The 115343-nt window shown below is 70.8% G+C and carries 83 protein-coding genes and 4 pseudogenes (2 of these 87 running past the window's edge); 42 read left to right on the top strand and 45 right to left on the bottom strand.

Features of this window, described 5'->3' with window-relative positions; all coding sequences use genetic code 11:
• Positions 1-280: the 3' portion of a fibronectin type III domain-containing protein gene (locus QQM72_RS12840; protein ID WP_314220972.1), read on the top strand. It extends 1409 nt beyond the left edge of the window; the window shows 280 of its 1689 coding nt (coding positions 1410-1689); the start codon falls outside the window, past its left edge; its stop codon occupies positions 278-280.
• Positions 281-611: 331 nt separating this feature from the next.
• Here the strand turns inward: QQM72_RS12840 and QQM72_RS12835 are convergent, their stop codons facing one another.
• The 4 genes from QQM72_RS12835 to QQM72_RS12820 form a co-directional block, all read right to left on the bottom strand.
• A complete protein-coding gene (locus QQM72_RS12835) occupies positions 612-1862 on the bottom strand; it encodes an alpha-L-fucosidase (RefSeq protein ID WP_314220971.1) in 1251 nt (416 codons plus the stop codon).
• An 80-nt stretch (positions 1863-1942) separates the two neighbouring features.
• Positions 1943-5014, bottom strand: a complete 3072-nt coding sequence (locus QQM72_RS12830; RefSeq protein ID WP_314220970.1) for an alpha-mannosidase — start codon at positions 5012-5014, stop codon at positions 1943-1945.
• 102 nt (positions 5015-5116) lie between these two features.
• Positions 5117-6454 carry a 6-phospho-beta-glucosidase gene (locus QQM72_RS12825; protein ID WP_314220969.1) on the bottom strand — a complete coding sequence of 446 codons (1338 nt, stop codon included), beginning with the start codon at positions 6452-6454 and terminating at the stop codon, positions 5117-5119.
• Positions 6451-7215, bottom strand: coding sequence for a DeoR/GlpR family DNA-binding transcription regulator (locus tag QQM72_RS12820; RefSeq protein ID WP_020129352.1), 765 nt, complete (start codon positions 7213-7215; stop codon positions 6451-6453). Before QQM72_RS12820 ends, QQM72_RS12825 begins: the two co-directional genes overlap by 4 nt.
• Positions 7216-7374: 159 nt before the next feature.
• On the opposite strand from QQM72_RS12820, the gene QQM72_RS12815 reads away from it, so the two are divergent.
• The 7 genes from QQM72_RS12815 (at position 7375) to QQM72_RS12785 (ending at position 18122) form a co-directional block, all read left to right on the top strand.
• The gene (locus QQM72_RS12815; protein WP_314220968.1) at positions 7375-8394 is read left to right on the top strand and encodes a carbohydrate kinase family protein; all 1020 of its coding nucleotides are present in this window, start codon (positions 7375-7377) and stop codon (positions 8392-8394) included.
• Positions 8395-8484: 90 nt separating this feature from the next.
• Positions 8485-9771 (top strand): ABC transporter substrate-binding protein, encoded by a 1287-nt coding sequence (locus QQM72_RS12810; protein WP_314220967.1) that lies wholly within the window; start codon positions 8485-8487, stop codon positions 9769-9771.
• On the top strand, positions 9771-10733 hold the full coding sequence (locus QQM72_RS12805; RefSeq protein ID WP_314220966.1) for a carbohydrate ABC transporter permease: 963 nt from the start codon (positions 9771-9773) through the stop codon (positions 10731-10733). The genes QQM72_RS12810 and QQM72_RS12805 overlap by 1 nt, the downstream gene beginning before the upstream one ends.
• 15 nt (positions 10734-10748) lie before the next feature.
• Complete coding sequence (locus QQM72_RS12800; protein WP_314220965.1) at positions 10749-11612, top strand: carbohydrate ABC transporter permease; 864 nt, start codon at positions 10749-10751, stop codon at positions 11610-11612.
• The gene (locus QQM72_RS12795; protein ID WP_314220964.1) at positions 11609-14536 is read left to right on the top strand and encodes a glycoside hydrolase family 2 TIM barrel-domain containing protein; all 2928 of its coding nucleotides are present in this window, start codon (positions 11609-11611) and stop codon (positions 14534-14536) included. The genes QQM72_RS12800 and QQM72_RS12795 overlap by 4 nt, the downstream gene beginning before the upstream one ends.
• Positions 14537-14575: 39 nt before the next feature.
• A complete protein-coding gene (locus tag QQM72_RS12790; RefSeq protein WP_314220963.1) occupies positions 14576-16414 on the top strand; it encodes a LamG-like jellyroll fold domain-containing protein in 1839 nt (612 codons plus the stop codon).
• A gap of 40 nt (positions 16415-16454) precedes the next feature.
• Positions 16455-18122 (top strand): histidinol-phosphatase, encoded by a 1668-nt coding sequence (locus QQM72_RS12785; RefSeq protein ID WP_314220962.1) that lies wholly within the window; start codon positions 16455-16457, stop codon positions 18120-18122.
• Positions 18123-18243: 121 nt separating this feature from the next.
• Here the strand turns inward: QQM72_RS12785 and QQM72_RS12780 are convergent, their stop codons facing one another.
• From QQM72_RS12780 to QQM72_RS12765, 4 genes are all read right to left on the bottom strand, one after another.
• Positions 18244-18699: a MaoC family dehydratase gene (locus QQM72_RS12780; RefSeq protein ID WP_314220961.1), complete on the bottom strand. Its 456-nt coding sequence runs from the start codon at positions 18697-18699 to the stop codon at positions 18244-18246.
• A gap of 76 nt (positions 18700-18775) precedes the next feature.
• Complete coding sequence (locus QQM72_RS12775; protein ID WP_314220960.1) at positions 18776-20281, bottom strand: acyl-CoA synthetase; 1506 nt, start codon at positions 20279-20281, stop codon at positions 18776-18778.
• Between the two features lie 12 nt (positions 20282-20293).
• Complete coding sequence (locus tag QQM72_RS12770; protein ID WP_314221091.1) at positions 20294-21169, bottom strand: amidohydrolase family protein; 876 nt, start codon at positions 21167-21169, stop codon at positions 20294-20296.
• Between the two features lie 35 nt (positions 21170-21204).
• Complete coding sequence (locus QQM72_RS12765; RefSeq protein WP_314220959.1) at positions 21205-22122, bottom strand: SDR family NAD(P)-dependent oxidoreductase; 918 nt, start codon at positions 22120-22122, stop codon at positions 21205-21207.
• 219 nt (positions 22123-22341) lie between these two features.
• Between QQM72_RS12765 and QQM72_RS12760 the strand changes: the two genes are divergently transcribed.
• The gene (locus tag QQM72_RS12760) at positions 22342-22767 is read left to right on the top strand and encodes a MarR family winged helix-turn-helix transcriptional regulator (RefSeq protein ID WP_314220958.1); all 426 of its coding nucleotides are present in this window, start codon (positions 22342-22344) and stop codon (positions 22765-22767) included.
• Between the two features lie 18 nt (positions 22768-22785).
• On the top strand, positions 22786-23553 hold the full coding sequence (locus QQM72_RS12755) for an IclR family transcriptional regulator (RefSeq protein WP_314220957.1): 768 nt from the start codon (positions 22786-22788) through the stop codon (positions 23551-23553).
• A gap of 87 nt (positions 23554-23640) precedes the next feature.
• Here the strand turns inward: QQM72_RS12755 and QQM72_RS12750 are convergent, their stop codons facing one another.
• Entirely contained in the window at positions 23641-24342 is a 702-nt protein-coding gene (locus QQM72_RS12750; protein WP_314220956.1) for a glycosyltransferase family protein, read from the bottom strand.
• Positions 24343-24370: 28 nt separating this feature from the next.
• Positions 24371-25576, bottom strand: a complete 1206-nt coding sequence (locus QQM72_RS12745; protein ID WP_399076973.1) for a macrolide family glycosyltransferase — start codon at positions 25574-25576, stop codon at positions 24371-24373.
• Positions 25577-25790: 214 nt separating this feature from the next.
• Between QQM72_RS12745 and QQM72_RS12740 the strand changes: the two genes are divergently transcribed.
• From QQM72_RS12740 to QQM72_RS12725, 4 genes are read left to right on the top strand one after another with little or no spacing between them, the layout of a single operon-like run.
• Positions 25791-26723, top strand: coding sequence for an ABC transporter ATP-binding protein (locus QQM72_RS12740; protein WP_314220955.1), 933 nt, complete (start codon positions 25791-25793; stop codon positions 26721-26723).
• Positions 26724-26728: 5 nt separating this feature from the next.
• Positions 26729-27505, top strand: a complete 777-nt coding sequence (locus QQM72_RS12735) for an ABC transporter permease (RefSeq protein ID WP_314220954.1) — start codon at positions 26729-26731, stop codon at positions 27503-27505.
• Positions 27506-27537: 32 nt separating this feature from the next.
• Positions 27538-28323: an ABC transporter permease gene (locus QQM72_RS12730; protein ID WP_314220953.1), complete on the top strand. Its 786-nt coding sequence runs from the start codon at positions 27538-27540 to the stop codon at positions 28321-28323.
• A gap of 43 nt (positions 28324-28366) precedes the next feature.
• On the top strand, positions 28367-30199 hold the full coding sequence (locus tag QQM72_RS12725) for a condensation domain-containing protein (protein WP_314220952.1): 1833 nt from the start codon (positions 28367-28369) through the stop codon (positions 30197-30199).
• A 35-nt stretch (positions 30200-30234) separates the two neighbouring features.
• Here the strand turns inward: QQM72_RS12725 and QQM72_RS12720 are convergent, their stop codons facing one another.
• Positions 30235-31884 (bottom strand): carbamoyltransferase C-terminal domain-containing protein, encoded by a 1650-nt coding sequence (locus tag QQM72_RS12720; RefSeq protein WP_314220951.1) that lies wholly within the window; start codon positions 31882-31884, stop codon positions 30235-30237.
• A gap of 81 nt (positions 31885-31965) precedes the next feature.
• Complete coding sequence (locus QQM72_RS12715; protein ID WP_314220950.1) at positions 31966-33852, bottom strand: condensation domain-containing protein; 1887 nt, start codon at positions 33850-33852, stop codon at positions 31966-31968.
• A gap of 738 nt (positions 33853-34590) precedes the next feature.
• On the opposite strand from QQM72_RS12715, the gene QQM72_RS12710 reads away from it, so the two are divergent.
• The gene (locus QQM72_RS12710; protein WP_314221089.1) at positions 34591-35847 is read left to right on the top strand and encodes a L,D-transpeptidase; all 1257 of its coding nucleotides are present in this window, start codon (positions 34591-34593) and stop codon (positions 35845-35847) included.
• A 170-nt stretch (positions 35848-36017) separates the two neighbouring features.
• Positions 36018-37409 carry a glycoside hydrolase family 16 protein gene (locus QQM72_RS12705; protein WP_314220949.1) on the top strand — a complete coding sequence of 464 codons (1392 nt, stop codon included), beginning with the start codon at positions 36018-36020 and terminating at the stop codon, positions 37407-37409.
• Positions 37410-37484: 75 nt separating this feature from the next.
• Here the strand turns inward: QQM72_RS12705 and QQM72_RS12700 are convergent, their stop codons facing one another.
• Positions 37485-38387: a helix-turn-helix domain-containing protein gene (locus QQM72_RS12700; RefSeq protein WP_314220948.1), complete on the bottom strand. Its 903-nt coding sequence runs from the start codon at positions 38385-38387 to the stop codon at positions 37485-37487.
• Positions 38388-38555: 168 nt separating this feature from the next.
• Here QQM72_RS12700 and tkt point away from each other — a divergent pair, with 168 nt between their 5' ends.
• From tkt to QQM72_RS12660, 8 genes are read left to right on the top strand one after another with little or no spacing between them, the layout of a single operon-like run.
• Entirely contained in the window at positions 38556-40631 is a 2076-nt protein-coding gene (tkt, locus tag QQM72_RS12695) for a transketolase (protein WP_314220947.1), read from the top strand.
• Between the two features lie 19 nt (positions 40632-40650).
• Entirely contained in the window at positions 40651-41796 is a 1146-nt protein-coding gene (gene tal / locus QQM72_RS12690) for a transaldolase (protein ID WP_314220946.1), read from the top strand.
• A complete protein-coding gene (gene zwf, locus QQM72_RS12685; RefSeq protein WP_314220945.1) occupies positions 41793-43337 on the top strand; it encodes a glucose-6-phosphate dehydrogenase in 1545 nt (514 codons plus the stop codon). The genes tal and zwf overlap by 4 nt, the downstream gene beginning before the upstream one ends.
• Positions 43334-44269: a glucose-6-phosphate dehydrogenase assembly protein OpcA gene (gene opcA, locus QQM72_RS12680; RefSeq protein ID WP_314220944.1), complete on the top strand. Its 936-nt coding sequence runs from the start codon at positions 43334-43336 to the stop codon at positions 44267-44269. The genes zwf and opcA overlap by 4 nt, the downstream gene beginning before the upstream one ends.
• A complete protein-coding gene (gene pgi / locus QQM72_RS12675) occupies positions 44262-45902 on the top strand; it encodes a glucose-6-phosphate isomerase (RefSeq protein WP_314220943.1) in 1641 nt (546 codons plus the stop codon). The genes opcA and pgi overlap by 8 nt, the downstream gene beginning before the upstream one ends.
• A gap of 18 nt (positions 45903-45920) precedes the next feature.
• Complete coding sequence (gnd, locus tag QQM72_RS12670; RefSeq protein WP_054241690.1) at positions 45921-46802, top strand: phosphogluconate dehydrogenase (NAD(+)-dependent, decarboxylating); 882 nt, start codon at positions 45921-45923, stop codon at positions 46800-46802.
• A gap of 8 nt (positions 46803-46810) precedes the next feature.
• Positions 46811-47404 (top strand): histidine phosphatase family protein, encoded by a 594-nt coding sequence (locus tag QQM72_RS12665; RefSeq protein ID WP_314220942.1) that lies wholly within the window; start codon positions 46811-46813, stop codon positions 47402-47404.
• A gap of 42 nt (positions 47405-47446) precedes the next feature.
• Positions 47447-48889, top strand: a complete 1443-nt coding sequence (locus QQM72_RS12660) for a membrane-associated oxidoreductase (protein ID WP_314220941.1) — start codon at positions 47447-47449, stop codon at positions 48887-48889.
• Between the two features lies 1 nt (position 48890).
• Here QQM72_RS12660 and QQM72_RS12655 read toward each other — a convergent pair whose 3' ends face one another.
• Both QQM72_RS12655 and QQM72_RS12650 read right to left on the bottom strand, forming a co-directional pair.
• Complete coding sequence (locus QQM72_RS12655) at positions 48891-50717, bottom strand: bifunctional sugar phosphate isomerase/epimerase/4-hydroxyphenylpyruvate dioxygenase family protein (RefSeq protein WP_314220940.1); 1827 nt, start codon at positions 50715-50717, stop codon at positions 48891-48893.
• A gap of 341 nt (positions 50718-51058) precedes the next feature.
• Complete coding sequence (locus QQM72_RS12650; protein WP_314220939.1) at positions 51059-51955, bottom strand: shikimate dehydrogenase; 897 nt, start codon at positions 51953-51955, stop codon at positions 51059-51061.
• A gap of 150 nt (positions 51956-52105) precedes the next feature.
• Here QQM72_RS12650 and QQM72_RS12645 point away from each other — a divergent pair, with 150 nt between their 5' ends.
• Both QQM72_RS12645 and QQM72_RS12640 read left to right on the top strand, forming a co-directional pair.
• Positions 52106-52777, top strand: coding sequence for a TetR/AcrR family transcriptional regulator (locus QQM72_RS12645; protein WP_314220938.1), 672 nt, complete (start codon positions 52106-52108; stop codon positions 52775-52777).
• Positions 52778-53180: 403 nt separating this feature from the next.
• Entirely contained in the window at positions 53181-54521 is a 1341-nt protein-coding gene (locus QQM72_RS12640; RefSeq protein ID WP_314220937.1) for an MFS transporter, read from the top strand.
• Positions 54522-54796: 275 nt separating this feature from the next.
• On the opposite strand, the gene QQM72_RS12635 is transcribed toward QQM72_RS12640, so the two are convergent.
• Entirely contained in the window at positions 54797-55420 is a 624-nt protein-coding gene (locus tag QQM72_RS12635; RefSeq protein ID WP_314220936.1) for a TetR/AcrR family transcriptional regulator, read from the bottom strand.
• On the opposite strand from QQM72_RS12635, the gene QQM72_RS12630 reads away from it, so the two are divergent.
• Positions 55362-56429, top strand: coding sequence for an NAD(P)-dependent oxidoreductase (locus QQM72_RS12630; RefSeq protein ID WP_314220935.1), 1068 nt, complete (start codon positions 55362-55364; stop codon positions 56427-56429). The genes QQM72_RS12635 and QQM72_RS12630 overlap by 59 nt on opposite strands.
• On the opposite strand, the gene QQM72_RS12625 is transcribed toward QQM72_RS12630, so the two are convergent.
• Complete coding sequence (locus QQM72_RS12625; RefSeq protein WP_314220934.1) at positions 56426-56875, bottom strand: TIGR03618 family F420-dependent PPOX class oxidoreductase; 450 nt, start codon at positions 56873-56875, stop codon at positions 56426-56428. The two genes, QQM72_RS12630 and QQM72_RS12625, sit on opposite strands and share 4 nt — an antisense overlap.
• A gap of 111 nt (positions 56876-56986) precedes the next feature.
• Between QQM72_RS12625 and QQM72_RS12620 the strand changes: the two genes are divergently transcribed.
• Genes QQM72_RS12620 through QQM72_RS12610 form a run of 3 tightly spaced genes read left to right on the top strand, consistent with a single transcriptional unit; the run spans position 56987 to position 60401 of the window.
• Entirely contained in the window at positions 56987-57640 is a 654-nt protein-coding gene (locus QQM72_RS12620) for a TetR/AcrR family transcriptional regulator (protein WP_314220933.1), read from the top strand.
• A gap of 53 nt (positions 57641-57693) precedes the next feature.
• Complete coding sequence (locus QQM72_RS12615; RefSeq protein WP_314221088.1) at positions 57694-59112, top strand: MFS transporter; 1419 nt, start codon at positions 57694-57696, stop codon at positions 59110-59112.
• A 59-nt stretch (positions 59113-59171) separates the two neighbouring features.
• Positions 59172-60401 carry a serine hydrolase domain-containing protein gene (locus tag QQM72_RS12610; protein ID WP_314220932.1) on the top strand — a complete coding sequence of 410 codons (1230 nt, stop codon included), beginning with the start codon at positions 59172-59174 and terminating at the stop codon, positions 60399-60401.
• A gap of 8 nt (positions 60402-60409) precedes the next feature.
• Here the strand turns inward: QQM72_RS12610 and QQM72_RS12605 are convergent, their stop codons facing one another.
• The 4 genes and pseudogenes from QQM72_RS12605 to ribA all read right to left on the bottom strand — a co-directional run bounded on the left by QQM72_RS12605 (position 60410) and on the right by ribA (position 64582).
• Positions 60410-61618 carry a saccharopine dehydrogenase family protein gene (locus tag QQM72_RS12605; RefSeq protein WP_314220931.1) on the bottom strand — a complete coding sequence of 403 codons (1209 nt, stop codon included), beginning with the start codon at positions 61616-61618 and terminating at the stop codon, positions 60410-60412.
• Positions 61611-62672 (bottom strand): annotated as a pseudogene (locus QQM72_RS12600) (saccharopine dehydrogenase). The gene QQM72_RS12605 and the pseudogene QQM72_RS12600 overlap by 8 nt, the downstream one beginning before the upstream one ends.
• The gene (locus QQM72_RS12595; RefSeq protein ID WP_020125710.1) at positions 62669-63814 is read right to left on the bottom strand and encodes an NAD(P)/FAD-dependent oxidoreductase; all 1146 of its coding nucleotides are present in this window, start codon (positions 63812-63814) and stop codon (positions 62669-62671) included. The pseudogene QQM72_RS12600 and the gene QQM72_RS12595 overlap by 4 nt, the downstream one beginning before the upstream one ends.
• A 108-nt stretch (positions 63815-63922) precedes the next feature.
• Entirely contained in the window at positions 63923-64582 is a 660-nt protein-coding gene (gene ribA / locus QQM72_RS12590; RefSeq protein ID WP_314220930.1) for a GTP cyclohydrolase II, read from the bottom strand.
• 38 nt (positions 64583-64620) lie between these two features.
• Here ribA and QQM72_RS12585 point away from each other — a divergent pair, with 38 nt between their 5' ends.
• Positions 64621-65466 (top strand): creatininase family protein, encoded by an 846-nt coding sequence (locus QQM72_RS12585; protein ID WP_314220929.1) that lies wholly within the window; start codon positions 64621-64623, stop codon positions 65464-65466.
• A gap of 143 nt (positions 65467-65609) precedes the next feature.
• Here the strand turns inward: QQM72_RS12585 and QQM72_RS12580 are convergent.
• The 5 genes and pseudogenes from QQM72_RS12580 to QQM72_RS12560 all read right to left on the bottom strand — a co-directional run.
• Positions 65610-66335: pseudogene (locus QQM72_RS12580) on the bottom strand (lysylphosphatidylglycerol synthase transmembrane domain-containing protein); the annotation flags it as partial.
• Positions 66336-66583: 248 nt separating this feature from the next.
• Positions 66584-67735, bottom strand: coding sequence for a trans-aconitate methyltransferase (locus tag QQM72_RS12575; protein WP_314220928.1), 1152 nt, complete (start codon positions 67733-67735; stop codon positions 66584-66586).
• A complete protein-coding gene (locus QQM72_RS12570) occupies positions 67732-68928 on the bottom strand; it encodes a glycosyltransferase family 4 protein (RefSeq protein WP_314220927.1) in 1197 nt (398 codons plus the stop codon). The genes QQM72_RS12575 and QQM72_RS12570 overlap by 4 nt, the downstream gene beginning before the upstream one ends.
• Positions 68925-69323: a 6-pyruvoyl trahydropterin synthase family protein gene (locus QQM72_RS12565; RefSeq protein ID WP_020125703.1), complete on the bottom strand. Its 399-nt coding sequence runs from the start codon at positions 69321-69323 to the stop codon at positions 68925-68927. The genes QQM72_RS12570 and QQM72_RS12565 overlap by 4 nt, the downstream gene beginning before the upstream one ends.
• A gap of 113 nt (positions 69324-69436) precedes the next feature.
• A complete protein-coding gene (locus tag QQM72_RS12560; protein ID WP_314220926.1) occupies positions 69437-70426 on the bottom strand; it encodes a zinc-dependent alcohol dehydrogenase in 990 nt (329 codons plus the stop codon).
• Positions 70427-70534: 108 nt separating this feature from the next.
• On the opposite strand from QQM72_RS12560, the gene QQM72_RS12555 reads away from it, so the two are divergent.
• A complete protein-coding gene (locus QQM72_RS12555) occupies positions 70535-71290 on the top strand; it encodes a CDP-alcohol phosphatidyltransferase family protein (protein WP_314220925.1) in 756 nt (251 codons plus the stop codon).
• 73 nt (positions 71291-71363) lie between these two features.
• Here QQM72_RS12555 and QQM72_RS12550 read toward each other — a convergent pair whose 3' ends face one another.
• The 6 genes and pseudogenes from QQM72_RS12550 to QQM72_RS12525 all read right to left on the bottom strand — a co-directional run.
• On the bottom strand, positions 71364-72170 hold the full coding sequence (locus QQM72_RS12550) for a YcnI family protein (RefSeq protein WP_314220924.1): 807 nt from the start codon (positions 72168-72170) through the stop codon (positions 71364-71366).
• Positions 72171-72226: 56 nt separating this feature from the next.
• Positions 72227-72994, bottom strand: coding sequence for a hypothetical protein (locus QQM72_RS12545; RefSeq protein WP_314220923.1), 768 nt, complete (start codon positions 72992-72994; stop codon positions 72227-72229).
• Positions 72995-73211: 217 nt separating this feature from the next.
• The gene (locus QQM72_RS12540; RefSeq protein WP_314220922.1) at positions 73212-74441 is read right to left on the bottom strand and encodes an MDR family MFS transporter; all 1230 of its coding nucleotides are present in this window, start codon (positions 74439-74441) and stop codon (positions 73212-73214) included.
• The gene (locus tag QQM72_RS12535) at positions 74438-76231 is read right to left on the bottom strand and encodes an ABC transporter permease subunit (RefSeq protein ID WP_314220921.1); all 1794 of its coding nucleotides are present in this window, start codon (positions 76229-76231) and stop codon (positions 74438-74440) included. The genes QQM72_RS12540 and QQM72_RS12535 overlap by 4 nt, the downstream gene beginning before the upstream one ends.
• A gap of 4 nt (positions 76232-76235) precedes the next feature.
• Positions 76236-77765, bottom strand: a complete 1530-nt coding sequence (locus QQM72_RS12530; protein ID WP_314220920.1) for an ABC transporter substrate-binding protein — start codon at positions 77763-77765, stop codon at positions 76236-76238.
• A 127-nt stretch (positions 77766-77892) separates the two neighbouring features.
• A pseudogene (locus QQM72_RS12525) lies at positions 77893-78420 on the bottom strand (N-acetyltransferase family protein); the annotation flags it as partial.
• Positions 78421-78546: 126 nt separating this feature from the next.
• Between QQM72_RS12525 and QQM72_RS12520 the strand changes: the two are divergent.
• Positions 78547-79500 carry an ATP-binding protein gene (locus QQM72_RS12520; protein ID WP_314220919.1) on the top strand — a complete coding sequence of 318 codons (954 nt, stop codon included), beginning with the start codon at positions 78547-78549 and terminating at the stop codon, positions 79498-79500.
• 129 nt (positions 79501-79629) lie between these two features.
• Here the strand turns inward: QQM72_RS12520 and QQM72_RS12515 are convergent.
• From QQM72_RS12515 to QQM72_RS12495, 5 genes and pseudogenes are all read right to left on the bottom strand, one after another.
• A pseudogene (locus QQM72_RS12515) lies at positions 79630-79902 on the bottom strand (alpha/beta fold hydrolase); the annotation flags it as partial.
• Positions 79903-79969: 67 nt separating this feature from the next.
• Positions 79970-82018, bottom strand: coding sequence for an Hsp70 family protein (locus tag QQM72_RS12510; protein WP_314220917.1), 2049 nt, complete (start codon positions 82016-82018; stop codon positions 79970-79972).
• Complete coding sequence (locus tag QQM72_RS12505) at positions 82015-82467, bottom strand: hypothetical protein (protein WP_314220916.1); 453 nt, start codon at positions 82465-82467, stop codon at positions 82015-82017. Before QQM72_RS12505 ends, QQM72_RS12510 begins: the two co-directional genes overlap by 4 nt.
• 122 nt (positions 82468-82589) lie before the next feature.
• Complete coding sequence (locus QQM72_RS12500; protein WP_314220915.1) at positions 82590-84329, bottom strand: hypothetical protein; 1740 nt, start codon at positions 84327-84329, stop codon at positions 82590-82592.
• Positions 84330-84420: 91 nt separating this feature from the next.
• Positions 84421-88017 (bottom strand): HelD family protein, encoded by a 3597-nt coding sequence (locus tag QQM72_RS12495; RefSeq protein WP_314220914.1) that lies wholly within the window; start codon positions 88015-88017, stop codon positions 84421-84423.
• 456 nt (positions 88018-88473) lie between these two features.
• Here QQM72_RS12495 and QQM72_RS12490 point away from each other — a divergent pair, with 456 nt between their 5' ends.
• From QQM72_RS12490 to QQM72_RS12475, 4 genes are all read left to right on the top strand, one after another.
• The gene (locus QQM72_RS12490; protein ID WP_314220913.1) at positions 88474-90777 is read left to right on the top strand and encodes an N-6 DNA methylase; all 2304 of its coding nucleotides are present in this window, start codon (positions 88474-88476) and stop codon (positions 90775-90777) included.
• Positions 90778-90867: 90 nt separating this feature from the next.
• The gene (locus QQM72_RS12485; protein WP_314220912.1) at positions 90868-92859 is read left to right on the top strand and encodes a type I restriction-modification system subunit M; all 1992 of its coding nucleotides are present in this window, start codon (positions 90868-90870) and stop codon (positions 92857-92859) included.
• Positions 92856-94130: a restriction endonuclease subunit S gene (locus QQM72_RS12480; protein WP_314220911.1), complete on the top strand. Its 1275-nt coding sequence runs from the start codon at positions 92856-92858 to the stop codon at positions 94128-94130. Before QQM72_RS12485 ends, QQM72_RS12480 begins: the two co-directional genes overlap by 4 nt.
• A complete protein-coding gene (locus QQM72_RS12475; RefSeq protein ID WP_314220910.1) occupies positions 94127-97309 on the top strand; it encodes a type I restriction endonuclease subunit R in 3183 nt (1060 codons plus the stop codon). The genes QQM72_RS12480 and QQM72_RS12475 overlap by 4 nt, the downstream gene beginning before the upstream one ends.
• A 48-nt stretch (positions 97310-97357) precedes the next feature.
• Here QQM72_RS12475 and QQM72_RS12470 read toward each other — a convergent pair whose 3' ends face one another.
• Positions 97358-97564: a DUF397 domain-containing protein gene (locus tag QQM72_RS12470; RefSeq protein ID WP_314220909.1), complete on the bottom strand. Its 207-nt coding sequence runs from the start codon at positions 97562-97564 to the stop codon at positions 97358-97360.
• Entirely contained in the window at positions 97561-98400 is an 840-nt protein-coding gene (locus tag QQM72_RS12465) for a helix-turn-helix domain-containing protein (protein ID WP_314220908.1), read from the bottom strand. The genes QQM72_RS12470 and QQM72_RS12465 overlap by 4 nt, the downstream gene beginning before the upstream one ends.
• Positions 98401-98527: 127 nt before the next feature.
• Between QQM72_RS12465 and QQM72_RS12460 the strand changes: the two genes are divergently transcribed.
• From QQM72_RS12460 to QQM72_RS12445, 4 genes are all read left to right on the top strand, one after another.
• Entirely contained in the window at positions 98528-99028 is a 501-nt protein-coding gene (locus QQM72_RS12460; protein WP_314220907.1) for an ATP-binding protein, read from the top strand.
• A 78-nt stretch (positions 99029-99106) separates the two neighbouring features.
• Positions 99107-100705, top strand: coding sequence for a serine/threonine-protein kinase (locus QQM72_RS12455; RefSeq protein WP_314220906.1), 1599 nt, complete (start codon positions 99107-99109; stop codon positions 100703-100705).
• A gap of 59 nt (positions 100706-100764) precedes the next feature.
• Entirely contained in the window at positions 100765-102915 is a 2151-nt protein-coding gene (locus tag QQM72_RS12450; protein WP_314220905.1) for a UvrD-helicase domain-containing protein, read from the top strand.
• Between the two features lie 289 nt (positions 102916-103204).
• On the top strand, positions 103205-104326 hold the full coding sequence (locus QQM72_RS12445) for a hypothetical protein (protein ID WP_314220904.1): 1122 nt from the start codon (positions 103205-103207) through the stop codon (positions 104324-104326).
• A 29-nt stretch (positions 104327-104355) separates the two neighbouring features.
• On the opposite strand, the gene QQM72_RS12440 is transcribed toward QQM72_RS12445, so the two are convergent.
• From QQM72_RS12440 to QQM72_RS12420, 5 genes are all read right to left on the bottom strand, one after another.
• The gene (locus QQM72_RS12440; RefSeq protein ID WP_314220903.1) at positions 104356-106410 is read right to left on the bottom strand and encodes a GmrSD restriction endonuclease domain-containing protein; all 2055 of its coding nucleotides are present in this window, start codon (positions 106408-106410) and stop codon (positions 104356-104358) included.
• 672 nt (positions 106411-107082) lie between these two features.
• Positions 107083-108441, bottom strand: coding sequence for a GH1 family beta-glucosidase (locus tag QQM72_RS12435; protein WP_314220902.1), 1359 nt, complete (start codon positions 108439-108441; stop codon positions 107083-107085).
• 29 nt (positions 108442-108470) lie between these two features.
• Positions 108471-109310, bottom strand: a complete 840-nt coding sequence (locus tag QQM72_RS12430; protein WP_314221087.1) for a carbohydrate ABC transporter permease — start codon at positions 109308-109310, stop codon at positions 108471-108473.
• A 7-nt stretch (positions 109311-109317) separates the two neighbouring features.
• Positions 109318-110313 carry a carbohydrate ABC transporter permease gene (locus QQM72_RS12425; RefSeq protein WP_314220901.1) on the bottom strand — a complete coding sequence of 332 codons (996 nt, stop codon included), beginning with the start codon at positions 110311-110313 and terminating at the stop codon, positions 109318-109320.
• Positions 110314-110323: 10 nt separating this feature from the next.
• Positions 110324-111643 (bottom strand): ABC transporter substrate-binding protein, encoded by a 1320-nt coding sequence (locus tag QQM72_RS12420; protein WP_314220900.1) that lies wholly within the window; start codon positions 111641-111643, stop codon positions 110324-110326.
• A 230-nt stretch (positions 111644-111873) separates the two neighbouring features.
• Here QQM72_RS12420 and QQM72_RS12415 point away from each other — a divergent pair, with 230 nt between their 5' ends.
• Positions 111874-113670: a coagulation factor 5/8 type domain-containing protein gene (locus QQM72_RS12415; RefSeq protein ID WP_314220899.1), complete on the top strand. Its 1797-nt coding sequence runs from the start codon at positions 111874-111876 to the stop codon at positions 113668-113670.
• A 161-nt stretch (positions 113671-113831) separates the two neighbouring features.
• Here the strand turns inward: QQM72_RS12415 and QQM72_RS12410 are convergent, their stop codons facing one another.
• On the bottom strand, positions 113832-115343 hold the 3' portion of the coding sequence (locus QQM72_RS12410; protein ID WP_314220898.1) for an elongation factor G. Its footprint extends 708 nt past the window's final position; only the last 1512 of its 2220 coding nucleotides appear in the window; its start codon lies beyond the right edge, outside the window; the stop codon is at positions 113832-113834.

The raw sequence follows: 115343 nt of genomic DNA, 5'->3' as shown, positions 1-115343 counted from the left end.
GAACAAGCTGAAGTCCACCTTCGGCTGGGACGACGCGACCGCCTACGCCCACATCGGCATCTCCGGCATGAACGGCCTGTCGGACCAGCAGGAGAACACCACCCCGGCGATCTGGACCCAGATCCGTGACTGGGCCAACAGCCACCACATCGCCCGGCTCGCCTACTGGGCCGTCAACCGCGACCGGCCCTGCCCGGGCGGTGGCGTGGTGAGCAACTGCTCCGGCATCAGCCAGAGCACCTGGCAGTTCACCTCGATCACGGCCGGCTTCACCGGCTGAGCATCGAGGACGCGAGGCGAAAGTCCCCCGGACCACGGTCCGGGGGACTTTTTCGGCGAGGGGGTGTATCAGGATCCGGGCGCCTCGCTCTTAAGAGTGAAGGGCCCCACGGGGGAGCAACCGGGGAAGCACGGGGCTCCAGGGGGAAGCACGGGGATCAACGGGGGAAGTCCGGGAATCGACGGGGGATTCCCGGCGGTACGGGGGATCGGGTCGGTCGGCCGCTGTCACGGGGAGCGACCGACCGGCCCGCATCATCTTCCCCGCCCGCCGTACGGCCGGTCCGGCCGCCCCGGCCCACCCGGCTCCGGCCGGGGGCCGGCAGGGTGCCTCAGAAGCGTCCCGACCCCCGGTACAGCTCCAGTTCGCCGTCCAGTTCCAGGGCCAGGACCGTGGCGTGCGGGTCGAGGTCACATCCGCCCGGCGGGTCGATCCACAGCACACCGACCGCCTCGTGCAGTCCTCCGACGACACGGTGGGCGAGTTCCGTTCCGGTACCGAGCACGGTGACCCCGCGGACCGGTGTGACCAGACCCCGGACGCCGATCTCGGAGCGCGGGATGTCGAACAGGGTGAGGTAGAGGGTGCGGCCGTCGGCGGAGAGGGTGCTGGGCCCGTAGTGGTGCCCGGCCGACAGCCCCCGCACCGTCCCGTACACGGCCTGCGCGTGCTTGCGGATCCACTCCCCCAGGCCTTCGAGGCGCTCGACCTGCGGCTGCGGGATGGTGCCGTCCTCCATCGGGCCCACGTCGAGCAGCAGGTTGCCGCCGCCGCCGATGGTCTCGGCGAAGTAGCGGACCAGTTGGGTGAGCGACTTGTGGTGGTGGTCATGGTGCCGGTAGCCCCACGAGTCGTTGATGGTCAGGCACAACTCCCACGGCCCGGCGGGGGGTTCGATGGGGGCGCCCTGTTCGGGGGTGGCGTAGTCGCCCTCGCTGAGCATGCGGGCGTTGAAGACGACGTCCGGGGAGTACGAGCGGATCAGCGCGGCGAGTTCCTTGATGCGCCACTGCTCCTCGCTGCGGTCCCACTCGCCGTCGAACCACATCAGGTCGGGCCGGTAGCGGGAGGCCAACTCACGTATCTGGCCGTCCCGGTAGGCGAGGAACCGCTCCCAGGCCTCGAGGTCCTCGTCCTCGGCGGAGCACTCGGAGTAGCGGTTGTCCTCCATCTCCGGCGGGCGGCCCGGCTTGCGGGTGGTGGCGTAGTCCGGGTGGTTCCAGTCGGAGTGCGAGTAGTACAGACCGACCTTGAGCCCCCTCTCGCGCAGGGCCTCGGCGTAGCCGGTGAGATAGTCGCGGCCCAGGTTCAGATCCCCGTACGCGGTGTCCCACAGGGCGACACCGTCGTGGTGGCGGCTGGTGAGGACGGCGTAGCCGGCGCCGGCGCGGACGAACAGGTCGGCCCAGGCACGCGGATCGTAGTGGGCGCCGGTGAAGCGGTCGAGCTGGGACAGGTACCGGTCGTGGGGCACGATGTCGTCGTAGAACGACCAGGACTCCTGTACGCCGTCGACGGCGTAGATGCCCCAGTGGACGAAGATCCCCAACTTGGCTTCGGTGAACCAGGGTTGCATGGGCACGACTGAACTCCTCCGCAGAGCAGGGAACTTCGGGCCGGGGCGGGCGCGCGTCGGGTCGCGCCCGCCCCGGGGGGCCGCGGCTAGCGGCCTGTCGCGGCACGCTCCAGACGGAGCGTCAGGATCTGGAACGGCCGCAGTACGACGGCGACCGTGCCGTCCTCGCCGACGACCGCGGGCTCCAGCGGCCGCTCCAGCAGGTCGGTCACCTGGGCGCCCGCGAGCGGGAAGCCGGTGCGCAGGGTGCCGGTGGAGCGGCCGCCGCTGGACTCGTAGAGCCGGACGACGACATCCCCCGACTCGTCGTCGGCGAGCTTGACCGCCTCGACGGTGACCCCGGCGCCGTCCACCGAGACGACGGGCTCGGGGGTGGTGTCCGCCGCGTCGGCCACGCGCAGCGGGAGGTTGAGGGAGTAGCCCTCGGCGACCGCGTCCTCGATGCTCGCGCCGGGGAGCAGCGCGTAGCTGAAGCGGTGCCGGCCCTGGTCCGCCTCGGGGTCCGGGATCCGCGGGGCGCGGACCAGGCTGAGGCGTACGGTGGTGGTCGTGCCGCCGTCCTCGCGGACCGTGCGGGAGACGTCGTGGCCGTAGGTGGAGTCGTTGATGACCGCGACACCGTAGCCGGGTTCGCCGATGTGCACCCAGCGGTGCCCGGAGACCTCGAACCGGGCCGCCTCCCAGCTGGTGTTGGTGTGGGTGGGGCGCTGGATGTGGCCGAACTGGATCTCGGCGGAGGAGTGCGGCGCCCGGACGTCCACCGGGAAGGCCGCCTTGAGGATCTTCTCCGCCTCGTGCCAGTCGATGTCGGTCTCGAAGTCGACGCGGGGGCTGCCGGCGCGGAGCGTGATCGTCTGGGTGATCGTCGAGCCCTTGCCGAAGGAGCGCGTGACCCGGATCGCGCCGACGAGCGGGTCCTCCTCGACGACCGTCACCGCGTCCGGCTCCAGCAGGTCGGTGTACCGGTTCTGGTAGTGCTTGTCGATGTCCCAGGCGTCCCAGTAGTTCGGGAGGTCGGTGTGCAGGCGCAGCAGGTTGCCCTGGTCGGCGAGGACTTCACGGTTCGCCCGCAGATCGAATACGGACGACAGTGTGCCGTCCTCCGCGACCTGCACCCGGACCAGCCCGTTGTCCAGGACATGCCCGGAGACCGTCACCGGCCGCGGGGGCTCCGCGCCGGTCAGCGGCGCGCTGCCGCTCGCGGGCACCTCGACGTACGCCGGTGCGCCCTGCGGCGTACGGACCACCTCGGCACGGCGGAACGGGCTGGTGTTGAACACCCGGAGCGCGCCGCCCCGCCGCCCGCCGCCCAGCGCGGCGACCGCCTCGGCCGTCAGCACCTCCAGCTCCTCGGCGACCCGTGCGTACTCGGCCTCCGCCTCGCGGTGCACCCAGGCGATCGAGGAGCCCGGCAGGATGTCGTGGAACTGGTGCAGCAGCACCGTCTTCCACAGCCGGTCGAGCTTCGCGTACGGGTAGGCGTAGCCCGGCGCGTGCAGCGCGGCCGTCGTCGCCCACAACTCCGCCTCGCGCAGCTTGTGTTCACTGCGGCGGTTGCCCTGCTTGGTGCGGGCCTGGGTGGTGTACGTGGCCCGGTGCAGCTCCAGGTAGAGCTCGCCGACCCAGACGGGGGCGTCCTGGTACTCCGCGCGGGCCTTCGCGAAGAACGCGTCGGGGTGCTCGACGACGACCTTCGGCGAACCCTCCAGGTCGGCCAGCCGGCGCGCCCGTTCCATGATCTCGCGGGTGGGGCCGCCACCGCCGTCGCCCCAGCCGAAGGGGGCGAGCGAACGCTTGCCGCCGCCCTTCTCGGAGTAGTTGCGCACGGCGCGGTCCATCTCCTCGCCGCTGAACCGCGCGTTGTAGGTGTCGACGGGCGGGAAGTGCGTGAAGATGCGGGTGCCGTCGATGCCCTCCCACCAGAAGGTGTGGTGGGGGAACTTGTTCGTCTGGTTCCAGGAGATCTTCTGGGTGAGGAACCACTCGTTCCCGGCGAGCTTGGCGAGCTGCGGGTAGGCGGCGTTGTAGCCGAAGGAGTCGGGCAGCCAGACGCCCTTGGTCTCGATGCCGAAGTGCTCGATGAAGAACCGCTTGCCGTGCACCAGCTGGCGGGCGATCGCCTCGCCGCCGGGCAGGTTGCCGTCGGACTCGACCCACATGCCGCCGACCGGCGCCCACTGGCCCTTCTTCACCGACTCCTGGATGCGCGCCCACACCTGCGGGTAGTTGTCGCGCACCCACTCGTACTGCTGGGCCTGTGAGCAGGCGAAGATGAAGTCGTCGTACTCCTCGGCGAGCGAGGTGACGTTGGAGAAGGTGCGGGAGGTCTTGCGCTTCGTCTCGCGGATCGGCCAGAGCCAGGCGGAGTCGATGTGCGCGTGACCGACGCCGGAGATGGTGTGGGCGCTGGCGTGGGCGGGGCTGGCCAGCACCGGCGCGAGGACCTCGCGGACGGCCGCGGCGCTGCCGGAGACGTCGTCCAGGTCGAGGGCGTCCATGGCCCGGTCCAGGGCGTGCATGATCTCGTGCCGGCGCGGCTCGTGCTCGCCGAGGTGGACCATGAGTTCGCGCAGCACCTGGAGGTCGAGGTCGAGGTGCCAGACCTCCTCGTCGAGGACGGCGATGTCGGCGCGGCGGAATGTATACAGTGGACGGTCGCCCGCCGTCAGTACATCGCCCAGCAGGGTCGGGCCGGCGAAGTCGTTCGCCAGGATGTCGGGGTTGGAGGCCGCCTCGACCAGGTAGTCGATGCTCTCCCCGCCGGTCGCCGGGTTGCCGATCGGCACGTACTGGTTGAGCGGGTTGACCGCCTTCAGCGGCGTCCCGTCGGTGCGGTGCACGAGGGCCTCGGCCTGGTTGCCGGGCCAGTCGCCCACGAAGCCGAGGTCGATGACGGCCTCGACGCGCCTGCCGGCCCACTCGGCGGGCACCTGTCCGCGCATCCGGAACCAGGTGGTACCCCAGGGCGGGCCCCACGGGGTGTCCATCGCGAAGGGCTCGTAGGCGGCGGCCGCGGCCTCCGCGAAGGGGACGGGCTCCCCCGGCGCCTGCCAGGCCTCGACCTCGAAGGGCACGCTTGCCGCGTAGATCGCGGGCTTGACGCGCTGGTTGTGGACGCGCTCGACGCGCTCCTCGATGCGGCGGCGTTCGTCATGCATGGGGAATCTCCAGAGAGGGACCACGAGGGGCGGGGAGGCCGTGGGGCCGGGGGACGCGCCGGTCGGAGGGAAAGCGCGGGGAAAGCGCTTTCCCTCCGGGGCTCACCTAAGGTACGCCAGCCCGGGATGGACGTCGGTATAGCCCTCGACCAGCTTGCGGGCCACGTTCACCGAGTCGACCAGCGGATGCAGCGCGAAGGCCTTCACGGCCGTCGTGCGGGAGCCGGACTCGGCGGCGGCCAGCACCTCGCGCTCGACGCCCTTCACCGCGCAGACCAGCCCGGTGGCGTGGTCGGGCAGCGGGGCCACGGCCACCGGATGCGCGCCGTTGGCGTCGACCAGACAGGGCACCTCGATGACGGCGTCCGCGTCGAGCACGGAGAGGGTGCCCTGGTTGCGGACGTTGAGGATCAGGGTGGTGCGCTCGTCCCGGGCGATGGCCCGCATGAGGGCGAGGGCGACCTTCTCGTAGCCGCCGGAGAGGTCGTCGGCGTCCCGCTCGCCGGCGCCGGCCGTCTCCCGGTTCTCGGCCATGTAGGTGGCCTCGCGTTCGGCGCGGGTGCGGTCCCAGGCGGTCAGGGCCGCGGCGTCGGGGCGCTTCATCTCCTCGTAGAAGCGGGCCTGCTGGTCGGCGAGGAAGGCGCCGCGGGTCTTCTCGACCTGCTGGTAGGCCCGTACGGCTTCCCGGTTGAAGTAGTAGTAGTGCAGATACTCGTTGGGGATCGCGCCGAGCGTCTGGAGCCAGTCGACGCCGAACAGCTTGCCCTCCTCGAAGGAACCGAGCAGGTCGGCGTCGGCGAGCAGCCGCGGGAGTTCGTCGCGACCGGCGACCCGCAGCCCGCGGACCCAGCCGAGGTGGTTGAGACCGACGTAGTCGATCCACGCCTGCTTCGGGTCCGCGCCGAGCACGCGGGCGATCCGGCGGCCGAGCCCGACCGGCGAGTCGCAGATGCCGATCACCCGGTCGCCGAGGTGACGGGACATGGCCTCGGTGACCAGGCCCGCCGGGTTGGTGAAGTTGATGACCCAGGCGTCGGGGGCCAGGCGGGCCACCCGGCGGGCGATGTCGACGGCGACGGGGACCGTCCGCAGACCGTAGGCGATGCCGCCCGCGCCGACCGTCTCCTGGCCGAGGACGCCCTCGGCGAGGGCCACCCGCTCGTCGTGCGCGCGGCCTTCGAGGCCGCCGACTCGGATCGCGGAGAAGACGAAGTCGGCGCCGCGCAGGGCCTCGTCGAGGTCGGTGGTGGCGGTCACCCGGGGCGCGTCGGGGACGACGGCCGCCTGCTCGTTCAGCACACGGGCGACTGCATACAGTCGACTGTCGTCCAGATCATGCAGAACGACTTCCGTGACCCGACCCTCGGCGCGGTCCGTCAGGAGCGCTCCGTACACGAGCGGCACCCGGAACCCGCCGCCGCCCAGAATCGTCAGTTTCACGCTTGCACCTTTCCTGCCACGACCACCTCGACGCCCGCCTCCTCGAAGGAGGACCGGGTCGCCGGATCGACCGGCGTGTTCGTCACCACCACGTCCAGGTCCTCGGGACCGCAGACCTTCGCCATCCCCGTACCCGGGAACTTCGCCGAGTCGGCGAGCAGGACGACCTTGTCACCGGCCTTGATCATGGCCCGCTTCACCGGCACCTCGACGACCGTCGTGTCCATCACCTGGCCGCCCGGACGCACTCCGCTGGTCCCGAGGAACAGCCAGTCGGCGTGCAGCTGGCGCAGGTTGTCCTCGGTGAGGAAACCGACCAGCGAGCGGTACTCGCGGCGGACCATGCCACCGAGCAGGACCAGCTCGATGCCCTCGTCGTCGGCGAGCTCCTCGTAGACCACGAGGTTGCTGGTGATGACCGTCAGCCGGCGGCCGTGCAGCTGCCTGGCCAGGCGGTAGGCGGTGGTGCCGATGTCGAGGAGGACCGACTGACCGTCGGCGACCATGGCCGCCGCATGGGCCGCTATGGCGTCCTTCTCGCCCACCCGCACTTCGGCGACCTCGGCGAAGGGCTGGTCGCCCTCCTCCGCGACGGCACCGCCGTGCACCCGGGTGAGCAGGCCGTCCTCCTCGAGTTTCACCAGGTCACGCCTGATCGTGGCGGGGCTCACGCCCAGCTGCTCGGAGAGATCGGTCACGGCCGCGGGGCCACCGGAGCGCAGGGCCCGCAGGATGAGTTGATGTCGTCGTTCTGCCAGCACGACGTGAACACTACTCGTCATCTTCAATCAAATCCATGCTCACTTCTGCTGAGGTATTGACCAATGTCGCCGAGGGGCGCACGATTCCGGTCACCGAATTGAAGAGTTCTGACGAGCTCCCCCCGACGGGACGAGCTCCCCCGGCGAGGAGGATGTGCGGTGGACGACGACCGGCCCGAGGTGCTGCTCACCGGGCTGCTCTTCTACGACCTCGTCCTCACGGGGCTCGGCGGACCGCCGAAGCCGGGCGAGGAGATCTGGACGGCCGGCATGGGCTGCGGCCCCGGCGGCATCGCCAACCTCGCGGTGGCCGCGTCCCGCTTCGGCCTGAGGACCTCGCTGGCCACGGTCTTCGGCGACGACTTCTACGGCGCCCACTGCCACGAGGTGCTCGCCGGCCAGGAGGGCGTCGGCCTCGCTCTCTCCCGCGTGGCCGCCGGATGGCACACGCCGGTCACCGTCGCGCTCGCCCACGGCCACGACCGCGCCCTGGTCACCCACGGCCAGGAGCCGCCGTACTCACCGGACGTGCTGATGGGCGACCCGCCCGAGGCGCGCACGGCCCTGGTGCACCTCGAGGCCGAACCGCGCGCCTGGCTCGCCAAGGCGGCCGCGAACGGCACCCGGATCTACGCCGACGTCGGCTGGGACCCCACCCGGCAGTGGTCCACCGACCTGCTCGACCAGCTCACCCTGTGCCACGCCTTCCTGCCCAACGAGACCGAGGCGATGGCGTACACCCGCACCGACAGCGCGATCGCCGCGCTCGGCACACTCGCGGAACTGGTGCCGGTGGCGGTGGTCACCCGGGGCGCCGACGGCGCGATCGCGGTCGATCAGGCGACCGGTGAATACGCCGAGGTCCGCGCCCTCGACATCGATGTCCTGGATGCGACGGGCGCCGGTGACGTGTTCGGCGCGAGCTTCGTGGCGGCCTCGCTCGGCGGCTGGCCGCTGGTGGAGCGGCTGCGGTTCGCCGTCCTCGCCGCCGGGCTCTCGGTGCGGCACCACGGCGGGGCGCTGGCGGCCCCCGGCTGGTACGGCGTCGACCGCTGGTGGCGTTCACTGCGCGACCCCGAGCTCAAACAGGCGTACGGCTTCCTCGCCGACCGCATCCCGGCGGACGTCGGCCCGCCCGTGCGGTACGCGCCGGTCACCCCGCCCGCCCCGCGGTCCTGACCGCGCCCGTATCCAGAAGACCCCACACATGCCCCTCGAAGTGCAACCCGTCTGCGAAGACGCGAACAGATCCGAAAGGCGGTGGGAGCTGTGCGGCTCTCACGTAGAGGCCTGCTCCGTGCGGGCCTGGCCGGTTCGGCCGCCACGGCGCTCGGCGGCATGGCGTCCGGCTGTGCCGTACCGACCGGTTCGACCGGCCGGAACATGGTCCTGTGGTACTGGGACGGAGGCCTGGGCGACACGGTCGTCAAGAACGCCAGGGCCCGCTACGACAGCGCGGTCGACCTCCAGGCCATCAAGATCGGCGGCTACTACCGGTCGAAACTGATCACCACGATGGCCGGGCGCGCCCACGTCCCCGACATCGCGGGCCTGAAGGGCGAGGACATGGCGTCCTACCTGCCCAACGCCGACCAGTTCGTGGACCTGCGCACGCTCGGCGCGGACAGGTACAAGTCCCGGTACCTGCCGTGGAAGTGGGAGCAGGGCATCGCCGACGACGGCAGGATGGTCGGCTTCCCGATCGACTGCGGGCCGGTGGCGCACTTCTACCAGTACGCCGTCTTCCGCAAGGCGGGACTGCCCTACGAGCCCGCCGACGTGTCGAAGGAGCTAGACACCTGGGAGAAGTTCTTCGCGGCGGGCGAGCGGCTCAGGCAGCGGATACCGGGGACCTCGCTGCTCACCGACATCAACAGCGTCTTCGAGAACGTGGTCCAGCAGGGCAGCGCACGGTACGTCGACAAGGACCGTCACTTCATCGGCGACCAGGAGCATGTGCGCAACGCCTGGGCACTCGCCGTGGAGGCCAAACAGCGCAGGATCGTCTCCAACCTGGTCAACGGCACCCCGGACCAGCTGTCGGCCGTCGAGGACGGCAAGCTGCCGAGTCAGCTGGGCGCCTCCTGGGCCACCAGCGACCTCAAGAACGGCGTGCCGAAGACCAAAGGCCGTTGGCGGGTGGCCGACATGCCCGTGCGGCCCTCCAACAACGGCGGCTCCTTCCTGTCGGTCACCAAGGCGTGCCGCGAGCCCGGCCGGGCGTTCGAGATCATCAGCTGGATGCTCGACGCGGGCAACCAGGCGCAGGGGTTCGTGGACGCCGGGCTCTTCCCCTCGACCCCCGCCTCGTACGAACTGAAGCAGGTGCGCGAGCCGGACGAGTTCTTCGGCGGCCAGGTCACGATGGACGTCTTCGGTCCGGCCGCGCAGAAGATCGCGGTCGCCTACAACAGCCCGTTCGACATCGCGCTCGGGCAGCCCGTCAAGGACGAGATCAAGAACGTCGGCGTCCTCGGCAAGGACCCGGACCAGGCCTGGAGTGACGCCATGAGCAAGTGCCGGCGCATCGCGAAGCACCTGGGGGTGAGCTACTGATGGCCACCCTCCCCGCGCTGGAGAAGCCCCCGGCGGTCATGGCGGACGTCCCCGTCACCCGGCCCCGGCGGGGCTTTCGCAAGTACTGGCACCTCTACGCCGCGATCTCCCCCTTCTACCTGCTCTTCCTCTGCTTCGGCCTGATCCCCGTCGGCTTCTCGCTCTACCTCTCCTTCCATCGCTGGGACGGCCTCGGCTCGATGGAGTGGGCGGGACTGTCGCAGTACCGGTACCTGGTGAGCGACTCCGAGTTCTGGAGCTCGATCGGGACCACGATCGTCATCTGGGCGTTGGCCACCTTCCCCATGATCTTCCTGGCGATGGTGACGGCCGTGATGCTCAACTCGGCGGTCCGTTTCAAGAACCTTTACCGCGTCGCCTACTTCCTGCCGAACGTCACCTCGGTCGTGGCGATCGCGATCATCTTCGGCTCGGTCTTCTCCACCAACTTCGGCCTGGTGAACGCTTTCCTCCAGGCAATCGGTTTCGACCAGATCGCCTGGCTGAACACCCCGTGGGGCATCAAGATCGCCATCGCGACGCTGATGACCTGGCAGTGGACCGGTTACAACGCGATCATCTTCCTCGCCGGTCTCCAGACCGTCCCGAGCGAGCTGTACGAGGCGGCGCGGATGGACGGCGCCGGGCCGGTGCAGACCTTCTTCCGGATCACGCTGCCGATGATGCGGCCGGTGCTGCTGTTCGTGCTCGTCGTGTCGACGGTCACCGGTCTGCAGAGTTTCTCCGAACCCCAGGTGCTGCTCCAGAACACCTCGAACGACTCGACGTTCTCGGGCGGTCCCGGCCACGCCGGCCGGACGATGGTCCTCTACTTCTTCCAGCAGACCTTCGACAACAACGACTTCGGCTACGGCGCCGCCGTGGCGTGGGGCATCTTCCTCGTCGTCGTCCTCTTCTCGATCATCAACTGGCGGCTGGTACAGCGCCGGGGCGAAGAATAGGGAGGCCCGCACACCATGGCATCCACCCAAGAAACACGGCGCGCCAAGAGGATCGACGGGTCCCGCCGCAGGGGGGTCGGGCTGCACGCCGCTCTCGTCCTCGGCGTCCTGCTCTCGGCCTTCCCGTTCTACTGGGCCGTGATCATGTCGACGCACACGTCGTCGGAGATCTTCTCCTACCCGCCCAAGCTGCTGCCGGGCACGCACTTCCTGGAAAACGTCCGCAGCCTTTTCGACAACATCGACTTCTTCGGCTCGATGGTCAACTCGCTGCTGGTGGCGGGATCGGTGACCTTCCTGGTCCTGTTCTTCGACTCGCTGGCAGCCTTCGTCTTCGCCAAGTTCGAATTTCCGGGCAAACGGTTGCTGTTCGTGTTGCTCATGTTCATCTTCATGGTCCCGGCGCAGCTCCAGGCCATCCCCCAGTTCGTCATCATGGCGAAGCTCGGCTGGATCGGCTCGATGACGGCGCTGATCGTGCCGGCCGCCGCCAACGCGTTCGGCATCTTCTGGATGCGTCAGTACATGAAGGGCGCGATCCACGACGAACTCCTCGACGCCTCCCGCATCGACGGCGCGAACTTCCTGCGCCAGTACTGGCACGTGGCCCTCCCGGTGGTCCGGCCGGGACTGGCCTTCCTCGGCATCTTCACCTTCATGGGCCAGTGGAACGACTACGCCTGGCCCCTGATCGCCCTCACCAACCCGGACAACGTGACCCTCCAGGTCGCGCTGTCCCAGCTCAACGGCACGCACGGCACCACGGACTACGGAATGGTCATGACCGGCGCGCTGCTCGCCCTGGTCCCGCTGCTCATCGTGTTCGCGATCGGCGCCCGTCAGATGATCGGGGACCTCGCGAAGGGAGCGATCAAGTGACCGATCCGCTGGTGGCGCTCCGCCCCTGGGAGGCACCCGAGGTGACCTCGTGGGGACGGCTGCCCATGAACGCCGTCGACCGGCGCTCCGGAGCGAACTCCCTGGACGGCGACTGGCGGTTTCGGTTGCTGTCCGCTCCGGACGCGCCGGTCGGCGGTCCCTGGTCGACGGCATCCGTGCCCGGCGCATGGACCATGCAGACCATCGAGGGCAGTGCCGACCTTCCGCAGTATCTGAACGTCCGTATGCCGTATACAGAATTCCCCCCACTGTCGCCCGCGGACAATCCGACGGGTGTGTACGAGCGGGAGATCGACGTCCCCGCCGAGTGGGCCGGGCGCCGCATCGTGCTCCAGGTCGGGGCCGCCGAGAGCGTGCTGCTCGTGCATGTGGACGGGCGGCCCGTCGGCATCTCCAAGGACTCCCATCTGGCCGCCGAGTTCGATCTGTCGGGCGTCGTACGCCCCGGCGGCCGGTCCGTGCTGCGGCTGACGGTCGTCAAGTGGTCGGACGCCTCGCACATCGAGGACCAGGACCAGTGGTGGCATGCCGGGATCACCCGCCCGGTGCTGCTGTACGCCACCGACCCGCTGCGGCTGGCCGACGTGAGCGTGCGAGCGGCGCGCGACGGCGAGCTGCGGGTCGACTGCCAGGTACGGGACGCGGGCGGAGCCCTGCCCGCGGGCTGGTACGTGAGCGGGGAGCTGGACGGTCTGCCGCTGGCGCAGGACGCGGAGTTCGACCTGGCCAACGCAGAGGAGGAGCGCGTCTCCGCCTTCCTCGGCGAGGCACGGCTGCGTGCGCGGGTGCCCGAGGTGCGCACCTGGACGGCCGAGACGCCCGAACTGTACGACCTCACGGTCCGGCTGCACCGCGCCGACGGGACCGTCGCCGACACGTCCCGCCACCGGGTCGGCTTCCGGGACGTGACGATCGTCGGCCGGGATCTGCTGGTCAACGGCGAGCGGGTCTTCATCCGGGGGGTGAACCGGCACGACTTCCATCCCCTGACGGGACGGACGGTGTCGTACGACGACATGCGCGCCGACCTGGTACTGCTGAAGCGTTTCGGCTTCAACGCGATCCGCACCGCGCACTACCCGAACGACCCCACTCTCTACGACCTCGCCGACGAAATCGGTTTCTACGTCGTCGACGAGGCGGACATCGAGTCCCACGACCACGCCCACGAGATCGCCGACGACCCGCGCTATCTGAACGCCTTCGTCGACCGGGTCTCGCGGATGGTGCTGCGGGACAAGAACCACCCGTCGGTCATCGTCTGGTCGCTGGGCAACGAGTCGGACTACGGCGCCAACCACGACGCCGCAGCGGGCTGGGTGCGTCGGCACGACCCCACCCGGCCGTTGCAGTACGAGGGGGCCGCCAAGCTCGGCTGGGCCGATCCGCAGGTCGCCTCCGACATCGCCTGCCCGATGTACGCGCCCCTGGAGGACTGTGTGGCGCACGCGCTGTCCGGGCGGCAGACCAAGCCGCTCATCCAGTGCGAGTACTCCCACGCGATGGGCAACAGCAACGGCACGCTGGCCGACCACTGGGCCGCCATCGAGGCCACCCCGGGTCTTCAGGGCGGGTTCATCTGGGAGTTCTGGGACCACGGCATTCTCCAGCGTGTGAACGACGGAAGACCGGTCGGGCGTGGGGGCGCCGGGCTCTATGACAACGCTGTCGCCGCGCCCGGACACCGCTGGGCGTACGGCGGCGACTTCGGCGAGAAGGACCACGACGGCGCGTTCGTCGCGGACGGCGTCGTCTTCCCGGACCGCACCCCGAAACCGGTGATGTACGAGCACCGGGAACTCGCCGCACCGGTACGGCTGCACGGCGTCGGACCGAAGGGGGTGACGGTCTCCAACCACCAGCACTTCCGGGGCCTGGAGTGGCTCGCGGGCGAGTGGGAGCTGTCGCTCGCCCACGGCGGGACGCTCACCGCACAGGCCGAGCTGCCCGGCCTTCCCCCGGGCGGCACGGTCGAGGTGCCGCTGCCGTTCGCGTTGCCGGACGACGGCGGCGAGGCGTGGCTGACGCTGCGGGTGAGGACGGCACAGGATCTGCCGTGGGCTCCGCGGGGCACCGCGGTGTGCGCGCCGCAGGTGCGGCTGCGGGCGCCGGCGCCCGTCGAGGACCCGGTGGGCTCCGGCCGCGTCGAGATCGACGCCGACGGGCTCCTCGTCCACCCTCTGCTGGCCTCCGCGCCCGCGCTGTCCCTGTGGCGGGCACCCACCGACAACGACGAGCTGGGCGGGGCGGCGCCGCGCTGGCGGACGTGGGGCCTGGACGCCCTCGTGCGCAGGCTGGTGTCCGTACACCAGGAGGGCGACGGGGTGACCGTGCTCGCCGAGTACGCCGGCACCACCGGCGTCGTCCGGCACCGGCAGGTCTTCACGCCGGTCGAGGGCGGCATCCGGATCGACGAGCAGGCCGAGCTGCCCGCGGAGTTCGACGACGTGGCGCGTGTCGGCTCGGTCTTCGAGACGGTGGCCGGACCGGACCGGTTGGACTGGTTCGGACAGGGCCCCTGGGAGTCGTACCCCGACCGGAGCGCGGGCGCGCCGGTGGGCCATCACCACGCCCGGGTCGACGCGCTGTTCACCCCGTACCTGCGTCCGCAGGAGAGCGGCGGCCGGCACGGTGTGCGGCGCTTCACGCTCTCCGCGCCGGACGCCACGGGCTTCTCCGTCACTCTGGACGAGCCGCGCCAGGTCTGCGTGACGCGCTACCGCGCCGAGGACCTGACGGCCGTCACCCATCATGACGAACTCGTCCCACGCGCCGGCTGCGTGGTGCACCTCGACGCGGCGCACCGCGGCCTCGGCACGGCGTCGTGCGGCCCCGACACCTTCCCCTCCTACCTCGTCGCACCGGGCGTCCACCGCTGGAGCTGGACCCTGCGCGTCCTCTGAACTCCCTTTGTCAGCAACGGACTTATCTACGGAGCACCCGTGTGTACTTCGCATGCCCACGCACAGGGCGAGGCCGCGCAGGCCGGTGCCGGAAGACGCGGTTTCCTGCGGGCCACCGCGCTGCTCGGCGCGGCCGCCACGGCCGGACTCGCGCTGCCGGCCACCGCCGAGGCGGCCTCCGCCCAGTGGCGCCCCGACCCGGAGAGCCGCCGTTTCACGCTCGCCGTCATGCCCGACACCCAGTACCTCTTCGACGGCCCGAGCATCGACAAGGCGCCGCTCGAGGCGTCCTTGCGCTACCTCCTCGACCAGGGCAGGCACGAGAACCTCGTGTTCCTGTCCCACCTGGGTGACCTCACCCAGAACGGGGCGAGGGAGGAAGTCGCGGCGATCAGCGAGGCGTTCGGGCTGCTCGACCGGCGCGGGATCGGCTACAGCGTGCTGGCCGGCAACCACGACGTGCAGTCGTCGACGACCGACCAGCGCGGCGCGACCCCGTACCTGGACGCCTTCGGCCCGCGGCGCTTCCAGGGGAAGCCGACGTTCGGCGGGGCCTCCCCCGACGGCTACAACACCTTCCACCTGTTCCGGGCGGGCGGCCGGGAGTGGATGGTGCTGGCGCTGGACTGGCGGCTGTCGGAGAAGGGGTACGCCTGGGCCGCCGACGTCCTCGCCCGGCACCCGAGGACACCGGTCGTCCTGACCACGCACGAGCTGGTCGCCGAGGACGACTCCCTGTCGGCGTACGGCCAACAGCTGTGGGACCGGCTGATCGAGAGCCACGACCAGATCTTCCTCACCCTCAACGGGCACTACTGGCCCGCCGGTCGGGCAACGCTTAGCAATGCGGCCGGACATGACGTCCAGCTGCACCTGACGAACTACCAGAACCGCTACTTCGGCGGCGCCGCGATGATCCGCCTCTACCGCTTCGACCTCGACCGGAACGTCATCGACGTGGAGACGGTCTCCCCGTGGATCCTCGGCCGGGCCGCGAAGGGGCTCAACGAACTGGAGCGGCAGGAGATCGAACTGAGCGGCGACGCCGACCGGTTCACGGTCGGCATCGACTTCGCCGAGCGCTTCGCGGGCTTCGATCCGATGCCAGCGCGTCCTGCCCGTCCCGTGTCGAAGGTACTGGTGCGCGACACGGTCGCCTACTGGCGGTTCGACGGCCACGACGACGGTACGCGGGTCGGCGGCACCGTCCGTGACCTGTCCGGGCGTGGCAACGACCTCACCCTCGTCGCGGTGGGCGGCGGCGCCCTGACCTGGTCCACCGACCATCACCCCGACCAACCCGGCCACGGCAGCCTGGAGTTCCAGGGATACAAGTCCCCGCTGAAGGGCGCCTACCTGCGCACGGTCGACGGCGCCCCGCTCAACTCGGCGACCTTCAAGAACGGTTACACCATCGAGGCGTTCTACCGTCTCCCGGCCGACTGGGACCCGTCGCACCACGCCTGGTCGGGGCTGGTGAGCCGGACCGGAACGGGCGGCGCCGCGGGCAGGACCGGCGACGACCCCGACGAGCCGCTCGCCACCCTCTCCCTGTCCAACGACCGCGAACCGCAGTGGGCGATGCGCCCGTTGAACCAGGAGGGCATCGCCACCAACTGGGGTCAGGAGACCCCGCTGGAGACCTGGTGGCACCTCGCGGTCGTCAACGACGGCCAGCACACCACGCTGTACGTCGAGGGCTGCCCGGCGGTGCGCAACCCGAAGGCGGCGGCCGTCGGCATCACTTCCGTCGGGCTGCCCTGGCTGCTCGGCGGCTACGAGTACGGCGGACAGATCGACCAGATCCTGCACGGCCGCCTCGGCGACGTCCGGATCGTGTCGCGGGCGCTGCCCGTCACCTCCTTCATGAACCACTGACCTCCTTCATGAACCACTGACCTTCTGCACGAGGATCACCGTGACCGAGCAGCAGCCGCCCGCCTGGGCCGATCCGTCCGTCTCACCCACCGCTCTCGACGCCCAGGGCGTGTCGAGGCGCGGACTTCTGCGCCGCGCCGGCCTCTTCGGCGCCGCGTTCGCACTCGGCGGCGCGGCCGGCCCGGCCGTCGCCGCCACCGGCCGGGGCCACGGCGGTGACGACCCGCGGCTCGCCTACCTGGTGGGCGACCACCACGTCCACTCCGTCTACAGCCACGACGCGAAGTACACGTTCTCCCAGCAGGCCCGTGCTGCCGCCCGGTACGGCCTCGACTGGATGGTCTTCAACGAGCACTCCAACTTCGGTCACGCCTCCTACGGCGCCGCGCTGGAGCACAAGGAGATCCTCGAGGCCCGCGCCGCGAACCCGCGCCAGCTGATCTTCCAGGGTCTGGAGTGGTACATCCCGGCCGCCGAGCACTGCACGGTGTTCGCCGCCCCCGGACCGCACGAGGTCGACCTGCTCACGCGGTTCGAGCTCGCCTACGACGGCAAGCTGCTGGGCTACACCGAGGGAGCCGCCGGCGCGGCCGACACCGCCCGCAACGAGGCGCACGCCGTCAAGGCGATCAAGTGGCTGGCCGAGCAGCGCCGCAGCGGCTACGTCGACGACGTCCTCGTCCTCGCCAACCACCCGCTGCGCCTCGGCATCGACTCCCCGCACGAGATGCGGGCCTGGCGCGACGCGGCGCCCGAGATCGTGATCGGCATGGAGGGCGCGCCGGGCGCCCAGGGCGCGGCGATCCCCGGCCGGCGCGGTGCCACGTCCATCCGCGGCGAGTACGAGAACAGACCGTCCGCCCAGTCCTGGGCGGGCTACCCGGCGGACGCCTACCTCACCTACGGCGGCTTCGACTGGGCCACCGCGACCGTCGGCGGCCTGTGGGACTCGATGCTGGCCGAGGGCCGGCTGTTCTCGGTCACCACCAACTCCGACAACCACCGGACCGTCTTCGACACCTGGAAGAACGGCGACTGGCCCGCCGGGCAGAACTTCGACAACACCGGCAGGCTGCCCGATCCGGTGAACACCGACATCCCGCAGGCCGGCAGCGACTTCTGGCCGGGGCAGTTCAGCCGCACCCACGTCGGGGTGACCCGCTACGGCTACCGTGCGGTGATGACGGGCCTGCGCGAGGGCCGGGTCTGGCTGGACCACGGGCATCTGCTCGACGGCCTGGAGGTCCGGCTGCGGCGGGAGCACGGCAACGGGCGGGGCGTCACGCTCGGCGGCCGGCTGCGGGCACGCAAGGGCGAGAAGCTCACCCTGGAGATCACCGTGACCAGTGCCTCCCGCCCCAACCCCCAGGGAATCCTGCCGCAGTTGGCCCACGTGGACGTGATCCGGGGCGCGGTGCGCGGCGCGGTGTCCGACCGCGACACCTGGCGGGCTCCCGACACGAAGGTGGTCCGCACGACGGACGTGAGCGGCCGCAAGGGGACCTACACCCTGCGCGTCCCGGTCACGGTAGGCGACGAGTCCTGCTACCTCCGCCTGCGCGGCAGCGACGGCAACCGGAACGGAACCGGTTACCTGGGCGCTTCAGTGGATCCGCACGGCCCCATCCCGCACGAGCCGGGCAACGGCGATCCGTGGGCCGACACCTGGTTCTACTCCAACCCGATCTTCGTGGACGTCGTCGGCTGAGCGCCCCGACAGGGGCGCGGGGAACCGCGCGACCGGCCGCACCGGCCCCGCGGTTCCCCACAGCGCCGTCCCGGACGGCCCGGCCCGCGGCAGCCCGCGGAGCCCTACGCGTGGAGGAGCCCTACGCGTAGAAGCGCGACAGGCTCTGCAGCACCGCGGCCGGCTTCGCGCCCCCCTCGATCTCGATCGCCCCGTCGACGGTGATCTGCACCCCGCCCGGCACGTCCGCGACCTCGGTCAGCACGGCCACCAGACGGATCCGCGAGCCGACCTTGACCGGCGAGGGGAAACGCACCTTGTTCAGCCCGTAGTTGACCTTGGTCGTGACGCCCTGGACTTCCAGCAGCTCGGTGAAGAGCGGGATGAACAGGGAGAGTGTCAGGTACCCATGGGCGATCGGCGCTCCGAAGGGCCCGGCGGCCGCCCGTTCGGGATCCACATGGATCCACTGGTGGTCTCCGGTCGCGTCCGCGAACGTGTCGATGCGCTCCTGGGTGACCTCGATCCACTCGCTGGTGCCCAGATCGCTGCCGGCCAGCTTCTTCAGCTCGTCGAGACCGTTGACGGTGATGCTCATATTCCGTTCCTCACAGAAGAGTTCACAGGAGAGTCGTTCAGGAGAGTCGTTCAGGAGAGTCGTTCAGGAGAGTTGTTCAGGAGCCGGTGCCGAACCGGGAGCGCACCCGGGACTTCAGCAGCTTTCCGGAGGCGGTGCGCGGGAGTTCGTCCGCCACCACCACCGACTTGGGGATCTTGTACTTGGCGAGCCGGCCGGACAGCGAGGCCAGTACCTCGTCGGGGTCGAGCGAGGAGCCCTCGCGGGGCACGACGACCGCGCGCGGCACCTCGCCCCACTTGTCGTCGGACACGCCGATGACCGCGCACTCCACGATGTCGGGGTGGGCGAGGAGCCGGTCCTCGATCTCGGCGGGGTAGATGTTCTCCCCGCCGGAGATGATCATGTCCTTGATGCGGTCGACGATATGCACGTAACCGTCTTCGTCGAGCCGGGCCGCGTCCCCGCTGCGGAACCAGCCGTCGGCGAAGGAGGCGGCCGTCTCCTCGGGCAGCCCCCAGTAGCCGGGCATGACGTGCGGGCCGCGGACGACGACCTCACCGGTCTCGCCGACCTCCACGGGTGTGAGGTCGGGGCGCAGCACGCGCACGTCGCTGAAGAAGTGCGGGACGCCGGCCGAGCCCGCCTTGCTGACCGCGTGCTCGGCGTCCAGGAACAGCGTGCCGGGGGACGCCTCGGTCATGCCGTAGCCCTGCAGGAAGGTCAGTCCGCGTTCCTGGTAGGCGGCGATCAGCGGCGTCGGCACCGGGGAGCCGCCGCAGGTCAGGATCCGCAGACTGGACAGATCCGCGTCCGTCCAGCGCGGGTGCCGGGCGACCTGCTCGAACATCGTCGGCACCCCGAACATGAAGGTGATCCGGTGCCGCTCGATCAGGCCGAGGGTGGCCTCCGGGTCGAAGGCCTCGACCAGGACGCAGCAGCCACCCTTGAGGAGCACCGGCAGGGTCAGCATGTTCAGACCGGCCGTGTGGAACAACGGCGCTGAGACCAGGGCGCGTTCGTCGGCGATCAGATCGGTGTCGACGAGGACGTTGACCGCGTTCCAGGTGAGGTTGCCGTGGGTGAGCATCGCGCCCTTGGGGCGGCCGGTCGTGCCCGAGGTGTACATGATGATGCAGGTGTCGTCAGGGGTGACCGGCGTGTCGATCGGCTCGTCGGAGGCGGCGGCGAGCTCCCCCTCGTATTCGGCGCCGACCTCGAGGTACGTCCGGACGTCCGTGTTCCCGGGCAGGCCGGCGACCAGGCCGGCGTGCGAGGGACCGTAGACGAGTGCCCTGGCGCCGGAGTCGGCGAGCTGGTAGGCGATCTCGGGGCCGGCGAGCCGGGTGTTGAGGGGGACGAACACCGCGCCGAGGGTGCCGGCGGCGAACAGGGTCTCCAGGTAGGAGGGGTGATTGGGGCCCAGGTAGGCGATGCGGTCGCCGCGCCGCACACCCCGGGCGCGCAGGGCGTGGGCCAGGCGCGTGGTGCGTGTATACAGTGTGCGATAGTCCGTCGACTGCTCACCGTGGACCAGCGCGGTGCGGTGCGGGGTCTTGCGGGCCCGGCGTGCCGGCCACGACCCCAGTCCCTCGTTGCGCATCTTCCACGCCCCTTACGGTGTGGTCAGCCCGAGCAGCCGGGCGGCGTTCTCCTTGAGGATCTTCGGCTTCACCTCGTCCTTGATCGTCAGCTTGTCGAAGTCGGCGAGCCAGCGGTCGGGGGTGAGGACGGGGAAGTCGGAGCCGAAGAGGACCTTGTCCTTGAGCAGCGTGTTGGCGTACTGCACGAGCTGCGGCGGGAAGTACTTCGGCGACCAGCCGGACAGGTCGATGTGCACGCCCGGCTTGTGGGTGGCCACGGCGAGCGCCTCGTCCTGCCAGGGAAAGGACGGATGCGCCAGGATGATCTTGAGGTGCGGGAAGTCGGCCGCCACGTCGTCCACGTGCAGCGGGTTGGAGTACTTGAGCCTGATCCCGCCGCCGCCCGGCACTCCGGCGCCGATGCCCGTCTGACCGGTGTGGAACAGGGCGATGGTCCCCGTCTCCTCGATCACCTCGTACAGGCCGTACGCCACCGAGCGGTCGTCGGGGAAGAAGCCCTGGATGCTGGGGTGGAACTTGAAGCCCTTCACCCCGTACTCCTCGACCAGGCGCCGGGCCTGCTTCACGCCCGCCCTCCCCCGGAAGGGGTCGATGGAGGCGAAGGGGATGAGGACGTCGGCGTTGGCGGCGGCGGCCTCGGCGACCTCCTCGTTCGGGACCGGTGCCGTGCCGGTCGCGGACTCGGCGTCCACCGTGAAGATCACGGCGGCCATCTTCCGCTCACGGTAGTAGCGGGCCGTCTCCTCCAGGGTGGGCTTGCGCTGGCCCTCGACCTTGAAATAGGCGGAGGAGGCGTCGTGCAGGTCGTCGTCCAGCGAGGAATGGCCCTCGGACGACACCTCGGCGTGGGTGTGGACGTCGATCGCGACCAGTTCGTCGACGTTCATGGCGGGCGTCGCGGCGGGGGTCGTGGAGGGGCTCATCACGCCTCCGGGAACGTGGGGGCCGGGATGCCGACCGTCTGGAGTTCGGCGCCGACCGAGGCGGGGAAGACGTCGGCCAGGCTCTCCGGCGTCCAGCCGCCGTCGGCGTAGGCCGCACGGATCTCCTGCGGATGCGACCAGAGTGCCACCTTGTCGCCGCCGATGCCGATGGCCTGGCCGGTGATGCCCCGGGCGGCCTCGGAGGCCAGGAAGGGCACCAGCGCCGCGCAGTCCTCGGGGGTGCCGAAGCCCTCGCCCTTGCGCAGGAAGTCCGGGAAGGGCTCACCGTTCTTCAGGGCCTCGACGTAAGGGGCGAAGGCGGGGATCGTCTCGGTCATCGCGGTCGCGGCGACCGGGACGATCGCGTTGACGGTGATGCCCGCGCGGCCCAGCTCCATGGACCAGGTGCGGGCGAAGGCGGCGATGCCCGCCTTGGCGGCCGCGTAGTTCGTCTGGCCGAAGTTGCCCCGCTGGCCGGCCGGGGAGCCGACGAGGACCAGCGTGCCGCCCTCGCCCTGCTCGCGCATCCGCACGGCGGCGGCGCGGGCGCAGGTGAAGGTGCCCTTGAGGTGGGTGGCGATCACCGCGTCGAAGTCGTCGTCGGTCATCTTCCACAGCACCTTGTCGCGCAGGATGCCCGCGTTGGTGACCAGGATGTCGAGCCGGCCGAACTCCGCCACGGCGCGGTTCACCAGCCGGTCGGCGGCCTCGGCCGTACCGACCGGGACCACCTCGGCGACCGCCCTGCCGCCCGCCGCGACAAGGGACTTCACGGCCTGCTCGGCCACGGCCTCGTCGACGTCGTTGACGACCACGCAGGCGCCGCGGGCGGCCAGGGCATGGGCATAGGCGAGGCCGAGGCCCCGGCCGCTGCCGGTGACGACGGCGACCTTGCCGGTGAGATCGATGCTGGGCACGACGGTGTCCCTTCACATGGGGTGCGCGGGGTGCTGACTACGAGATCGAAGCTAAGAGCAATAATTGTTGACGTCAATAGTTGTTGTAGTCCTACGGGTGCGTCATGCTGGAATCCGTACGACGAAGCACCCCGGAAGGGGACCGAGCCCAGGGAGCCCGCCATCGCCCGCCAGCACAACGCAAGCAACGCCGCCCCGATCGACGCGGACGAGCCGTGGATGCGCGGGCTGCACGCGGACACGGGTTACCTGCTGTACCGCCTTGGCCTGCGCTCGGGTCAGTTGTTCAACACGTTCCTCCAGGAGTCGGGGGTACGGCTGCGCCACTACGCGGTGCTGCGCTTCCTCGCCACCTCCGAGGGCGCCCTCCAGCGGGAACTGAGCGCACGGCTCGGCTACGACCCCAGCGCGATCGTCGGCCTGGTCGACGACCTGGAGAAGCTGGGCTTCGCCGAGCGCCGCCCGGCACCGGACGACCGCCGCAGCCGGATCGTCGCGCTGACGCAGGACGGTCGCGCGTTCCTGCGCGGCACCGACGAGGCGGGCCTGCGGGTGACGAACGAACTGCTGGACCCGCTCGACCCGGCCGAGCGCGAGACGCTGCACACCCTGCTGCGGCGGATCGCCCAGGACGGACTCGCCTGATGCCGTGAGGAGGACCCGATGGACCAGGGCGTTCTCGCCGTGACCGCCCGCTCCGCGCCCGGCCGGCTGCTGGCCGTGCTCGCCGCGTTCGACCACACGCACCCCGCGCTGTCCCTGACCGACATCAGCCGCCGCGCCGGCCTGACCCTCACCACCGCGCACCGGCTGGTGAGCGCCCTGACCGAGTGGGGCGCCCTGGAGCGGGACCCGTCCGGCGTCTACCACGTGGGGCTGCGGCTGTGGGAGGTCGCGGCGCTGGCCCCGCGCGGCCTGGCACTGCGGCAGGTCGCGCTGCCGTATCTGGAGGACCTGTACGAAGCCACGCACGAGAACGTGCAGTTGGCGGTGCGGGACGGGTCCGAGGTCGTCTACACCGAGTGGCTGTCGGGGCGTTCGGCGGTAGGGGTGCACATCCGGGTGGGCGCCCGCTGGCCGCTGCACGTGACGGGCGTGGGGCTCGCGCTGCTGGCGCACAGCGACTCCGAGCTCCAAGAGGCCTACTGCGCCCGACCGTTGGCCTCCTACACGGCCCACACCATCACCGATCCGGCGCGGTTGCGCCGGGTACTTGCCGAAGTCAGGCGCACGGGTGTGGCAGTGAGCGGCCGTCAGGTCACGGACGACGCCCTGTCGGTGGCCGCCCCGGTGCGTGGGCCGGGCGGTGCGGTGGCGGCCGCCGTGTCGGTCGTCGTCCCGCACGCCGACGCGCGGGTACCGGTGCTGGCACCGGCCGTACGTCTGGCGGCACGCGGGATCTCCCGGGCCCTGGGCTGGCAACCGGAGTGAGTGCCGGGAAACCGGGGTCGCTCGCCGCCGGGGCTCGCCGTCGCGGGCCGGGCACCGCTTCGCAGAGCCCGTCTCGGCCGACGGGGCCTATCCCGGCGTTACGGCCGTGTTGAAGTTGACGAACCCGGCCACCTCGACGGCGCTCGCCCCGACCAGCGGGCTGTCCGCCCCCTTGAGGGCGATCTCCGGGAGCCGGTGGGCCTGTCGAGGGCTCGCGACGACCATGGCCCAGGCGGCGTTGAAGCCGTCGGGGCGCAGGGGTTTCTCCTCCGCCGCGAGCACCCTGGCGCCCGTCCCGCGCGCACCGAGCCTCAGCGCTCCCAGCTCGCGCAGGGCGTCCGGGTCGTGCCCCCTGGAAGCCACCACGCACCAGCCGGACGGCTCCGTCCTGCCCACCGCCTCCACGAGGCTCCGCTCACTGCCGGGGCCCACGAGTGCGATGTCCGGCAGGACCAGGGCGACCCGCCCCTCGGTGAGCGGGAGGGCGGTGCGTATGGCCCCGCCGAGGTTGTCCTCCAGGGAGTCGTCCTGGTACACGAAGACCATGCTGAGGTCTCGGGCATAGCTCGCGAGATGACCGACGACATCCAGCTTGTGTGTCCTGAAGACCACGACCAGCCGGACCCTCAGCCCGGACCTGGCGAGCTCCACGACCGCCTCCAGGCTCCGGTCGATCACGCAGACACCGGGCGCCAGGCTGTGCAGCTCCTTGGAGTAGGGAGCGCCGAAGCGTACCCCGTAGCCCGCGCAGGGGAGGATGACGGTGACATCGGGGGATGACGTGCTCACTCGTGGCCTCCCGGCTCGCCGTCCCGCTTCAGCGCAGTTCGGCCTCGATGAGATCGACGGCCCGGCGTGCCCCGCCCTCCTGGGCCATCCGCTCCCTGAGCCGGCCCAGGCGATCGGCGACCTCGGGGTCCTCGACCAGCCCGGTCACCGCCGTGCGCAGCGCCTCGCCGGTCACCTCATCGGCGGCGATCTCGCGGGCGACGCCGAGTTCCCGCAGGGTCTGGGAGTTGAGGAACTGGTCGGCGCCCCTGGGGATGGTGACCATGGGCACCTCGCAGCTCAGCGCCTCCAGGACGGCCCCCATGCCGCCCCGGCTGATGAAGGCGTCCGCCTGGCGCAGGATGGCCAGCTGGGGGATCCGGCCGTGCACCTCGAAGTTGGCCGGCACCTGGTCCAGAGCGGCCCGGTCGGCGTCCCGCCAGACATGCAGCACCACGTGCCAGCCGGGCAGGTTCCCGAACGCCTCGACGCAGTCGTCGAAGAAGCCGGGTTCGTCCGAGTACGAGGTGCCGAGGGTGACGAGCAGCAGCCGGTCGGTCGCGGCGACCCCTGGCGGACGCTGCCACCGCCCTTGGTGGGACCGGTCTCCCAGGCACGCCCCGACGAACGTGTGAACGGCGGGGTCGATCCTGTCGGCGTGCGGCTGGAGGAACCGGGGGATGAGCCCGAGGGAGCGGTCCGGCCGGTTCGCGAACGTGTAGACGTCCATGTCGGAGAAGCCGTGCCGGTCCAGCCAGTCGCGATAACGCCGTTCATGGGCCTCGTGACGGGGGCCGGGCCGGGAGTTCCGGGCGGCCTCGGCCCGTTCCTCCTCCGTGGGTTCCCAGTCCGACATCTGGGCCAGCATCACGGCGGGCACACCCCACTGGCGGGCGAGGATGCGCGCGTAGGGGGTGAGCCAGTCGTAGAGAACGAGGTCCGGCGGGTCGTCCGCGTAGGCGGAGGCCAGTTGCGGGAGGGCCTGCATGCTGTCCGCCAGACCGGCCTCCATACAGCCGACCGGCCCCTTGTTCAGCCAGTCCCCCGTGTCCATACCCAATACACAGTGGTAGGGACGGGGTTCCGCTCCCACCGAGAGGACGAGGTCCGCGTACTTTTCGGGTATGGCATAGGTGACCCGGTGGCCACGAGTGACGAGCTCCCTGATGACTTCCAGGCTCGTATAAATGTGGCCAGGCGCCGCCGCATTGAACATCGCAATGCGGGGCGGCCTTCCCAACCGCGATAAAAACATGCCGACATGCTAATCAGCGATACGCCCGGGCGGCAAGGGCGCAATCCCCAATCCGCCTGTCCTACATGCCACTTGACCAGAAGTGAACGGACTATTGTGCCACCGCGCGGAGCAGTCAAAACCGACGTCCATCGTCGAATAAATTCGACAACGACAGAGCTCATGACTGCTGTTAGAGTCTCCGATCGGCATCCGGAATGAGGGGCGGAGTGTGATGGGGACCGGGGACGCACTGATATCTGCCCAGGGCCTGGTGAAGCGCTATGGCGATTCCCTGGCGGTCGACGACATCCACTTCGAAGTCCGGGCCGGCGAGGTCTTCTCGCTGCTGGGGCCCAACGGCGCGGGAAAGAGTTCCACGATGCGTATGCTCTGCGGCACCTCCACACCCAGCGGTGGAAGCCTGCGCATCCTCGGTATGAATCCCGTGAAGAACGGCCCCGCGATCCGGGCACGGTTGGGCGTCGTACCGCAGAAGGACAGTCTCGACCGCGAACTGACTGTGCTGGAGAACCTGACGACGTATGCCCGGCTCTTCGGGATGAGCCGGAGAGCCGCCCGAAATCGCTCCATGGAACTCCTGGAGTTCGTCCGGCTCACCGACCGGGCGAAAGACCTCATCGATTCACTGTCGGGCGGGATGATGCGCCGACTGGCCATCGCCCGCGCTCTGGTGAACGAGCCGGACATCATCCTGCTGGACGAGCCCACCACCGGGCTGGACCCCCAGGCCCGCCATCTGTTGTGGGACCGGCTGCGGGAGCTGAAGCGCAACGGCGCGACCGTGGTGCTCACCACCCACTACATGGACGAGGCCGAGCAGCTGAGCGACCGCATCATGATCGTGGACCGGGGACGGATCGTGGCCATCGGCACACCCGGGGAGTTGCTGCGGGCCCATGGGACGCCCGAGGTCGTCGAACTGCGCTACGACGACGGCTTCGACACCTCACACCTGCCCGCGCTCGGGTCGCTGGCGGAGCGCGTCGAGGTCCTGGGGAGCCGGGTGCTTCTCTACGTGAAGAACGCCGAGGAGACGGTGGCCGCCGTCCACCGCGCAGGCCTGCGGCCGAGCGGGACACTCGAGCGCAGGTGCACCCTGGAAGACGTCTTCCTGCGCCTGACCGGGCGCTCGCTCGTGGAGTAGCGGCGATGCTGAACGGAACACTGCGTGTCACGCGATTCCACCTCACGCTCTACCGCAGGACCTGGCGTGCCGGCATCTTCACCGGCTTCCTCATGCCGCTGCTGTACCTGGGCGTCGTCGGGATCGGAGCGGGCGGCTATGTGGAACAGGAGGTCGAGGGCCTCACCTTCGTCCGGTTCCTGGCGCCCGGTCTCCTGGCCGTCGTCGCCTTCCAGACGGCCGCGGAGGAGACGGGCTTCCCCCTCTACGCCGCGATCCGGCTGACCAACCGCTATCAGCGGATGCTCACGGCTCCTCTCAGCCTGGGTCAGGTACTGGCGGGCCACCTGCTCTTCATCACCATCCGGGCGGCCGTGTCGGCCGTGGTCTTCTGCGCGGTGGCCGCACTGCTCGGTGTGTTCGACAGCTGGCTGTGCCTGCTGCTGGTGCCGGTGGCCATGCTGCTGGCGCTGTCGGCGGCGGCCCCCCTCTTCGCCTTCACCGGCCGGCTCACCAGTTCGGCCAACCTCATGACCGTGTCCCGGCTGGTGGTACTGCCGCTGTCGATGTTCTCCGGGGTGTTCTTCCCGGTCGGGGACCTTCCGGCCGCCGTGCAGCCACTGATTCGGATCACTCCCCTGTGGCACGGAGTCGAGCTCTGCCGCGGCATCGCAGGCGAGTTCACGACCGGCTCCGGCCCGGCTCCGCCGTCCCTCGCCGGCCACTTGGCGGTCCTTGTGCTGTGGGCGGCGGCCGGCTTCGCCCTGACGCTGCTGGTGTTCCGACGCCACCTCGCCGACTGACCGCGTCCGTCCAGAACCGGAGGTTGCCGCCCATGCCCGGCTCCGCGACAGCGGGCGCGAAGTTCCACCGCTCCAGCACCTTCGTGTTGCGGGGGCTGATGCTGAACCGCCGCGCCTGGCCCAACTTCGTCTCCACGCTCCTGGAGCCGGTGATCCTGCTCCTCGCCCTCGGCATGGGAATGGGCCGGCTGATCGGCGAGGTCACCGTCGACGGCCGGATCATGAGCTACGAGCAGTTCGTCGCCCCGGCCATGCTGGCCACGGCAGCGGTCTCCGGCGTGGTCAACGAGACCACCTACTCCTTCTACGCCAAACTCACCCAGCGGCTCTACGAGGGCTATCTGGCCACTCCGCTGACGATCGGTGAGCTGGCCGCGGGCGAGACCGCCTGGGCGCTGCTGTGCGGAGGGATCTACTCGTCCGCGTTCCTGGTCTCCATGGCGGCCTTCGGCCTGGCGCCCTCGTGGTGGATTCTTCTGGCGCTGCCCGGTGCCGCGCTGATCAGCCTCGCCTTCGCTGCCGTCAGCATGGCCGCGACCACGTTCATGCGCCGGTGGGAGGACTTCGAGCAGGTCAGCATCTGGATGTTCCTGATGACCATGTGCTCGGGAACGGTCTTTCCGATCGAGGCCTACCCGGGCTGGGGACAGGCGATCGTGCGGCTCACCCCCCTCTACCAGGGAGTCGAACTGCTGCGGGACCTGTCCGCAGGGCGCCTCACCGCGGGGACGGCGGGCCACGTCTGCTATCTGCTGGCCATGTCCGTGGCCGGATTCACGCTCGCCCGGCGCCGGTTGAGCCGGCTGCTTGCCAACTGATCGCCTGTCAGGTCTGGACGGCGAAGAGAACAGGGGATGCGTCATGTTCGTGCTCGAGCGCTCCGGCCCCTTGCAGTCGGGGCTGTGCCAGGTGGAGTGGATGCACACCGTGTGCGAGGGGTGGGAGCCCTTCCCGGGTCCTCGCGTCGACGTGGAGCTTCCCGGCTCCGTCGGCGAGCGGGGGATCGAGGAGGCTGTCGGCCTCCTCGTCGCCCGTCACGAGGTCCTGCGCACCACCTTCGCCAGGGACGAACGCGGTCACGCGGTACAGCACGTGTGGCGCCCGGAGAGGGTACGGCTCCGGGCGCCGGACGACTCGCTGCGGGCACCGTTCCGCATCGAGAAGGAGTGGCCCCTCAGGGCCGCCGTCACACAACAGAGCGACGGGCGGCAGCAGTTGACGCTGGTGGCGGCCCATATCGCCGTCGACGCCTGGTCGATGGACATCCTCGAGCGGGATCTGCGGACGATCCTCGACGCGATCGCGCGCGGTGACCGGCCGGAGCTGCCTCCCGTGGTCCACCACCCCGTCGACCAGGCACGACTGGAACGATCGGAGCGCATGCGGGCTGTCCGGACGCGGAATCTGCGCTTCTGGGAAGAGGAGTTCCGGCGCATGCCGAGCGGGGTGTTCGCCGTCCCGGTGATCCCCGCGGACGTCGGCTACCACCACGTCGTCCGGGACTCGACGGCGCTCGGCCCCGCACTCACCCGCATCAGGCGGCGCCTGCCGGTGCCCTCCGTGTTCCTCGCGGCAGTGGCCCTGGCCGTGTCCGCGGTGTCCGGGCAGGACCGCGTCGCGCTCGCCACCTCGTGGTCGTCCCGGGCGAGCAAGCCCACGCGGCAGATGATGGGTTCCGTCATGAGGGACCTCGTGCTGGCCCTCGACGTACCCCGGGCCGGCCGGTTCCTGGATGTGGCGGGGTCGGCCGTGCAGGCCAGTCTGCGGGCCGCGAGACGAAGCGACTTCGACGTCCTGGAGCTGCTGGAGGCCGAGGCGCGGGCGGGGCGCCGCCGAGGGGCGCGCACCCATCCGGGAGTGTTCGTCAACTTCCACTACGGCACGCAGGCGGGGGGCGCGGACAGCGACGCCGACGCGCCGCCCGCCCTCTCCCCGCTGCTCGCCGGTGGCCACACGCAGTACACGCACATTCCGCCGGCGCCTTCCCGGGCCGAGCCGCACGTCCTGTACGTGTCGGCGGCTCCCGGTCCCGGGGGCCGTCCGCGGCTCTTCCTGTCCGCCAACGACGCCGTACTGACCGCGAACGGTGCCCGCGACCTGCTGCTGCTGATCGAACGCGTCCTGGTCCGGTTCGCCGACGATCCCGGTCTCGACTGCGCCCGGTTCCTGCCGAACCCCGGCTCCCGGGACGGCGGGTGGGTGACGATCGACGGGTCCTGGGCCGATCTCCGGCTGATCGAGCGGGCTCTGCGGGAACACCCGGGGGTCACCGGGGCCCGGGCCTTCGTCGATGACGGCGGTTCGCTGTGTGCCGCCGTCACCGTCACCGGTCCGGACACCGACGCCCTCGCGCTGCGCGGGTTCCTGCTCGCCAGGGTGGGGCCGCGGCACGCCCTGGTCGTACCGGACCGCTTCCTCGTCGACGGCGAACCCGCCGCGGACGGCTGCGGATCCGGGCGCCGCTGCGCCCGCCCGGCCACGGACCGGGAGAAGGCCCTGCACGATGCCGTGGTCCGGGCCAACGGCCTGGAGGAGGCGAGCATGCACGACGGGTACGTGGAGGCGGGCGGACGCCTGGCGGGCGTGCCCGAGGTGCTGGAACGGCTCGCCCGGCAGGGGCTCACCGGGCTGCGGTTCGACGACTTCCGGCTGCCCTGTGACCTTTCCGCGCTGGCGGCACGCCTGTCCTCGTAGAGCGCGTCACCGCCGGGCACACCGAGCGCCGCTGATCATCGCGACCGGGGCGCCTTCCGGTAGAGGGTCCCGTCCAGGACGAGGAAGTCCAGGTCCATGGAGCGGAACGCCGCGAGGGCGTCGGCTGCGCTGTTGACGATGGGCTCGCCCTTGTCGTTGAAGGACGTGTTGAGGAGTACCGGAGGCGCTCCGCGGTGGTGGAGGCGCGCCACCAGCCCCTCGACCACCGGGGCCGCACCGGGAGCCAGGACCTGCGGGCGGGTGGTGCCGTCGACGTGCACGACACCGGGAGCGACCCGCCGAGCCTCGTCGGTGACGCGGGCCGCGCCGAGCATGTAGCGGCTGAGGTGCTCCTGCCGTTCCCACAGTCTGCTGCCGTACTCGGGGGTGGTGACGCCGGCGAACGGGCGCCACTGCTCGCGGTGCTTGATCCGGTTGACCCGGGTGGACACCTCCACCGAGTCCGGCACCGCGAGGATGGAGCGGTGGCACAGGGCGCGCGGGCCGATCTCGGCCCTTCCCTGGGCGACCGCGCCCACCTGTCCGTCGAGCAGGAGGTCCGTGACCTGATCCGGGTCGAAGTCGGTCCGGAGCAGACCGGACACCTCCGTGTCCGTCACGCCGTGTGCCCGGACGTCCTCGCCCAGATAGGGACTCATCGCCTCGCCCGGCCGACTCGGGGGACACACCGTCCAGGCGGCGCCCAGTGCCACTCCGGCGTCGTGCGGGACGGGCGGGACGAACACGGCTCCCGGCAGTATGCCGTTGGCGCTGCAATTGAGTGCCACGCCTCCGGCCAGACAGAGTTCCGGCACGCCCGTCAGTTGTCGAGCCGTGGCGGCCAGGGACGTCACCGCGTCCTCGATCAGGCGCTGCGCGGTGTAGGCGACGAGCACGGCCGCCGGGTCCTCGGTCAGCCGGTGCGCCGGGACGCCGGGGCCGTCGGCCCCGGCGAGCTTGGCGTAGAGATCACGCCAGGAGGACACCGTGGCTCCGTAGTGGCGCCCGATCTCGTCGATCGTCGCGCTGTCGCGGCTCTCCGGCAGCGGGGGGACCGCCGGCCGGAGGTCACCGCCGTCGGTGTCGACCAGTGTCTCCACACAAAGCCCCAGCGCCCGTCCGTAGGCGGCCAGCCCCATGGTCTTGCCGGCGTTCAGGTGGTGGAAGCCGAGCCACTCCGAGGCGCCGTCGTACGCGTACCCCAGGGAGGCGGTGCGCGGCCAGTCGCGCTTGCGTTCTGGCTCGCGGCCGTAGGAGAACGACCAGATACTGGTCGACTCGTTCTCGCCGTTTCCGTCGACGACCAGTACGCCCGCCTCGGAGAACGGCGAGGCGTAGAAGGCGGACGCGGCATGCGCCCGGTGATGGGGGACGCGGACGATCTCGGGAAGCCGTCCGGGGAAGTCGAAGCCGGTGGCGTGCGTGGCCAGCTCGCGCTCGTCCGCGAAGAAGCCGGGGAACATCTGGTCGATGTTCCAGCCGATGGCGATCACGTCGACGTCGTCGATCGTGATTCCCGCCTGGTCGAGACAGAACCGCGCGGCCCCGACGGGTTTGTTGAAACCGTCACCGATCGCATGGCGGACTCTGTTGTGGCGCTCCTGCTCGGAGTAGGCGATGACGTTTCCGCCGCCGTCCACGATGCAGGCGGCCGCGTCGTGCCAGCCGGCGGGTGGGGCGTTCACACCAAGGATCCACATCTCGGTTCTCCCATGGCTCGTCGGAGGGGGACAGGGGGTTGCGGCTCGGGAACCGGAGCCGTTCGCTCATTCCCGGGCGAGCATCTGGCTCGGCGGTCGGAGCAGCGCGAGCGCGCGCAAGCTGCACGGCCGCAGGAAGTCACCGGCGACGAAGCCCTCCACGCCCTGCTGCCGCAATCGGGCGAGAACCACGGGGACGCGCCTCAGCAGGCCGCCGGCCTCCACGTAGCTGAGGGACATGTCCACGCCGTCAAGGTCGTTGGCCGCCTCCACCGACGCCCTGACGGCTCGTTCCACCGCGTTCTCCTCGGCCTCCCGGGCGATCCGCTCCCGGGCCCCGGCGCGCTCCGAGACGACGACGCGCTCGGGCACCAGCAGGGCACGCCGGAAGTCCAGGTGCGCCAGGAGGAACTCGCGGAGTTCGGCCGGCGTCGGGCCCCCGGGACGGGTGTCGACGTAGGCGACCGTCGTCCCGTCCGGCTCCACGCGGGCACTCGCGGTGGCCACCCCCTCATGGCTGCGCAGAATGTCCTCGGTGAGCCCGCGGTGGAACCACGATCCCCCGCGGGAGATCCAGCCCTCGCCGACGGACCGTGGCGTCAGACCGCTCGCTCGCCGTGCGTCGGCCGCCGAGAGGTCGCCGGCCGACGCGAGTTCCACGAGGATCGCCTCGACACCCCGGGCGATGCCGACGACCTCGGACTCGGCGAGGATCGCCTCGTTCGCCGCCAGGAAGATCTCGGGGCGGCCCCGCTCGCCCACGGACAGGGACATGTACAGGTTGAAGTCGTCGTAGTGTTCCTCGGGTCCCGTCTCCACCGTCACCGAACCGCCGCGGAGCAGCCCCCGCAGGTCGGCGGCGGCCGGTTCGGGCGCCGGACGGGACCACGCCGCGTCCGGGTCGGGCCCGAGGTTCACGAAGAGGGCGGATCGGCGCCATGTGCCGCGCTGACGGTTGATCAGGGAGTCGGCCTGCAGGAGGGCGTAGACATCGTATTGACTGTGCCGCGCGCACAGCCGCATCGCCTCGTGGGTCCTGTGCACGGCCTCTTCGAAGGAGGGGTCGTCCGAGAGGTCGATGTTCAGGATGATGTCCCGCATCACCGACGCGACGAGTCTCCTCGTACGCTCGGGCTCGCGTGCCGGCCAGGTGTACGACACAGGGACGACCGGCTGCCCGCAGACGGCGGCGAGGCAGACGGCCAGAGCCGTGAGGAATACCGGCGCAAGCGGCAGACGGTGCTTGCGGTGAATGACGTGGAGGGCCTCCCCGAGCGCCGGCGACAGCAGTCGCGCCCTCGTGTAGCGGACCCGCTCCGGTATGACGGCGGTGGGGAAGACACCCGCCGGGGCGGCGGAGATGACGCTCCGCCAGTGTTCGAGACACCTGCCGTCGTCGTCGGCCGCTTCCGCCAGGGCATGGTCGAGCGGCTGGCATTCGACGGGCGAAAGCGCCACGGGTCGGCCCGACGCCGCCGCCAGCAGGACCTCGGTGAGCTCTTCGCGAAGGACCTCCTGTCCCCGGTAGTCGATCGCGATGTGGGCGATGACCAGCAGGAGTTGCCGGCGCCCCCCGTCCCGCAGGATCACAGCGGCCCGCAGGGGCATCACGGTGAACACGTCGAACGGGGCATCGCAGAAGGCGTCCAGTCCCGCGGTCCGGGGGTGGTCGCCGGAGAGGTCGAACCGGCGCAGGGGGACGGGAGCCGGAGGCCGGACCAGCTGTGTCGGATCTCCCTTGGCGTCGGCGGGGAAGATCGTCCGCAGTACCTCGTGCCGCTCCACCATGAGGTCGACTGCCGCGCCGGCGTCCTCCAGGGGCAGACCGGCGGGCAGATCCAGCCACAGGCACTGACGGGGGTGACGTGCCCTTCCGTGCTTCCGGTAGTACAGCCACTCCTGCTGGGCTATGCCGTACTGGAGGGGGCCGTGCCGGACGGGGGTGTCAGTCATCGTGGTCTCCCTGCCTCGTCGCGCGGCCCGCGAGGACGGCGTGAGCGAGGTACGTGGGTTCGAGGCACCGTAAGGCGTTCGCCCGCCGCGGGGGCCACACGGGGCGACTGCCGACGGCGGCCCCGCGGCGGGCGGGGGCGGCCTGCGCCCGGCCGTCCCGCGGCGGATGTGTCCCAGGCCCACCGGTCGAGCCGCCGGACCGCTCGGGCGGGCGCCGCCGGTTCCCCGCGAGGGTCCGCGGCGCTCGGCACACCTCCGGCGCGGCTCCCCGGGGGAGGCCTCTCCCGCTCTTGCGCGGCCTCATCCCCGAACAGGCGAATGAGGCTGTCCCGGCGCGCTCGCGGGAGGGCGCACGATCGTCCACCGTCGCCCGGGACCCGCACGTCCGGACGGGACACTTCCTTGGACCATGGGCTCCACATCTCGGTGAGTTGTCACGGCCGTACAAGATCGAGCGCCATGTAGCCTGACACACTCACGAGGGGCCCACAAGCGCTTTCTACCGCAGGGCACGGACACCTCGGCGTGTGCGGCCGCCCGGCCGCGCACACGGCCCGGCCCGTCCGCGGCACTCCCCCACCCGCGCGCGGCGGGCCGTGAGCGGGACGCGATCGCGGCAGGCCGGCGCGAGCACATCCTCACGGAAATCTCAGGCCGCGCAGCACTCTTCCAAAGGGTCGCCCCATCTACGAGGCGCAGGATGCACGCGCAAAGATGGACAACTCAGGAAGGCGTGCCGTGGGCGTCTCGCACATATCGAACCGGTCCGAACAGCAGCCGGAGGGCTGGTCCCGGCGCGGGATCCTGACCGTGCTCGGGGCCGTCCCGGCCGTCGCGCTGACCGGATGCAGCTCCGGATCGGCGGACGCCTCGGAGAACACGACCGGGTCCGGGACGTCGGGCTCCGCGTCCACGAAGGCCTCGCCGGCCGTCAAGCAGCCGGTGATCTCGGTGACCCCCGCCGACGGCACCAAGAAGGCGGCCTTCACCCGCCCCGTCGAGGTCACCGTGACCGACGGCACCCTCGCCTCCGTGACGGTGGCGGGCAACGACGGCTCGACGCTCGAGGGCTCGCTCGACGAGGCGGGGACGACGTGGACGTCCACGGCCCACCCGTACTCGGGAACGAAGTACACGGTCACCGCGCAGGCGGAGGGCGCCGCCGCGCAGACCGCCACCTTCACCACCAAGTCCCCGGGCGAGACCTTCGTCGGCTACTTCACCCCCGAGGCGAACTCCACCTCCGGCGTGGGCATGCCGGTCTCGGTCAACTTCTCGCACGCCGTGTCCGACAAGGCGGCCGTGGAGAAGGCGATCACGGTGACAGCCGAGCCGGCCGTGGAGATCGTCGGGCACTGGTTCAGCGCCACCCGGCTGGACTTCCGGCCGAAGACGTACTGGGCGGCCGGGACGACGATCACCCTCGGTCTGCGGTTGAAGGACGTCGAGGGATCGAATGGCGTATACGGTATGCAGTCGAAGGACGTCACGTTCCACATCGGCCGCGCGCAGATCAGCACCGTGGACCTGTCCAGCAAGAAGATGACGGTCGTGCGGGACGGCGCGACCCTGGCCACCTACCCCGTCTCAGGCGGCGACTCCGACCACACCACCTGGTCCGGGATCATGGTGATCAGCGAGCGCTTCAAGCAGACCCGGATGGAGTCCTCCACGGTCGGCCTCGGCGACGAGTACGACATCTCCGACGTCCCGCACGCCCAGCGCCTGACCACCTCCGGCACCTTCGTCCACGGCAACTACTGGGCCTCGGCCTCGATATTCGGCAGCCGGAACACCAGCCACGGCTGCGTCGGCCTGCACGACGCCAAGGGCGCGAACGACAGCTCCGTCGCGGGCTACGAGTTCTACGCGAGTTCGATGCTCGGCGACGTGGTGATCGTCAAGAACTCGGGCGAGAAGACCGTCGACGCGGCCAACGGGCTCAACGGCTGGAACCTCTCCTGGGCGGACTGGACCGCGGGCAGCGCGCTTTAGCACGTTTGCGTGGTTCAACCCGTGAACTTCCTTGCCACGAAAGGACTTTCCTTGCTTTAAGTCTTGACGGCCTCCAGCGCGGAGAGCACATTGGGCCCACTTTGAGAGCGCTCTCAACCACTCTCGAAGTCACCCGCGCCCATCACTTCCGTACCCGAGAGGCACCCCCCATGAGTGCAACCTCCGGCATACCCGGACGGCGACGCGCACTCGTCGCCGTGCTCAGCACCCTCGGCCTGGCGGCCGCCGCCGCGGCGGCCGTCACCCTGCCCGCGAACGCCTCCGCGCCCACGCCCCCGTCCGGCTGGACGCAGGTCTTCCTCGACGACTTCACCGGCGCCGCGGGCACCGGGGTGAACACCTCCAACTGGCAGTACAGCACCGGGACCTCGTATCCGGGCGGGCCTGCCAACTGGGGCACCGGCGAGGTCGAGACGATGACCAACAGCACCAACAACGTCTCGCTCGACGGCAACGGCAACCTGCGCATCACCCCGCTGCGCGACTCCGCGGGCCGCTGGACCTCGGGCCGCATCGAGACCAACCGCACCGACTTCCAGCCCCCGTCCGGCGGCAAGCTGCGGGTGGAGGCCCGCATCCAGATGCCGAACGTGACCGGCACCGCCGCCGAGGGCTACTGGCCCGCCTTCTGGGCGCTCGGCGCGCCCTACCGCGGCAACTACCAGAACTGGCCGGGCGTCGGCGAGCTGGACATCATGGAGAACGTCCAGGGCCTGAACAAGGTCTGGTCCACGATGCACTGCGGCACCAACCCGGGCGGCCCGTGCAACGAGACCACCGGCATCGGCAACTCCGTCGCGTGTCCGAACACCACCTGCCAGTCCGGCTTCCACACCTACAGCATGGAGTGGGACCGCTCGGTGAGCCCCGAGGCGATCCGGTTCTACGTCGACGGCGTCAACTACCACACCGTCACGGCGAACCAGGTCGACGCCACGACGTGGACCAACGCCACGAACCACGGCTACTTCGTGATCCTGAACGTCGCGATGGGCGGCGGCTTCCCGGACGCCTTCGGCGGCGGTCTGGACGCCGACACCCAGCCGGGTCACCCGATGGTGGTGGACTACGTGCAGGTGCTCCAGGCCGCGGGTGGTGGGAGCGGTACCACACCCCCGCCGTCCGGCAGCCGCGACGCCTACGGCACGATCCAGGCCGAGTCGTACGACAGCCACTCCGGCACGGTCACCGAGACGACCACGGACACCGGGGGCGGCCAGGACATCGGCTCCCTCGCGAACGGCGACTACGCGCTCTACAAGGGCGTCACCTTCGGTTCCTCGGCGGCGACCCAGTTCAGCGCCCGGGTCGCCAGCGGTGCGGCCGGCGGGGTCAGCGGACTGGTCGAGGTGCGTCTCGACAGCCGTACCGCCGCACCCGTCGGCAGCTTCGCGGTGGCCAACACCGGCGGCTGGCAGTCGTGGCGGACGATCCCGGCGAACATCAGCGCCGTCACCGGCACCCACGACGTCTATCTGACCTTCACCAGCGGCCAGCCGGCGGACTTCGTGAACGTCAACTGGTTGACCTTCGGCCACTGAGCGAAGGCCGCGCGGCGCCGCGCGGTCGGCCCGTCCCAGGTCCGGAACCCCCGGCAGGCACACACCCCGGTCGCCTCAGCGCAGTTCCGCGCGAAAGGCCACCGGGGTGTTTCCCGTGTGCAGTTGGAAGAACTTGGAGAAGTTCGCCGGGTCGGGGAAGCCCACCGCCGCACCGACCCGGCCGATCGGCAGGTCCGTGTGGGCCAGGAGCCGCTTCGCCTCCAGGACGACCCGCTTGTCGATGAAACCCTTCGGCGTCTCGCCGGTGGCGGCGCGGACCGCTCGCACGAGGGTACGGCGGGAGTATCCGAGCGCGTCGGCGTAGGCGCTGACGCTGTGATTGGTGGCGAAGTCCCGCTCCACGGCGTCCCGGAACAGGGTGAACGTGGTGTCGGCTTGGCTCCGCGCCGCCTCCGCGCTGCTCGCCGCGAGGTGCGCCAGCCGCAGCAGGAACGCGGTGAGGGAGTGCCGCAGCACCGCCGTGTGCAGGCTCAGCGGCAGCGTGCCGTCGGCGCCGCCGTCGTCGTACTCCCCGCGCAGGTACGTCAGCGCCGCGCGCAGGCCCGCGAGCTGGCCCTCGTCCGGGTGCAGCAGCGGCGGCAGATCGTAGCGGTACAGGCCGGCGGCCTCGACGGTGGCACGCGGCAGGAAACCGGGCTGCATGGTCAGCACCGTTCCGCGGTACCCGCTCGACCTCGAGAAGCGGTGGACCTGGCCCGGGCGGATCCACAGCACGTCGCCGGCCGTCGCCTCGTGCTCGGCGAAGTCGATCATGTGGCGGACCGGACCGTCGTCGAAGAGCATCACCACATGGAAGTCGATGCGGTGCACACGGTCCAGCGGCGCGTCGGTGTGCCAGGTGCGACCGGTGCCCATGGGGCCCACCTGCATGCCGACGCCACCGACGCTGAGTTCGACGGGAAAGGGAAAGGTTCTGATGCCCTCACCGGCGCCGCCTTGGGTACGTGTGTCCACCATGTCCATCTCGTGCCGCCCAGTTGCCGACCCGTTGCGCTCATGTGTCGCCGACGGGTGTCCCACTTTCACCACAGGCTGACACAGGGAGACCTTCCTTCGTAAAAGTCAGACTTTTAGTTTTGAACGCAACCGAGCAGATGACTCGCTCCTATCGAGGATTTCTTGAAGATGAGCACGCAGATACCGAACAACTTCGAGTGGACCGAACTTGACCGGCGTGCCGTCGACACCGCACGCCTTCTGGCAGCGGATGCCGTGCAGCAGGTGGGCAACGGACACCCCGGAACGGCCATGAGCCTGGCTCCCGTCGCGTACACGATCTTTCAGAAGGTGATGCGACACGACCCGGCGGACCCCGAGTGGACGGGCCGTGACCGCTTCGTCCTGTCCCCCGGCCACACCTCGCTGACCCTCTACACCCAGCTCTTCCTCTCCGGCTACGAGCTGGAGCTGGCGGACCTCAAGAGCTTCCGTACGCACGGCTCGAAGACGCCCGGCCATCCCGAGTACGGTCACACCGCCGGTGTCGAGACCACCACCGGGCCGCTCGGCCAGGGCGTCGCCAACGCCGTCGGCATGGCCATGGCGGCCCGTTACGAGCGCGGCCTGTTCGACCCCGACGCCCCGCAGGGCGAGTCGCCGTTCGACCACACCGTCTGGGGCATCGTCTCGGACGGCGACCTGGAGGAGGGCGTCTCCGCCGAGGCCTCCTCGCTCGCCGGCCACCAGAAGCTCGGCAACCTCGTCTTCGTCTACGACGACAACCACATCTCCATCGAGGGCGACACCGCCACCGCCTTCTCCGAGGACGTGCTGAAGCGGTACGAGGCCTACGGCTGGCACACGCAAGCCGTGGAGCCGACCGAGGACGGCGACGTCGACGTGCCCGCCCTGTACGCGGCCCTGAGGACGGCCCAGGCCGAGACCGGGCGCCCCTCGATCATCTCGCTGCGCACGATCATCGCCTGGCCCGCGCCGAACGCCCGGAACACCGAGGCCTCCCACGGCTCGGCCCTCGGCGCGCAGGAGATCGCCGCCACCAAGCGCCTCCTCGGATTCGACCCGGAACGCAGCTTCGAGGTCTCCGACGAGGTCCTCGCGCACACCCGGGCCGCGCTCGACCGGGGCGCCGAGGCCCACGCGGCCTGGGACAAGCAGCTGGAGAAGTGGCGCGGCGCCGACCCCGGGCGCGCCCAGCTGTTCGACCGGGTCCTCGCCGGTCAGCTGCCCGAGGGCTGGCAGGACGCGCTGCCGGTGTTCGAGCCCGGCAAGCAGGTCGCCACCCGCGCCGCCTCCGGCAAGGTGCTCCAGTCGCTCGGGGCGGTCCTGCCCGAACTGTGGGGCGGCTCCGCCGACCTGGCCGGTTCCAACAACACCACCATCGACAAGAGGTCGTCGTTCCTCCCCGAGGGCAACCCGCTGCCGGAGGCGAGCCCGTACGGCCGCACCGTCCACTTCGGCATCCGTGAGTTCTCGATGGCCGCGGAGATGAACGGCATCGCGCTGCACGGCAACACCCGCGTCTACGGCGGCACCTTCCTGGTGTTCTCGGACTACATGCGCAACGCCGTCCGGATGTCGGCGCTGATGCAGCTGCCGGTGACCTACGTGTGGACGCACGACTCCGTCGGCCTCGGCGAGGACGGCCCGACCCACCAGCCGGTGGAGCACCTGGCCTCGCTGCGTGCCATCCCGGGCCTGAACGTCGTCCGCCCGGCCGACGCCAACGAGACGGCGATCGCCTGGGCCGAGATCCTGAAGCGGCACGCCACCAGGCCGGCCCCGCACGGTCTGGCGCTGACCCGTCAGGGCGTGCCGACGTACGCGCCGAACCCGGACGCGGCGAAGGGCGGTTACGTCCTGGTGGAGTCCTCGACCGCGACCCCCGAGGTCGTCCTCGTCGCCACCGGCTCCGAGGTGCAGCTGGCCGTCGCCGCGCGCGAGACGCTGGAGGCCGAGGGCATCGGCGTCCGGGTGGTGTCGATGCCGTCCGTGGAGTGGTTCGAGGAGCAGCCGCGTGAGTACCGCGACGGCGTCCTGCCGCCGTCGGTGAAGGCCCGCGTCGCCGTCGAGGCGGGCATCGGTCTCACCTGGCACCGCTTCGTGGGGGACGCCGGACGCATCGTCTCCCTCGAGCACTTCGGCGCCTCCGCCGACGCACAGACCCTGTTCGCCGCCTACGGCTTCACCGCCGAGAACGTCGCCGCCGCGGCCAGGGAATCCCTTGCCGCAGCGCGTGGTTGATCCGACTGCCGGAAAGAAGATGATCGAAGTGACCGAAGCAACCGCGACCGCGGGAGCGCTGGACCGCCTGTCGGACGAGGGCGTCTCCATCTGGCTGGACGACCTGTCGCGCAAGCGGATCGCCTCCGGCAACCTCGCCGAACTCGTCGAGACGAAGAACGTCGTCGGCGTCACCACCAACCCGTCCATCTTCCAGGCCGCGATCGGCTCCGGCGAGGGGTACGAGGAGCAGCTCGCCGACCTCGCGGTGCGGGGCGTCACGGTCGACGAGGCCGTACGGATGATGACGACGGCCGACGTGCGGTCCGCAGCCGATATCCTGCATTCTGTATACACGGCGACGGGTGGCCGTGACGGCCGGGTCTCCATCGAGGTCGACCCCCGTCTGGCCCATCACACCGCCGCCACCGTCGCCGAGGCCAAGCAGCTCGCCTGGCTCGTCGACCGCCCCAACGTCATGATCAAGATCCCGGCGACCCGGGCCGGTCTCCCGGCGATCACCGAGGTCATCGGCCTCGGCATCAGCGTCAACGTCACGCTGATCTTCTCGCTGGAGCGCTACCGCGAGGTCATCGACGCCTATCTGGCGGGCCTGGAGAAGGCCGCCGCCAGGGGCCTGGACCTGTCCACGATCCACTCGGTGGCCTCCTTCTTCGTCTCCCGCGTCGACGCCGAGATCGACAAGCGGCTGACCGTGCTCGGCACCGACGCGGCCCTCGCGCTGAGGGGAAGGGCGGCCCTCGCCAACGCGCGGCTGGCCTACGCGGCGTACGAGGAGGTCTTCGCGGGCGACCGCTGGGCCGCGCTCACCGGCGCCGGGGCGAACAGGCAGCGTCCGCTGTGGGCATCCACCGGTGTGAAGGATCCTGCATACAAGGACACGCTGTATGTGGACGATCTGGTGGCACCGGGCACGGTCAACACCATGCCCGAGGCCACGCTGAACGCCACCGCCGACCACGGCGACATCACCGGGGACACGGTCACCGGCGGCTACGCCCAGGCGCGTGCCGACCTCGCCGCCGTGGAGGCCCTCGGCATCTCCTACGACGAGGTCGTCACCCGGTTGGAGGAGGAGGGTGTCGCCAAGTTCGCGGTGGCGTGGCAGGACCTTCTGGACGCGGTCACGAAGTCGCTGATGAGCAAGGGAGTTGACGCGGAATGAGCACCAGCAGTCTCGACGCGGCCTGGGAGAACCCCCTGCGGGACGCCCGCGACCGGCGCCTGCCTCTCGTCGCGGGCCCCTCCGGCCTCGTCATCTTCGGCGTGACCGGCGACCTGTCCCGCAAGAAGCTGATGCCGGCGGTCTACGACCTCGCCAACCGCGGTCTGCTCCCGCCGGGCTTCTCGCTCGTCGGCTTCGCCCGCCGCGACTGGGAGGACCAGGACTTCGCGCAGGTCGTCCACGACGCGGTGCGCGAGCACTCCCGGACGCCGTTCCGCGAGGAGGTCTGGCAGCAGCTCGCCGAGGGCATGCGGTTCGTCCCCGGCGACTTCGACGACGACACGGCGTTCAAGCAGCTGCGGGACGCCGTCGAGGAGCTGGACTCCTCCCGCGGCACGGGCGGCAACTTCGCCTTCTATCTCTCCGTACCGCCGAAGTTCTTCCCCAAGGTGGTCGCGCAGCTCAAGAAGCACGGGCTGGCGAAGGGGCCGCAGGGGTCCTGGCGTCGGGCCGTCATCGAGAAGCCCTTCGGGCACGACCTCGCCAGCGCGCAGGAACTGAACGCGGTCGTGCACGACGTGTTCGAGCCGGACCAGGTCTTCCGCATCGACCACTACCTCGGCAAGGAGACCGTCCAGAACATCCTGGCGCTGCGCTTCGCCAACACCATGTTCGAGCCGATCTGGAACCGGTCGTACGTCGACCACGTGCAGATCACGATGGCCGAGGACATCGGCATCGGCGGCCGGGCCGGCTACTACGACGGCATCGGCGCCGCCCGTGACGTCATCCAGAACCACCTGCTCCAGCTGATGGCCCTGACGGCCATGGAGGAGCCCGCCGCCTTCGACGCGAACGCGCTGCTCACCGAGAAGCTCAAGGTGCTCAGGGCGGTGAAGCTGCCCGAGGAGCTGGGCAGGCACACCGTGCGGGGCCAGTACGCGGGCGCCTGGCAGGGCGGCGCGAAGGTGCTCGGCTACCTGGAGGAGGACGGCATCGACCCGTCCTCCACGACGGACACGTACGCCGCCGTGAAACTGAACGTCGACAACCGCCGCTGGGCGGGTGTGCCGTTCTACCTGCGGACCGGCAAGCGCCTCGGCCGCCGGGTCACCGAGATCGCGGTGGTCTTCCAGCGCGCTCCGCACTCCCCCTTCGACTCCACCGCGACCGAGGAGCTCGGCCAGAACGCCATCGTGATCCGAGTCCAGCCGGACGAGGGCATCACGGTCCGCTTCGGCTCCAAGGTGCCGGGCACCTCGATGGAGATCCGGGACGTCACGATGGACTTCGCGTACGGCGAGTCCTTCACCGAGTCCAGCCCGGAGGCGTACGAGCGGCTCATCCTGGACGTGCTGCTCGGCGACGCCAACCTGTTCCCGCGCCACCAGGAAGTGGAAGAGTCCTGGAAGATCCTCGACCCGATCGAGGAGTACTGGGCACGGCACGGCAAGCCCGCGCAGTACACCTCGGGAAGCTGGGGACCCGAGGAAGCCGACGAGATGCTCGCACGAGACGGACGGAGCTGGCGCAGGCCATGAAGATCGACCTGACCGACACCACGGCAAGCAAGATCAACAAGGCGTTGGTGCGGGGTCGCCGCGCCATCGGCACACCGGCCGTGGGCATGGTTCTGACGATGGTCATCGTCACGGACGAGGAGAACGCCTACGACTCGATCAAGGCGGCCGAGGAGGCCTCGCACGAGCACCCCTCGCGCACCCTGGTCGTCATCAAGCGGCACGCCCGCAGCCCGCGCGACCGCACCACCGCCCGTCTCGACGCCGAGGTGCGGGTGGGCGCCGACGCGGGCACCGGCGAGACGGTCATCCTGCGGACGTACGGCGAGGTGTCCGACCACGCCGACTCCGTCGTCCTGCCGCTGCTGCTGCCGGACGCGCCGGTGGTCGTGTGGTGGCCGGTGGACGCGCCGGTGAACCCCGCCAAGGACCCGCTGGGCGCCCTCGCGCAGCGCAGGATCACCGACATGTACGCCGTCGAGCGGCCGCTGACGGCCCTGGAGACGCGCGTGAAGTCGTACGCGCCCGGCGACACCGACCTCGCCTGGACCCGGCTCACCCCGTGGCGCTCGATGCTCGCGGCGGCCCTGGACCAGGCCCAGGCGCCGATCATCTCGGCGGCCGTCGAGAGCGAGGCCGACAACCCCAGCGCCGAGCTGCTCGCGCGCTGGCTGGAGGCCCGGCTGAACGTCGTGGTCGACCGGGTCGTCACCGCGGGCCCGGTCGTCACGGCCGTCCGGCTCGGCACCGAAAGGGGCGAGATCGTCATCGACCGCCCCGAGGGCCCGCTCGCCACGCTCACGCTGCCCGGCCAGCCCTCCCGCACCCTGGCGCTGAAGGTCCGCGCCACCTCCGAACTCATCGCCGAGGAGCTCAGGCGCCTCGACGCGGACGAGATGTACGCCGTCGCCCTGCGCGGCGAGGGCACCAAGGAGACCCCCTCCCATGTCTGACACCCCCCGGCTCGACCAGCGGCCCGAGTGGACCGCGCTGAAGGACCACCGTGCCCGGTGGCAGACCGACCTGCGGGAGCTGTTCGCGGCGGACCCCGAGCGCGCGGAGCGGTACGTGGTGCGCGTCGGCGACCTGCGCATCGACTTCTCCAAGAACCTGGTCACCGACGAGACGCTCGCCCTGCTGCGCGAACTCGCCGCCGCCACCGACGTGTTCGGGCTGCGCGACGCCATGTTCCGCGGCGACAGGATCAACATCACCGAGGACCGCGCGGTCCTGCACACCGCGCTGCGGGCCCCCACGGGCACCGTCGTCGAGGTCGACGGCGAGGACGTCGTCCCCCAGGTCCACGCCGTGCTCGGCAGGATGAGCGGCTTCGCCGACCGCGTGCGCTCCGGCGAGTGGACCGGCCACACGGGCCGCCGGATCCGCAATGTCGTCAACATCGGCATCGGCGGCTCCGACCTGGGTCCCGCGATGGCCTACGAGGCACTGCGGGCCTACACGGACCGCTCGCTGACCTTCCGGTTCGTCTCCAACGTCGACGGCGCCGATCTCCACGAGGCGGTCCACGACCTGGATCCCGCCGAGACGCTGTTCGTCGTCGCCTCCAAGACCTTCACCACGATCGAGACGATCACCAACGCCACCTCGGCCCGCACCTGGCTGCTGACCGGGCTGGGCGGCGAGGAGAAGGCGGTCGCGAAGCACTTCGTCGCGCTGTCCACGAACGCCGAGAAGGTCGCCGACTTCGGCATCGACACGGCCAACATGTTCGAGTTCTGGGACTGGGTCGGCGGACGCTACTCCTTCGACTCGGCGATCGGCCTGTCGCTGATGATCGCCATCGGCCCGGCGCGGTTCCGGGAGCTGCTCGACGGGTTCAGGATCGTCGACGACCACTTCCGCACCGCGCCCGCCGAGGCCAACGCCCCACTGATCCTCGGCCTGTTGGGCATCTGGTACGGCAACTTCTTCGACGCGCAGTCGCACGCCGTGCTCCCCTACAGCCACTACCTCTCGAAGTTCACCGCCTACCTCCAGCAGCTCGACATGGAGTCCAACGGCAAGTCGGTGGACCGCGAGGGCCGGCCCGTGCGGTGGCAGACCGGCCCGGTGGTGTGGGGCACTCCGGGCACCAACGGGCAGCACGCCTACTACCAGTTGATCCACCAGGGCACGAAGCTGATCCCGGCCGACCTGATCGGCTTCGCCCGTCCCCTCGACGAGCTGAGCGGCGAACTCAAGGCGCAGCACGATCTGTTGATGGCCAACCTGTTCGCGCAGGGGCAGGCCCTCGCCTTCGGCAAGACCGCCGAGGAGGTCCGGTCGGAGGGCGTGCCCGAGGAGCAGGTGGCGCACCGCACCTTCCAGGGCAACCACCCCACCACCACGATCCTCAGCCCCGAGCTGACCCCGTCGGTGCTCGGTCAGCTCATCGCCCTCTACGAGCACAAGGTGTTCGTGCAGGGCGCCGTGTGGGACATCGACTCCTTCGACCAGTGGGGCGTGGAGCTCGGCAAGGTGCTCGCCAAGCGCGTCGAACCCGCCCTCACCGAGGGCGCCGAGGTGCCCGGCCTCGATCCCTCCACCGCCGCTCTCGTCGCCGCCTACCGCGAACTCAGGAAGTAGTGAACTGACATGACATCGATGCAGCTGGGCCTGATCGGTCTCGGCAAGATGGGCGGCAACATGCGCGAGCGCATCCGCCGCGCCGGCCACACCGTCATCGGCTACGACCGCAACCCCGAGGTCTCCGACGTCAGCGGTCTCGCCGAACTCGTCGACAAGCTCGAAGCGCCGCGCACCGTCTGGGTGATGGTCCCGGCCGGCGAGGCCACCCAGTCCGTCATCGACGAGCTCGGCGGCCTGCTCCAGAGCGGCGACACGGTCGTCGACGGCGGCAACTCCCGCTGGACGGACGACGAGAAGCACGCCAAGGAGCTCGGCGCCAAGGGCATCGGCTTCGTCGACGCCGGTGTGTCCGGCGGCGTCTGGGGCCTGCAGAACGGCTACGCCCTGATGGTCGGCGGCGACGTCGCGCACGTCGCCAAGGTGCAGCCGATCTTCGACGCGCTCAAGCCGGAGGGCCCGTACGGCTACGTCCACGCGGGCAAGGTGGGCGCCGGGCACTTCTCGAAGATGGTCCACAACGGCATCGAGTACGCCATGATGCAGGCGTACGCCGAGGGCTGGGAGCTCCTCGAGAAGGTGGACTCCGTGGAGAACGTGCGCGAGGTCTTCCGGTCCTGGCAGGAGGGCACGGTCATCCGGTCCTGGCTGCTGGACCTGGCCGTCAACGCCCTCGACGAGGACGTGCACCTCGACAGGCTGCGCGGCTACGCGGAGGACTCCGGCGAGGGCCGCTGGACGGTCGAGGCCGCCATCGACAACGCCGTGCCGCTGCCCGCCATCACGGCGTCGCTGTTCGCGCGGTTCGCCTCCCGTCAGGAGGACTCGCCGCAGATGAAGATGATCGCGGCGCTGCGCAACCAGTTCGGCGGCCACGCCGTCGAGTCGGCGGAGAAGTAGGCCCGGCCGTGGGGGATCTGCTGCTGGTCCGCCACGGGGAGACCGAGTGGAGCGTGTCGGGACAGCACACCGGCTTCACCGACCTGCCCCTCACCGAACACGGTGAGGAACAGGCCAAGTCGCTCGCTCCGCTCCTCTCCGGCCGGACCTCCTGCCTCGCTCTGACCAGCCCGCTGCACCGCGCGGTCCGCACCGCCGAACTCGCGGGCGTCGCCGGGGCCGTACCCGAACCCGACCTGCACGAGTGGGACTACGGCGCCTACGAGGGCATCACCACCGTCGAGATACACCGCACCCGTCCCACCTGGGACCTGTGGACGGACGGCGTGCCGCCCGGCCCTGACGGCCATCCCGGCGAGTCGCCCGAGGAGATCGGCCGGCGCGCCGACCGGGTGCTGTCACGGGTGGACGCGGCACTCCAGAACCGCGGCGGTGACGCCGTGCTGGTCGCGCACGGACACTTCCTGCGCGTCCTGACCGCGCGTCGGCTGGGACTCCCGCCCGCCGAGGGACGGTTGTTCCAGCTGGCGACGGGCACGGTCAGCCGTCTGTCGACGGAGCACGGACGGCCCGTGATCGCCGAATGGAACCTCCGGCCATAGCCGGTTGACACCGCTCGGCAAGGCCCGCCAGAGTCGCGGCTGATGGAGATCAACGATCTGACACCGGCCGAACAGCGACTCTGGCGGGCCTTCGCCACGGGTCGGACCGTGGATTTCCGGACGCAGGGCGAGGAGAACGGTCCCGAACGCAGCGTACGGGCGGCCGTGTTGCGGGCGCTGCTCCTCAACGGCCCCCGCGAACCGGGGGAGATAGCCGCCCTCAAGGTGGCCGGGGCGCGCGTCACCGGTCTTCTCGACCTGCGGTACGCGGCCGTCGACAGCATGATCCGCCTGGTCCACTGCCGCTTCGACGAGGCCCCGCGGCTGGTGGGCGCCCAGCTCAACTACGTCAGCCTGCGCGACTGCGAGCTGCCCGGTCTGGACGCGTCGCACACCCGGATCGACGGGGGCCTGCGGCTGACCCGCTGCCGGGTCGGCGGCCAGGTACACCTCAGCAGGGCGCAGATCTCGGGTGCGTTGTACCTCGACGGGGCGGAGGTCACCGCGACGGACCCCACGGAGCCCGTCCTCCAGCTCAACCAGGTTCTCATCGACGACGACCTCTGCGCCCGCGGACTGCGCACCCGGGGGCTGATCCGGCTCGACGGCGCCTCCGTCACCGGCTCGATCGACCTGGAGGACGCCGAACTGGACAACCCCGGCGCGCATGTGCTGAACGCGGAGTCCCTCGACGTGGGGGCCAACCTGCTGGGCCGGCGGCTGCGCGCACACGGCCGGATCGATCTGCGCGGCTCCCGCATCCCCGGCCGGCTGGACCTGCTGCGTACCACGTTGTCCAACCCGGGCGGCACCGCGCTGCGGGCCAGCAGCTGCGTCATAGGGGAGCTGTGGCTGCGCGAGGGTCCTCCGATCGAGGGCCGGCTCAATCTGCGGCGCGCCGAGGTGGGCCAGCTCCAGCTGGAGCCGGAGATGCTGCCCGACCAGGTCCGGCTGCTGGATCTCACCTACACCTTCCTCACCCCGCACGAGCCCGCCGAGCGGCGGCTGCCGATGCTGGAGCGCGACGACGGCGCCTTCGACCCGCATGCCTACGAGCAGTTGACGGGCGCCTACCGCCGCATCGGCGACGACCGTGCGGCCCGGGTGGTGCAGCTGGCCAAGCAGCGCCGGCATCGCGGCACCCTGCCCTGGTACGGCCGGGCGTGGGGCCACCTCCAGGACGCGGCCGTCGGCTACGGGTTCCGCCCGCTGCGGGCCGCCGCCTGGCTGCTGTCCCTGCTGGCGGTCGGCTCGATCACGTACGCCGGGCACCACCCGCCCCCGCTCAAGGCGGGTGAGGCACCCGAATTCAACCCGGTCTTCTACACCCTCGACCTGCTGCTGCCCGTGATCTCCTTCGGCCAGGAGAGCGCGTTCGCGCCGGCCGGCTGGTACCAGTCGCTGTCCTACGTCCTCATCGTGACCGGCTGGATCCTGGCCACGACGGTCGTCGCCGGCGTGACCAGGACGGTCAGCCGGCAGTAGATCAGCGTGCGGCGTGCTGGGCGGCCAGCCGCACCGGCGCGTTGGCGGCGCCGTACCCCTGGTATCCGCCGTCGCGCTGGACCAGTTCGAAGAAGACCCGGCCGACGGTGTGCGTGTAGCAGTGCCGGAAGACGCCGTGCGCGTCACGGTCGTAGAGGATGCCGAGGTCGCGGTAGGTGTCCAGCTCGCCGTCGGCGAACTCGAAGCGGGCCGCGAGGTCGTCGTAGTAGTTCGCCGGGATGGACAGCAGGCGCCCGCCGGCCTCGGTGAACCGGCGGGCCGCGCCGACCACGTCGTCGGTGGCCAGCGCGATGTGCCGGGCGTGCGCGTTGTCGTCACCGGGGGCCGCGCCGACGGTGAGCGGGAAGCGGACGCTGCCGTCGGCGTTGGTGACGGCGCGGCTGCGCAACAGCCCGTAGGGGTCGGCGACGTCGACGCTCTCCTGGGCGTCGAGGCCGAGGACACCGCGGTGGAAGAGGACCGCCTCGTCGAAGTGGTGCCAGGGCTGGGTGAGCGCCACGTGGTCGATGCGGACGGCGTCCGAGGCGGCCGGGGCGTGCGGTACGTCCACGAAGTCGGCGCGCCAGTTGGGCAGTTCGGGCCGGTTCGTCGCGCAGAGGAAGAGTTCCGTGCCGTCGGGCGCGGCGACGGCGTCGAGCGGGGCGTCCTCGGGGGCGCGACGGCGGGGCAGGACGGGGGCGAGCAGCGCCTCGGCGCGGCGGGCGGCCGCCGCGGGGTCCGGTGACTCCAGGCCGAGCGCGGTCAGGGTGGTGCCGTCGTTGGGGGTCCCCCCGCGCGAGCGAAGCCGAAAGCGGGGGAGGACGGCCGGACCGGTGTTGACCAGGACCCGGGCCTCGCCCTGCTCCCACAGCTCGACGGGTTTGCCGCGGTGGCGGGCGGTGCGGGCGAAGCCGAGGCCGGTGAGGAGCGCGCCGACGGGTTCGGCGTCGTGGGTGACCAGTTCGGCGAAGGCGACCCCGGTGGGGGCGGCGGGCGCGGGCAGGGCCCGGACGCCGGCCTCCTCCTGGAGGATCAGCAGGGAGCGGCGGGCGTCCACTGCGGTCGGCCCCGCCTCGGCCTGCCGGAAGACGTCGTTGAAGACCTCGAGCGAGAGCGGCCCGTCGTAACCGGTGCGCAGGACGTGCTCCACCAGGCCCGCGACGTCGAAGCCGCCCTGCCCGGGGAAGCAGCGGTGGTGGCGGCTCCACTGCAGGACGTCCATGCCGAGCAGCGGGGCGTCGGCCAGCTGGAGGAAGAAGATCTTCTCGCCGGGGATGTCCTCGATGCCGTCGAGGTCCTTCGGACCGGAGCTCCGGGACAGGATGTGGAAGCTGTCCAGGCAGGTGCCGAGCGCGGGGTGGCCGGCCGCCTCGACGATGCGCCAGGCGTGGTCGTAGGTGCTGACGTGCCGTCCCCAGGCGAGCGCCTCATAGGCCACGCGGATGCCGAAGTCCTGCGCCAGGTCGGCCAGTTCGCTCAGCTGCCCGGCGGCGAGCGCGTCGTCGTCGGCCGCGAGCGGGGAGACGCTGGAGCAGACCAGGACGGTGTCCGCGCCGAGCCTGTCCATCAGCTCGAACTTGTGCCGGGCGCGGCGCAGGTTACGGGCGAACTCCTCGGCCGGCACCGCCTCGATGTCCCGCATCGGCTGGTAGAGATCGATGCTCAGGCCCAGGTCGGCGCAGCGGGCGCGGATCTCCTCCGGAGTGAGGGGACTCGCGAGCAGGTCGTTCTCGAAGATCTCGACGCCGTCGAAACCGGCCCGGGCGGCGGCCGTGAGCTTCTCGGTGAGGGATCCGCTGAGGGAGACGGTGGCTATCGACGTACGCACGGTCATGCTCCTTCGAGGGCTGGGTCGCGACCCGTCGGGGCGCGGGGCGGGACACTCCTGCGGCTCCGCCACGTGGGCGTCCCGTCGGGGCACGGGGCGGGACACTCCTGCGGCTCCGCCGCGTGGGCGCGGTCTGCCGCGAACGGCCCGCGGCGGTCATGGGGTGCGGTCCGGGGCCTTCGCACGCACTGGCCCGCGGCTGTCACTGGGCGTGCCCCGCGGCCTTCGCACGCACTGGCCCGCGGCTGTCACTGGGCGTGCCCCGCGGCCTTCGCACGCAATGGCCCACGGCCGTCACGGGGCGTGCCCCGCGGGCCTTCGCACGCAATGGCCTGCGGCCGTCATACGGCATGGCCCGCCGAGTGCTCCGCGCCACGGGCCATCTCCGCGAAGTCGTCCAGCATGCCGGCGCTGTCCGGCTCGCGGCCGGTGAACAGCCGGAAAGCGTCCACGGCCTGGAAGACGGCCATGCCGCCCCCGTCCAGAGTGGCGCAGCCGACCGCGCGCGCGGTGCGCAGCAGCTCGGTCTCCAGCGGACGGTAGACCACCTCGGCGACCCACAGGTCGGGGCGCAGCAGCCCGGCCGGGAAGGGCAGGCCGGGGTGGGCGGCCATGCCGGTGGGAGTGGCGTGCACGACACCGTCGGCCCGTGCGAGCAGATCGGCCAGCCGGTCGGGGCCCGCGGCCGCGGCCCGGCCGGGTCCGAAGTGCCGGTTGAGGGCACCGGCGAGATCCGCGGCCCGGTCGGCCAAGGCGTCCACGACGGTGACCTGGCCGGCGCCCAGCGTGAGGGTGGCGTGCGCGACGGCGGCGCCCGCCCCTCCGGCGCCCAGCTGCACCACCCGCTCCAGCGGCGCGTCGGGCAGACCACGCGCGAAAGAGGCGGCGAAACCGGTTACGTCGGTGTTGTGGCCGATGGCCCGGCCGTCCTCGAAGACCACGGTGTTGACCGCGCCGAGCGCCTCGGCCTGCGGGACGAGCGCGTCGAGGTGCGGGATGACCAGCTGCTTGCACGGGTGCGTGATGTTGAGCCCGTCGAAGCCGAGGTCACGGGCGGCGCGCACCAGGTCGCCCACCGCCTCGGGCCCCAGCCCCAGCACGTCGATGTCGATGAGCCGGTAGAGATAGCGCAGACCCTGCCGGTCGGCCTCCCGCTCGTGCAGCGCCGGGCTGAGGGACGGACCGATGCCGGAGCCGATCAGTCCGACGAGATACGAGTCCTTGAAGACGACGGCCACGGCGGACCTCCTGATCGGCTGGCTAATGTACGAACTGGTGAGTTAGTCATAACACCAAGGCGGACTCCGGGGGAAGCCCTCTCACGTCACGGGACGGGGGCGGGCTTCTAGAATCTCGTCACTGCACCCACGCCGCCCGAAGGAACCTGGATGACCAGCGTCGACGAACCGGCACGACCCCACGGCAACGGGCGCCTGCGCGACGCCGCCCGGACCCGGGCCGAGATCCTCGACGTGGCGACGCTGGAATTCGCCCGGGTCGGCTACGCAGGGGCCCGGGTCGACGACATCGCGGCCCGCACCAGCACCACCAAGCGGATGATCTACTACTACTTCGGCGGCAAGGAGCAGCTCTTCACCGCCGTCCTGGAGCGGGCGTACGGCGTGATCCGCGAGGCCGAGCAGCAACTCGACGTCGAGCATCTCGACCCGGTCGCCGCCATCCGCCGGCTGGCGGAGCTGACCTTCGACCACCACGAGCAGCACCCCGACTTCATCCGCCTGGTGAGCATCGAGAACATCCACGAGGCCGAGCACATCGCCGCCTCCGAGAAGCTCGGGCGTATCGGCTCCCCCGCGCTCGACGTGATCGGCCGCATCCTGGCCTCCGGGCGGGAGTCCGGCCTGTTCACGGCCGACGTGGACGCCGTGGACCTGCACGCGATGATCAGCTCCTTCTGCTTCTTCCGGGTGGCCAACCGGCACACGTTCGGCGCCCTGTTCGGCCGCGACCTGGTGGACCCGGCCCAGCGGGAGCACTACCGGGCCATGCTCGGCGACATGGTGATCGCCTACCTGACGGCGGAGCGCGCGGCGGACTGACCTGGGGAGCGACCCGGCGGGCCGACCGGCACACCGGGCCGACCGTTGCGGCGGACCGGCCGTTGCGGTTGAGGACCCTCCGGCGCGTCGCCCCGACGCACCAGCACCCACCAGGAGCGCCGCCCCAGTGTGCCGAGCGGCGCGCCGACCGGCGTGCCGAGCGGTGCGACCGGGTGGACCGGTCCTGGTGGAACTACGCGGGGCTTCCGCCAAAGATCCTTCGGCGCCGCCTATTGACAGCGGAGAAACATCAGCGCAACATCCGTAGCCATCCGCTACTAACTACCCAGTGGGTTAATTAGCCGGGCACGCACCCGGCGCAGCCGCCCCGCACCCCAGGGGACCGGCCCTACTCCCCTTGCCTCACTCCACGTACGTTGGAGTTCCCTCGAAGGAGCACGCCGTGTCCGTCCCCGCCGCACCTCCCGGCCAGCCGAAGAAAGCCGCCACGGCGGCCTGGATCGGCAGCGCTCTGGAGTACTACGACTTCTTCATCTACGGCAGCGCGGCAGCACTGATCTTCCCGAAGGTCTTCTTCGACGAGTCCGACCCGGCCACCGCGACCCTGCTGTCGCTGGCCACCTTCGGCGTCGCCTACGCGGCCCGGCCCGTCGGCGCGCTCTTCCTCGGCCACTTCGGCGACCGCGTGGGCCGCAAGAAGATCATGGTCTTCACGCTCATCCTGATGGGCGTCTCGACGTTCCTCATCGGCTGCCTGCCCACCCGCGCGCAGGTCGGCACGCTCGCGCCCGTCCTGCTGGTGCTGTGCCGCGTCCTCCAGGGCATCTCCGCGGCCGGGGAGCAGGCCAGCGCCAACTCCATGACGCTGGAACACGCGCCGTCGGAGCGGCGGGGCTTCTTCACCAGCTTCACCCTCAGCGGCACCCAGGGCGGTCAGCTCCTCGCCACGCTCGTCTTCATCCCGATCGCGGCCCTCCCCGAGAAGCAGCTGCTGTCCTGGGGCTGGCGGGTCCCGTTCTGGCTGAGCATCGCGGTCGCCGTCGTCGGCTACGTCATCCGCCGCAAGCTGGAGGAGACCCCGGCCTTCGCCGCCCAGCAAGCCACCGGTGAGGTCGTCAAGCTGCCGCTGGCGGTACTGATGCGCGACCACTGGGCGGACGTCCTGCGGGTGGTCGCGGGCGCGCTCGTCGCCTCGGTCAGCACCATCTTCACGGTGTGGGCGCTGGCCTACGCGACCAGCGACTCGGTCGGGATGAGCCGCACCTCCATGCTGTGGGTGGGCGCGCTGGCCAACGTGGTCGCGCTGGCGGCCATCCCGGCGTGGGCCATGCTCTCCGACCGCATCGGCCGCCGTCCGGTGTACCTGATCGGCGCGGCCGGCAGCGCGGTGATGATGTTCGCCTACCTGTGGGCGATCTCCACCGGCTCCTACCCGTTGATCCTGCTGCTGGGCATCGCCACCTTCGGCGTGGTCTACAGCGCCGCGAACGGCGTGTGGCCCTCCTTCTACGGTGAGATGTTCTCCACCCGCGTCCGCCTGTCCGGCATGGCGATCGGCACCCAGATCGGCTTCGCGGTGGCCGGTTTCGCGGTCACCTTCGCCGCGCAGATCGCGGGCCCGGACGGCGACGGCTGGTCCTCGGTGGCCCTCTTCACGGCGGCGCTGTGCGTCCCGCCGGTGATCGCGGCCCTGTCGGCCCGGGAGACCGCGGAGATCCCGACGGAGCAGCTGGGTGAGCGGGGGGCGCGCAAGGCGTCCCAGCCGGAAACGGTTACCGCCTGATCCCGGGTCCACCGCGCCTTCGCGACTCCCGGAGATTCCTGACGGCGTGACTCTCTGAAACGGGATTTCCGTGACTCCCGGTTCCGCGCCTCCCGAGCCCCCGGCCGCCTTCTCGGCGCCGGGGGCTCGGCCGTGCGGGCCGAGGGGGCGAGGTGACGGGTGGGGGCGGGTGGAGAGGCCGGCAGGGGTGACGAGTGGAGGGGGGCAGGGGTGACGAGTGGAGAGGCCGGCAGGAGGACGGGTGGAGGGGCCGGCAGGAGGACGGGGGGCGACGATCAACCCTGGGAAACGCCGGGAACGGCCCGCTCGACGGCCGCGTCCAGCAGCGGAGCCAATTCCGTCGCGACCGTGGTCAGGGCCCGGACGTCCCGTTCCGCCCGGGCGACAAGGATCGCTCCCTCCAGGGCGCTGATCATGAGGGTGGCCAGTGAGCCGGACCGGGCCGCCGGGACGCCCATGCCCGTCAGGGCCTCGGCGACCGGGCCGGTCCAGGTGGCGAACGCGGCGGCCGCGGCCTCCCGGGTGGCGTCGCCGGAGGCCGCGCAGTCGACGGTCGCGGCGGCGACGGGACAGCCGGCTGCGAACCCGGACGCCGCGTACTCGTCCGTCCACTGGCGCACCATCGCGGCGAAGAGCCCGGCGGGAGTCGGCTCGCCGGTCCTCGCCGACTCGTCCAGGAACCGGGCCACGCGTTTGCCGGCGTAGCGGCCCGCCCAGTCCACGGCCTCGTTGACGAGCTGCTGCTTGCCGCCGGGAAAGTAGTGCTGGAGCGAGCCCCGGGGCGCACCGGCGTGGACGGCGACCTCCCGCATTCCGGTCGCGCCGACTCCGTCGCGGCGGATGAGCTGGGCCGCGCTGAAGACCATCCGCTCACGGGGTCCGCGTTCGGGCACCGGCATGGTCGGCCTCCTCCGGGGTGTGGCACTCGCCGCATACGACGAAGGGGAATCCTATGACCGGCGTCATAGGACTCGCTACTATGACCGCTGTCATAGAGTGCGGGGAAAGGCGGCGGCCATGCAGGTCGGATTCATCGGTCTGGGCGTGATGGGCCGCCCGATGGCGCTGCGGCTGGCCCGCGCCGGGACACCCCTCGTGGTGTGGAACCGTTCGGCGGCTCCCGCCGAGGCTCTGCGGGCGGCCGGCGCCGAGGTCGCGGCGGACCCCGCCGGCGTGTTCGCCCGCACCGACGTCGTGATCCTCATGCTGGCCGACGGATCCGCCGTCGACACCGTCCTCGGCCGCGGTACCCCGGACTTCGGCGCGCGGGTGACCGGGCGCGTGGTCGTCACCATGGGCACGACCTCGCCCGAGTACTCGCGCGCGCTGGAGGCGGACGTGCGCGCGGCGGGCGGCAGTTACGTCGAGGCGCCGGTCTCGGGCTCCCGGGTCCCGGCCGAGCAGGGCCGGCTGGTGGCGATGCTCGCCGGCGAGGAGGAGGCCGTGGACACCGTACGGCCGCTGCTCGCCCCGATGTGTCACGAGACGTTCCGCTGCGGCCCGGCACCCGGCGCGCTGCTGATGAAGCTCGCGGTGAACCTCTTCCTGATCACGCAGGTGACCGGCCTCACCGAGGCGTTCCACTTCGCGCAGCGGCAGGGACTGGACCGGCGGCTGTTCCTGGACGTCGTGGCGGCCGGCCCCCTGGCGAGCGGGGTCTCGCGGATGAAGGCGCCCAAGCTGCTGACGGGCGACTTCGCGGTACAGGCCGCCGCCCTGGACGTCCTGAGGAACAACCGCCTCATCGCCGACGCCGCACGCGCGTCCGGCCTGGCCTCCCCACTCCTCGACACCTGCCACGCCCTGTACGAGGAGACCGTGGCCCTCGGCCACGCGGGCGCGGACATGGTCGCCGTCCTGCACGCCCTGGAAGCCCGCAGCGACGCCGGCGACGGGTCCGCCGGCTAACCGTCGTCGGCGCCCTTGGGGATGCCGTACGCCCGCTCCACCCGCAGGCGCAGCACCAGGCGGCGGTCGCGGACCATGGCGGCGCGGTAGTCGTCCCAGTCGGGATGCTCGCCCACCAGGTCGCGGTAGAGGCGGACCAGCTCCTCGACGGTGGCGTCGTAGGGGTCCTTCGCCACCGGGGAGAGGTCGGCGGTGCCCTCGGCGACCGTGTAGGCGCGGCGGTCGGCGGCCGTGACGTGGTACGACGCCCGGGGGTCGCGCCGCAGGTTGCGGGTCTTGGCGCGGCCGTCCGTGACCGAGATCCGGACGACGCCCTCGTCCGGACTGTAGTGGTGGACAACGTTCGACAGCTGAGGGCGGCCGTCGCGCTTGAGGGTGACCAGTACCCCACCGCGGCCCTCGGAGAGCAGTGCGAGCAGCGCGTTCTGCGTCGTGTCCTGAGTCATGTCGACACAACCGGCGACGCCCCGGGCCGCATTCCCCAGGTCGCTCTTCCCGAGCGAAGACACGCCCCAAGCGAGTAGACGCTGTCTACAGCAGCCTGGTAGACAGTGTCTATGAGCGACCCCGAAAAGCCGGACGCCGAAAAGCCGATCGCCGAGGAGCCCGCCTCCCGAGCGCCGATCTCCGAAAGGCCTGACCCCGATCTGCGGACCCGTCTCGTCGACGTCGGCGTGGACCTGGTCTCCCAGGAGGGCGCCGGAGCGCTCACGCTGCGGGAGATCGCACGCCGGGCCGGCGTCTCGCACGGTGCGCCGCGCCGCTACTTCCCCACCCATCTGGAGCTGCTGTCCGCCATCGCCCACCGCGGCTTCGCCCAGTTGGGCGCCCGGGTGACGACGACCCTCGGCGACGGCACCGCCGGCCCCCGCGATCAGCTGAGCGAACTGGCACGCGTCTACCTGGAGTTCGCGCTGGACAATCCCGGCATGTATGAGCTGATGTTCCGTCACGATCTGCTGGAGAGCGGCCATTTGCGGCTGCGGGACACCAGCCTTCCCTTGTTCGGTGTCCTGGTGGACCTGGTCGGCCGGCTCCGGCCCGGCGGCGGTGACGCCCGGTCGGTCGCCGGCGCGCTGTGGGCGAACCTGCACGGCATCGCCCAGCTCTGGCGCTGGGGAAGCCTCCAACTCGCGACGGGGACGGACGACTTCGCACCCCTTCTGCGGACCGCCCTGGACGCGCATCTCGGTCCGGAGGCCGGCCGGTGAGGCGCGCCCGCCCCTCCCTGCCACTCACGCTGGCGAGCAGCGTGGCCGGTGCCATGGTGGTCGCCCTTGACGGCACCGTGCTCACCGTCGCCCAGCCCACCCTGCGCCGCGACCTGGGCGCCTCCTTCACCCAGGTCCAGTGGACCAGCACCGGGTATCTCGTCGCGGTGGCGGGCCTGCTGGTGTTCGCCGGGAGGCTCGGGGACCGTTACGGACACCGGCGCACCTTCGCCCTCGGCATGCTCGGCTTCGGCGCCGCCTCGGCGGGCATCGCGCTGGCGCCGGACGTCGGGTGGGTGATCGGGCTGCGGGTCGTGCAGGGCGTGTTCGGAGCGCTGTTGCAGCCCGCCACGCTGGGAATGCTGCGCGCCGCGTATCCGCCCGAGCGGCTGCGGACGCCGATCGCCGTGCGCACCGCGTCCATCGGGGTGGCCGCGGCGGCCGGGCCGGTGGTGGGCGGGGCCCTGGCCACCGAGTTCGGCTGGCGGGCCGTCTTCCTCCTCAACATCGTGCCCACGCTGGTGTTCGGCCTGCTCGCCCTCGCCTCCCGGGACCGCCAGGACGGTGGGAACCGACGGGACGGACGGGACCCACGGGACCTACGGGACCGTTCGGGTCCCGCCGCCGGCGTCCCGCTCGACCTGCCCGGCGCCCTGCTGCTCGCCGTGGCCCTGGCCTGCCTGGTGCACACCCTCGTCACCCTCCCCGGCGTGACCTGGTCGGCGCCGGTCGCCCTCCTCGCCGGCACCGCCTTCGTACGGCACGAGCGCCGGGCGGGCTCCCCGCTGGTGCCGCCGGAGGTCGTGGGCTCCCGGGCGGTGGGCGGGGCGCTCGGTGTGCTCGTCATCGCGTCCGCGGCCCTCAACGGCGGACTGCTGACCTGCGTCTACGTGCTCCAGGACGACCTGGGGCTGACCCCGCTGCGCAGCGCGCTGCTCAGCCTTCCGCTGGCCGGGCTGCTGGTGGCCGCCGCGCCCGCCTCCGCCGTCCTGCTGCGCCGGTGCGGCGCGCGTGCCACGGTCGCCGGAGCGGTGGTCGTCCTCGCCGCCGGTCTCCTCGTCCTCGCCCGGGCCTCGGCGCCGGTCGCCGTCTGCGCCGGGTTCGCGCTGGTGGGCGCCGGGTTCGGCACCGTGATGGTCGCGGCGACCCATGTCGTCGTACGGCAGGCTCCCGCGGAGTCGGCCGGGGTGGCCGGCGGGTTGCAGCAGACCGCGATGAACGTCGGGCCGGTGCTGGGGGTGGCTTCGGCGACCGTGCTCATGGACCTGGGGGCGACGCGCTCACCCCTGGTCGTCCTGGCGTTCGTGGCCGCGGCGGCGCTACCGGTCTGCCGGGCCCTGCCGGGCGGCTCGCGAACGGCCCCGGCCGCCCTTGCGCCCGGTCCCCCGGCTGGTGGAAGCGACGCAACGCACACCGATCACGGTGCCGAAAGGGGTCCGCACACGCGTTCCCTACGCGACCATGAGGTCTGAGGTCGTCCGGGCGGGGTAGGCCGGGACCGCACCTTGAACAAGCGCACCGGAGGAAAACCATGGCACTGCTGCGGCAAGAGGTCGACCCGAGCGAGGTCGGGCTGGACGCGAAGGCGCTGGACCGGCTCGACCAGCACGTCGCCCACTTCGTCGACGAGGGGCGCCTGCCCGGGTTCCTCGTGGCCGTCTCCCGCGGCGGCCGGGTCGCCCACCTCACCGCGCACGGCCGCCGCGACATCGCCGCCGGACTGCCGGTCGAGGCCGACACCCTCTACCGGATCTACTCGATGACCAAGCCGGTCACCTCGGTCGCCGCACTGATACTGGTCGAGGAGGGCCGGCTGCGCCTCGACGACCCGGTGGCCGACCACCTCCCGGCCTTCGCGGACCAGCGGGTGTACGTGGGTGGCTCGGGCGCCGACCTCACCACCCGCCCGGTCGGGCAGCCCCTGCTGGTGAAGCATCTGATGACCCACACCGCGGGCCTGACCTTCGCCTTCTACCACTGCCACCCCGTCGACGCCCTGTACCGCGAGGCCGGTCTGGAGTCGGCGGTGCTGCCGGGCTCGGACCTGGCCGGGACGGTGGAGGCGTACGCGCGGCTGCCGCTCCAGTTCGAGCCGGGCACGCAGTGGAACTACTCGGTGGCCACCAACGTCCTGGGCCGGATCATCGAGGTCGTCTCCGGCCGGCCGCTGGACGAGTTCATCGCCGAGCGGATCTTCCGCCCGCTCGGCATGCCGGACGCCGGCTTCCAGGTCACGGACGAACAGGCAGGCCGACTGGCGGAGCTGTACAGCGACGCCGACAGCGGGGGGATCGAGCGGATCCCGGGCCTGCCGCTGTTCGGCCGCCCCCGGTTCCTGTCGGGCAGCGGCGGTATGGTGGCGACCGCATACGACATCCACCGTTTCAGTGAGCTGCTGCGCCGCCGCGGAGAGCTCGACGGCGTACGCCTGCTCCAGCCCGAGACGGTCGACCTGATGACCCGCAACCACCTCCCCGGCGGCGCCGACCTGCGGACCTTCGGCAGCCGCCCGGCCCACGACGAACCCGGCAACGACGGTGTCGGCTTCGGCCTCGGGGTCTCGGTGGTGACCGACCCGAGCCGCACCCAGGCACCGTCCGGGCTCGGCGCCTACGGCTGGAGCGGCGTCGCCACGACCACGTTCTGGGTCGACCCGGGCCGCGATCTGAGTGTCCAGTTCCTGACCCAGCTGAGGCCGCGGAAGTCCCTGAAGCTCTACCCCGAGCTGAAGCGGCTGGTCCACGAGGCGATCACCGACTGACCGGCCCGTCAGCCAGCGACCCGTAGCGTGAACTCGAGCCCCTGGTGGCTGAGTTCACGAAGCCATTCCTCGGAGCGCGGCGCCGTCCCGGCCGCGCGGCTCAGCCCGGGTGGCAGGGAGCCGTCCAGGATGTGCCGGACGCCCAGGGCGAGCGGCCGGGAGACGCAACGTGCCATCGCGCTCTCCTCCTCGTCGCCCTCCAGGTCCAGGAGGTAACTCCCGGACCACACCGTGCCGTTGCCGACACCCCCGGCCTGGTCGCCCGCTTCGCCGCCGTCCTGCGTGCCGCTCCCGGGCACCCACACCTCCAGCGACACGGCGAGGACCACGCGGTCGCGGTCGGTGTCCGTGGTCGGGTGGGCGGCCGCCAACTCCTGGGCCAGCGCGGCGACACCCGCGTCGTCGTCCGTCCTCAGCCGCTCGAAGACCGTGCCCCAGGCCCGCAGCCAGCCGTCCAGGCGCAGGGTGCCGCGTACGAAGGTCTGCGGCTTCCAGGCCCGTGGCAGCCCGTACTGCTCGATGAACGCAACGCTGTCGCGGTTGGGGTAGACCTCGAAGGTCTCGCCGTCGACGAGGTGCTCCCGGGTGGCCTCCCAGGGCCGGCCGACCACGGTCTCGATGCCGTCCTCGACGTAACGCGCCGGCGAGCGAAGGGCGTTGAGGACGCCGAAGGGGGCCCAGCTGAAGCGGTACCTGAAGTCGTCGGGAACGGCCGGGACGCCTCCGCAGTACGAGGTGAGGCGGTACGAGGCCGCCGTGTCGTCGCCGATCGCCCGCCGGGCGCGCGCCACCAGGCTGTGCGCGAAGAGGTGGTCGATGCCCGGGTCGAGGCCCGCCTCGGTGAGGACGACGAGCCCGGCCCCGGTGGCCGCGGGCACCTGCTCCAGCATCGCGTCGGAGACATAGCTGGAACACGCGAAGTGGGCCCGCCGGGTCACGCAGGCCGCCAGCAGCGCCGCGTGCTCGGACGCGGGCAGCATCGACACCACGACGTCCCCGGGCGCCAGTCGCCCGGTGAGCGCGTCGAGGGTGTACGCGAGCGGCTCGGCGCGTCCGGTCAGACCCAGCCGGTCGAGGGTCTCGGCCGCCCGCTCCACCGTGCGGTGCCACAGCCGCACACCGTCGGTGTGCTCGCACAGGGCGGCCAGGCCGCTGCCCGTGGACAGGCCGGCCCCGATCCAGTGGACGGTGCCGGTCACCGCAACCAGGTCAGTCACGACCGAACTCCTCTTCAGCCGGTCCGAGTTCGCGGGAAGCTCGACGGAAGCGGTCCAGACAGCGGCCCCAAGGCCCGCCGACGCCGAAGTCCGTCAGCCGGGGTGCCAGGTCCGCCGAGAAGTCGACGCTGGACTCGCGCGGCAGCAGGGACGGCAGGTTGTCGATGGCGATCAGGTCGAGCGGGGGCTCCTTGCGCAGCCGGCGCACCGGGTCCGTCCACTCGGTGGTGCGGTCGTACACCGGCAGGACGTTGAGGGGTGAGCCCACGTCGCAGGTGACGTCGCAGAGGGTGCGCAGCCGGCGGGCCGGGTCGTCGAGATCCCGCTCGCGGACGAACGGCGGTACCGGGGCCTGGGCGAGGACGCAGTTGACCATCACGTCGTGGGCCAGCAGGGCGGTACGGTCCAGGTCGCCGGTCTCCGCCAGGTCCCAGCAGGTGGGTTCGGCTCCGGCCGTGGCGAACGCGGCCCGCGCCCCCCGGCCGCTGCGGCCCAGGGCGCCGACGACGAGGGCGGTGAACTCCTCGTCACCGGCGGCCGGACGCAGCCTCTCGTCCAACGCGTCCTTGCCGGTCGGACGCAGGGGTGCGGCCAGCCGGCCCCGGTGCTGGAGGACCGCCAGGGCGGCGCCCAGGTAGCCCGCCCAGAAACCGAAGGCGGCGAGCCGGCGACCGTCGTCGTCGACCAGGTACTCCAGGTCCAGGAGCGCCCCTCCCCCGGCCGCGAACCGGCGCAACAGGCTAGCGGCACCCGGCTGTTGCTTGTACGCGTGCCCGAAGAAGACATGACGGTGCCTCAACTTCGCCGGCTGATCCGGGAGTTCCTTCAGACCGAGGACGACCGCCTCGGACGGTGCGGACACTCAGGAGCCGGCGGGGACGATCCGTGCGCCGACGGCCTCGTACTCCCGCGCCGGGAAGACGCGCTGCGGGGAGTCCTCGACGGTCAGTTCCACACCGGCCTCGACGAGGCGGCGGGCGTCGTCGGGGACGACCGGGGTGCGCCGTTCGGTGGTGCGGACCTCGTGCCGCAGCCACAGGTGCAGTTCGGTCATACGCGGTTGGCCTCCGGACGCGGGGCGTCGGCCGCGAAACGGTCGGCGCTCAGGGGGGTGACGTCCACGAAGGGTACGCGGCCGAGACACAGGTCGCGGACGACCTCGCCGACGGCCGGCCCCTGGAGGAAGCCATGACCGGAGAAGCCGGTCGCATACAGAAAACGGGATACCGAAGACGCCTCGCCGATCAGCGCGTTGTGGTCCGGGGTGACCTCGTACAGCCCCGCCCAGCCACCCGTGCGGCGCAGGTCGAGAAGGGCGGGGGCGCGGCGCTCCATGGCCGCGGCGAGCCGGGGGATCCACCGGTCGTGGGTGTCGGTGGCGAAGCCCGGCCGTTCGTCGGGGTCGGACATGCCGACCAGCAGACCGGGGCCCTCGCCGTGGAAGTAGAGGCTGCTGGTGAAGTCGATGGTCATGGGGAGGTCCGGCGGCAGACCGGGGACCGGTTCGGTGACCGCGATCTGGCGGCGCAGCGGCTGCACCGGCAGTTCCACGCCGGCCATCGCGCCGACGGCCCTGGACCAGGCGCCGGCCGCGCAGACCACCGTGTCGGTGGTGACGCGGCCGAGGGTGGTCTGCACGGCGGTGATCGTGGCGCCCCGCCGTTCGATGCCGGTGACGGCGGTGTGCCGCAGGATGCGCGCCCCGTACCGGCGGGCGGCGGCCGCGTACCCGTGGACGACGGCCTCCGGGGTGCAGTGCCCGTCGTCGGGCGAGAACGCGGCCGCGAGTAACCCGTCGGTGCGGATCAGCGGGGACAGGCGCCGCGCCTCGGCCGGGTCGATCATGCGGCTGGGCACCCCGAGCGCGTTCTGCAGCCGCACGCCCGCCTCGAAGGAGGCGACCTCCTCGGGCGTGGACAGCAGGAACAGGTAGCCGACGCGGTGCAGCCCGATGTCGTACCCGGTCTCCTCCTCGAACCGCCCGAAGCTCTCCAGGCTGCGCGCCCCGAGCTGGATGTTCAGCTCGTCGGAGAACTGGGCGCGCACCCCGCCGGCGGCTTTCGAGGTCGAACCCGCGGCGAGTTCGTCGCGCTCCACCAGCAGGACGTCACGGACGCCGGCGGCGGCGAGGTGGTAGGCGATGCTCGTGCCCATCACCCCGCCGCCGATGACGACTACCGAGGCATGCGTGTTCACCCGGGCGGCTCCTTGTCACGGCGGCACCGGCCCGTACGCCGGGACCGGGGCTGTCGTAGGCCATGGCCGCCGTGATCCCTACCCCTCGGGGCGGCGGTCCCAAGCCGATCAGGACCAGTGCGCCACCGCGTCCAGGTGGGGCAGCCGGTGGTCCAGGCGCTCCCGCTTGGTACGCAGGTAGGTGATGTTGTTCTCGCACGGCTCGATCAGCAGCGGGACCTCCTCGGCGACCCGGATGCCGTTGTCCACCAGCGCCTCGCGCTTGCGCGGGTTGTTCGACATCAGGCGGACGGAGTCGACGCCCAGGTCGCGCAGGATGTCGGCGGCCACCTTGTAGTCGCGGGCGTCGACCGGGAAGCCGAGCGCGACGTTCGCCTCGACGGTGTCCAGGCCCTCCGCCTGCAACGCCATCGCCCGCAGCTTGCCGAGCAGTCCGATCCCCCGGCCCTCGTGCCCGCGCAGATAGACGACCACGCCGCGGCCCTCGGCGACCACCGCCCGCAGCGCGGACGCCAGCTGGTCGCCGCACTCGCAGTGCTGGGAGCCGAACGCGTCGCCGGTCAGGCACTCCGAGTGCAGCCGGGTCAGCACGTCCTCGGCGCCGATCTCGCCGTACACCAGAGCCACTTGCTCGTCACCGCGGTCGTGGTCCATGTAACCGACCGCCTGGAAATTCCCGTACACGGTGGGCAGGGGGGCATTCACCACGCGTTCCACACCGGTGCGCTGCGGGGTCTTCGTGCCGAGTACGCCAATTTTTTCTGTCATGATCTGGTTCCTAAGCAGAGACGAAGGGCCGGGAAGAAATGAGTGGTTCGGAAATACGGTCGGCGGCGTACGGACTGGTGCCGGCGGACACCTGCGAGGACGTGAGGACCCGGGGCGCCGGCGTCTCGACACAGGTGGCGGTCCTGCCCGTCGGAAGCTTCGAACAGCACGGACCGTACCTGCCGTTGGCCACCGACACACTGGTCGCCTGTGCCATCGCCCGGGAGATCGCCGGAGCGTACCCGGTGCACCTCCTCCCGCCGGTGACCATCGCCTGCTCGCACGAGCACGCGGCCTGGCCGGGAACCGTCAGCATCTCCTCCGTGACCCTTCACGCGGTGGTACGGGACATAGCGGCGTCGCTGCGCCGCTCGGGCGTCGAGGCCTTGGTGCTGGTCAACGGACACGGCGGGAACTACGTCCTGGGCAACGTCGTCCAGGAGTCCTCCGCCGCAGGTGAGCGGATGGCCCTCTTCCCGGCCCCGGAGGACTGGGAGGCGGCGCTGGAGCGGTCCGGGGTGTCGACCTCGCTGCTCACCGACATGCACGCCGGGGAGATCGAGACCTCGATCCTGTTGCACGCCCACCCCGAACTCGTCCGGCCCGGTTATGAGTCGGCCGATTTCGTCGCGGACGACCGCCGTCATCTGCTCACGCTGGGAATGTCCGCCTATACCGATTCGGGCGTCATCGGCCGTCCTTCCCTGGGGTCCGCGGAAAAGGGGAAGGAACTCCTGGCGAGCCTGGCGGATTCCTTCGGCGCGTATTTCTCCTTGCTGACCACGGGGGCCGGGACGGCTTCGGGAACCGAGATCCGTACCGCCGCGACGGGTGGGTCCGACGCCGGTGACGACTGCGGGGCGGGTGCCGCGACGTCGTCGTGACGGCGCTCGTCCGGCCCGGGGTCCGTCTTCGCGGCGGCCCCGGCCCGCAGCCCCGCGTACCAGCGGGCGACCAGTACGACCGCCCCCGGCAGCGCCGCCACGAAGCTGAGCACGCCGTACACGACGGCGACCGCGAGACCGGTGCTCGCGCCGAGCCCGGCGGCGCCGAACGCCCAGGCGGTGACGCCCTCGCGCGGACCCCAGCCGCCGACGTTCAGCGGCAGGCCCATGGCGAGCAGGGCGAGGACGGCGATCGGCAGCAGCGCCAGGACGGAGGCGCCGGAGCCGGCGACGCGCGCGGCCACGACGAACATGGCGAGGTGCCCGGCCAGTACGACCGCCGAGGACACGGCGACGCCCGGCCCGTTGCGCCGCGACAGCAGTGACTCGCGCGCCTCGGCCAGTCCCGCCCGCAGCCGGCCCCCGCGCCGCGGTGCCGAGGAGTTCATCCGGACGGCGAGGACGACGGCGAGCGCGCCCACGCCGGCCAGCAGGACCAGCGGGGCGATGTGCCGGACGTCCTGCATCACCGGGGAGGGCAGGGTCAGCAGGACCGTTACGCCTGCGACGGCCAGCACGAGCTGTCCCGCGGTGCGCTCCAGGACCACGGCCCGCACGCCACGTCCGACGTCACCGGCGCTCTGCCCGTGCCGTACCGCGCGGTGCACGTCGCCGAGGACGCCGCCGGGCAGGGCCGCGTTGAGGAACAGCGCCCGGTAGTAGTCGGCGACGGCCGGGCCGAGCGGCAGCCGGATGCGCAGCCCGCGGGCCACCAGCGCCCATCGCCAGGCGCTGAACACCGTGGTGACCGCGCCGATCCCGAGCCCCACCAGCAGCGTCGGCACGTCGATCCGGCGCAGTCCGTCCATGAAGACCCCGGTGCCCAGCCGCCACAGCAGCACACTGAGGATGGCGACTCCGGCGACCGTGCCGAAGTGCGTGCGGACGGCCCGGTTGCCGATCAGGGCGCGCAGCCGGGAGGGCTTCTCCGCCCGCGGCCCGGTCACGATGACTCCGATCCGGGCCTCGGACACGGCGGCGCCGGTGCGGGCCACCGAGGGACTGCGCAGGGGCCGGCGCGCGACCGTCACCCGGGGGCTCACCGTCTCCGCGCTCATCAGAGGCCGCCCGTCGGCCGGGCCAGTGCCAGCAGGTCGCTGTGGTGGACGGTGACGTGCAGTTCGCCCGCCGCGCAGGCCGCCAGCCGGGCGGCCAGGTAGGCCTCGGCGCGCTCGGCCAGTTCGGGGCGCTCCTCCACGGCCGCGCCGACCCAGCCGCGCAGCCACTGGGCGGTCAGGCCCACGTTCTCGGGGCCGAGCCGCCACGGGCTCGGGTGCACCTTGACGGTCGCGCCGTGGGCGGCGAACGCCTCGCAGGCGACGGTCACCGAGTCGGGGCCGAGGAGACCACCGCGCCGCTGGTGGTCGTTGAAGGCGGCGGCGATCTCGTCGTCCAGCGGGTCCGGCGCGCTGAGTTCGACGCGTCCGGCGACCGAGAGGGTCAGCAGCGCCGGGCAGCCGGCGCCGGCGCAGGCCGCGGCGAGCGTCTCGACCTCCTCGCGGGTGAGGACGTCGAGCAGCGCGGACGCGGTGACCAGCGAGGCGCCGAGCAGCGCGTCCGGGGTGAGGCGGGCGACGTCGCCGCGCCGGGTCTCCACGGTGACCCGGCTGCCGTCGGCGGCCGCCCGGGGCGAGGCGACGGCGGCGAAGTGCAGGAGGTAGGGGTCACGGTCGTGCAGGATCCAGTGCTGGGCGCCGTCCAGGCGGGGAGCCAGCCAGCGGCCCATCGAGCCGGTGCCGCAGCCCAGGTCGTGGATGGCGAGACCGCCGCGTCCGGGCAGGTTGGCGAGCCGGATCCGCAGCGGGTCGAGCAGCTCCATCGACCGGGCGGCGGCGTCGGCGGGCTCGCGCAGCTCCAGCCACTCGGGGGCGTAACGGGGCTGCTCGTCCGGCCCGGCGTCCCGCAGCCGCACGGTGGGCCGCTCCCCGGTCGGGCTCACCGGTCCGGCGCCGGCGATCACGCCGAGCACCGTGTCGTCGGCACCGGGACCCGGGGACTCCACCGCGGACTGCGCGCCGGCGCCCCCGGCCTGTGGCACGGAACCGGAACCCGTGCCGGAGGTCGCCGCCCGCGCCACCGCGCGTGCCGCGGGGCCGCCGTCGGGGATCAGGGACTCCACCACGGAACCAGCCTCCTTGCGGACCGGCTGTGCCGGGATGCCGCCCACGCGTCGTGCCACGTCGGCCGGGGTCGCCTTCGTCTTCCTCATGCAGCCCTCCTGGGTTCGCTGGGAAGCCTGCCCAGGACGCCGGCCAGGCTCTGGGCGGTCGTCGCCCAGCCGTTCAGGGCCGCCCGGCGACCCCGCGCGGCGGCCTTGAGACGACGCCGTACGTCGGCCTCGCCGAACCAGCCGCGCAGTTCGACCGCGAGGGCGGCCGGGTCCTCCGGCGGGACGAGGATGCCGGGGACGCCGCCGTCGGGGGCGCGGCCGACCGCCTCGGGCAGCCCGCCGACGTCCGTCGCGAGGACGGGGATGCCGCGGGCGAGCGCCTCGGTGACGGCCATGCCGTACGTCTCCGCGTAGGAGGTGAGGACCATCAGGTCGGCGGAGGCGTAGGCGGCGTCCAGCTCGGCGCCGGCCTTCGGTCCCGCCAGCTCCAGCCGGTCCTGAAGGCCGTGCTCGGCGATCAGGCCGCGCAGGTGGGCGACGTACTCCGGGTCCTGCCCGAGTCCGCCCACGCACACGCAGCTCCACGGCAGGTCTCTCGCCGCGGCCAGCGCCTCCACCAGCCGGTGCTGGCCCTTGCGCGGGGACACGGTGGCCACGCACAGCAGCCGCGACACGCCGTCGGTGCCGGAGGCGAGGGGGGCGATGTCGGCGCCGGGGGCGGCGACATGCACGCGCTCGGGGGCGAGTCCGTGGTGGGAGACGAGGCGGCGTACCGCCCATTCGCTGGTCGCGACGACGGCCGGGACGGCCCGCAGCACGGCCCGCTCCTTGGCGTCGAGTTCGGCCGCCACCTCGGGCGCGAGGCCCCGCTCGTCACCGAGCGGCAGGTGGACGAGGACGACGAGCCGCAGCCGCTCCGCCTCGGGGGCGATGATCTCCGGGACCCCGCAGGCCACCAGCCCGTCGAGGAGGACGACCGTCCCGTCGGGGAACTCCCGCAGCGTCCGCGCCAGTTCCGCGCGGGCGGCCGCCTCCGGACGGGGCCAGGAACCGGACACCTGGTGCTTGTGCACCTGCCAGCCGAAGCCGGGCAGATCCAGGCACAGGCGCCGGTCGTAGGCGTTGCCGCCGCTCGGGTTCGCCGGGTCGTCGACACCGCCCGGCATCACGAACTGCACGGAGCGCAGCGACATGGGGATGATCCCGCCGATCTTGGGAAGCGCGGCCTGCGCGGGCACGTACGCGAGCGGGGCCTTGGGCACGGCCGCCTTCTCCAGGGTCACGTCGGTCACAGCGCACGCTCGTAACTCGCCCAGGCGACGTGCGACTCGTGCAGGCTGACCGCGATGGCCGCGATGCCCCGGGCGCCCTCGCCGAGCGCGCCCTTGTGGATCCGCTCCGCGAGCCGGTCCGCGACGACCTTGGCCAGGAACTCGGTCGAGGTGTTGACCCCGGCGAAGTCGGGCTCGTTGTCGAGGTTGCGGTAGTTCAGCTCGCTGACCACGGCGCCGAGCTCCTGCGTGGCCAGCCCGATGTCGACGACGATGTTGTCGTCGTCCAGCTGCTCGCGGCGGAAAGTGGCGTCCACGAGGAACGTCGCTCCGTGCAGGCGCTGCGCGGGTCCGAAGACCTCGCCGCGGAAGCTGTGGGCGATCATGATGTGATCGCGGACGGTGACACTGAACAACGGACGACCCTCCAGGTGCGGCGCCTCTGTTCCCCCCGGCCGTTGGCCGCCCGGGGGATGCCGTGTAGTACGGACCTTCACTTCCCCGTGTTCAGCCCGATCTCACTCTTTTCTCAGGTCAGGCGCTCCTGCCCGTACCCGACGCGGTGACACAGGGCCGGAATCTCGCCTGCCGCGAGCTTCGGCATCACCTCCGGCAACTCCTCGAAGGCGCTGTCTCCGGTGACGAGGGCGTCGAGCGCCGGGTCGGCCAGCAGCTCCAGGGCGAGCGCGAGCCGGTCGGCGTACGTCCGGCTGGAGCGCCGGGCCGGGGAGACGGTGCCGACCTGGCTGCTGCGGATGACCAGCCGCCGGGAATGGAAGTCCTCGCCGAGCGGGAGGGACACCTTCCGGTCGCCGTACCAGCTCAGTTCGAGGACCGTGCCCTCCGCGGACAGCAGCTCCAGGGAACGGGCGAGGCCCTGTTCGGTGGCGCTGGCGTGGACGACGAGGTCGAGGCCCTCGCGGGCGTCCTCGGGCAGGGCGAAGTCGACGCCGAGGGCCTCGGCGACCTTCGCCCGTGCCGGGTCGGCGTCCACCAACTGCACGCGGACGCCGGGGAAGCGGGCGAGCAGCGCGGCGACCGAGCAGCCGACCATGCCGCCGCCGACCACCGCGATCCGGTCGCCGACCAGCGGCGCCGCGTCCCACAGCGCGTTGACGGCCGTCTCGACGGTGCCGGCCAGGACGGCCCGCGGCGCGGGCACCGAGTCCGGTACGACCGTCACGGCCGACGCCGGGACGACGTAGCGCGTCTGGTGCGGGTAGAGGCAGAAGACCGTGCGTCCGACGAGCGCCGCCGGTCCCTTCTCCACCACGCCGACGTTGAGGTAGCCGTACTTCACGGGCGCCGGGAAGTCGCCCTCCTGGAACGGCGCCCGCATCGCCGCGTGCTGGCTCTCGGGCACCCCGCCGCGGAAGACGAGGGTCTCCGTGCCACGGCTCACGCCGGACCACAGCGAGCGCACCAGCACCTCGTCCTCGGCCGGGTCGGGAACGACGACCTCGCGGATCTCCCCTTCACCCGGAGAGCTGACCCAGAACGCACGAGCGGTGACAGACATCGGCATCCTCCTGAACGATCGGCAACCGGCCCACGTACCGAGGTGTGCACAGTCCGCGCACAGTACGCGGCACTGATCATCTTTGTCATCTGGCCGGAGGAATGTGCGGTGGCCCTGAACAACACTTACGACGCAAGGCTGGTCCAGCAGGAGACCGCTGTGGGAGCGGGCGTTCAGATCCTGTTGCTGGCTCTGCTCGGCTCGGCGATCGGCCTCGGGCCGGCGGGCTGGGTGACCGGTCTCGTCTTCGCCATCGCCACCTGGGGGGTGCTCTCCCGGGCGCTGCACCGCTCCAGCCTGCGCTCGTTCGGCCCGGCCAACCGGGTGACCCTCGGCCGGGCGACGCTGGTCGGCGGGGTGACCGCGCTGGTCGCGGACTCCTTCGAGAGCACGCCGCCGGTGACGCTGCTGGTCGGCCTGACGGCCGTGGCCCTGATCCTCGACGGCGTCGACGGCAAGGTCGCCCGCCGTACCGGCACCTCGACGGCGCTGGGCGCGCGCTTCGACATGGAGGTCGACGCGTTCCTGATCCTGGTGCTCAGCGTGTACGTCTCGATGGCGCTCGGACCGTGGGTCCTGCTGATCGGCGGCATGCGCTACGTGTTCGTCGCGGCGGCCCGCGTCGCCCCCTGGCTCAACGCCCCGCTCCCGCCGAGCACCGCCCGCAAGACGGTCGCCGCGCTCCAGGGCGTCCTGCTGCTGCTGGCGGGCGCGAACCTGCTGCCGTACGCGGCCAACTTCGCCGTCGTCCTGCTGGCGCTGGGCTCGCTGGTGTGGTCCTTCGGCCGCGACGTGCTGTGGCTGCGGCGGACCTCGCGGATCGCCGCGCAGGCTCCGGCGCCGAAGGTCCTGGAGCTCGTGTAGCTCCTCTCTCCCATGGGGCAGGGCCCGGACCGGGTGCACGGTCCGGGCCCTGCCCCATGGGCTTCCCGCGTGGCTACGACCGTGCCGACCGCGTCCGTACGACGGCGAAGCCGGCCGCCGCGAGACCCAGCACACCGACGACCAGCCCCGCGACGCCCAGCCCGCGGGCGGTTGCGTCATCGGCGTCGGCCGCGGTGACCCGGACCGCGCCGCTCTTGCCGCCCTCCGCGCCCTCCGCGCCGTCCGCGCCGTCCGCGCCGTTCGCGCCGTTCGCGCCGTTCGCGCCGTTCGCGCTCTTCGAGGCGGCGTCCGAGGTGTTGTCGCCGTCGTCCGCCGCGGCCGCGGTCAGCTTCAGCACCGGCGCCGGGTTCTCCGGTTCGTCCGCGCCCTCCTCGGCCTCCTCGATCCAGCGGACGGTCTTGCCGTCGGAGTAGGTCTGGAGGGTCTTGAAGGCCAGCGAGCCGGTGTCGTCGGGGAGCCGGCCGAAGGCGACGTCGAAGTCCTCGTACTGGCCGGCGCCGATCTTCCCGCCGGTCCAGGTGATCTCGGAGACGGCCTCGGTGATCGTGCCGTCGTCGGTCTTGACGGGCGTCCTGAGCTTCGTGGTCGTCACCTTCGCGGTCCAGCCGTCCTGCGGGTGGACCAGCACGCCGAGCACCGGGTGGTCGGTGGGCAGGAAGACCTGGACCTCGGTGGTGCTCGCGGTGTCCTCCTCGTTGGGGACGCGGAAACTCAGGACGCCGTCCGTGGCGCCCTTGGCGTAGCTCTCGGGGTGCACGGTGACGTGCGCGGAGGCGACACCGGCGGCGGCGAGGACCGCGGCGGCGGCGAGCACGGCGCCGAGACCGGCGCGGCGCAGGGCGGGGTGTGTCGTGGACATGAGTGGGTGATCTCCGTACAGGAAGGATGAGGGTCCGGCTCGGGGCCGGCTCGGGGTCAGATCGCGTACGGGATCGGGGCGGGCGGTCCGCGGCGGCTCACCGCGTGGCGCAGCAGCAGTTGCCGGAGCGGGACGGGCGCCGGGGCGGCGAGGCGGACCGACGGCACGGGTGGCGGGGCAGGGGTCCCCCGCCACCAGGCCACGAGGCCCGGCAGGAGGGCGACCGCCCGACGCAGCAGCGACCACAGGGCGGCCTCACCGCGGCGCAGCCACCAGGAGGCGGCGAGCGCGGCGAGGACATGGGCCGCCGTCGCGTGCGCGGTCATCGCCGAGGCGGTGTGGGCGTGCAGGTGCACACCGTGCGCGTGCATGCCGTACGCGTGCACACCGTGCGCGTGCATGCCGTGCGCGTGCACACCGTGCGCGTGCATGCCGTACGCGTGCACACCGTGCGCGTGCATGCCGTACGCGTGCACACCGTGCGCGTGCATGCCGTACGCGTGCATGCCGTACGCATGCGTACCCTGCGCGGACGTCACGGGCATCGCGGGCATGGTCCGCCCGGCCGTACGGGAGCGGGCCGCGTCGAAGGCGACGTGCAGGCCTGCCTGGGTGGCCAGCATGGCCGCGCCGATACCGGGCAGGGCGCGTTCCCGGGCGCCGAGCAGCCACCCGGCGGTGAAAACGGCCAGGAATCCGGCGCCGTCGGCCCACGGCGGCGGTGTGTCACCCGTGGCGAGCCCGTGCCCGGCGGCGGCCAGCAGCACGCACACCGCGGCGAACACCGCGGCGCGCAGACTCCGGACGGCCGGGGACGCGCTCATGGTGAGGGATCCTCCCACGCTCGACCGATACGTCGACCGCCGCTCCGGCGTTCACGTTCTCCCCGTTCCCGCGCGCCCAGCCAGGCGGGCCGGTACGACGTGGGCGCGCCTGTCGAACCACGGGATACCGATCTACGCCCGCCGCGCCCGCGTTCCCCTGCTACCGCCTTCCCCTGCTACCGCGTTCCCGCGCTACCGCGTTCCCGCGCTCCCGGGTTCACGTCCGCCGGGGAAGGAGCGCGACGGCGCCGGCCGGTACGGCGGCCAGGAGGAGCCAGGGGACGGCCGGGGGCAGCCCGGCCTCCAGGAGGGTGCCGGTGGCCGCGCTGCCGAGCAGCACGATCAGCCCGGAGACCGAGGACAGTGCCCCGGTGTACAGGCCGAGCCGGCCCTCCTCGGCGAGGTCGGGCACCCAGGCACGGGTGGCGGGCACGACGAGCATCTGACCGAGCGTGAGCAACAGGACGAAGCAGGCCGCGGGCAGCAGCCCGGCCGTCCCGGTCCGTCCGGCGGGCCGGGCAACGGCCACCACGGCGAATCCGGCGGAGATCAGCACGAGCCCGGCCGCCATCGAGCGGCGCGGGTCGATCCGCTCCGCCGCCCACCGGGTGACCGGCAGTTGGGCCGTCACGACCAGCAGCGACGACAGCGCGAACAGCCAGGCGAGCGGCGCCTGGGAGGCGGCCGCCCGCTCCACCTCGGCGGGCAGGGCGAGGTAGAGCTGGTTGTAGGCGAGGAGATGGGTGCCGTACGCGCAGCACAGGGCGAGGAAGCGGCGGTTGCGGAGCAACGGGCTTGTTCCGCCGCGCACTTGGACCCGGGAGCGGCCGGGGATGTGCTGGGGCAGCAGCCGGGCGTGAGCGGCCAGGACGAGGACGAAGACGCCGGCTCCGGCCAGGCACACCGCGCGGAAGTCGACGGCGAGGAGCAGTGCGCCGAGCAGCGGCCCGACGAACGCCCCGGCCTGTCCGGCGACCGTGAACAGCGCGAGCACCCGGGTCCGCGGCCCGCCGCCCGACTCCTCGTGCACGACGGCCTGCCGTGCCACCTCGGACTCGACGGCGGGTGAGAACAGTGCCGCCGCGAACCCGATCAGCAGCACCGCCCCGATGACCGTCCCGGTCTGTTCGGCGTATCCGAGCCAGCCGAACCCGGCGATGCGCAGCACGCATCCGGCGAGGACGACGGGCCGGACGCCGTACCGGTCGGCGAGGGCTCCGCCGACCACGAACAGCCCCTGCTGGCTGAAGGTCCGCAGCCCCAGCACGAACCCGACCAGCCAGCCCGCCATGCCGACCGCGTCGCCCAGATGCCCGGCGAGGAACGGCAGAACGGCGAAGAAGCCGATGTTGAAGGCGAGTTGGGTGAGGATCAGCAGGCGCAGAAGAGGGGAGAGCGCGGGCGCCCCCTTCGCGCCGCGGCGCCGGGAAAGCCCTGTCGCCGTCATCCGGCCTCCACCAACTCCGTTCGCGGAGACGGATGTTCCTCCGCGAGCGGGTCCGCCGCACGAGGGCGCCGTGGCCTCGGTCGTCGCAGCCCGCCGGCCGCGGTCACCGCCAGGGCGCCGAGGACGGCGAGGACGGCCGCGGGGGCGAGGACGGCCCAGGGGGCGCGTTCGGCGTAGGGCTGGTTCTCGGCGAGGAGCAGGCCCCACTCGGGGGACGGCGGCTGGGCGCCGAGGCCGAGGAAGCCGAGCGAGGCCAGGGCGAGGGCGATGCCCGGCAGCCTGAGGAGGGCGTGCCGGGCCACGGGCGGGAGGACGGCGGGCAGGAGTTCGCTCCTCAGCAGATACCCGGGGCCGGCGCCGAGGGCGCGGGTGGCGGTCAGGTGGAGCGTGGCCCGCTCCTGGCGCAGCAGTGCGGAGGTGTGTGCGGCGAGCGGCGCCCAGGCCACGACGGCCACGGCGAGCACGGGCGTGGCGGACCCGCTGTCCCGGACCGCGGCGACGAGGAGCGCCGCGAGCACCGGCGGTACGGCGTTCACGGTGTCGACGAGCGGCCCGGACAACCGGGGCAGCAGCCCGAGCAGCACTCCGGCCGTCAGTGCGACCGCGCTGACGGCGAGGGCGAGGAGCAGGGTGTCGAGGGCGCCGTGCGCGACCCGGGCGAGGACGTCGCGGCCGAGCGCGTCGGTGCCGAACGGGTGGGCGGTGGAGGGGGGTCGGAGGCGGGCCGCGGTGTCGAGCGCGAGCGGATCGCGGGGCAGGCCGAGGGAGATGACGACGGACAGCAGAAGACTGTATGCAATAGGCAGGATCCTGCGGACGGGCGGCGGAGGCCGGTGGAGTGTATGCAATGCGCCGTCGCGCAGCACCGGACCGATGAGCAGCCGGGCGGCGAGCCGGGCGCCGACGGTGGTGACGGCCGCGAGGGCGACGAGGACGAGGGTGCCGGCCTGGAGAACGGGCAGGTCCTGCGCGATCGCCGCCTGGAGGGTGGTCCGGCCGAGCCCGGGAATGTCGAAGATCTGCTCCACGGCGACGGATCCGCCGGTCAGCCCCACGACGAACAGCCCGAGGCTGGGCAGCAGTCCGGGCACACAGCGGCGCAGCGCCTTGCGGGCGATGCTCCGGCCCGGCAGTCCGCGCGCGGCGGCGGCCTGCGCCCAGGGCTCGACGAAGGCGGCCGGCAACTGGTCGTCGAGAAGACGTCCGAGCACCGCGCCGGCGGGCAGGCCCAGGGCGAGAGCGGGCAGCACCGTCCACTGCGGGCCGTACCAGCCGAGAGCGGGCAGCCATCCCCACTGCACACCGACGACGGTGGCGAGCACGGAGGCGGTCAGGAACTCGGGCAGCGCGGCGAGCACGGCGGAACCGGAGCCGCCGGCGGGCCGGCCCTCCAGCCGTCGCCGGGCACCGAGGTACAGGGTGCGGCCGCACACGCCGGCGGCGGTGACCAGGGCGACCGCCAACGCCACCACCATCAGCAGCAGCGACGCGCCGAGCGCCTCGACGACGCCGGGCGCGACATCGGCACCGGAGATCCACGACCGTCCGGCGTCCCCGCGCGGCAGCCCCGCGAGCCATTGCCCGAGGAGGCGCAACGGACCTTCTTCCAGGCCAAGTTCAGCTCGGATCTCGGCGAGCACCTCGGGGGTGGCGTCACGGTCGGCGGACCGCGCCTTCAACACGGTCAGCGCCGGATCGGTGTGCGACAGCCAGGGCAGCAGCCCGATGCCGCACACCAGCAGCGCGGCCAGCACGGCACGCCACAGCAGCGCGCCCAGCCTGCTCCTCATCCCGTCAGCGCCGGGTCCCGGCACCGACGAGCGTGCGCTCGTAGGGATCGAGGAGCACCCCTTCGACCTCGGCGCCGACGCCGGTGACGACGCGCTGGTGGACCAGCGGGACGACGGTGTCGGTGCCGAGGACCGCGGCCTCGGCGGCCAGGGCGGCGTCCTGCCGCTCACCGGTGTCGGCCACCGTCTGCGCCTTGGCGACCAGCCGGTCGACGTCCTTGTCACACAGCAGGGCGAGGTTGTAGCCGCCGTCGCAGGTGAAGTCACTGGCCAGGAGGGAGACGGGGTCGCCGGTGTCCAGGAGACTGTTGCGGGCGCCGACGAAGGCGTCGAACCTCCCCGCGAGCGCGTCGCTCTCCAGCCTCGAGTACTCACGCACCTCCAGCTTCACCTTGAAGCCGGCCTTCTCCAGCTGCTGCTTCAACACCTGAGCGGCTTCAGGGAGTTCGGGCCGGTTGTCGTAGGTGGCGAGGGTGAGCGAGGCGCCGCCGGGAGCAGCGGCCTTCACCCGCCCGGCGGGCTGGACGCGCTTGCCCTCGGCCCAGGTGACCGCGGGGCCGTAGATGCCGGCGCCGGCATCCGCGTGACCCTCGTAGACACCCTCGGCGAGGGCCGAGGTGTCGACGGCCGCACGCGCGGCGGCCCGCAGGGCCGGGTCCTTGAAGACGCCCGACTTCGCGTTGAGCAGCAGGCTGATGGTGCGGGTCGTGGCGGTCTCGCGGCGGGTGTCGGCGTCGAGGGTGGCGGCCTGGGCGACGGGTATCGCCTCGGCGACGTCGACCTCTGCGGTGCGCAGGGCGTTGGCGCGGGCGGTGCCGTCGGCGATGAAGCGCACGTCGACGCCCAAGGCCTGGGCCCGGCCGCCCCAGTAGTCGTCGAAGCGGTCGAGGCCGGCGGCGGTGGCGCCGGTGACCTCGGTGAGTTCGAAGGGTCCGGTGGCGGTGCCGACCGGATCGACGGCGCCCTTCTTCCCGTAGGCCTTCGGAGCGAGGACGGCGAGGCCGGGGCTGGACAGGCGCAGGGGCAGGACCGGATCGGGGGCGACGGTGGTGACGCGTACGCCGGTGCCGCCCTCCGCCTTCGCCGTGAAGGTGACACCGGAGAGCGCTGCCGGGACCGGCTGGGCCTCGGTGGCGTGTGTGAGGGAGGCGGCCACGGCGGCGGGCGTGACCTCCGTACCGTCCTGGAAAGCGGCCTCGCGCAGGGTGAACAGCCAGTTGCGGTCGTCCACGCGGCGCCAGGACGCGGCGAGTGCGGGGGCGGCGGCGCCGTTGGCGTCGAGGGCGGTCAGCCCCTCGGTGACCCCGAGACGGCTGAGGATCGTCGCGTCGGCGCCGTAGGGGGAGAGGTTCTCGGTGGGCGGGAAGGCGAGGGCGACGCGCAGCCGGGGGCCGCCGTCGGCGCCGGAGGCCGCATCGTCGTCGCCACCGGAGGATGCGAAGCAGCCGGCGAGCAGCGGGGTGAGGAACGCGGCGGCGAGAAGCCGGGGAGGACGGGGACCGCGGGAAGAGCGGGGACGGCGGGGGAAGCGCATGGAGTTACCGGCCTGTGGGACGAGGGCGGGAGGAGGAAGAGGCAGCGTGGGCGGACGGGGCGGAGGAGGAGAAGGAGGAGGGAGAGCCGGGGCGGAGAACGCCGAGGGGGACGTCGAGGAAAACGTCGAGGGGGACGTCGAAGTGCACGACGCCCTGGCCGCCCGTCACTCCTTCCCGTTCGTCGTGCACGACGGTGCCGAGCGATCGCCAGAACGCCTCGGCTCCCTCCACGGCCGGGTCCGTGTGCAGATAGAGGGCCCCGTAGCCGCCGTCCGCGGCCGCGAAGGCGAGGAGTTCGGCGACCAGCCGCCGGGCGAGGCCGCGTCGGCGGTGCTCCCGGCGGACGTAGACGCGGCGCAGCTGCGCGGTCGTGCCGCAGGGGTAGCGGTCGGCGACATGGCGGGGGTTCGGCGGGTGCGCGGGGCCTCGGGAGTCCAGGGCCGCGGTGGCGACGACCTCGCCGTTCTCGCCGTCGAGCGCGACCAGCAGGGTGTGGCGGGCCGGGACGAGGTAGGCGGCGACGGGGTCGATGATGTCGCCGTGCCAGCGCGGCACGTAACCGGTACCGAAATCGCGGTAGACGGTGTCGAGCATGACGGCTCGGGCACCGTCGAGGTCCTCGGGGCCCGCGGGCCTGATGCAGTAGTCACGCACTTGCAAATCATATGCATTAAGCAGAGCAAGTTGATCACTTAACCATTCCTCCCGGATTTGACAGAGATCGCGGCGCGCCCCTAAATCTAGCCACATGACATTCATTTTCAACAAGGGGGTGCTGTGATGCGCGTCGCGTTCGTGGGGAAGGGCGGCAGCGGCAAGACGACCCTGTCGGCCCTGTTCGCCCGGCAGTTGGCACGATCCGGCGCACCGGTGCTGGCCGTGGACGGCGACATCAACCAGCATCTGTCCGAGGCCCTGGACCCCGCGGCCGGCACGGCGCCCTTCGAGGCCCCGCCCCTGGCCGCCCGTCTGGGCGACATCAAGGACCTGCTGCGCGGCACCAACGCGCGCATCACCTCCCGCGAGGCGATGGTCAAGACGACCCCTCCGGGCCGGGGCTCCCGGCTGCTGCGCCTGCTGGGCGACGACGCACTGCACACCCGGCACGTCCAGCGGGTCGGCGGCGTACCGCTGATGGTGACGGGCGAGTTCGACGAGAGCGACCTGGGGGTCGCCTGCTACCACTCCAAACTGGGCGCGGTGGAGCTCTATCTGAGCCACCTGGTGGACGGACCGGGCGAGTACCTGGTGATGGACATGACGGCCGGCGCGGACGCCTTCGCCTCCGGCCTGTTCACCCGGTTCGACATGACGTTCCTGGTGGCCGAACCCACCCGCAAGGGCGTCTCCGTCTACCGCCAGTACCGCGACCACGCCCGCGAGTTCGGCATCCCCCTCGCCGTGGTCGGCAACAAGGTCACCGGCGAGGACGACCTGCTCTTCCTCAAGGAGGAAGTCGGCGACGACCTCCTCACCCACCTCGTCGTCTCCCCCTGGGTCCGCTCAGCCGAACGGGGTGATCCCCAGGGCGAGTTGGAGGACGTCAACCGCCACGCCCTCGATCTCCTGCGCGAGACGGTCGACGCCCGCGAGAGGAACTGGCCGACCCTGCACCGACACGCCGTGGAGTTCCACCTCCGCAACGCCCGCGCCTGGGCGGACGCGGCGACCGGTCAGGACCTGGCCGCCCAGGTGGACCCGGAGTTCGTCCCCGGCCCGGCGTCACTTCACTGACCTGCACGGTTCACCTCGACGCGGGCGCAGGTACTCAACCAGTCGGCGGAACTGCGCGACTGCTGATTCGCCCCAGCCGATTCCCCCACCTGACGGGCCGACCGACCGCACAGCGACCAGGCCGGCCCGTCAGCGGTCCGTGAACTCCTTCACGATCGACACGAACCGAACACCATCGTCCCGCCAGGGAAAGTGCCCCGCTCCGGGCTGCACGGTGAGTTCCGTCCTCGGGAACGGTTCCGCGAACTCCCTCGTCACGCGTGGCGGAGCCGCCAGGTCCCTCTCCCCCGCCAGGAGCAGGACCGGCGACGGGAATGCGGCCAGCGCCGCGCGAGTGGCAGCCGGGGAGAAGGCGCCCTCGGCCGTGTACACGGCAGCCGCCTCGTGGTTCCTGATGCGGGGCCACGCATCCCGTGGTGCGCAGCCCCGTGGGTCGGGCGCTTCGGTGACAGGCTGTCAGTGGCGGCGCTCAGCTCCTCAGGCCGGGCGCAACACAGGTGCGCGGAGTGAAGATCCAGACTCCCTTGGTGTACGTGGCGCCGAGGACTCGTCCGTTCTCACGCAGCCACGGATGACGGCTCTGCAGCTCGACGTAGTTGTCGTTGGTCACTGCCACCGCACCCGATTCGTCCGCGATGGCCACGACCAGTGCGTCGCCCTTTCCTTCCGTCCCCGCGGGTGGCTGAAGGATGTCTCCCTTGCTCAGGGCGGCGACGACGGCTGCTTTCTCCTCCTCCGCCACCTTGTGCCGGAAGGTGGCGTCCACGACCACGTGGATGTCCGCCCCGGGGAACTTCCTGGCGAGCGCTGCGCGAGCGTCCAGGAGTTGGGCGAAACTCGGCCGGTCGCCCTCCTCGTACACGCCGGGTCGGCTCGGCGAATGGCCGATCCAGGCCAGGTTGGAGCCGTCGACCACCAGCGTGTGAACCTCGTCGCCCTCCCCCGGCCCACCGACCTGGGAAGGAGAAACAGCGGGACGGCCACCCTTCTCGGCCCCGTTGCCCCGCAGCAGCTGCGAGGACACGGGGGTTGCCGTCAACAGGTCGTCAAGTTCCTTGCGTACCTCGGGAGTCGCCCCGCCGGAGCCGAAGCTCTTCACCTCCTCGTCCACCACGACCTGGCCGGTGTGCTCCAGGGTGGCCTTCACATGCAGCAGGCCGTCGGAGTCGTAGGTGTACTCCAGGTCGAAACGGGACTCCTCCCGTACCCGGGGCGTCGGGTAGTTCAGGGTCAACTCGGTGAGCTGGACGTTGTCGGAGTCGGAGAGCTCCTTGTCGGGGTCACCCTCCCAGATCTCCACCGTGAGCTTGCGCTCGTGGTCGCGCTTGGGGGTGTAGCTCTTGCGCTCGCTCCACGGCAGCGGTGAGTTGCGGGGAATGATCTCGCTGAACTTCCGCCGTCCGTCGGCCGCCTTGACGACGGTCCCCAGTGCGTGGCTGTTGGCGACCTGGATGACGCCGGGCGTCTCCTTGGCCAGCACGGCTGCCGCGATCGAGGCACCGCGGGCCACGGCTGTCATCGGATCGCACAACTGGGTCGGCACCGGGTCCATCTGCAGGGCCTCGGCGACCGCCGCCCGTACGCTCGGGATCTGGCTGGTACCGCCGATCATGAGGACGTCGTCCACGTCGAGCGGCGCCATGTGAAGATCCCGCAGGCACTCCTCGACCGGGGCCAGGGCTCGGTCCACGAGATCGGTGATCGACTCTTCCAGTTCCTCCTGGAAGATCTCCACCTCCTTGTCGTCCGGCGTCCTGATCCGCACGGAGGGCTGCGAGGACAACAGGATCTTGCTCCGCTCGATGTCGAGCCGGAACTGACGCTCCTGGGCGGGAGCCCACTCGCGCCGTGCCGGGGCCCTGTCCAGGACGAGCCTCCTGAGCCGTCGGTCGATCTCGAGCCCGCCGAGTTCCGTCACACCGCGCGAGGCTCGCTCCTCGAAGAACCCGTCCTCGTAGTCGAGGACGGTGACGTCGATGGTTCCGCCGCCCCAGTCGAACACCAGGATCTGGGCGTCCTCGCGCATGTCGTGAACGTAGGAGATGGCGGCGGCGGTCGGCTCGTTGAGAAGTGCCTGCACGTCGATGCCGGCGAACCGGGCGGCCGCACGGGTGCGGTATCGGGCGGCTCCCGTGGCGTTCGCGGGAACGGTGATGACGGCACGGTCGATTTCGGTGAGGTTGTGGCGCGCGCCGTCTCTCATGGCGGTGAACACGCCTGCGGCCGCAGTGGTGGCGGCGAAGCGCCGGCCTTGCACGTTCACGTATTCGTCGCTCTTGAGGAGCCGCTTGCAGGCCTCCGCGGCTTCTTCCGACCTCAGCTTCGCCTCCCATCCGAAGAGCGGGCCGCTGCGCAGCGAGCTCATGCCGACGACCGACGGAAAGAGGAACTCGAAGCCTGGCCGGCGCCAGTCGGCGTCGAGGTGGTGGGCGTCGAGCGGCAGCACCTCCACGTCGTCGCCCTGCCACTGCGCCACCACGGAGTTGGTGGTGCCGAAGTCGATCCCGGTGGCCGTCACGGCTGGTCCTCCTTCATCGCGGCGTCCTGCGTTCCGGTGCCGTCGTCGGGTTGTGTGTGTCGGCGGAGCACCCGGCGCAGCTGGCCGGACAAAATGACCTTGCCGGTCGCCTGGTCGATGTATGCGGGCCGCACGACCTCGAACTCCTCCCCCTCGCCCTCGACGACGACAAAATGTTCACGTTCGTCAGGAGACTCGACGACTCGGACGCCGAGTCCGAGAAGTGCTTTGCGGACTGACACTTGCCACTTGAGTGTGCTCATCCGATTGCCGGACCCCCGCGCCTCAAGGTCACACTCCACGAGACGCGCCAGATGTTCTTCTCGAGTCCTGAACGCCTCGAGTACGCCCTGCCTCAAGGCGGCCAGGATCTCACCCTGCTTAGGCCTGCTCCCAACAGGAACGCTCTCCAAGAGCGCCTGCGCACTCTCCGTGAAGCGCTTCAGCACATCAGCCGGGTTAAGCAGTTCGTGAGGTTGATAGGTAAGTAGTTCAGGATCAATGGACCTGCCTCTCTCACCCCGCCGGCGGTTCGGGGAGTCAGGCTGGTTGATCCAATTCCGGGGCTTGCTCAATGTGTGGTCCTGTGCTGGTGGTCCGGGCGCCGGGGCGCGTTGAGAAGGGTGGGGAGGAGATCGGCCAGTGCCCGACGCCGCACCGTCTCCACGTCGTCGGGATGGCGGGGCACCGTGCGTCGCGGCAGCGGCTCGACCGGTGGCACGAGGGTGACGGGCAGGTCATCGGGCAGGCGGAACGCATCCGCGTCCAGGGGAAGCACGAAGAAGTCCGACAAGTCCTCGTGCTGCTCGGCCTGTTGGATGCGGCGCATGGCGCGGTTCAGCCGGGCGGCCTCCTCCCGGTCGTCCGCGAACTCCCGCCGCAGGTCGCGGTACCGCTGTTTCCAGAACGGCGACTGATGGGGCAGTCCCAGTTCCAGATAGGGGTTGGACGGATGGGGCCGGTCGTTGCGCGCCCGGGTGCGCCGTCTTTCGAGCAGTTCTCGGTTGTGTGCCGTCCGGGGACTTTTCTCCCCGATCTGACCGAGGGCGGCGAGCGCCCCGTCCAGGTTCTCGTCCAGGAGTGCCAGGTAGGCGGACATGTTCCAGGCCTCTGCCTCCTGCCCGGGATCCCCTTGGTCGTGCTCGACGAGGAGTTCCACCTGTGCTCGCGCTCTCTTCAGGTCGCCCGCGCAGATGGAGTCATAGGCGTGTCGCAGTGCCGACAGCGCGTGGAAGGTGCTGCGCCGGGGGCTCACGGCGGCCTTCGGCTCCCACAGCGCCGCCATCAGTCGCCACAGTCCGCGGTCGGCCAGAATGTCCGTGGGCCAGTTGCCGGTGAGGGCGCCGTCCCGGATCTGACGCAGTCTCAACACCAGGTAACGGGGCAGGACGTACTCCAGTCCCTTGACGGCGTCGGCATCGCCCTCCGCGGCCCGTTCGAGCAGACCGTAGACGTCTTCGTCCGTTTCGTCGCCGTTCTCGCCCGCGAGGTCAGCCGCTTCCGCGTCGACCGCGTCGGCGTGCTCACCGTCGAGGAAGCGCCGGCGCCGCAGGTACTCCTGCCATCCGAGAGCCTCGGCCGTCTCCTGGTCCACCTGCTCCGGGGCGAGCCTGGCCCGCAGGTAGTCCCGTTCCCGTACGTCGGGCCGCGCCTTCCAGGGCCCGCCGTCACTCGTGACGACGCCGGCGTCGATCAGGTCGTCCACGATCCCGAGCGGCGCCCACGGCAGGATCCGGGCACACACCGTGGGTGACAGCCCGGCGAGTCCTTCCTGGCGAAGGGCGTACTGCGCGGCGAAGGCGCCCGACGCGTCCTCCGTGAGGGTGGGGCGCATCTCCCGTGGCACAAAGGTCGGTTCGGAGCCCATGAGGTGTTCGAGCCGGGTCTGGCCCTGCGGCGTCAGCCAGGGCAGCCCGGCCTCGTGGACGACGGCCATGGCGGTGACGACGTCGTGGTCCTCGCCGTGTTCGAGCAGGGCCCGTACGGCGGAGGGCAACTGGGCGACCGGGTCGCCTCCGAGACACCGGGCCAGCACCTGCAGCGCCCAGTCGGGCGCGGTCGCGTCACCGGACCGGCTGTCGCGCAGGTCGGTCAGAAGCCGTGCCACACGTCGCACCGCGTCGGCGCCGAACACGCCGGCTCTGCGCCATCGGCGCAGCGCGAACCCGTCGAGGCCCGTCGTCTGCGGTTCGTCGGCGTCCGGCCGCAGTCGGCGTGCCCGGCGTCGCTCGCGCCATGCCTCGACCATGTCGGCCCGCTGCGTGGACGCGCCCGGCCCGAGGCCCGTCGCGGGGCTGTCGTCATTCACCATCTGTTCCCACATCGCTCATCCGGCCCCTGACCCACCGGCCGTCGGATCTCGCCCTTCCGTCCGGGCTCGACATCACCCCGCCTTGGCCGGCTCAGGGCGTGCCGCCCTCGTCCGGCTCCTCCGGCTGGATCCGTGCCGCGGCGGGTCCTGCCCACCCCGAGCCTTCGCGCCAGGCCAGACCGACGCTGAACGCCCGGTCGGCGGCGTCGGCGGCCCAGACTTGCGCCGGTGCCTCCGGGAGTACGACGACCAGGTACTCGGCAGGTCCGTCGGGGTGCAGGCAGGATGCTTCCAGCAGGTGGAGGGCGGCCTCGCGGATCCGCTCGTACTCCGGGGGACCTTCGGCCAGGACGTCGAAGAGGGTGGTGCCGTCGGGGCCGTGCGTCCAGGCGTCGGCGTATGCGCTGTCGCCCACTTCGTCGAAGCAGTCGTAGAGATCGGCCAGCAGCCGGTGTCGCAGGCCTTCGTGGACGCGGTGCGAACGAGCGACCCGCTCGCGTTCGACGACCGTGCCGGCCAGGTCGGGTCCACCCGCCGGGTCCGTGACGGCGCCCGTGACGTCCCCGGCGGTGCTGCTCGTCGACATGTGGTCCCTTTCCTGAGGGGGTTCGCCTCGTCCTGTCGGCTTGCCCTCGTGTGCGGGTTCGTCGGCCGGTGATGCCGCGAAACCCCGGTAGATCTCGGTTCCGGTCCGGCGGACCGTCGTCAGGACTCGGCCGTCGGACCGCAGCCACCACTGGCCGTGTTCGCCCTCGACGACCGGGCGCTGCCCCACCCGTTCGACGCGGCCCGTCTCCAGGTCGGCCGCGAGGTCCTCCCGTAGTCGCCGGACGAACTCCGCGTCCGGCGACTGCGAGCACTGGGCGAGACGCTCGAACGTGATGCAGGCCCCCGCGGTGACGTGCAGGTCCGGGATGCTCAGGCCGCGCACGGCGGTGTCGTCGGGCAGGCGGGGGCCGGCGTCGGCCTCCGGCGCGGTGAGTGCGGATCGCCGTGCGCCCCGCGCCTGATGTCCGACGCGAGAGGGCACTCCCGCCGCCACCTGCGCGAAGCTGCGCTCGGGATGGCCGGTCAGGTACGCGGTCACGGCGCGAGCGTCCGCGTCCAGCACCAGCCGGTAGCCCTCCAGGTCCAGGAGCCATCCGTTCTCGGTGCGCAGGTGGCGGCCCCCGGCCAGGAACGGGGCCAGCATCGCGTGGAGTTCGACGGCGGCTTCACCGAGGCTGCCCCGATGCCGGACCACGAAGGCGCCGCACGCGGCCGACGTGATGCGGATGTCGGAGACGCGTTCCGGCGACAGTTCCAGCCGGGACTCGGTCACACCGTCCTTGGGGACCCCGAGGTAGCTCCTGCCCAGGGACGCGGGCTGCGCGGTCCGGAAGCCGCCGCAGCCCGGTTTCCGGCACCATCCGTCCGGCTGCCGCGTCTCGTTCTCGCACCTGGCCCCGTCCACCCGATAGCGGGTGCACAGCCCGGATCCACCGTGCGGGCTCTTCCTGCGACCCACCTGAGCCATGAACTGCCTCGGAGTCGGCACGGGGTTCCCCGGCCCTCCGAGCCACCGGGGCAGCGGGCGCTGGTGCACCACGGTCAGGGACTGGGTGCAGCGGGTGAGCGCCACGTACAGGCGACGCGGCCCGGTCACGTCGTCCGCGGCGATCGCCGCGGGTTCCACGACGACGACATGGTCGAACTCGAGGCCTTTGGCCTCCTCGGCGGTGAGCACCGCGACGGTCCCGGGATCCGGCACGGCCGCGACCACTGCCTCTTTCCAGCGTGCCGCCTGCGGGACGATCACCGCGGTCGTACGGCCGACTGCGGCGCCGTCCGGCCCCGAGGCGAGGGCGGTAGCGTGCTCGGCGGCCCGCTGTGCCGGGTCGCCGCCCTGGACCACGGCCACGGCGGCACCCGTCCGTCGCACGGAGTCGGGCACACCGACTCCGGGAGCGCAGTACATGCCGAGCGGGCGCACGTAGTCCATGACCTCGCAGGGCACCCGGAACCCGGTCAGCAGTTCGGCCACCCGCCAGCCGTCACGGCCGGTGAGCGTCGTACCGATCTTCTCCCAGTCCCGGTAGGGAAACGGGCCGGTGGCCTGGGCGAGGTCTCCCAGGACGGTCATGGACCCGCCGGGGCATCGGCGGGCGAGGGCCCGCGCCTGCATGGGCGTGACGTCCTGCGCCTCGTCGACCACCACATGCCCGTACGTCCGCTCGGGCCGCCCGGACAACAGGAACTCCAGCTCGTCAAGGAGGACCAGGTCTTCGAGACTCGGCTCGGCCCCGAACCGGGCGGGTGCGGATCGCGCTCGGCTCTCCTGATGGTCGACGAGGGCGGCCTGTTCGCCGGGGGTGAGGACGCCGTCGGCGGCGGCGGCCAGCACGGGGGCGCCGGACAGCAGGCGGCGCAGTACGTCGCGTGCCGAGAGCTCGGGTGCGATGCGCCGCATGAGGCGGCTGACGGGACGCAGTTGGCGGATGACGTCGAAGTAGTCGCTGTCGGCGGGACCGGGCAGCAGCCCGACGTAGGCCTCGGTGAGATGCTGCACGATCTGCCGGAAGCAGCCCTCTCGACGCACCTCGTAGGGGCTGTCCCCGCGGAGCGCGGCGGCCGCGATGTCGGCGAGTTCCACGACGGGCACCTCGACCTCGCGACGCCGGAGTTCGAAGGAGAACACCGGTCCGCCGACCAGTGCCTCGAGCCGCTCGGCCGTGTCGGTGGTGAGGTTGTCGACGGCGCGCCGCAGGACATGGCTCATCCGCGCGTCGGCCTTGATGACGGCGACGTCGTGCGGGTCGCGGTCGGCGGTGCCGCCCGACCACAACGCGGGCAGGTCGAGCATGGTCACACCGTTGGAGCCGAGTTCCACGAGGGCACTCGCCGCGTACCGCAGGAATCCGCGGCTGGGCCCGAGCACCAGGATGTCGTCGGCGCTCATGTGCCGGTTGTCGAGGAGCCAGCTCACCCGGTGCAGCCCGACGGCCGTCTTGCCGGTGCCGGGCCCGCCCTGGACGACGAGCACCCCGCCGGGCTGCTCCGTCACGAGCCGGAGCTGGTCACGCTGGATCGTCTCGACGATGTCGTGCAGGGCGCCGTCGCGCCCCCGCTCGAGTTCGTCGAGCAGCGGATCGCTCCACTCGGGCTCGGCGAGCTGCCCCGTGGCCTCTTCGGCCCCGTCAGGCTCGTGAAACTCGTCGGGCTGCTGGGACTGTTCGGGCTCGCCCGGCTGACGGTCCTCCCGGAGCTCCTGGGACCGTCGCCCGCTCTCGCCTGCGCGGGCACCGGCGCCGTCCCGGCCGTGCAGGTCGAAGTAACGCCTGACAACGCGCTCGTCGCAGACGATCTGGCGCAACAGCCGCACCCCGCCCGGCTCCTGCTCACTGGTCAGTCTCCACTGGACGGCGGCCGGGGCGCTCCAGGAGATGACGGCGGGGTTGCGCTCCGCGTCGAACACCGCGCGGCGGCCGATGTAGAACGTCTCGGCGCCGGCCCCCTCGTCGACATCGGCCCTCATGAACACGAGGGAGTTCCTGCCGAGATCGAGGCTGTTCAGCTCCCGCCGCCAGGCACGGTTGACGTCGATCGCGTCCTTGCCGCTGGCGGAGGCCGCCACCTCCTTGAGCACGGCGGCCTCGCGTCGCGAGTGTTCGAGGCAGCGGTAGGCGTGGTCGACAGCCCGCTGTTCCATGGCAAGGACATCCGCCCGACGTGCGCGCTTCGCCATGCTGTCCGATCTGCCCTTCTCCTGCGGTTGTACTGCGCCGTTTCCGGAAAAGACCACGGGAGTCGGCGCATTCTTCGACTTCACAGACACCTCTGTGGTTGCTGTGATGCTCGTCACTTCACGCAACGCCGGGAGTCAGCCGACACTCTTCCGTTCCTTGCACCGGTTGGTCTTGAAGTACTCCCCTTGTTGAGCGTCACCCGCCCCGCCCCCCAGGTTGTTGTTCGCGATGATCGAGCCGAACCGTGCGTACACGCGCCCGGCAGAGGCCTGCCGGGCGGCCGCTTCCCATCGGAAGCACCGAAAGATAAGCACCTCACTGAAAGCACTGTCAATCACGTTGACAGATTTGAAGGGTGCTGTAGGTTGTTGACGTCCGCTGCCGAGCGAGACAGAAGCCCGAGAGCCAGGACCCCATTCATGTCCCAGCCATCCGCCCAGGTGACCGCCGCCGAGATCTCCCGCATCGCGGGGGTCACGCGCGCCACGGTCAGCAACTGGCGACGCCGGCACGACGACTTCCCGGCCCCGTCCGGCGGTACGGACAGCAGCCCGCTGTACGACCTGGAGTCCGTGCGTTCCTGGCTCGCCTCGCGCGGCCAGGTCGCCGCGGCGAGTCCCTCGGAGGAGCTGCGGACGACCCTCCGTCTGCATGCGCAGAGCGGCGCAGGCACGTCCGACCTCCTCCTGCTGGTTCTCGCGGCGGCGCGCCGCTCGCCAAAGGAGCTGACGGCCGCCGCGCTGCTGCCGGACCCGGACCTGGTCAGCCGCGCCGAGCGCGAGGTGGCCACCGTGGCCGACACCGTGCCGGTCGCGGACGCCGTCCGCTTCAGGGCGGACGACACGGCGGTGCTGCGCGCCCTGTACGCGTGTGTACGCGACGAGGGCGGCCAGGCCGCGCTGGGCGTGCTCGCCGAGCGGGAGCTGGAGGACAGCGCCGCGTCCGGCGCGTACCGGACCCCCGAACCGCTCGCGGACCTGCTGGCCGGCCTGATCCCCGGACCGCCGGTCCGCGTCCTCGACCCGGCCTGCGGCAGCGGCACCCTGCTGGCGGCCGCGGCCCGGCGGGGCGCACGCGAGCTGTACGGCCAGGACACGCTCCCCGTGCAGGCCCGGCGCAGCGCCGTGAGCCTGATGCTGACCGCTCCGCGGGCCGAGGTCACCGTGCGCGCCGCCGACAGTCTCCGCGCGGACGCCTTCCCCGGCCTCGTCGTCGACGCCGTGCTGTGCAACCCGCCCTTCGGCGTCCGCGACTGGGGTCACGACGAGCTCGCGTACGACCCCCGCTGGGCGTACGGCGTACCGCCCCGCGCCGAATCGGAACTGGCGTGGGTGCAGCACGCGCTCGCCCACCTGACGCCGGGCGGCCACGCGGTCCTGCTCCTGCCGCCCGCCATGGCAGGCCGCGCGTCGGGCCGTCGCGTACGGGCGGAGCTGGTACGCGGCGGGGCTCTGCGCGCGGTCATCGCCCTACCGGTGGGCGCGTCGGTTCCGCTGCACGTCGGTCTCCAGATCTGGGTGCTGCAACGTCCCGAACCGGGCGGCCCGGAGCGCAAGTCGGTGCTGTTCGTGGACGTGGCGGAGACGTCGTCGCCGGCGGGTACGGGGGGCGACGGCACGGCCACAGGCACCCGCGCCCGGGGCACCGGGAGCCGGTCCGCCGCGCCGGACTGGGCCGAGCTCACGGCGCGGGTCCTGGGGGTGTGGCGGGCGTTCACGGAGAACCCGGACACGTTCGAGGGCGAACCCGGGGTCGCGCACGCGGCGGGCGTCGTGGACCTGCTGGACGACGTGGTGGACCTGACCCCGGCACGTCTCGTACGGGCGTCGCGGGCCGAGGTCGATCCGGCGGAACTGTCGGCGGAGGTCGACGCGGCCCGGCGGGACCTCGTCAAGGCCGCGAAGTCGCTCGCGCGGACGGCCGCTCACGAGGAGTGGGGCAGCGCGGGAGCCGCGGCACGCGAATGGCGGACGGCCACGGCGTCCGACCTCTCGCGCGGCGGAGCGCTCACCTTCCTGCGGACGGCGCCGGAGGGTGCGCGGGGCCGCGCGGAAGAGGCGGAGCGGGCGGACCGGGCGGAAGCCGGGGACGCGAACCCGGAGGCACCCGGTGCGCGCGCCGTCCTCACCGGCGCGGACATCGCACGCGGGTCGGGCCCCACGGGCGACCCGTCGGAACTGCGCAGCGCCGTGGCGCCCCTGGTCGCCGTCGGGGACGTCCTCGTACGAGCGGTCGCGAACGGGGGCGGACCGATGGCGCGGGTCGCGGGCGAGGAGGACGCCGGCGCGCTGCTCGGCCCCCACGTCCACCTCTTCCGGCCTGATCCGGCGCGCCTGGACGCCTGGTTCCTCGCCGGGTTCCTGGGCGCGGAGGAGAACATCGCGGGCGCGTCGACGGGCAGCACGGTCCTGACCGTCAGCCCGGGTCGACTGCGCGTGCCGCTGCTGCCGTTGGAGGAGCAGCGCCGGTACGGAGAGGCGTTCCGGCACGTGCACGCCCTGCGGGCCGAGGCCCGGCGGGCGACGCGCCTGGCGGAGGAGACGGCCCGGCTGCTGGCGGGCGGCCTGACCGGGGGGCAACTGCTTCCCGGGCGGGACGCGGCGGGCCGGGAAGCGGCGGGACGGGAAGCGGTGGGCCGGGAAGCGGTGGGCCGGGACGGCGAGGCAGCTCACCCGCAGGGGGCCGGTTCACGGCATTCGACATACGGCCCTTCATCCACATAGACCACACTTGTCGGCACCCGCGCGGCTCATGCCGCGGCGCGGTGGGGGCGGGACATGCGGGACATCTCGGAAAGGAATTCGGGGATTCAGTTGAACAGCAGTAAGCACACGGAGTTGGCGAACCACGCGTGGTCCGTCGCCGACCTCCTGCGGGGGGACTACAAGCAGTCCGACTACGGCAAGGTCATCCTGCCGTTCACGGTGCTGCGGCGACTGGAGTGCGTGCTGGAGCCGAAGCGCGAGAAGGTCGCGGAGCTGGCGGCCCAGTACAAGGACAGCGACATCGACCCGGACGGCTTCCTGCGCCGGGCTTCGGGCCACTCCTTCTACAACAAGTCCGCCCTGACCCTGAAGAAGATCGCGGCGGACCCGCAGAACGCGGCGAAGAACCTCCACGTGTACGTGGGCGCGTTCTCGGACAACGCGCGGGGCGTCCTGGAGCGGTTCGAGTTCGCCCAGCAGATCAAGCGGCTCGACAGCGCGGGCCTGCTCTACCAGGTCATCGGCAAGTTCACCGACCTGGACCTGCGCCCCGAGATCGTGCCCAACCACAACATGGGCTACATCTTCGAGGAGTTGATCCGCCGCTTCGCCGAGCAGTCGAACGAGACGGCCGGTGAGCACTTCACCCCGCGCGAGGTCATCAAGCTGATGGTGAACCTCCTGATCGCCCCGGACGGCGACGCGCTCCACGTCCCCGGCGTCATCCGCACGGTCATGGACCCGGCCTGCGGCACGGGCGGCATGCTCTCGGCGGTCGAGGACCACATCAAGGACTACAACTCCGACGCCACCGTCGAGGTGTACGGGCAGGAGCTGAACCCCGAGTCCTGGGCGATCTGCCGGTCCGACCTCATGATCAAGGGCCAGGACCCGGAGAACATCGCGTTCGGCAACTCCTTCTCCGACGACGGCCACGCCCGCAGGTCCTTCGACTACCTGCTGGCCAACCCGCCGTTCGGCGTGGAGTGGAAGAAGGTCAAGGAGGACGTCGAGTTCGAGCACAAGTCGCTCGGCGACTCCGGCCGCTTCGGCGCGGGGCTCCCGCGGATCAACGACGGTTCGCTGCTGTTCCTCCAGCACATGATCTCGAAGATGAAGCCGGTCGACGTGAACGGCGGGGGCGGCTCCCGCATCGCGATCGTCTTCAACGGCTCGCCCCTGTTCACGGGCGCGGCGGGCTCCGGCGAGTCGGAGATCCGCCGCTGGATCCTGGAGAACGACTGGCTTGAGGCCATCGTCGCGCTCCCCGACCAGCTCTTCTACAACACCGGCATCTCCACGTACTTCTGGATCCTGACCAACCGCAAGAACCCCGACCACAAGGGCAAGGTCGTCCTGCTGGACGCGCGTGACCAGTGGCAGAAGATGCGCAAGTCCCTCGGCGACAAGCGCAAGGAACTCGGCAAGGACCACATCGCCACGGTGACCCGGCTGTACGGCGACGCGCTCACCGCCGCCGCCGACCCGGAACACCCGCTCCACGCCAAGGTGAAGGTCTTCGCCAACACCGACTTCGGGTACCAGCGGATCACCGTCGAACGCCCGCTGAAGCTCCGCTTCGAGGTGACGGAGGAGACGCTGGCGGCACTGGCCGCGTCGAAGCCGGTGCAGAAGCTGGAGCAGTCCGAGGACTTCGTCGGCGCGGTGCGTACGCTGCTGGGCTCGTCGTGGGGGACGAAGTCCGAGGCGCTGGTGGCACTCAAGGACGCGGTGGTCGCGGCCGGGCTGCTGTGGCCGGCGGGCGCGCCGTTCGCGAAGGCGGTACGGGAATCGATCGGCGTCCGGCACCCGGAGGGCGAGGTCCAGCGCATCAAGGGCGAGGCCGAGCCGGACTCGGAGCTTCGGGACTACGAGAACGTTCCGCTGGGCGAGGACGTCGAGGAGTACCTCAAGCGCGAGGTCCACCCGCACGTCCCGGACGCGTGGATCGACCACACCAAGACGAAGGTGGGCTACGAGATCCCGTTCACGCGACACTTCTACGTGTACGAGCCGCCGAGGCCGCTGTCGGAGATCGACGCGGAGTTGAAGGCGCTGGAGGCGGAAATTCAGGGGCTGCTCGGGGAAGTGACGGAATGACGGACGCATGTCTCCCATACGGGAGCGCCCTTCCCGGAACCTGGGCTGCGGTCCCGCTCAAGTACCTGGCCACACTGACGAACGGTTACGTCTTCAACTCCGGTCAACGGAGCGACACCGGCACCCCGATCATCCGAATCGAGAACCTCAACGGGTCGTCGCGCTTCAACCACTCCGAACTCAGCCTCCCAAATAGATACCGGGTCGATTCCGGTGACTTGCTGTTCTCTTGGTCGGGGAACCCCGGGACCTCGTTCGGCCCCTACCTGTGGACCAAGCACGGCAAGCACTACCTGAACCAGCACATCTTCAAGGTCGGTGTCTTCGGCTGTGATCCGCGGTGGCTCTACTGGGCTCTAATGGCGGCCACCCGCTGGATCGAGCGTGAGCTCACGAGCGGCATGATCGGTATGGTTCATGTCACCAAGGAAGACTTGTCAGGCGTGCCCATCCCGGTCCCACCGGTCGAGGTGCAGCGTCGCATCGCCGACTTCCTCGACGCCGAGACCGCCAACATTGAACGGCTCATTCAGCTCCAGCAACAAGTCATGCAGAGGCTCGATGAGCGCGAATCGGCCCAACTCGATTCAGCAATCGACAACCTGATGAACGAGTGGGGAACAGTTCCCCTTCGTCGATTCCTCCTGGGCATGGAACAAGGCACAAGCCCTCAAGCTGACGCCTTCCCGGCTGGTCCCAATGAATGGGGAGTACTCAAGGTCAGTTGCCTCCGCCCCGAACGCTTCTTTCCAGACGAGAATAAACAACTACCTGCCGAGATCAAGCCGGATCCGCGCCATGAGGTTCGAGAAGGTGACCTCCTTATCACGCGAGCCAATACGCCCCAGCTCGTCGGCTCAACTGCGGTCGTCCCTCATGTCCGGAGCAAGCTTCTACTGTCAGACAAGATCTTCCGAGTTCGCTTGGACGCGCGCATCTCGGCTGAATTTGTGGCCACCCTGGCGCGAGGACGACGGATTCGCGATCTCTGCGCGGCTGCATCGAACGGGGCTTCCCAATCCATGGCTAACATCCGCTTCGAAGAAGTCAAGGGGTGGCCGATCCCGGCCGCCCCCCTGGATGCGCAACTCGACCTGGTCAAGCGCGTCGGCCAGCAGCGGTCGAATCTCGATGCCTTGCGTGACAAGGTCGCACGGCAAGCTACGTTGCTCGCCGAACGCCGCCAAGCCCTCATCACCGCTGCCGTAACCGGGCAGTTTGACGTCTCCACCGCCAGTGGCCGCAACGTAACGGAAGGACTCCAGGGATGAGCCCCGTGCACGACGAGTCCGCCTTCGGGGATGCCATCGTCGCCGCTCTCTGCGAGCGGGGGTGGCGTGAGGGGGATCGTAAGAAGTACCGGGCCGATCTCGGTCTCGACACCGATGAGCTGTTCGCGTTCATCCGCGAGACGCAGCTCGACGAGTGGAACGACCTTCTCAGCATCTACGGCGGCAACAAGAGCGAGGCCGAGCGCGGCTTCGTGCAGCGTCTTGACCGGGCCATCGCCGACGACGGGCTGCTGCACGTCCTGCGGAACGGGGTCAAGGATCGCGGGATCCTCCTCCGCGTCGCCTATTTCAGGCCGAATCTGGTCGCCGCCGAGAACGTCCTCGACGACTACCGGGCCAACCGCCTCACCGTCGTCCGGGAACTCCCCTACGCCACCAAGCAGGCCGACTGGGGCCACCTGCTCGACCTGGCCCTGTTCCTGAACGGCATCCCGGTCGCCACGGCCGAGTTGAAGAACCCGCTGACCGGGCAGGGCGTCGAGCACGCCAAGGAGCAGTACCGGACCGACCGCGACCCGACCGAGCTGATCTTCACGCGCCGGGTCATCGCGAACTTCGCCGTCGACCCGGACCTGGTGTTCGTGACGACCCAGCTCCGGGGCAAGAGCACGAGGTTCCTGCCGTTCAACACCGGCTCGAACGGCCCCGGCCAGCCCGGCGGCGCGGGCAACCCCGCGCCCACCACCTTCGGGACGTACGCCACCTCCTACCTCTGGGAACAGGTCTGGCACCCCGAGAACTGGCTCGACCTCCTCCACCGCTTCGCGCACCAGCAGAAGCACAAGACGCCCGGCGGCGGCACCACCAAGTCGACGATCTTCCCCCGCTACCACCAGTGGGACGTCGTCCGGAAGCTGACCGCTCACGCGTCCACGCGGGGCACCGGCCACAACTACCTGGTCATGGCGTCCGCCGGCTCCGGCAAGTCGAACACCATCGGCTGGCTGGCCCACCGCCTGAGCGACCTGCACGCCCGCACCGACCCGCACTCCCTCGAACCCGAAGCCCTCGCCGGTGGCCGCATCAAGCCGGGTGAGCCCGTCTTCGACAAGGTCATCGTCATCACGGACCGCCGCAACCTGGACGCCCAACTCCGGGAAACGGTCGGCAGTTTCTCGCAGACCGACGGCCTGGTCGTGAAGGTCGACGAGAAGCACGGCGCGAAGAGCGAGCAGCTCGCGCGCGCCCTGTCGCGGGACACCGGCAAGATCGTGACCGTCACCCTGCACTCGTTCCCTGCGCTGCTCGACTACATCAAGCGCAACCCGACCGAGATCAAGGGCACGCGCTTCGCGATCGTCATCGACGAGGCGCACTCCTCGCAGTCCGGGGACGCGGCCACGGCCGTCAAGTCCGCGCTGCGGGAACTCGGTCTGGACTCCGACTCGGAGGACGAGGGCGCGACGACCGTCACGCTCGGCGACAAGCTCAAGGGGAAGGCGGTGGAGCGGTCCCGGGCCACGAACCTCTCCTACTTCGCCTTCACCGCAACGCCCAAGGCGAAGACCCTCGAACTCTTCGGCACCGAGAGCACGGAGAACGGCAAGGCGGTCTACCGCCCCTTCCACACGTACTCCATGCGCCAGGCCATCGAGGAAGGCTTCATCCTCGATCCGCTGCGCAACTACGTCACGTACGCCACGTACTGGAAGCTGGTGAACCAGAACCCGGACGAGAAGGAGGTCGACCCCTCCAAGGCCAACAGCCTGCTCGCCCGGTTCGCGCTCACGCACGAACACACCGTGTCCCAGCACGCGATGGTGATCGTCGAGCACTTCGTGACACACACCCGTGGCCGGCTCGGCGGGCGGGCCAAGTCCATGGTGGTCACCGCGTCCCGGCAGTCGGCCGCGCAGATGGCGCGAGCGATCAAGAGCTACATCAAGGACCGTGACTACGACACCAAGTACCCCGACCTGGGCGTACTCGTCGCCTTCTCCGGTTCCCTCACGATCGACGACCAGGAGACCACCGAGACCAAGGAGAACGGCGGTCTGCCGGAGGGCGCGCTGCCGAAGGCGTTCGCCTACACCCGCGCCGACGACAAGGCCGTGAAGGCCGGCGGCAAGGGACAGCAGGAGTACAAGATCCTGGTCGTCGCGGAGAAGTACCAGACCGGCTTCGACCAGCCGCTCCTCACGACGATGTACGTCAACAAGACGCTCACCGGCATCTCCGCCGTGCAGACCCTGTCCCGCCTCAACCGCACCGCCGAACGCAAGTCCCAGGCCGACCTGGCCGTTCTGGACTTCGTCAACGAGGCCGAGGACATCCAGGAGGCCTTCCGCCCGTACTTCGAGGAGGCGACGACCCTCCCGTCCGACCCGAACCTCCTCTACACGGCCCAGAGCCGCGTCATGTCCGCGCCGGTCATCTCCGAACAGGACATGGACGAGTTCGCCGCCGCGTACTTCGAGGCCAAGGAGAAGGCGGCCGGTTCACAGGCCAAGTGGGAGAAGCTGCACGCCGAGCTGTACCGGCTCCTGTCCCCCGCCGTCACCCGCTTCACCAAGCTGATGGACAGCGAGGAGGAGGACGAGGTCGAGACCGCGGAGGAGTTCCGCGCCAACCTCAACGACTACGTCCGCAAGTACGGCTTCCTGGCGCAGATCGTGCCCTACCAGGACCCCGACCTGGAACGGCTGCACCTCTACGGGCGCTACCTCCTCAACCGCCTCCCCCGCAACGCCGACGGTGGCGTCGACATAGGCGAGGTCGACCTGAGTCACCTGCGCGTGGCGAAGACCGGCGAGCACGACGTGTCCCTCAACCCGGAGGGCTCGGCCGAGCTGAAGGGCTTCGGCGACGGCACCGGCGGTGCGAAGGACGCCGAGAAGTCGCTTCTGTCCGAGCTGATCGACAAGTTCAACGCCAAGTTCGGCACGGAGTTCACGGAGGCCGACGTCCTTCCGGCGTTCAACGCCACGAAGGAGGACCCGAAGGTCCGGGCCGCCGCCGTCGTCAACGACGAGGACAACTTCGCCGTCGTCTTCGACAAGAAGTTCAACGAGTACATGATGGATCACGTGTCCACCATCGACACGCTCGGCAAGCGCTACTTCGGCGCCGACCGCAGCTTCAAGTCCAACCTGGACCGGAGCGCGCGGCGGGCCGCCTGGCGGATGATCCGCAGCGAAGAGGGTCTGGACGACGTCTGACGCGTGCGGGGCCCGGCGTCGTGCCGGGCCCCGCACGTCGTACGTCCCTCAGCGGCCGACGGCCAGCCGCACGAACCCGGCCCAGGCGTCGACGCCGACAGCGAGCACCGATCCGTCGACCTGCTTCGAATCCCGCACCAGCACGGCATGTGAGGCTGCGGCGACCTCCAGGCACTCGCCGCCGTTCCCTGTGCTGTAGCTGCTCTTGAACCAAGCGGCTTCGGGTACAGCCGCCTTGATGCGCTGCACGCTCATGCCTCTCCCATCAGTTGCTCGATGAACGCCGACGACTCGCTCGGCGTCAGGGCCTGTGATCGGAGGATGCCATAGCGGGCTTCGAGCGTCCGTACGTACGCAGGATCGGTGTAGAGGCGGCTGTCGTCCTGAATCTCCGCGTACGCGATGCGCTCCCCCTTGTCGGTGTCGATCAGAGTGAACGGGCCTCCCAGTGCAGCATGGTCCTCCCGTCCGAAGGGCATTACCTGCACCTCTACGTTCCGGGACTGGCCCGTGAGAAGGATTTGTTCTAGCGCCCCCTGCATGATCTTGCGACCGCCGATCGGCCTCCGTAGTACCGCCTCTTCGATCACGAAGCTCATCAACGGTGCCGGACGCCGGCTGAAGATTTCCTGACGGGCCAGCCTCGCTTCCAAGCGCTGCTCGATCACCGCGTCTTCGAGCAGTGGCCGCTGCATCCGGAATACGGCTCGGGCGTACTCCTCCGACTGAAGCAACCCTGGCACGGCATAGACCGCATACAGGTTCAGGGCCGCAGCCTTTGCCTCCAGCCCCGCCGCGTCCCGGAAGAACGCCGGATACTGAGCCCGCCCCACCTCCTCCTTCAGTGCCTTCAACACGCCCCCGGCGTCCAGCACTTCGTCCGCACGGTCGATGAGTTTGGCCTGCGGCGTCCGGCGGCCCTGCTCGAAGGACGCCACCGACTCGGCCGAGTAGCCGACCCGCTTGCCGAACTCGACCCGGTCCAGGCCCGCGCGCATCCGCAGCAGCTTCAACTGCCGTCCGAACGCGCCCACCACCCCGGCCCCCGGCTCGTCCTCCGGTCGCCGCTGCTCCGCCTCGTCGTCCCGCACGGACACCGCCTCGCTTCTTCCGCTCCCCGCGTATCGCCACGTACACGGCGCGTACCGCCGCGTACGAAAGCCCGCGTCGGCGCGTCACCCCTCGTCACGCTACGCCACAACCCGCCACCGTGAGTGCATGAACAGCACAGAATCCCTCGCACCGGTATGCCACTTCGCGATGCGGTTCAGCTCCACGCCCCGCGGCGCGCGGCTAGCCCGGCGCATGTGCGGCGAGCGGCTCGACGCGTGGGGCATCCCGTTCGGCAGCGATGCGCACGGCGTACTGACGCTCGTCGCCGCCGAGTTGTGCGCGAACGCCGTACGGCACGGACATGTCGCGGGCCGCGACTTCCATGTACGGCTCAGCGGCGCGCCGGGCCCCTTCGCCACCACGACCGTACGCGTCGAAGTGACCGACACCCGAGGCGAACGCCTGCCCACCCCGGTTCCCGCAGCCGCGGCCGTCCGCGCCTCCGCCTCCGCCCCCGGGGACCGGACGGACGACGGCCCGCGCACCGGCGGGCGCGGCCTGCTCCTCGTCGATGCGCTCGCCGACCGCTGGGGCTGCACGCCCCGCGTGGACGGGCCCGGTAAGACGGTGTGGGCGGAGTGCGTCGTACCTGGCGGGAACCGGTAGCCCGGCTGGACTCGGGAATCCCGCAGGCGCGAAACTGACCCCCTGACCACAGCGGACGCTCACGGGGGGCGGGGACGGGTGCCGGAAGAACCGATCGCGGGGCGGTACGAGCTGCTCGAACAGTTCGGCCACGGCGGCATGGGGGACGTGTGGCGCGGCTATGACGCCGTGCTGGACCGGCCCGTCGCCGTGAAACGCATCCGGCCCCAGTCGGTGACGTCACCGCACCTGGCGGAGGAGTTCGAGAAGCGGTTCCGGCGGGAGGCGCGGATCACCGCGCGGATCCAGCACCCGGGCGTTCCGCAGGTGTACGACGCGGTGCTCGACGAGACGTACGAGCAGCTGTACCTGGTCATGGAGCTGGTGGACGGGGTGCCGCTGCCCGCCTACATCCATCCGCAGCGCCTCCTGCCGGTGAGCTGGGCGGTGGCCGTGGCGGCGCAGGTGGCGACCGTGCTGTCGTACGCGCACGACGTGCCGGTGGTGCACCGGGACCTGAAGCCGGGAAACATCCTCGTCGCGCGGGACGGGACGGTGAAGGTCCTGGACTTCGGCATCGCCGCCATCCTGCGCTCGGACGTCACCAAGCTGACCGCGACCGGCAGTCCCATCGGCACCTACCAGTACATGGCGCCGGAGCAGGTGCGCGGCGCGCGGGTCACGCCGCACACCGACCTGTACGCCCTCGGGTGTGTCCTGCACGAGCTGCTGTGCGGGCGGACGCTGTTCAGCGGGGACAGTGAGTGGCAGTTGATGACGCAGCACGTGCAGGCGGCGCCCACGCCCCTGCGGCAGCTGCGCGCCGACGTGCCGTCCGCGCTGGAGGAACTGGTCCTGCACCTGCTGCGCAAGGCGCCCGAGGCGCGTCCCGGGGACGTGCAGGAGGTGTACGAGCGGCTGCGGCCCTTCCTGCCCGCGCCTGGTGAGCCGTCCACGGCGGAGGAGGCTGGGCCCGTCGGCGCTCCGGACCCGACCGGGATCTTCCGCCGCCCGTACGCGCCCCGCGCGCGGGCCGGCGCGGGAGCGACCGCCCGCAGCGGCTCGGCACAGGCACCGGGTGCCGTCGTGCCCGCACCGCTTCCCGAAGCGCTGCGCGACCAGGTGCGGGAGGTGCACGCCCACTACGCCGCTCTCATGGAGGAGGAGCGGTACTCGCAGGCCGCGGAGGTGGTCGGTGAGCTGATCGAGTCGGCGGCGCGCTCCCTGGGCTCCGAGAACAAGGTGGTGCTCGGGCTGCGCAGGCGGCGGGCCTTCAGCCGGCAACTGGCGGGCGACTACCGGGCGGCGCTGCCCGAGTTCGAGGCGCTCGCCGAGGCCTACGGCAGGATCAGCGGCCCGGCCAGTGAATCCGCTCTCGACAGCCGGGCGCAGGCGGCCCGCTGCCGGGGCGAACTCGGTCAGGTCACCGAGGCGTTGGCCGGTCTTCAGGACGTCCTGGAGCTGGTGCGGGCCATCGGCGGCGACATGAGCGAGGACGCCGTGGAGCTGCGCCGGGACATCGGCATGCTGCTGCTCGCGCAGGGCCGGACGGCGGACGCGTTCCACGTCCTGGACCCGCTGCACTCCGACCTGTGCATGGTGCTCGGGCCGGACGACGAACTCACCGCCGAGGTGGCCGAGACCCTGGCGGTGATCCGTCTGGATCTCGACGGCGGCCCGGCCGGTTCACCCACCTGACCTGGTCGTTCTTCCTCACCACAACCCGCCGCAGCCCGCCAGGCCCTTAGGATCGCCCCATGCCGCAGCTCGCCTTCGACATCGCGTTCTTCGCCGAACTCCCCAAGCTCCAGCCCCCGGTCAGGAAGGGCGTGCTGGACGCCTGGGAGAAGTTCAGCCGGCTCACCCTCGACCAGCTCTTCAAGGATCCGGGGCTGAAACTGGAGAGCCTGACGCACGCGCAGGACAAACAGATCCGGACGATCCGCATCGACCAGTTCTGGCGCGGTGTCGTCCTCGCCCCGCCCTCCGGGGACACCTTCGTCCTGCTCCGGGTCATGCAGCACGACAAGGCCATCGCCTGGGCGAAGAAACAGAAGTCCAGCATCAACGAGGTGACACGGGCCGTCGAGATCCGGGACGCGGCGACCCTGGACGAGCTCACGCCGGCGTACGAGCGGGTGGCGCGGACCTCTCCGAAGGCGCGGCTGTTCGCGAAGTTCTCCGACGGCGACCTGGCCGCCCTCGGCATCGACGCCGAGACGCTGCGGCAGGCCCGCTCGCTCGTCGACAAGGAGCAGCTGGAGATCTTCGCGCCGCTGCTGCCGCAGGACCAGCGGGAGGTGCTCCAGTACCTCGCGGAGGGCTGCACGGTGGAGGAGGTCTGGCAGGACATCGTCGCGCCGGCCCTCCAGGCGTCGTCGCAGCCGGTGGACACCCAGGACTACGAGACGGCGATCCGGCACAGCCGGGCGCGTATCGCGCTGGTCACGGCCTCCGAGGAGCTGCGGGACATCCTCGAGAAGCCCTTCGCGGCCTGGCGGGTGTTCCTGCACCCCTCGCAGCGCAAGGTCGCCTACCGGGCGTCGTACTCGGGGCCCGCCCAGGTCACCGGCGGGCCGGGCACCGGGAAGACCGTGGTGGCCCTGCACCGGGTCAGACACCTGCTCGGACACCTGCGCGACGGGGACCGCGTCCTGCTGACGACATACACCAACGCGCTCGTCAACGCTCTCCGCTCCGGGCTGGAGTCCCTGGTGGAGGACCCGGAGCTGCGCGCGCGGGTGGACATCTCGACGGTCGACGGCTTCGCCGCCCGTGTCGTCGCCGAGGCACCGGGAGCGGTGGCCCTGCGGCCGCTGATGAACAACGAGGAGGAGAGCCGCTGGGGCAAGGCCGCGAAGGCGACCGGTTTCCCCGGCAGTGCTCAGTTCCTCGCCCAGGAGTACCGGCACGTGATCCTGGCCCAGGACATCAGGACCCTGGCCGAGTACGAGGCGGCGGACCGGCGCGGCCGCGGAAGCCGGCTGGTGGCGGCCGAGCGGCCCCTCGTGTGGGAGACGGTCGAGCGGTTCACGGCCGCTCTGGCCGCGGACGGGGCCCGTACCTGGCTCCAGACGTGCGCGGAGGCGGCCCGGCTGCTGGAGGAGAGGGGCCCGCAGTACCGGCACGTGGTGGTGGACGAGGCGCAGGATCTGCACCCGGCGCAGTGGCGTCTCCTGCGTGCGGCCGCTCCCGCCCGCCCGGACGACCTGTTCATCGCGGGCGACCCGCATCAGCGCATCTACGACGCGAAGGTCTCGCTGAAGTCGCTCGGCATCAAGGTGACCGGGCGGTCGGTGAAGCTGCGCAAGAACTACCGCAGCACACAGGAGATCCTGCGCTGGTCCACCGCCCTGCTCGTCGGCCGCCCGATCGCCGAGTTGGAGGACGCGAACCGCACCGACACGCTGCTCGGCTACCGCTCCGCCCTGCACGGCGACGGGCCCGCCGTGCACACGGCGGCGACCGAGGACGCCGAACTGGACGCGCTCGTCGCCCAGGTGAGGGCGTGGATGGACACAGGCGTGGGTGCCGGGGAGATCGGGGTGAGCGCCCGGTTCAACAAGACGTGTGCGAGGGCGGTGGCACGTCTGAAGGAGTCCGGCATCCCCGCCGCGACACTGCGTGCCGCCGAGTCCGGCGCGGCGGAGACCGAGACCGTGCGGGTGGGAACCATGCACTCGTTCAAGGGTCTGGAGTTCCGCTGTGTCGCGGTCATCGGCGTCAACGAGGACGCCCTGCCGTTCCCGAAGGCGGTCACCCCGCCCGACGTGGACACCATGCAGCACGAGAGCGACATGATGGCCGAACGCTGCCTGCTCTTCGTCGCCTGCACGAGGGCCAGGGACAGCCTGTACGTGTCCTGGTCCGGAGAGCCCAGTCCGTTCCTGGTGGAGGCAGGTGTGTGAAGCGGCAGACTCGCTGATCCGGTTCTGCCTTCGTGACACTGGCAGACTCTCTACTGTGTCTCGCATGCGGGTGCGAACACATGGAAAAGTAAGCAACGCGGGCAGATCAGGTGGAGGCACGGAGTACCTCATGTAGCGGAGGGGGCCAACCATGAGCGCTCAAGACTCGCAGTTCCAAGGTACGGAGATCCTCGAAAGTACGCGTACCCACGTCCGTTGGACTTTACAGAGGCTCTCCGCGCCCACTTCCTTTTCCTGTAGTCAGTGCCAGCGGACGACCACAGACATCGTGGTTGCCATCAAGACCACGAGTTCGGGCAGGAAGCTCGCACACTGCACGGACTGCCACCTGCACAAACTCACCAACGCTGCCGCTCCCCATGAACCCCGCGCGACGACCCGCGCCGCTGCGCCGACGCTCGGCAGCGCGGAAAGCGCGGAATATCCGGAGCCCGCACAGGTCGTGTTGATCCAGCAGCCGGACCCCGGGCAGCCCTACGACGTGGTGGCGACGGAGTCAGCACTGCGGTGGACGTTCGTGATTCGCCAGCGCCATCTGGACCACGGCCACTGCCCGTTGCCCGCGCAGGCCGTACGCCGCATTCGGACGGCGAAAGTGGTGCATCTTCACGACGGTCACGGCTTTCCCAAAGTGCTGGCGGTTTCTCTCGGCAAGAGGATCACAAAAGGGCGCCTTCAGGGCATCCACTGGCCTCATACGCAGGTCGTGCCGGGCACACGGGTCACCGCCGAGCTGGACCGGAGCCGGCTCCGTCTGTTCCTCACCCCTCTGGAACGACCTGTCTTCATCGCGATGAAGCGGCTCCTCTACGAGTACGACGCCCGGATCATCGCCCGGGAACTCCCGACGATCCTGACGCCCGGTGGAGGCCATGCCGCCTCCTCACTCGACCTGCTGGTACAGGAGACGATTCGCAAACTCGGCTACCTCGACGAGGAGGGTCACGCCCTGCTGCCCATGGAAAACCTGATCCGCAACGTTCGAAGCCGCAGCGCATCCGAACGCTACTCAAGCGAAACCCTCCGAGCCTCGGTGGACGGACTCATCAGCCGTAAGCGCCTCACATGGGAAACGGGAAGCTGCGCCGCCGACGGCATCCTCAACTTTCCTGCGTGTCCCGGCGAGAGGCGAATCCGCCTGGTCTGCTACACGCCGTTCGTCCTTCCCGAGCACAAGAAGAAGCAGCCGCGAATCGTGCATCTGCCGAGCGCCTCTTCTCAGCACGGAGTGGCCGGACACCTGATGAGGATCGACCACTTGGGCAAGGAGGCCAGCGACGCCGCCCAAGCCGCGTACACGGAGGCTCACCGGAGCGCCGGTCTCACCGGATCCCACAAGCTTCCCGAGGGACGCACTTACGTGAGACCACACATGCGTGGAGGCAAGTAGCCGGGAACCGGGCGAACATGGGCCGATCGCTATCGAATGCTCTGCAAGAGATGCCCCGTGGCGGTGACGGCCCAGAACGACCATCCATTGCGGTTCGGATTGACGTGCGGATTGAGGGCCTGCACGAGGGCGACTGCCGCCCCGCTGGGACTCTCGTACTCACCTCGTCCGGGGCCGGAGGGGATCGTCACGATGCGGGAGGAAGGGTCGTAGTAGGCGTCGACACGCCGGCCCTCATAGGTCGCGTGGATCTCAATCCCCTGCTCCGTGCGGAGTTCCTGCACTCTCGCTCCGACAAGTGTGGGCGCGGCCGGATCCTCTGCGATCACCTCCTCGTCGGCAGGCAGTTCGTCGCTGACCGGGTGGGCGTCCCTCCCACCGTACGACGGGAGGCCCAACAGCTCGTTGAGGACGTCGGCCAGCAAGCGCCTGCGCCCCGCCAGGAAGTCAGGGAATCGTTCCAGGGACCGCAGCTCGGGATCCTCCGGAATCCACTGTTCTGCCAGGCGCTCCCGCGCGATCCCCGCCATGTACTCTGCGGGGAGCTTCGAGGAGATCATCTTGTTCGTCTGGCCAGTGACGAAGGCCAGATTGGCGAGACTGTTCCACTCCTCCTTCGCGTACGCCGGTTGGACCCGCGCCCGTGGGAACACATGGTGGAACTCGATCTTGGCACCACTGTGCATCGGCTGGTCACTGATGGCGATGTTGGTCGCCCAGTCCCGCGCTCTGCCCCGCAGCGCGGCGATGTAGAGCAGCTTGAAGAACGGATGTGTGGAGTACTTCTGCTCCAGATCCCTCGCTTGGAGGGGACTGTCCACGGACCGCGTGCCTGAGGCGCGGCGGATGAGTTCGACGAACAGGTCCTCTCCCTCCCGCGACCTGATCAACCTGGCCTCCGCGTCCAGCTTGCCCTCGACCTGTAGCGAGTAGTGGCTGAAGCCCATCGCTGTGTACACCCACCTGCGCAGCAATTGCGCCTCACCAGGACGCAGCTTGCCGTCCCGGTGGTGCAGCAGCAAGGCTGGCACGATGGCGACGTTCGGCGACGAGAGGATCTCCGAACGGGGGATCGAGCACTCTCCGCGCAGAAAGTCGACAGCGAAGCGCAGAGCACGCTCGGTGGCCTGCCAGGCCTCCTTCAGAGCGGCTTCGTCCACATCCGCACCGATGAGCTTGATGTGGTGAGCGCCGGTTCCCGCCAGGAGGCTCATCAGACGCAGGACAGCTTCCCGGTTCAGAACAAAATTGCTGTCCTGGAGTTCCTGGTGGAAGGTGTCCATGGTTTCCAGGCCTTCGGCCCAACGGGCTGCGATGGCGCTGTACACGAGGTCGCCCTTGGAGAGCCGTCGACCGCCCTTGTTGAGCCGGGCGAAGAGTTCGGCCACTTCCTCGTAGTCGTCGGACTCGTAGGTGATGACAGCGATCTGGTGATGCCTAATGCTGTTCACTTTCTGCAGCCGCTGCGTCCAGAGGTCGAACTCCGGAGCGTCGAACGGGACCCCCGCCTTGTTCAGGACTTGATAGAACTGCGTGTTCTCCTGCAATAGGGTCGATACCGGGAACAGCAGCGGGTCCTTGCGCTGAATCGCGCTCGGGTTGACGAACTCCTCGGTGCGCACGTCGAAACGCAGGTCGATGAGACGACCGTCCGCCTTGGATTCCGGTCGGTAGACCCAGGCGAGGGAAGTCAGCCGCTGTTGGCCGTCCAGCAGGTAGAGGGGTTGGTGCGCCGACGTGGCGGTCTGAACCACGGCAGCGGTCTTGAAGGGGACGGTCAGGTTGGTCTTCCATAGCAGCAGGGCGCCGACGGGGTACCCGCGATAGAGGGAGTCGAAGAGATCGCGTACATCAGGCCTCATCCAGACGAAGTCCCGCTGGATGGACGGGATGACGACCCTGCCCTTCAGCAGGTCCTCCACTTGGGAGATGATTTTCTCGTTCGCCAGCCCCATGCCGCCCCCAACCTGCGAATACTGTGCCAGACACACAATATCCACCGCCGCCTGCGGCGTCAGGGTTTTGTGCAGGCTGATTCGTTCTCGGGGGCGACACTCCCCGTCTCCCGCCTGCACACGTTGCACAGGTCCTGGACGCGGTGCCCGATCTGTTCCGGGCCCGCGGCCGCCGCTGTCGAAGCTGCTCCCTGCTCGCGCTGTGCACGCTCGCAGTCCTAGGCGGAGCCACATCGGGACTGCTTCGCCCGCTTCGCCGCCGACAGCAGTCCCGAACCGTGCCGATGCCTCCGGTTCACCTCAACCACACCGAACATCAGCACCCTTGACCGAATCCTGGCCCGACCACGCCACCGCGCTTCTCAATCTCACGGAATGAAAGCACGTCGGCCCTGTCTGGGAAGTGGAACCTCACGCGCAGCCGACGCGACAGCCGGGCCAAATTCATCCGCGCCGTCAAATCACAGGGCAGATCACCGCGGAACGGGCACGCCAGCAACACTGCCGGACGGTCACGAGCGGTCAAGGCTAGTCTTTCAGCGATCCCTCGGAGCTGTCCCTGCCTTCGCCCATTATCCTGGCGCCGACAAAGACCGCACCTAGGGCGATTGCAGCACCTGCGCTGACTGCCACCGTCCTGAGCCCCGCCTCCAGGAATTTCTTGCTCTCGCTGTCCTTCTGGAATTCCTGCCCTACATTTTGCTGGAAACACAAGTCGTACCGACGCGCTCATGACAATCAAAGGCCCGGGGCCTGGCGGGCGCGCGCTCCCCCACCCCGCGCCCGCCGTGCCCCGCGCCCTCAGGCGGCCTTCGCCACCCCTTCCCGGTGGCGACGGATGATCTCGGCGTAGTGGCGTCCCGTGCCCTTGATGGTTCGTTTCTGTGTCGGGTAGTCGACGTGGACGAGGCCGAAGCGCTTGTCGTAGCCGTACGCCCACTCGAAGTTGTCCAGCAGGGACCAGGCGAAGTAGCCGGCCAGCGGGGCGCCCTTGCGGGCGGCGGAGGCGCAGGCGGCGAGGTGTCCCGTCAGGTAGGCCTGGCGCTCCGGGTCGTCGACGGTGCCGTCCGGGCGGACGATGTCTGGGTACGAGGAACCGTTTTCCGTGACGTACAGCCGTCGCGCTCCGTACTCGTCCGTCAGGCGGAGCAGCAGTGTCTCGATGCCGCTCGGGTCGACCTCCCAGTCCATGCCGGTGCGCGCGACGCCGCCGCGGCGGACGGAACGGGCGTGCGGGGCGGGCCCGTCGGGGTCGTCGCTCACCGTGGCCGGGAAGTAGTAGTTCAGGCCCAGCCAGTCCAGCGGCGCGGCGATCGTCGCCAAGTCACCCGGCTGCTGCGGGAGTTCGACTCCGTACACCTGCCGCATGTCGGCCGGGAAGCCGCGGCCGTGTACCGGGTCGAGCCACCAGCGGTTGGTGTGGCCGTCCATGCGGTGGGCGGCGGCGATGTCCTCCGGGCGGTCGGTGGCGGGGTGGACGGTGGAGAGGTTGTTGACGATGCCGATCTCGGCGTGCGGGACCGCGGCCCGGATGGCCTGGACGGCGAGTCCGTGGCCGAGGAGCAGGTGGTAGGAGGCGCGGACCGCCGCTGTCAGGTCCGTGACGCCGGGGGCCATCTTGCCTTCGAGGTGGCCGATCCAGGCCGAGCAGAGGGGTTCGTTCAGGGTGGCCCAGTGGGCGACGCGGTCGCCGAGGCGCTCCGCGACCACCGACGCGTACGCGGCGAAGTGCTCGGCGGTCTCCCGCTCGGGCCAGCCGCCGCGGTCCTGGAGCGCCTGCGGAAGGTCCCAGTGGTAGAGGGTGACGGACGGGGTGATGCCCGCCTCCAGCAGGCCGTCGATCAACTCGTCGTAGAAGCCGAGGCCCTTGGGGTTGACCGGGCCGTCGCCGCCTGGCATCACCCGGGGCCAGGCGATCGACAACCGGTAGGCGTTGGAACCGAGTTGACGCATCAGGCCGATGTCGTCGCGCCAGCGATGGTAGTGGTCGCAGGCGACGTCGCCGTGGTCGTCACCCGCGATCTTTCCGGGAGTGTGCGAGAAGGTGTCCCAGATCGACGGCGAACGGCCGTCCTCCGCCACGGCTCCCTCGATCTGGTACGCCGAGGTGGCGGTTCCCCACAGGAAGTCCTGGGGCAGGGCGGCAAAGTCGATGGTCACTGAAGTCCTCTCGGAATCGGGGTGGTTGCTCACTTCACGGCTCCGGCCGTCAGCCCGGCGACGAGATAGCGCTGGAGCAGCAGGAAGCCGGCCACCACCGGCACGCTGACCACCAGCGAGGCGGCCATGATCTGGTTCCAGTACACGTCGTTGAGGGTGGAGTAGCCCTGGAGTCCGACGGCGAGCGTGCGGGTGGTGTCGTTGGTCATGACGGAGGCGAACAGCACCTCGCCCCAGGCGGTCATGAAGGCGTAGACGGCGACCGCCACGATGCCCGGGATCGCGGCCGGCACGACGATCCGCAAGAGCGCGCCGAGCGGACCGCAGCCGTCCACCAGCGCCGCCTCGTCGAGGTCGCGCGGCACCGAGTCGAAGTATCCGATCAGCATCCAGATGGAGAAGGGGAGGGAGAAGGTCAGATACGTCAGGATCAGGCCGCCGCGCGAGCCGAACAGCGCGATCCCGGTGGCGTTGCCGATGTTGACGTAGAGCAGGAACAGCGGGAGCAGGAAGAGGATGCCGGGAAACATCTGCGTCGACAGCACGGTGACCGTGAAGACCCGTTTGCCGCGGAACTCGTAACGGCTTACCGCGTAGGCGCTGAACACGGCGATCACCACGGAGCAGACCGTGGCCGCGCCCGCCACGACCAGCGAGTTCACGAAGTACCTGGCCAGCGGGACCGTCGACCAGATGTCGATGTACGGGCGGATCGTCAGTCCGCTGGGCAGCCAGCGGAACTCGCCCGTGACGTCGGCAAGGGGTTTCAGCGAGCTGGAGACCATCACGTACACCGGCAGCAGCACGAAGCCGGTGAGCAGGGTGAGGAAGATCCGTCGCGACCAGAGAAACGAACCCGGTGGTGACATGGGGGAGTCACCGCGCATGTGAGGCCCTCCGTCCGCGCGAGGTGGCGGCCAGGTAGACGCCCGTCACGGCCAGCAGGAAGAGCAGCAGCAGGACGGACATCGCCGAACCCGTGCCGAAGTTCCAGGTCACGAAGGAGGCCTGGTAGATGTGGACCGAGATGAGATCCGCGGCCTCCGGAGCGGCCCTGCCGAACAGGACGAACGGCGTGTTGAAGTCGTTGAACGTCCAGAGGAACAGGACGAGCACCAGGACCTGGTTGACCGGCCCCAGGGACGGAAGGGTGATCCGGCGGATCTGCTGCCACATGCCCGCGCCGTCCAGCGCGGCCGCCTCGTACAGCTCGCCGGGGATGTTCTGCAGGCCGGCCATCACGATGAGGAAGGCGAACGGCCATCCCTTCCACACCGACACGGTGAGCAACGCGTAGAAACTGTTGTCGCCGATCAGCCAGAAGGAAGGCTTGTCGGTGAGGTGCAGCTGGTCGTGCAGGACATGGTTCACCAGGCCGTTGTCGTGCTGGAACATGAAGACCCAGGTGATCACGGCCGCGTAGACCGGCAGGGCGTACGGCACCAGGAACACCGCTCTCAGCAGCCCGCGGCCGCGGAAGGTGTCCTGCATGAAGATCGCCGCAGCGGTGCCGATGAGCCAGCACAGACCCACCGAGAGCAGGGTGAAGCCGACGGTGACGAGGAAGGAGTGCAGCAGCGCCTCGCCGACGGGGGCGTCGAAGTCCACCGACACCCGGTAGTTGTCGAGGCCGGACCAGGGCGCCGTGCCCCAGTCACGGATGTAGAACTGGGTGAGCTCCTTGAAGCTCATCACGATGCCGATCACCATGGGCACGAGATGCACGAGGAGTTCGAGGACGAGAGCGGGCAGGAGCAGCAGGTAGGGCAGTCCGATGCGGCGGATCCGGCCGGGACGCGGGCGCGGGGCCCGGCCGGTGTCAGGGTCTGCGCGAGGCTTTCCGACCTCGGCTGTGGTGGTCGTCTGGCTCACTTCGTCCGGCTCACTTCGTCGGCATCTGCTGCTGGGCCTTGGCGAGCTTGGCCTTCACCGACTCGGTGGTCACCGGACGGCCGGCTGCCGCGTCGGCGAACAGTTCCTTGACGGCCGTGCCGATCGTCGTCTCGAACTGCGACTCGTCGGCGACCTGCGGCAGCGCCGCGGCGCTCTTGGCGAGGGTGTCCTTCAGGACCGCGTTCGCCGGGGAGGCGAACCCGGCGTCCGACTGCGCGGAGGCGACGGGCGGGATGGTGCTGTAGGCCTTGTTGAGGATCTTCTGCTCCTCGTCGCCGGTCATGAACTTCACGAACTCGGTGGCGCCGTCGAGGTTGTCGGTGTTCTTGAAGACCGCCAGGTTGATGCCCGCGACCATCGAGTTGACCTGCGCGCCGGTGCCGGGGGTGCCGGACTGCACGGGCACCGGGGCGATGCCGTACTTGTCCTCGCTCATGCCCTGGGACTTGAGGTTGGCGGACGCGCTCTGCCACAGGAGCATCGCCGTCCTGCCCTTGGCGAAGTCGCTCACGGACTGGTTCTGCGCGTACTCGGCGTTGCCCTGCGGGATCGCCTTGTCCTTCGCCATCAGGTCGACGTACTGCTTGACCGCCGAGACCGCACCGTCGGACGTGAAGTCGGGCTTTCCGTCGGCGGTGAAGAAGTCGGCGCCGTGCTGCTTGGCGAAGACGAAGACGTGATGGACGTTTTCCGAGACGTTCGCGCCCTCGGCGCCCAGGACCTGCTTGCCCTTCGCCTGGATCTTCTTGCCGTCAGCCACCAACTCAGCCCAGGTGGCGGGTGGTTGGGCTATGCCCGCGTCGGCGAAGATCTGCTTGTTGTAGTACAGGGCGTAGGCCATCGAGTACAGCGGCACCGCGGCCGGGTCCTTGCCCTGTGCTCCGGTCGAGCCGAGCGCAGATTCGACGAAACGGTTTCTGCCGCCGATCTTCGCGAGGTTCCCCTCGTCCCAGGGCAGCAGCGCACCCGTCGCCTGGAGCGAGGCCGACCAGGTGTTGCCGATGTTGAGGACGTCGGGGCCCTGACCGGACGTGGTCGCCGTGAGGATCCGGTTGAGCAGGTCCGACCAGGGGACGACCTCCAGCTTCACCTTGATCCCGGTCTGCTTCTCGAACTTGTCGAGTTCCGGCTGGAGGACCTTCTTGTCCACCTCGATGCTCGCGCCCTGGTTCGAGGCCCAGTACGTGAGGGTCTTCGGCGAGTCGTTGGAGCCTTCGCCGTCCGTCGAGGTGCCGCCGCCACAGGCCGTGGCCGCGAGGGCGAGTGACATGACGACGGCGCCTGTGGCCGCGGCTCGGATGGTGCGCATGGGTCGGCTCCCGGTGTCATCAGGACTTAATTTAGGACGTGAGTTAAACCTCGGAAAAGGGCCGCGTCAAGTGTTCCGGCACAGTCCGGGGAACTCCGGTCCCACCACTTGACGCGCACGTTCGGGTAGTTGAAGCATTCAGCGCTGAGAGAGCGCTCTCAACCCAGCGACCGTTCACTTCCTTAAATCAGCCGTTCACTTGGAGCGGCCTGGACCGAGGAGAGCCGCCCATGCCCCACACTCCGTCGCCACGGAATCCCGCCGTGCGCCGCAGAACAGTCCTCGCCGCAGCCGCCACGGCCGCGGCAGCCCCCGCCCTCGCCGGACTCGCCGCCGCGCCGGCCTCCGCCGCCTCGCGCGCAAGGCGGTTGCGCGCCCTTCCGGGCGGCGGCGACCTCGGCCCGAACGTCCTCGTCTTCGACCCGTCGACCCCGGACATCCAGGCCCGGCTGGACGCGGTGTTCCGGCAGCAGGAGTCGGCCCAGTTCGGCACCGGACGCTACGCGTTGCTGTTCCGGCCCGGCACCTACCACGGCCTCAACGCCCAACTCGGCTTCTACACCTCGATCGCCGGCCTCGGCCTCTCCCCCGACGACACGACCATCAACGGGGACGTGACCGTCGACGCGGGCTGGTTCGGCGGCAACGCCACGCAGAACTTCTGGCGTTCGGCGGAGAACCTCGCGCTCGTCCCGGTCAGCGGCACCAACCGGTGGGCCGTCGCGCAGGCCGCCCCCTTCCGCCGGATGCACATCCGCGGCGGCCTCAACCTCGCCCCGTCCGGCTACGGTTGGGCCAGCGGCGGATACATCGCCGACAGCCGCATCGACGGCGAGATCGGCCCGTACTCGCAGCAGCAGTGGTACACCCGGGACAGCGCGATCGGCGGCTGGCTCAACGGCGTCTGGAACATGGTGTTCTCGGGGGTCGAGGGCGCCCCCGCCCAGAGTTTCCCCGACCCGCCTTACACCACGCTCGACAGGACCCCGGTCTCGCGTGAGAAGCCGTTCCTGTACGTCGACGGAGGCGGCGCCTTCCGCGTCTTCCTGCCCGCCAAGCGCACCGCCGCGCGCGGGGTCTCCTGGGGCAACGGCACACCGCGCGGCAGCTCGCTGCCCCTGTCCCGGTTCTACGTCGCCAAGCCCGGCGTCTCCGCCGCCACGCTCAACCAGGCGCTCGCGCAGGGTCTGAACCTGCTGCTGACGCCGGGGATCTACCACCTCGACCGGCCGATCCAGGTGAACCGCGCCGACACCGTCGTGCTGGGCCTGGGTTACGCCACCCTCATCCCGGACAACGGCGTCACCGCGCTGAAGGTGGCCGACGTCGACGGGGTCCGGCTGGCGGGCTTCCTCGTCGACGCCGGTCCGGTCAACTCCCGGGTCCTGCTGGAAGTCGGCCCGTCCGGCGCGTCGCGCGACCACTCCGCCAACCCCACCACCGTCCAGGACGTGTTCGTCCGGATCGGCGGGGCGGGCGCCGGCAGGGCCACCACCAGCATGGTGATCAACAACCGGCACACGATCGTCGACCACACCTGGGTCTGGCGCGCCGACCACGGCGAGGGCGTCGGCTGGGAGACCAACCGGGCCGACTACGGCGTCGTCGTCAACGGCCACGACGTGCTGGCCACGGGCCTGTTCGTGGAGCACTTCAACAAGTACGACGTGCAGTGGAACGGCCAGCGCGGCCGCACGATCTTCTTCCAGAACGAGAAGGCCTACGACGCGCCGAACCAGGCGGCGATCCAGAACGGCTCGGTAAAGGGTTACGCCGCCTACAAGGTGGGCGCCCACGTCACCGCGCACGAGGGCTGGGGTCTGGGCAGCTACTGCTACTACAACGTCGACCCGACGATCGTCCAGCACCACGGCTTCGCCGCCCCGAACGTACCGGGCGTGAAGTTCCACGGCCTGCTGGTGGTCTCCCTGGGCGGACAGGGCCAGTACGAGCACGTCGTCAACGACCTCGGGGCGCCGACCTCCGGTACGTCGACGGTGCCCTCGACCGTGGTGTCGTATCCCTGACCCGCCCGTGCGGCGTCGACGACCCTGACGGGACACGGCCTGCGCCGCACACACCGCAGGGGTGACCTGCGCCGTCGGTTCGTGCCACGAACGTCAGGTGTCCGTGGCACGAACCGTCAAGGCGGCCCCCTGGGCCTACGACCTCGCGGGAAGGCGTGGGCCTACCGCGTCGTCGCCACCGCCGGCGCCGGGGCGTACCCCGTCGGCCGGGCCGAGAAGGTGCCGCGGCCCTGGGTCCGGCTGCGCAGCCGGGTCGCGTAGCCGAACAGTTCGGCCAGCGGCACGGTGGCGGTGACCACCGCCGACCCGCCCCGCACAGCCGAGTCGGTGACCCGCCCGCGCCGTGCCGCCAGGTCGCCGAGGACCCCGCCGACGGCGTCCTCGGCAACGGTCACCGTGACCTCGACGACCGGTTCCAGCACGACCATCGCACAGCCGCGCAGGGCTTCCCGCAGCCCGAGCCGACCGGCCGTGCGGAAGGCCGTCTCGGAGGAGTCCTTCACATGGGTCGCCCCGTCGGTGAGGGTGACCCGCAGCCCGGTGACCGGATGCCCGCCCACGGGACCTTCGGCGAGGGCGTCCCGGCACCCGGCCTCCACCGCGCGGACGTACTCCTGCGGGACCCGTCCACCGACGACGGCCGAACGGAAGGTGAAACCGGTTTCAGCACCGTTTCCCGCTTCCTCCGCGCCGAGCGGCTCGACGTCGAGCACGATCTGCGCGAACTGCCCTGCCCCACCGTCCTGTTTGACATGCCGGAAGAGCAGGCCGGACACCCCGCGGGCGACCGTCTCGCGGTAGGTCACCCTCGGACGGCCCACGTTGACCTCCAGGGCGAGGCTGCGCCTGATCTTCTCCACCGCCACCTCCAGGTGCAGTTCCCCCATGCCCGACAGCACCGTCTGACCGGTCTCCGGGTCGGTCCGGACGACCAGCGAGGGGTCCTCCTCGGCCAGCCGGGCAAGCGCCGAGACCAGCCGGTCGGCGTCGGTGCCGGCGCGTGCCTCGACCGCCACGGAGACGACCGGGTCGGCGACCCCCGGCGGTTCGAGCACGAGGGGCGCCCCCGGCGCGCTCAGCGTCGAACCCGCACGGGCCGACTTCAGCCCGATCACGGCCACGATGTCCCCGGCGACCGCGCGCTCCAGCTGTGCGTGCCGGTCGGCCTGCACACGCAGGATCCGGCCGATCCGCTCGACACGCCGCGCGCCGGACTCCCATACCGCGTCTCCTTTCTCGATCGTGCCCGAGTACACCCGCAGATAGGTGAGCCGGCCCGTGGGGGTCGCGGTGACCTTGAACGCGAGCGCCGCGAACGGTGCGGCGGGGTCGGCGGGCCGTTGTTCGCCTACGGCATCCTGCATACGGTCGACACTCTTCCGCTGGCGGACGGCGGTTTCGTGCATACCGTGGACGGTGCCGTGCATACCGTGGACGGTGCCGTGCATACCGTCGGCAGCGTCACGCATACCGACCTTGGTATTTCGCATACCGGCGGCGCCACCCGGCATACCGCATACCGGCGGCACGTCCGACGGCGACGGCAGATAGGCGACGACGGCGTCGAGCAGCGGCTCGATCCCGCGGTTGCGGTAGGCCGAGCCGCACAGCACGACCACGGCGTCGCCCGTCCGGGTCAGCTCGCGCAGAGCACCGGAGAGGGTCTCGACGCA

It is taken from the genome of Streptomyces zaehneri (genome assembly GCF_032248645.1).
Lineage (GTDB): Bacteria > Actinomycetota > Actinomycetes > Streptomycetales > Streptomycetaceae > Streptomyces > Streptomyces coriariae.
This window is presented reverse-complemented; position numbering and strand designations above follow the sequence as displayed.

What these genes read in the sequence shown, in the direction of transcription:
- QQM72_RS12830 (WP_314220970.1), bottom strand. Translation starts at nt 5,014, where the DNA reads ATGCATGACGAACGCCGCCGCATCGAGGAGCGCGTCGAGCGCGTCCAC.
- QQM72_RS12805 (WP_314220966.1), top strand. Translation starts at nt 9,771, where the DNA reads ATGGCCACCCTCCCCGCGCTGGAGAAGCCCCCGGCGGTCATGGCGGAC.
- QQM72_RS12800 (WP_314220965.1), top strand. Translation starts at nt 10,749, where the DNA reads ATGGCATCCACCCAAGAAACACGGCGCGCCAAGAGGATCGACGGGTCC.
- QQM72_RS12780 (WP_314220961.1), bottom strand. Translation starts at nt 18,699, where the DNA reads ATGAGCATCACCGTCAACGGTCTCGACGAGCTGAAGAAGCTGGCCGGC.
- QQM72_RS12775 (WP_314220960.1), bottom strand. Translation starts at nt 20,281, where the DNA reads ATGCGCAACGAGGGACTGGGGTCGTGGCCGGCACGCCGGGCCCGCAAG.
- QQM72_RS12770 (WP_314221091.1), bottom strand. Translation starts at nt 21,169, where the DNA reads ATGAACGTCGACGAACTGGTCGCGATCGACGTCCACACCCACGCCGAG.
- QQM72_RS12760 (WP_314220958.1), top strand. Translation starts at nt 22,342, where the DNA reads ATGCGCGGGCTGCACGCGGACACGGGTTACCTGCTGTACCGCCTTGGC.
- QQM72_RS12755 (WP_314220957.1), top strand. Translation starts at nt 22,786, where the DNA reads ATGGACCAGGGCGTTCTCGCCGTGACCGCCCGCTCCGCGCCCGGCCGG.
- QQM72_RS12745 (WP_399076973.1), bottom strand. Translation starts at nt 25,576, where the DNA reads ATGTTTTTATCGCGGTTGGGAAGGCCGCCCCGCATTGCGATGTTCAAT.
- QQM72_RS12740 (WP_314220955.1), top strand. Translation starts at nt 25,791, where the DNA reads ATGGGGACCGGGGACGCACTGATATCTGCCCAGGGCCTGGTGAAGCGC.
- QQM72_RS12735 (WP_314220954.1), top strand. Translation starts at nt 26,729, where the DNA reads ATGCTGAACGGAACACTGCGTGTCACGCGATTCCACCTCACGCTCTAC.
- QQM72_RS12730 (WP_314220953.1), top strand. Translation starts at nt 27,538, where the DNA reads ATGCCCGGCTCCGCGACAGCGGGCGCGAAGTTCCACCGCTCCAGCACC.
- QQM72_RS12725 (WP_314220952.1), top strand. Translation starts at nt 28,367, where the DNA reads ATGTTCGTGCTCGAGCGCTCCGGCCCCTTGCAGTCGGGGCTGTGCCAG.
- QQM72_RS12715 (WP_314220950.1), bottom strand. Translation starts at nt 33,852, where the DNA reads ATGACTGACACCCCCGTCCGGCACGGCCCCCTCCAGTACGGCATAGCC.
- QQM72_RS12705 (WP_314220949.1), top strand. Translation starts at nt 36,018, where the DNA reads ATGAGTGCAACCTCCGGCATACCCGGACGGCGACGCGCACTCGTCGCC.
- QQM72_RS12700 (WP_314220948.1), bottom strand. Translation starts at nt 38,387, where the DNA reads ATGGTGGACACACGTACCCAAGGCGGCGCCGGTGAGGGCATCAGAACC.
- tkt (WP_314220947.1), top strand. Translation starts at nt 38,556, where the DNA reads ATGAGCACGCAGATACCGAACAACTTCGAGTGGACCGAACTTGACCGG.
- tal (WP_314220946.1), top strand. Translation starts at nt 40,651, where the DNA reads ATGATCGAAGTGACCGAAGCAACCGCGACCGCGGGAGCGCTGGACCGC.
- zwf (WP_314220945.1), top strand. Translation starts at nt 41,793, where the DNA reads ATGAGCACCAGCAGTCTCGACGCGGCCTGGGAGAACCCCCTGCGGGAC.
- opcA (WP_314220944.1), top strand. Translation starts at nt 43,334, where the DNA reads ATGAAGATCGACCTGACCGACACCACGGCAAGCAAGATCAACAAGGCG.
- pgi (WP_314220943.1), top strand. Translation starts at nt 44,262, where the DNA reads ATGTCTGACACCCCCCGGCTCGACCAGCGGCCCGAGTGGACCGCGCTG.
- gnd (WP_054241690.1), top strand. Translation starts at nt 45,921, where the DNA reads ATGCAGCTGGGCCTGATCGGTCTCGGCAAGATGGGCGGCAACATGCGC.
- QQM72_RS12660 (WP_314220941.1), top strand. Translation starts at nt 47,447, where the DNA reads ATGGAGATCAACGATCTGACACCGGCCGAACAGCGACTCTGGCGGGCC.
- QQM72_RS12645 (WP_314220938.1), top strand. Translation starts at nt 52,106, where the DNA reads ATGACCAGCGTCGACGAACCGGCACGACCCCACGGCAACGGGCGCCTG.
- QQM72_RS12630 (WP_314220935.1), top strand. Translation starts at nt 55,362, where the DNA reads ATGAGCTGGGCCGCGCTGAAGACCATCCGCTCACGGGGTCCGCGTTCG.
- QQM72_RS12635 (WP_314220936.1), bottom strand. Translation starts at nt 55,420, where the DNA reads ATGCCGGTGCCCGAACGCGGACCCCGTGAGCGGATGGTCTTCAGCGCG.
- QQM72_RS12625 (WP_314220934.1), bottom strand. Translation starts at nt 56,875, where the DNA reads ATGACTCAGGACACGACGCAGAACGCGCTGCTCGCACTGCTCTCCGAG.
- QQM72_RS12620 (WP_314220933.1), top strand. Translation starts at nt 56,987, where the DNA reads ATGAGCGACCCCGAAAAGCCGGACGCCGAAAAGCCGATCGCCGAGGAG.
- QQM72_RS12615 (WP_314221088.1), top strand. Translation starts at nt 57,694, where the DNA reads ATGGTGGTCGCCCTTGACGGCACCGTGCTCACCGTCGCCCAGCCCACC.
- QQM72_RS12610 (WP_314220932.1), top strand. Translation starts at nt 59,172, where the DNA reads ATGGCACTGCTGCGGCAAGAGGTCGACCCGAGCGAGGTCGGGCTGGAC.
- ribA (WP_314220930.1), bottom strand. Translation starts at nt 64,582, where the DNA reads ATGACAGAAAAAATTGGCGTACTCGGCACGAAGACCCCGCAGCGCACC.
- QQM72_RS12585 (WP_314220929.1), top strand. Translation starts at nt 64,621, where the DNA reads ATGAGTGGTTCGGAAATACGGTCGGCGGCGTACGGACTGGTGCCGGCG.
- QQM72_RS12575 (WP_314220928.1), bottom strand. Translation starts at nt 67,735, where the DNA reads ATGAGGAAGACGAAGGCGACCCCGGCCGACGTGGCACGACGCGTGGGC.
- QQM72_RS12560 (WP_314220926.1), bottom strand. Translation starts at nt 70,426, where the DNA reads ATGTCTGTCACCGCTCGTGCGTTCTGGGTCAGCTCTCCGGGTGAAGGG.
- QQM72_RS12550 (WP_314220924.1), bottom strand. Translation starts at nt 72,170, where the DNA reads ATGTCCACGACACACCCCGCCCTGCGCCGCGCCGGTCTCGGCGCCGTG.
- QQM72_RS12545 (WP_314220923.1), bottom strand. Translation starts at nt 72,994, where the DNA reads ATGAGCGCGTCCCCGGCCGTCCGGAGTCTGCGCGCCGCGGTGTTCGCC.
- QQM72_RS12540 (WP_314220922.1), bottom strand. Translation starts at nt 74,441, where the DNA reads ATGACGGCGACAGGGCTTTCCCGGCGCCGCGGCGCGAAGGGGGCGCCC.
- QQM72_RS12535 (WP_314220921.1), bottom strand. Translation starts at nt 76,231, where the DNA reads ATGAGGAGCAGGCTGGGCGCGCTGCTGTGGCGTGCCGTGCTGGCCGCG.
- QQM72_RS12530 (WP_314220920.1), bottom strand. Translation starts at nt 77,765, where the DNA reads ATGCGCTTCCCCCGCCGTCCCCGCTCTTCCCGCGGTCCCCGTCCTCCC.
- QQM72_RS12520 (WP_314220919.1), top strand. Translation starts at nt 78,547, where the DNA reads ATGCGCGTCGCGTTCGTGGGGAAGGGCGGCAGCGGCAAGACGACCCTG.
- QQM72_RS12500 (WP_314220915.1), bottom strand. Translation starts at nt 84,329, where the DNA reads ATGGTGAATGACGACAGCCCCGCGACGGGCCTCGGGCCGGGCGCGTCC.
- QQM72_RS12495 (WP_314220914.1), bottom strand. Translation starts at nt 88,017, where the DNA reads ATGGAACAGCGGGCTGTCGACCACGCCTACCGCTGCCTCGAACACTCG.
- QQM72_RS12490 (WP_314220913.1), top strand. Translation starts at nt 88,474, where the DNA reads ATGTCCCAGCCATCCGCCCAGGTGACCGCCGCCGAGATCTCCCGCATC.
- QQM72_RS12480 (WP_314220911.1), top strand. Translation starts at nt 92,856, where the DNA reads ATGACGGACGCATGTCTCCCATACGGGAGCGCCCTTCCCGGAACCTGG.
- QQM72_RS12475 (WP_314220910.1), top strand. Translation starts at nt 94,127, where the DNA reads ATGAGCCCCGTGCACGACGAGTCCGCCTTCGGGGATGCCATCGTCGCC.
- QQM72_RS12470 (WP_314220909.1), bottom strand. Translation starts at nt 97,564, where the DNA reads ATGAGCGTGCAGCGCATCAAGGCGGCTGTACCCGAAGCCGCTTGGTTC.
- QQM72_RS12460 (WP_314220907.1), top strand. Translation starts at nt 98,528, where the DNA reads ATGAACAGCACAGAATCCCTCGCACCGGTATGCCACTTCGCGATGCGG.
- QQM72_RS12450 (WP_314220905.1), top strand. Translation starts at nt 100,765, where the DNA reads ATGCCGCAGCTCGCCTTCGACATCGCGTTCTTCGCCGAACTCCCCAAG.
- QQM72_RS12430 (WP_314221087.1), bottom strand. Translation starts at nt 109,310, where the DNA reads ATGTCACCACCGGGTTCGTTTCTCTGGTCGCGACGGATCTTCCTCACC.
- QQM72_RS12420 (WP_314220900.1), bottom strand. Translation starts at nt 111,643, where the DNA reads ATGCGCACCATCCGAGCCGCGGCCACAGGCGCCGTCGTCATGTCACTC.
- QQM72_RS12415 (WP_314220899.1), top strand. Translation starts at nt 111,874, where the DNA reads ATGCCCCACACTCCGTCGCCACGGAATCCCGCCGTGCGCCGCAGAACA.